The sequence below is a fragment of the Streptomyces sp. CA-135486 genome, from assembly GCF_050936555.1.
In the GTDB taxonomy this organism is placed as follows: domain Bacteria; phylum Actinomycetota; class Actinomycetes; order Streptomycetales; family Streptomycetaceae; genus Streptomyces.
Genome location: NZ_JBNJMM010000002.1, coordinates 1,924,889 through 2,040,231 on the forward strand (window position 1 = coordinate 1,924,889; position 115,343 = coordinate 2,040,231).

The 115,343-nt window shown below is 69.4% G+C and carries 90 protein-coding genes, 1 tRNA gene, 3 rRNA genes and 2 pseudogenes (2 of these 96 running past the window's edge); 62 read left to right on the top strand and 34 right to left on the bottom strand.

Annotated elements, in window-relative coordinates; translation table 11 throughout:
• From ACQEVG_RS28235 to ACQEVG_RS28245, 3 genes are all read left to right on the top strand, one after another.
• Nucleotides 1–789, top strand: partial view of a GNAT family N-acetyltransferase gene (locus tag ACQEVG_RS28235; protein ID WP_432988842.1) — the 3' portion only. The gene continues 57 nt to the left of window position 1, outside the view; only the last 789 of its 846 coding nucleotides appear in the window; the start codon falls outside the window, past its left edge; it ends in the stop codon at nucleotides 787–789.
• Between the two features lie 29 nt (nucleotides 790–818).
• Entirely contained in the window at nucleotides 819–1,385 is a 567-nt protein-coding gene (locus ACQEVG_RS28240) for a GNAT family N-acetyltransferase (RefSeq protein WP_432988844.1), read from the top strand.
• Nucleotides 1,386–1,564: 179 nt separating this feature from the next.
• Nucleotides 1,565–3,259 (top strand): proline--tRNA ligase, encoded by a 1,695-nt coding sequence (locus tag ACQEVG_RS28245; RefSeq protein WP_432988846.1) that lies wholly within the window; start codon nucleotides 1,565–1,567, stop codon nucleotides 3,257–3,259.
• Between the two features lie 315 nt (nucleotides 3,260–3,574).
• Here ACQEVG_RS28245 and ACQEVG_RS28250 read toward each other — a convergent pair whose 3' ends face one another.
• From ACQEVG_RS28250 to ACQEVG_RS28260, 3 genes are read right to left on the bottom strand one after another with little or no spacing between them, the layout of a single operon-like run.
• A complete protein-coding gene (locus tag ACQEVG_RS28250) occupies nucleotides 3,575–4,450 on the bottom strand; it encodes an aminoglycoside phosphotransferase family protein (protein ID WP_432988848.1) in 876 nt (291 codons plus the stop codon).
• A 17-nt stretch (nucleotides 4,451–4,467) separates the two neighbouring features.
• Nucleotides 4,468–4,902, bottom strand: coding sequence for a DUF4439 domain-containing protein (locus ACQEVG_RS28255; protein WP_432988850.1), 435 nt, complete (start codon nucleotides 4,900–4,902; stop codon nucleotides 4,468–4,470).
• Complete coding sequence (locus tag ACQEVG_RS28260) at nucleotides 4,899–5,399, bottom strand: hypothetical protein (protein ID WP_432988852.1); 501 nt, start codon at nucleotides 5,397–5,399, stop codon at nucleotides 4,899–4,901. Before ACQEVG_RS28260 ends, ACQEVG_RS28255 begins: the two co-directional genes overlap by 4 nt.
• Before the next feature lie 155 nt (nucleotides 5,400–5,554).
• Between ACQEVG_RS28260 and rimP the strand changes: the two genes are divergently transcribed.
• The 9 genes and pseudogenes from rimP to ACQEVG_RS28305 all read left to right on the top strand — a co-directional run bounded on the left by rimP (nucleotide 5,555) and on the right by ACQEVG_RS28305 (nucleotide 14,027).
• Complete coding sequence (rimP, locus tag ACQEVG_RS28265; RefSeq protein WP_432988854.1) at nucleotides 5,555–6,052, top strand: ribosome maturation factor RimP; 498 nt, start codon at nucleotides 5,555–5,557, stop codon at nucleotides 6,050–6,052.
• Between the two features lie 2 nt (nucleotides 6,053–6,054).
• Nucleotides 6,055–7,062, top strand: coding sequence for a transcription termination factor NusA (gene nusA / locus ACQEVG_RS28270; RefSeq protein WP_432988857.1), 1,008 nt, complete (start codon nucleotides 6,055–6,057; stop codon nucleotides 7,060–7,062).
• Nucleotides 7,063–7,201: 139 nt separating this feature from the next.
• Nucleotides 7,202–7,480 carry a YlxR family protein gene (locus ACQEVG_RS28275; protein WP_432988859.1) on the top strand — a complete coding sequence of 93 codons (279 nt, stop codon included), beginning with the start codon at nucleotides 7,202–7,204 and terminating at the stop codon, nucleotides 7,478–7,480.
• A 148-nt stretch (nucleotides 7,481–7,628) separates the two neighbouring features.
• A complete protein-coding gene (gene infB, locus ACQEVG_RS28280; RefSeq protein ID WP_432988861.1) occupies nucleotides 7,629–10,730 on the top strand; it encodes a translation initiation factor IF-2 in 3,102 nt (1,033 codons plus the stop codon).
• A 170-nt stretch (nucleotides 10,731–10,900) separates the two neighbouring features.
• The gene (locus ACQEVG_RS28285) at nucleotides 10,901–11,194 is read left to right on the top strand and encodes a DUF503 domain-containing protein (protein WP_432988863.1); all 294 of its coding nucleotides are present in this window, start codon (nucleotides 10,901–10,903) and stop codon (nucleotides 11,192–11,194) included.
• Between the two features lie 32 nt (nucleotides 11,195–11,226).
• Nucleotides 11,227–11,670: a 30S ribosome-binding factor RbfA gene (gene rbfA, locus ACQEVG_RS28290; RefSeq protein WP_432988865.1), complete on the top strand. Its 444-nt coding sequence runs from the start codon at nucleotides 11,227–11,229 to the stop codon at nucleotides 11,668–11,670.
• Nucleotides 11,667–12,566: a tRNA pseudouridine(55) synthase TruB gene (truB, locus tag ACQEVG_RS28295; protein ID WP_432988867.1), complete on the top strand. Its 900-nt coding sequence runs from the start codon at nucleotides 11,667–11,669 to the stop codon at nucleotides 12,564–12,566. Before rbfA ends, truB begins: the two co-directional genes overlap by 4 nt.
• A gap of 226 nt (nucleotides 12,567–12,792) precedes the next feature.
• Nucleotides 12,793–13,041: pseudogene (locus ACQEVG_RS28300) on the top strand (hypothetical protein); the annotation flags it as partial.
• Nucleotides 13,042–13,082: 41 nt separating this feature from the next.
• Nucleotides 13,083–14,027: a bifunctional riboflavin kinase/FAD synthetase gene (locus tag ACQEVG_RS28305; RefSeq protein WP_432988869.1), complete on the top strand. Its 945-nt coding sequence runs from the start codon at nucleotides 13,083–13,085 to the stop codon at nucleotides 14,025–14,027.
• Between the two features lie 104 nt (nucleotides 14,028–14,131).
• Here ACQEVG_RS28305 and ACQEVG_RS28310 read toward each other — a convergent pair whose 3' ends face one another.
• The 8 genes from ACQEVG_RS28310 to eccE form a co-directional block, all read right to left on the bottom strand.
• Nucleotides 14,132–15,091 (bottom strand): ABC transporter ATP-binding protein, encoded by a 960-nt coding sequence (locus ACQEVG_RS28310; protein ID WP_432988874.1) that lies wholly within the window; start codon nucleotides 15,089–15,091, stop codon nucleotides 14,132–14,134.
• Nucleotides 15,092–15,149: 58 nt separating this feature from the next.
• A complete protein-coding gene (locus ACQEVG_RS28315) occupies nucleotides 15,150–16,127 on the bottom strand; it encodes an ABC transporter ATP-binding protein (protein ID WP_432988876.1) in 978 nt (325 codons plus the stop codon).
• On the bottom strand, nucleotides 16,124–17,011 hold the full coding sequence (locus tag ACQEVG_RS28320) for an ABC transporter permease (protein ID WP_432988878.1): 888 nt from the start codon (nucleotides 17,009–17,011) through the stop codon (nucleotides 16,124–16,126). The genes ACQEVG_RS28315 and ACQEVG_RS28320 overlap by 4 nt, the downstream gene beginning before the upstream one ends.
• A complete protein-coding gene (locus ACQEVG_RS28325; RefSeq protein WP_432988881.1) occupies nucleotides 17,008–18,057 on the bottom strand; it encodes an ABC transporter permease in 1,050 nt (349 codons plus the stop codon). The genes ACQEVG_RS28320 and ACQEVG_RS28325 overlap by 4 nt, the downstream gene beginning before the upstream one ends.
• A gap of 3 nt (nucleotides 18,058–18,060) precedes the next feature.
• Nucleotides 18,061–19,881: an ABC transporter substrate-binding protein gene (locus ACQEVG_RS28330; protein ID WP_432988885.1), complete on the bottom strand. Its 1,821-nt coding sequence runs from the start codon at nucleotides 19,879–19,881 to the stop codon at nucleotides 18,061–18,063.
• A 181-nt stretch (nucleotides 19,882–20,062) separates the two neighbouring features.
• Nucleotides 20,063–23,077 (bottom strand): SCO5717 family growth-regulating ATPase, encoded by a 3,015-nt coding sequence (locus ACQEVG_RS28335; protein ID WP_432988887.1) that lies wholly within the window; start codon nucleotides 23,075–23,077, stop codon nucleotides 20,063–20,065.
• 290 nt (nucleotides 23,078–23,367) lie between these two features.
• Nucleotides 23,368–24,087 carry a hypothetical protein gene (locus ACQEVG_RS28340; RefSeq protein WP_432988890.1) on the bottom strand — a complete coding sequence of 240 codons (720 nt, stop codon included), beginning with the start codon at nucleotides 24,085–24,087 and terminating at the stop codon, nucleotides 23,368–23,370.
• Nucleotides 24,087–25,382, bottom strand: a complete 1,296-nt coding sequence (gene eccE, locus ACQEVG_RS28345) for a type VII secretion protein EccE (RefSeq protein ID WP_432988892.1) — start codon at nucleotides 25,380–25,382, stop codon at nucleotides 24,087–24,089. Before eccE ends, ACQEVG_RS28340 begins: the two co-directional genes overlap by 1 nt.
• A 221-nt stretch (nucleotides 25,383–25,603) precedes the next feature.
• Between eccE and eccB the strand changes: the two genes are divergently transcribed.
• The 4 genes from eccB (at nucleotide 25,604) to ACQEVG_RS28365 (ending at nucleotide 29,228) form a co-directional block, all read left to right on the top strand.
• A complete protein-coding gene (gene eccB, locus ACQEVG_RS28350) occupies nucleotides 25,604–27,145 on the top strand; it encodes a type VII secretion protein EccB (RefSeq protein ID WP_432988894.1) in 1,542 nt (513 codons plus the stop codon).
• A gap of 15 nt (nucleotides 27,146–27,160) precedes the next feature.
• Nucleotides 27,161–28,408 carry a type VII secretion-associated serine protease mycosin gene (mycP, locus tag ACQEVG_RS28355; protein WP_432988896.1) on the top strand — a complete coding sequence of 416 codons (1,248 nt, stop codon included), beginning with the start codon at nucleotides 27,161–27,163 and terminating at the stop codon, nucleotides 28,406–28,408.
• A 146-nt stretch (nucleotides 28,409–28,554) separates the two neighbouring features.
• Entirely contained in the window at nucleotides 28,555–28,893 is a 339-nt protein-coding gene (locus ACQEVG_RS28360; protein ID WP_432988898.1) for a WXG100 family type VII secretion target, read from the top strand.
• A 41-nt stretch (nucleotides 28,894–28,934) separates the two neighbouring features.
• Nucleotides 28,935–29,228, top strand: a complete 294-nt coding sequence (locus ACQEVG_RS28365; RefSeq protein ID WP_432988900.1) for a WXG100 family type VII secretion target — start codon at nucleotides 28,935–28,937, stop codon at nucleotides 29,226–29,228.
• A gap of 64 nt (nucleotides 29,229–29,292) precedes the next feature.
• Here ACQEVG_RS28365 and ACQEVG_RS28370 read toward each other — a convergent pair whose 3' ends face one another.
• Together ACQEVG_RS28370 and eccCa are read right to left on the bottom strand one after the other, a co-directional pair.
• Complete coding sequence (locus tag ACQEVG_RS28370; RefSeq protein ID WP_432988903.1) at nucleotides 29,293–29,538, bottom strand: DUF397 domain-containing protein; 246 nt, start codon at nucleotides 29,536–29,538, stop codon at nucleotides 29,293–29,295.
• A gap of 67 nt (nucleotides 29,539–29,605) precedes the next feature.
• Nucleotides 29,606–33,562, bottom strand: coding sequence for a type VII secretion protein EccCa (gene eccCa / locus ACQEVG_RS28375; protein WP_432988905.1), 3,957 nt, complete (start codon nucleotides 33,560–33,562; stop codon nucleotides 29,606–29,608).
• 186 nt (nucleotides 33,563–33,748) lie between these two features.
• Here eccCa and eccD point away from each other — a divergent pair, with 186 nt between their 5' ends.
• The 6 genes from eccD to ACQEVG_RS28405 all read left to right on the top strand — a co-directional run bounded on the left by eccD (nucleotide 33,749) and on the right by ACQEVG_RS28405 (nucleotide 40,799).
• Nucleotides 33,749–35,215, top strand: coding sequence for a type VII secretion integral membrane protein EccD (gene eccD, locus ACQEVG_RS28380; protein ID WP_432988908.1), 1,467 nt, complete (start codon nucleotides 33,749–33,751; stop codon nucleotides 35,213–35,215).
• 178 nt (nucleotides 35,216–35,393) lie between these two features.
• Nucleotides 35,394–35,684 carry a 30S ribosomal protein S15 gene (gene rpsO / locus ACQEVG_RS28385; RefSeq protein WP_215096097.1) on the top strand — a complete coding sequence of 97 codons (291 nt, stop codon included), beginning with the start codon at nucleotides 35,394–35,396 and terminating at the stop codon, nucleotides 35,682–35,684.
• A gap of 280 nt (nucleotides 35,685–35,964) precedes the next feature.
• Complete coding sequence (locus ACQEVG_RS28390) at nucleotides 35,965–38,181, top strand: polyribonucleotide nucleotidyltransferase (protein ID WP_432988910.1); 2,217 nt, start codon at nucleotides 35,965–35,967, stop codon at nucleotides 38,179–38,181.
• A complete protein-coding gene (locus ACQEVG_RS28395; protein ID WP_432988912.1) occupies nucleotides 38,178–39,557 on the top strand; it encodes a M16 family metallopeptidase in 1,380 nt (459 codons plus the stop codon). The genes ACQEVG_RS28390 and ACQEVG_RS28395 overlap by 4 nt, the downstream gene beginning before the upstream one ends.
• Nucleotides 39,558–39,576: 19 nt before the next feature.
• The gene (gene dapB / locus ACQEVG_RS28400; RefSeq protein WP_432988914.1) at nucleotides 39,577–40,329 is read left to right on the top strand and encodes a 4-hydroxy-tetrahydrodipicolinate reductase; all 753 of its coding nucleotides are present in this window, start codon (nucleotides 39,577–39,579) and stop codon (nucleotides 40,327–40,329) included.
• Nucleotides 40,330–40,334: 5 nt separating this feature from the next.
• Nucleotides 40,335–40,799: a hypothetical protein gene (locus ACQEVG_RS28405; protein ID WP_432988916.1), complete on the top strand. Its 465-nt coding sequence runs from the start codon at nucleotides 40,335–40,337 to the stop codon at nucleotides 40,797–40,799.
• 57 nt (nucleotides 40,800–40,856) lie between these two features.
• On the opposite strand, the gene ACQEVG_RS28410 is transcribed toward ACQEVG_RS28405, so the two are convergent.
• Complete coding sequence (locus tag ACQEVG_RS28410; RefSeq protein ID WP_432988920.1) at nucleotides 40,857–41,405, bottom strand: hypothetical protein; 549 nt, start codon at nucleotides 41,403–41,405, stop codon at nucleotides 40,857–40,859.
• A gap of 338 nt (nucleotides 41,406–41,743) precedes the next feature.
• Between ACQEVG_RS28410 and thyX the strand changes: the two genes are divergently transcribed.
• From thyX to ACQEVG_RS28445, 7 genes are all read left to right on the top strand, one after another.
• A complete protein-coding gene (gene thyX, locus ACQEVG_RS28415) occupies nucleotides 41,744–42,484 on the top strand; it encodes an FAD-dependent thymidylate synthase (protein ID WP_432988922.1) in 741 nt (246 codons plus the stop codon).
• Between the two features lie 229 nt (nucleotides 42,485–42,713).
• A complete protein-coding gene (gene dapA, locus ACQEVG_RS28420; RefSeq protein WP_432988925.1) occupies nucleotides 42,714–43,613 on the top strand; it encodes a 4-hydroxy-tetrahydrodipicolinate synthase in 900 nt (299 codons plus the stop codon).
• A 132-nt stretch (nucleotides 43,614–43,745) separates the two neighbouring features.
• Entirely contained in the window at nucleotides 43,746–45,431 is a 1,686-nt protein-coding gene (locus ACQEVG_RS28425) for a ribonuclease J (RefSeq protein WP_432988928.1), read from the top strand.
• Between the two features lie 520 nt (nucleotides 45,432–45,951).
• Nucleotides 45,952–47,477: ribosomal RNA gene (locus tag ACQEVG_RS28430) — 16S ribosomal RNA — on the top strand.
• 301 nt (nucleotides 47,478–47,778) lie between these two features.
• Nucleotides 47,779–50,901, top strand: a 23S ribosomal RNA gene (locus ACQEVG_RS28435).
• Between the two features lie 81 nt (nucleotides 50,902–50,982).
• Nucleotides 50,983–51,099, top strand: a 5S ribosomal RNA gene (gene rrf, locus ACQEVG_RS28440).
• Together the 16S, 23S and 5S rRNA genes with 1 tRNA gene alongside form the textbook arrangement of a ribosomal RNA operon.
• Before the next feature lie 242 nt (nucleotides 51,100–51,341).
• Nucleotides 51,342–51,414: transfer RNA gene (locus ACQEVG_RS28445), tRNA-Thr, on the top strand.
• A gap of 44 nt (nucleotides 51,415–51,458) precedes the next feature.
• Here the strand turns inward: ACQEVG_RS28445 and ACQEVG_RS28450 are convergent.
• Nucleotides 51,459–54,113, bottom strand: coding sequence for a SpoIIE family protein phosphatase (locus ACQEVG_RS28450; protein ID WP_432988931.1), 2,655 nt, complete (start codon nucleotides 54,111–54,113; stop codon nucleotides 51,459–51,461).
• A 268-nt stretch (nucleotides 54,114–54,381) separates the two neighbouring features.
• Here ACQEVG_RS28450 and ACQEVG_RS28455 point away from each other — a divergent pair, with 268 nt between their 5' ends.
• The 10 genes from ACQEVG_RS28455 to ACQEVG_RS28500 all read left to right on the top strand — a co-directional run bounded on the left by ACQEVG_RS28455 (nucleotide 54,382) and on the right by ACQEVG_RS28500 (nucleotide 68,959).
• Nucleotides 54,382–59,862, top strand: coding sequence for a HAMP domain-containing protein (locus ACQEVG_RS28455; RefSeq protein WP_432988934.1), 5,481 nt, complete (start codon nucleotides 54,382–54,384; stop codon nucleotides 59,860–59,862).
• A gap of 244 nt (nucleotides 59,863–60,106) precedes the next feature.
• Nucleotides 60,107–60,790: a response regulator gene (locus ACQEVG_RS28460; protein WP_360882358.1), complete on the top strand. Its 684-nt coding sequence runs from the start codon at nucleotides 60,107–60,109 to the stop codon at nucleotides 60,788–60,790.
• Nucleotides 60,791–60,905: 115 nt separating this feature from the next.
• The gene (locus tag ACQEVG_RS28465) at nucleotides 60,906–63,656 is read left to right on the top strand and encodes a DNA translocase FtsK (RefSeq protein WP_432988937.1); all 2,751 of its coding nucleotides are present in this window, start codon (nucleotides 60,906–60,908) and stop codon (nucleotides 63,654–63,656) included.
• 189 nt (nucleotides 63,657–63,845) lie between these two features.
• Entirely contained in the window at nucleotides 63,846–64,688 is an 843-nt protein-coding gene (locus ACQEVG_RS28470; protein ID WP_432988942.1) for a helix-turn-helix domain-containing protein, read from the top strand.
• A 72-nt stretch (nucleotides 64,689–64,760) separates the two neighbouring features.
• Nucleotides 64,761–66,248 (top strand): 30S ribosomal protein S12 methylthiotransferase RimO, encoded by a 1,488-nt coding sequence (gene rimO / locus ACQEVG_RS28475; protein WP_432988945.1) that lies wholly within the window; start codon nucleotides 64,761–64,763, stop codon nucleotides 66,246–66,248.
• Nucleotides 66,245–66,910 (top strand): CDP-diacylglycerol--glycerol-3-phosphate 3-phosphatidyltransferase, encoded by a 666-nt coding sequence (gene pgsA, locus ACQEVG_RS28480; protein WP_432988947.1) that lies wholly within the window; start codon nucleotides 66,245–66,247, stop codon nucleotides 66,908–66,910. Before rimO ends, pgsA begins: the two co-directional genes overlap by 4 nt.
• The gene (locus ACQEVG_RS28485) at nucleotides 66,907–67,416 is read left to right on the top strand and encodes a CinA family protein (protein WP_432988949.1); all 510 of its coding nucleotides are present in this window, start codon (nucleotides 66,907–66,909) and stop codon (nucleotides 67,414–67,416) included. Before pgsA ends, ACQEVG_RS28485 begins: the two co-directional genes overlap by 4 nt.
• 109 nt (nucleotides 67,417–67,525) lie before the next feature.
• Nucleotides 67,526–67,909, top strand: a complete 384-nt coding sequence (locus ACQEVG_RS28490; protein WP_019889909.1) for a helix-turn-helix domain-containing protein — start codon at nucleotides 67,526–67,528, stop codon at nucleotides 67,907–67,909.
• Between the two features lie 162 nt (nucleotides 67,910–68,071).
• Nucleotides 68,072–68,542, top strand: a complete 471-nt coding sequence (locus ACQEVG_RS28495) for a Dps family protein (RefSeq protein ID WP_432988952.1) — start codon at nucleotides 68,072–68,074, stop codon at nucleotides 68,540–68,542.
• 108 nt (nucleotides 68,543–68,650) lie between these two features.
• Entirely contained in the window at nucleotides 68,651–68,959 is a 309-nt protein-coding gene (locus ACQEVG_RS28500) for a hypothetical protein (protein ID WP_432988954.1), read from the top strand.
• On the opposite strand, the gene ACQEVG_RS28505 is transcribed toward ACQEVG_RS28500, so the two are convergent.
• Genes ACQEVG_RS28505 through ACQEVG_RS28515 form a run of 3 tightly spaced genes read right to left on the bottom strand, consistent with a single transcriptional unit; the run spans nucleotide 68,907 to nucleotide 75,195 of the window.
• On the bottom strand, nucleotides 68,907–69,671 hold the full coding sequence (locus tag ACQEVG_RS28505; protein WP_432988956.1) for an SDR family NAD(P)-dependent oxidoreductase: 765 nt from the start codon (nucleotides 69,669–69,671) through the stop codon (nucleotides 68,907–68,909). The genes ACQEVG_RS28500 and ACQEVG_RS28505 overlap by 53 nt on opposite strands.
• Nucleotides 69,672–69,703: 32 nt before the next feature.
• Nucleotides 69,704–70,525 carry an Fpg/Nei family DNA glycosylase gene (locus tag ACQEVG_RS28510; protein ID WP_432988958.1) on the bottom strand — a complete coding sequence of 274 codons (822 nt, stop codon included), beginning with the start codon at nucleotides 70,523–70,525 and terminating at the stop codon, nucleotides 69,704–69,706.
• A gap of 35 nt (nucleotides 70,526–70,560) precedes the next feature.
• Nucleotides 70,561–75,195, bottom strand: coding sequence for an ATP-dependent helicase (locus ACQEVG_RS28515; protein WP_432988961.1), 4,635 nt, complete (start codon nucleotides 75,193–75,195; stop codon nucleotides 70,561–70,563).
• 92 nt (nucleotides 75,196–75,287) lie between these two features.
• Here ACQEVG_RS28515 and ACQEVG_RS28520 point away from each other — a divergent pair, with 92 nt between their 5' ends.
• The 3 genes from ACQEVG_RS28520 to ACQEVG_RS28530 are packed head-to-tail and all read left to right on the top strand — an operon-like array spanning nucleotide 75,288 to nucleotide 77,276.
• On the top strand, nucleotides 75,288–76,148 hold the full coding sequence (locus tag ACQEVG_RS28520; protein ID WP_432988964.1) for an AraC family ligand binding domain-containing protein: 861 nt from the start codon (nucleotides 75,288–75,290) through the stop codon (nucleotides 76,146–76,148).
• A 43-nt stretch (nucleotides 76,149–76,191) separates the two neighbouring features.
• Nucleotides 76,192–76,971 carry an AzlC family ABC transporter permease gene (locus tag ACQEVG_RS28525; RefSeq protein ID WP_432992972.1) on the top strand — a complete coding sequence of 260 codons (780 nt, stop codon included), beginning with the start codon at nucleotides 76,192–76,194 and terminating at the stop codon, nucleotides 76,969–76,971.
• Nucleotides 76,968–77,276 (top strand): AzlD domain-containing protein, encoded by a 309-nt coding sequence (locus ACQEVG_RS28530; RefSeq protein ID WP_432988967.1) that lies wholly within the window; start codon nucleotides 76,968–76,970, stop codon nucleotides 77,274–77,276. The genes ACQEVG_RS28525 and ACQEVG_RS28530 overlap by 4 nt, the downstream gene beginning before the upstream one ends.
• A 37-nt stretch (nucleotides 77,277–77,313) precedes the next feature.
• Here ACQEVG_RS28530 and ACQEVG_RS28535 read toward each other — a convergent pair whose 3' ends face one another.
• Nucleotides 77,314–78,249 carry a hypothetical protein gene (locus ACQEVG_RS28535; RefSeq protein WP_432988970.1) on the bottom strand — a complete coding sequence of 312 codons (936 nt, stop codon included), beginning with the start codon at nucleotides 78,247–78,249 and terminating at the stop codon, nucleotides 77,314–77,316.
• Between the two features lie 79 nt (nucleotides 78,250–78,328).
• On the opposite strand from ACQEVG_RS28535, the gene ACQEVG_RS28540 reads away from it, so the two are divergent.
• From ACQEVG_RS28540 to recX, 4 genes are all read left to right on the top strand, one after another.
• Nucleotides 78,329–78,523 carry a DUF3046 domain-containing protein gene (locus ACQEVG_RS28540; protein WP_432988972.1) on the top strand — a complete coding sequence of 65 codons (195 nt, stop codon included), beginning with the start codon at nucleotides 78,329–78,331 and terminating at the stop codon, nucleotides 78,521–78,523.
• A gap of 253 nt (nucleotides 78,524–78,776) precedes the next feature.
• Nucleotides 78,777–79,964, top strand: a complete 1,188-nt coding sequence (locus tag ACQEVG_RS28545; protein ID WP_432992975.1) for an AI-2E family transporter — start codon at nucleotides 78,777–78,779, stop codon at nucleotides 79,962–79,964.
• A gap of 303 nt (nucleotides 79,965–80,267) precedes the next feature.
• Nucleotides 80,268–81,401: a recombinase RecA gene (gene recA / locus ACQEVG_RS28550; protein ID WP_432988975.1), complete on the top strand. Its 1,134-nt coding sequence runs from the start codon at nucleotides 80,268–80,270 to the stop codon at nucleotides 81,399–81,401.
• A 3-nt stretch (nucleotides 81,402–81,404) separates the two neighbouring features.
• Nucleotides 81,405–81,977, top strand: a complete 573-nt coding sequence (gene recX, locus ACQEVG_RS28555) for a recombination regulator RecX (RefSeq protein WP_432988977.1) — start codon at nucleotides 81,405–81,407, stop codon at nucleotides 81,975–81,977.
• A gap of 433 nt (nucleotides 81,978–82,410) precedes the next feature.
• Here the strand turns inward: recX and ACQEVG_RS28560 are convergent, their stop codons facing one another.
• The 8 genes from ACQEVG_RS28560 to ACQEVG_RS28595 all read right to left on the bottom strand — a co-directional run bounded on the left by ACQEVG_RS28560 (nucleotide 82,411) and on the right by ACQEVG_RS28595 (nucleotide 88,617).
• On the bottom strand, nucleotides 82,411–82,797 hold the full coding sequence (locus tag ACQEVG_RS28560) for a rhodanese-like domain-containing protein (RefSeq protein WP_432988980.1): 387 nt from the start codon (nucleotides 82,795–82,797) through the stop codon (nucleotides 82,411–82,413).
• Nucleotides 82,794–83,327 carry a cysteine dioxygenase gene (locus ACQEVG_RS28565; protein ID WP_432988982.1) on the bottom strand — a complete coding sequence of 178 codons (534 nt, stop codon included), beginning with the start codon at nucleotides 83,325–83,327 and terminating at the stop codon, nucleotides 82,794–82,796. Before ACQEVG_RS28565 ends, ACQEVG_RS28560 begins: the two co-directional genes overlap by 4 nt.
• A 69-nt stretch (nucleotides 83,328–83,396) precedes the next feature.
• Nucleotides 83,397–83,483 carry a putative leader peptide gene (locus tag ACQEVG_RS28570; protein WP_311605579.1) on the bottom strand — a complete coding sequence of 29 codons (87 nt, stop codon included), beginning with the start codon at nucleotides 83,481–83,483 and terminating at the stop codon, nucleotides 83,397–83,399.
• Nucleotides 83,484–83,515: 32 nt separating this feature from the next.
• A complete protein-coding gene (locus ACQEVG_RS28575) occupies nucleotides 83,516–85,111 on the bottom strand; it encodes an FAD-dependent monooxygenase (RefSeq protein ID WP_432988984.1) in 1,596 nt (531 codons plus the stop codon).
• A 158-nt stretch (nucleotides 85,112–85,269) separates the two neighbouring features.
• Complete coding sequence (locus ACQEVG_RS28580; protein ID WP_432988987.1) at nucleotides 85,270–86,187, bottom strand: amino acid ABC transporter permease; 918 nt, start codon at nucleotides 86,185–86,187, stop codon at nucleotides 85,270–85,272.
• Nucleotides 86,184–86,849 (bottom strand): amino acid ABC transporter permease, encoded by a 666-nt coding sequence (locus tag ACQEVG_RS28585; RefSeq protein ID WP_432988989.1) that lies wholly within the window; start codon nucleotides 86,847–86,849, stop codon nucleotides 86,184–86,186. The genes ACQEVG_RS28580 and ACQEVG_RS28585 overlap by 4 nt, the downstream gene beginning before the upstream one ends.
• Nucleotides 86,850–86,932: 83 nt before the next feature.
• Nucleotides 86,933–87,781: a glutamate ABC transporter substrate-binding protein gene (locus ACQEVG_RS28590; protein ID WP_432988991.1), complete on the bottom strand. Its 849-nt coding sequence runs from the start codon at nucleotides 87,779–87,781 to the stop codon at nucleotides 86,933–86,935.
• Between the two features lie 50 nt (nucleotides 87,782–87,831).
• Nucleotides 87,832–88,617, bottom strand: coding sequence for an amino acid ABC transporter ATP-binding protein (locus tag ACQEVG_RS28595; RefSeq protein WP_432988994.1), 786 nt, complete (start codon nucleotides 88,615–88,617; stop codon nucleotides 87,832–87,834).
• 331 nt (nucleotides 88,618–88,948) lie between these two features.
• On the opposite strand from ACQEVG_RS28595, the gene ACQEVG_RS28600 reads away from it, so the two are divergent.
• Nucleotides 88,949–89,656 carry a response regulator transcription factor gene (locus ACQEVG_RS28600; protein ID WP_432988996.1) on the top strand — a complete coding sequence of 236 codons (708 nt, stop codon included), beginning with the start codon at nucleotides 88,949–88,951 and terminating at the stop codon, nucleotides 89,654–89,656.
• Between the two features lie 15 nt (nucleotides 89,657–89,671).
• On the top strand, nucleotides 89,672–91,066 hold the full coding sequence (locus ACQEVG_RS28605; RefSeq protein ID WP_432988998.1) for an ATP-binding protein: 1,395 nt from the start codon (nucleotides 89,672–89,674) through the stop codon (nucleotides 91,064–91,066).
• A 95-nt stretch (nucleotides 91,067–91,161) separates the two neighbouring features.
• Here ACQEVG_RS28605 and ACQEVG_RS28610 read toward each other — a convergent pair whose 3' ends face one another.
• From ACQEVG_RS28610 to ACQEVG_RS28620, 3 genes and pseudogenes are all read right to left on the bottom strand, one after another.
• Nucleotides 91,162–92,160, bottom strand: a complete 999-nt coding sequence (locus tag ACQEVG_RS28610) for a TAXI family TRAP transporter solute-binding subunit (protein WP_432989000.1) — start codon at nucleotides 92,158–92,160, stop codon at nucleotides 91,162–91,164.
• A gap of 54 nt (nucleotides 92,161–92,214) precedes the next feature.
• Nucleotides 92,215–93,001 (bottom strand): annotated as a pseudogene (locus ACQEVG_RS28615) (aquaporin).
• A 36-nt stretch (nucleotides 93,002–93,037) separates the two neighbouring features.
• Nucleotides 93,038–93,352 (bottom strand): ArsR/SmtB family transcription factor, encoded by a 315-nt coding sequence (locus tag ACQEVG_RS28620; protein ID WP_432989003.1) that lies wholly within the window; start codon nucleotides 93,350–93,352, stop codon nucleotides 93,038–93,040.
• A 139-nt stretch (nucleotides 93,353–93,491) separates the two neighbouring features.
• Between ACQEVG_RS28620 and ACQEVG_RS28625 the strand changes: the two genes are divergently transcribed.
• Nucleotides 93,492–93,911, top strand: coding sequence for an arsenate reductase ArsC (locus ACQEVG_RS28625; protein ID WP_432989005.1), 420 nt, complete (start codon nucleotides 93,492–93,494; stop codon nucleotides 93,909–93,911).
• Nucleotides 93,912–93,994: 83 nt separating this feature from the next.
• On the opposite strand, the gene ACQEVG_RS28630 is transcribed toward ACQEVG_RS28625, so the two are convergent.
• Nucleotides 93,995–94,957: a hypothetical protein gene (locus tag ACQEVG_RS28630; protein ID WP_432989007.1), complete on the bottom strand. Its 963-nt coding sequence runs from the start codon at nucleotides 94,955–94,957 to the stop codon at nucleotides 93,995–93,997.
• 679 nt (nucleotides 94,958–95,636) lie between these two features.
• Here ACQEVG_RS28630 and miaB point away from each other — a divergent pair.
• Together miaB and ACQEVG_RS28640 are read left to right on the top strand one after the other, a co-directional pair.
• Entirely contained in the window at nucleotides 95,637–97,202 is a 1,566-nt protein-coding gene (gene miaB / locus ACQEVG_RS28635; protein WP_432989009.1) for a tRNA (N6-isopentenyl adenosine(37)-C2)-methylthiotransferase MiaB, read from the top strand.
• Nucleotides 97,203–97,348: 146 nt separating this feature from the next.
• Nucleotides 97,349–98,056, top strand: coding sequence for a class III extradiol dioxygenase subunit B-like domain-containing protein (locus ACQEVG_RS28640; RefSeq protein WP_432989012.1), 708 nt, complete (start codon nucleotides 97,349–97,351; stop codon nucleotides 98,054–98,056).
• A 149-nt stretch (nucleotides 98,057–98,205) separates the two neighbouring features.
• On the opposite strand, the gene ACQEVG_RS28645 is transcribed toward ACQEVG_RS28640, so the two are convergent.
• Together ACQEVG_RS28645 and ACQEVG_RS28650 are read right to left on the bottom strand one after the other, a co-directional pair.
• Nucleotides 98,206–98,469, bottom strand: a complete 264-nt coding sequence (locus tag ACQEVG_RS28645) for an antitoxin (RefSeq protein WP_432989014.1) — start codon at nucleotides 98,467–98,469, stop codon at nucleotides 98,206–98,208.
• Nucleotides 98,470–98,491: 22 nt separating this feature from the next.
• The gene (locus ACQEVG_RS28650; RefSeq protein WP_432989016.1) at nucleotides 98,492–98,755 is read right to left on the bottom strand and encodes a hypothetical protein; all 264 of its coding nucleotides are present in this window, start codon (nucleotides 98,753–98,755) and stop codon (nucleotides 98,492–98,494) included.
• Between the two features lie 182 nt (nucleotides 98,756–98,937).
• Here ACQEVG_RS28650 and miaA point away from each other — a divergent pair, with 182 nt between their 5' ends.
• The 6 genes from miaA (at nucleotide 98,938) to hflX (ending at nucleotide 106,949) form a co-directional block, all read left to right on the top strand.
• Nucleotides 98,938–99,876 carry a tRNA (adenosine(37)-N6)-dimethylallyltransferase MiaA gene (miaA, locus tag ACQEVG_RS28655; RefSeq protein ID WP_432989018.1) on the top strand — a complete coding sequence of 313 codons (939 nt, stop codon included), beginning with the start codon at nucleotides 98,938–98,940 and terminating at the stop codon, nucleotides 99,874–99,876.
• Between the two features lie 105 nt (nucleotides 99,877–99,981).
• Entirely contained in the window at nucleotides 99,982–100,437 is a 456-nt protein-coding gene (locus tag ACQEVG_RS28660) for a hypothetical protein (protein ID WP_432992979.1), read from the top strand.
• Between the two features lie 108 nt (nucleotides 100,438–100,545).
• Nucleotides 100,546–101,487, top strand: coding sequence for a diaminopimelate epimerase (gene dapF / locus ACQEVG_RS28665; protein ID WP_432992982.1), 942 nt, complete (start codon nucleotides 100,546–100,548; stop codon nucleotides 101,485–101,487).
• A gap of 174 nt (nucleotides 101,488–101,661) precedes the next feature.
• Nucleotides 101,662–103,740, top strand: a complete 2,079-nt coding sequence (locus ACQEVG_RS28670; protein WP_432989020.1) for a RelA/SpoT family protein — start codon at nucleotides 101,662–101,664, stop codon at nucleotides 103,738–103,740.
• A gap of 66 nt (nucleotides 103,741–103,806) precedes the next feature.
• Nucleotides 103,807–105,276 carry a M1 family metallopeptidase gene (locus ACQEVG_RS28675; protein ID WP_432989022.1) on the top strand — a complete coding sequence of 490 codons (1,470 nt, stop codon included), beginning with the start codon at nucleotides 103,807–103,809 and terminating at the stop codon, nucleotides 105,274–105,276.
• 182 nt (nucleotides 105,277–105,458) lie between these two features.
• Entirely contained in the window at nucleotides 105,459–106,949 is a 1,491-nt protein-coding gene (gene hflX, locus ACQEVG_RS28680; RefSeq protein WP_432989024.1) for a GTPase HflX, read from the top strand.
• A 198-nt stretch (nucleotides 106,950–107,147) separates the two neighbouring features.
• Here hflX and ACQEVG_RS28685 read toward each other — a convergent pair whose 3' ends face one another.
• Nucleotides 107,148–108,323, bottom strand: coding sequence for a trypsin-like serine peptidase (locus ACQEVG_RS28685; RefSeq protein ID WP_432989026.1), 1,176 nt, complete (start codon nucleotides 108,321–108,323; stop codon nucleotides 107,148–107,150).
• A 306-nt stretch (nucleotides 108,324–108,629) separates the two neighbouring features.
• Here ACQEVG_RS28685 and ACQEVG_RS28690 point away from each other — a divergent pair, with 306 nt between their 5' ends.
• The 5 genes from ACQEVG_RS28690 to ACQEVG_RS28710 form a co-directional block, all read left to right on the top strand.
• The gene (locus ACQEVG_RS28690) at nucleotides 108,630–110,006 is read left to right on the top strand and encodes a diaminobutyrate--2-oxoglutarate transaminase family protein (RefSeq protein ID WP_432989028.1); all 1,377 of its coding nucleotides are present in this window, start codon (nucleotides 108,630–108,632) and stop codon (nucleotides 110,004–110,006) included.
• Between the two features lie 25 nt (nucleotides 110,007–110,031).
• Nucleotides 110,032–111,933, top strand: a complete 1,902-nt coding sequence (locus ACQEVG_RS28695; RefSeq protein WP_432989030.1) for an IucA/IucC family protein — start codon at nucleotides 110,032–110,034, stop codon at nucleotides 111,931–111,933.
• Between the two features lie 41 nt (nucleotides 111,934–111,974).
• The gene (locus ACQEVG_RS28700) at nucleotides 111,975–112,739 is read left to right on the top strand and encodes a GNAT family N-acetyltransferase (protein WP_432989032.1); all 765 of its coding nucleotides are present in this window, start codon (nucleotides 111,975–111,977) and stop codon (nucleotides 112,737–112,739) included.
• 71 nt (nucleotides 112,740–112,810) lie between these two features.
• Nucleotides 112,811–114,730, top strand: coding sequence for an IucA/IucC family protein (locus tag ACQEVG_RS28705; protein WP_432989034.1), 1,920 nt, complete (start codon nucleotides 112,811–112,813; stop codon nucleotides 114,728–114,730).
• A 76-nt stretch (nucleotides 114,731–114,806) separates the two neighbouring features.
• Nucleotides 114,807–115,343, top strand: the beginning of a protein-coding gene (locus ACQEVG_RS28710) for an ATP-dependent DNA helicase (protein ID WP_432989036.1). 1,458 nt of this gene lie beyond the right edge of the window; only the first 537 of its 1,995 coding nucleotides appear in the window; the start codon lies at nucleotides 114,807–114,809; its stop codon lies beyond the right edge, outside the window.

The window sequence follows — 115,343 nt, forward strand, 5'->3', positions numbered from 1 at the left end:
GCCATCCTCGAGAGCGAGCCCGTTGTGAACGCCTTTGTGGCCTCGCGGGTCCAGGTCGCCGGGCTCGACCCCTGGCGCCTCGGCGGTGAGATGTGGGGCTGGTACGCGGAAGGGCGGCTCCGTTCGCTCTGCTACTCCGGCGCCAACCTCGTCCCCATCTGCCCCACCCCCGAGGCCGTGCGAGCCTTCGCCGACCGTGCGCGCAGAACCGGCCGCCGCTGCTCCTCCATCGTCGGCCCGGCCGAGCCCACCGCCGAGCTGTGGCGGCTGCTCGAACCGACCTGGGGCCCGGCCAGGGACGTCCGCGCACACCAGCCGCTGATGGTGACCGAGCAGCTTCCCGACGACATCGAGGCCGATCCGCACGTCCGTCGCATCCGCAAGGAGGAGATGGACGTGATCATGCCGGCCTGCGTCGCGATGTTCACCGAGGAGGTAGGCATCTCGCCGATGTCCGGCGACGGCGGACTGCTCTACCAGGCCAGAGTCGCCGAACTCGTCGGCACCGGACGGTCGTTCGCCCGCATCGACGACGGCCAGGTCGTCTTCAAGGCCGAGATCGGCGCGGCCACCACGCAGGCCTGCCAGATCCAAGGCGTCTGGGTGGCACCGGAGTTCCGCGGCCGAGGGCTCTCCGAGACCGGCATGGCCGCCGTGCTGCGCTACGCCCTGGCGGACGTCGCGCCGGTCGTCAGCCTCTACGTCAACGACTACAACACCGCGGCCAGGGCGGCGTACCGGCGGGTGGGTTTCCGCGAGGTCGGCGCCTTCATGAGCGTGCTGTTCTGACAGCGAGTTGTGGGAAGTAGGGTTCGCGCATGGCAGCACTCTCAGGCGGCGGACCCCGGACCCCCAGCGTCGTGGTCGGACCGATCAATCTCGCCGCGCGGATCGACGAAGCCCTGTCGGTGCAGGCGCTCGCCTTCGGGCTCACCGACGACGAGATCGAGGTGCGCCGCCATATCGTCTACCGGCATCTGCTCACCCCAGGGGCCTGGGCACTGGGTGCGCTGACCGAGTCGGGACGCCTCGTCGGGTTCGTGTACGGCATGCCGAACGACCGCACGCACTGGTGGTCCACCGTCGTCGAACCGTATCTGCGCCACACCGGCACCGACGGCTGGCTCGACGACTCCTTCGTCATCACCGAACTCCATGTCCACCCCGGCTTCCAGGGGCAGGGCATCGGCCGCTCGCTGATCACCACGATCACCGACAGCGCGGAGCAGCCGCGGTCGATCCTCTCGGCGATCGACATCGAGAGCCCGGCGCGCGGCCTGTACCGCGCTCTCGGCTATCAGGACCTCGCACGACAGGTGATATTCCCGAGCGCGCCGAGTCCGTATGCGGTGATGGGGGCGCCGCTGCCGCTGGTGCGGCGGTGAGTGGGTTCTGCCGGGGGTCCGGGGGTTGTCCCCCGGGGTGTGCAGCCCCAGTGCGCCGAGTCCGTATGCGGTGATGGGGGCGCCGCTGCCGCTGGTGCGCGGGAACTGATTTCCGCCCGCCCCCGCCGCCCGGATAACCTCCCTGCACATCACTCTTTCTTGACGCAGGAGAATTCCCCATGGCAGCCCAGGTTCAGCGCATGTCCCGTCTGATGGTCAAGACACTGCGCGACGACCCTGCGGACGCCGAGACGCTCAGCCACAAACTGCTCGTCCGCGCCGGCTATGTCCGGCGCAATGCCGCGGGCATCTGGTCCTGGCTGCCGCTCGGCAAGAGGGTCCTGGAGAACGTCACGCGTGTGGTGCGCGAGGAGATGGACGCGATCGGCGCGCAGGAGGTCCTGCTGCCGGCCGTGCTGCCCAAGGAGCCGTACGAGGCGACCGGGCGCTGGGAGGAGTACGGCGCGGAGCTGTTCCGGCTCAAGGACCGCAAGGGCGCCGACTATCTCCTCGGGCCGACGCACGAGGAGATCTTCACCCAGATCGTCAAGGACCAGTGCACGTCCTACAAGGACCTGCCGGTGATCCTCTACCAGATCCAGACGAAGTTCCGCGACGAGGCGCGTCCGCGTTCGGGCATCCTGCGCGGCCGCGAGTTCCAGATGAAGGACTCGTACTCCTTCGACACGAGCGACGAAGGTCTGGCGGAGGCGTACGCACTGCACCGCGAGGCGTACATCAAGATCTTCGAGCGGCTCGGGCTCGACCACCGCATCGTGTCGGCGGTCTCGGGTGCGATGGGCGGCTCGGCGTCCGAGGAGTTCCTGGCGCCGGCGGCGGCGGGCGAGGACACCTTCGTGGACTGCCCCTCCTGCGACTACGCCGCGAACACGGAAGCCGTGACCTTCGTGGGCGAGCCCGTGGACGGCGCCGCGCACGGCCCTGTCGAGGAGCTGGACACACCCGACACCCCGACGATCGAGGCGCTCGCCCAGCACCTGGGCGTGCCGGCCTCCGCGACCCTGAAGAACCTGCTGGTCAAGGTCGACGGCGAGATCGTCGCGGTCGGCGTGCCGGGCGATCGCGAGGTGGACCTGGGCAAGCTGTCGGACCACCTGGCCCCCGCCGAGGTCGAGCTGGTCACCGCGGAGGACTTCACGGGCCGTCCCGATCTCGTACGCGGCTATGTCGGCCCGCAGGGCCTGGAGAAGGTCCGCTACATCGCGGACCCGCGCGTGGCGCCGGGCACGGCGTGGATCACCGGCGCGAACAAGCCCGACACGCATGCGCGCAATGTCGTCGCGGGCCGTGACTTCGAGGTCGACGAGTACCTCGACGTCGTCGTGGTCGAGGACGGCGACCCGTGTCCGAAGTGCGGCACGGGCCTGAAGCTCGACCGTGCGATCGAGATCGGCCATATCTTCCAGCTGGGCCGCAAGTACGCCGACGCCTTCCAGCTCGACGTCCTCGGCCAGAACGGCAAGCCGGTCCGCGTGACGATGGGCTCGTACGGCATCGGCGTCTCCCGCGCGGTGGCGGCGCTGGCCGAACAGACGGCGGACGAGCAGGGCCTGTGCTGGCCGCGGGAGATCGCCCCGGCGGACGTCCATGTGGTCGCGGCGGGCAAGGCGCTCCAGACGGAACTGGCACTGGACGTCGCGGAGCAGCTCTCGGCGGCGGGTCTGCGGGTGCTGGTGGACGAGCGGGCGGGCGTCTCGCCGGGCGTGAAGTTCACCGACGCGGAACTGATCGGCGTCCCGAAGATCGTGGTGGCGGGCCGCCGGGCGGCGGAGGGCGTGGTGGAACTGAAGGACCGCCGGACGGGGGAGCGGGAGGAGCTGTCCGTGGCGGATGCGGTGGCGCGCCTGCGGTAGGGCTCCGCCTGCGGTGTTGGGGCATCGGGGTCTTTCGGCGCGGGCGGGGCTGGGCCGAGCCGGGGCCTGTTCCCCCACCCGCCCCTTCCCGCTGTGACACTTTGCGGCTCTGCCGCGTGGTGGGGGCAAGCCCCCAGCCCCCGCGCCGGCTTCGCGGCGCGGCCCCGGGGCTTCGCCCCTGGACCCCGGACGCCGGCTGGGGGTCCCCCCCACGCCTGCAGGGCGTAGGGGGAGTGTCCTCAAGCGCCGGAGGGGCTCAAAATGAGCCCCTCCGGCGATTGAGGAGCGCGGTATGGGGCGGAGCCCCGGCGGGGGCTACAGCCAGCCCGCGAACTCCAGCGTCAGCTCCGCCTCCCCGCGGCGCCCCGCCGCCATCGCTCGCGTCCCCGACTCCACCGCCCGGAACAGCGTCCACCCCCGCAGCCGCTCCCGGTTCACCTCCAGTGAGTCCGCAAGCCTGTTGACCCGCCGACGCGCCGCCGACGCGCCCGCGGACGTCGCGATCAGGTCCTCGACCCGGTCGCGGACCAGGCGGGCCAGGTCGTAGGCGCGCTCGCCGACCACGGGCTCCGGGCCCACCGCGAGCCATGGGGTGCGGTCGCCCGCGAGGACCTTGCCCTGGCGGAAGTTGCCGTGCAGCAGAAGGAGTTCGGGCGAGAACGCCGTGAGCTCGTCGCGCACGGCGAGTGCCGAGGCGACCAGCGCGGCCGTCCCCGGGTCCGTGAACGCACGCATCGCCTCCGCCTGCCGCGCCGTCCGGTCCGCGACCGTCTCGAAGCCGTGGTCCGCCGGCGGCTCGACCCACAGCCGCCGCACCGTCCCCGCCGCCTCCAGGAGCGCCTTCGCCTCCGGCAGCGACCGCAGTGACACCTCCGGGTGCAGCCGCTCAAGGAGCAGCGCGTCGTCCGCGGCTTCGAGGAGTCGCACCGCGCCCCAGCCGTCCCAGTGCTCCAGCGCCGCCCGCTCCAGCGCGGGCCCGGCCGCTCGCGGGGCGACCTTCAGCGCCGCCGCCGTGCCGTCCTGCCGCCGTACGAGCAGGACGAGACTGCTCCGCCCGCCCGGCGCCATCACCCGCTCGATGTCCAGCTCCCAGCGGTCCGCAGCCTCCTGGAGGGTCTTGGACAACTGCCCGAGCCATTCGTCACTCTCGCCGAGTGCCCGGACAAGCCGCTGCGGCGGTTCGAAAGCCATGCGCGCGAAGTTCCCTTTCACTTCCCTGTCGCCCGCTCGGCGAGCCCAGGAAAGGCTACGCCGCTGCCGCGCCACCGCGTCGCGCGGACGGCCGCCTCGCGCAGCGCGACCGCGGCCTCCCTGCGCAGCTGCCCTTCCGTGGCTCGTACGAGGTCGGAGTAGACGCCCGCGACCCGGTCCTCGAGCACCGCGGCGAGCCGCACGGCAGCCGCCGGGTCCGGCACGGCGAACGGCAGAGCGTACGCCGCGGCCGCAGCGGCCGGCGCACCGCCCAGGTCGCGCGCGGTGCGCTCCAGCGCGTCCCGCCGGGCCCGGTGGGCGGCATACGCGGCCGTGGCCTCGCCCTCGCGGTCGTCGCCGATCCGGCCGCCGACGACCCCGTACCCGTACACCGCCGCATGCTCCGCGGCCAGCGCGGCCTGTACGGCCTCCAGCGCGTCCGGCGTGCTCATCGCGAGCCCCCCTTCGTCAGCAGGTACGCATGCGCGGCACCGGCCGCCGCGATCGAGGCGAGCAGCCGGGCCAGCTCCGGCTCGGCGTCGACGAGCGCGGCCAGGTACGCGTCGGACGTACGGCGTTCCGCGGCGACAAGCGTCTTGACCGCGGCCGGGGCAGCGGCCGGAATCGCCCCCGGAGCGGCCACCCGCGTCGTACCCCCGAGCGCGGCCACGTGCTCGGACACCGCCTCCCGCAGGGCCGCCAACTGCCCGGCCAGCGACGGGTGCTGGGCGATGACGGCGTCGTACTGGTCACGCAGCGCACCGCTCGACGCGGCGAGCCGCCTGCGCAGCGCCGCATCCGAACGCGCCGCATCCCGCGCCGCGTCCGGCGCAGCGCCATGCGTGCGTCGGCGCTCGCGCTCCTCGTCCGAGCAGCCCGTCAGCGCGCCCGCCGCGACCGCGCCCGTCACCATGAGCGCACGCCTGCGTGTCGTTCCCGTGCGCCCCACGACTGTCTCCCTCGGGCCTGCGGTGATCATCGCCGCAGGCGAGCGTACCTGCGGGTGCCGACCGGGTGGACGGCAACACCCCTCGGGACCGGATACCCTTTGATCTGACACGCGACGATCCCCACAACAGCACACGCGGCCGAGGAGTCACCCGGATGAGCACCACCCAGAGCGAGAGGCTGCGCGGGCTGCTGGAGCCGCTCGTCAGCGCCGCGGACCTGGATCTGGAAGAGATCGAGGTGTCCCGGGCGGGCAGGCGCCGCATGCTGAGGATCATCGTGGACTCCGATCAGGGCGTCGAGCTCGACGCATGTGCCGAGCTGAGCCGCGCCATCTCCGAGAAGCTCGACGAGACGGACGTGATGGGCGAGGGCGAGTACGTCCTCGAAGTCAGCTCGCCCGGTGCCGACCGCCCGCTGACCGAGCACCGCCACTATGTGCGTGCCGTCGGCCGGCTGGTGAAGCTGCAGTTGCACGAGGGCGGCGAGTTGGTGGCCCGCATCCTCACCGTGGACGACGAGGGACTCGACCTCGAGGTGCCCGGCGTCAAGGGACGCAAGCCCACCGCCCACCGGGTCGCCTTCACCGAGATCGCCAAGGCTCGCGTGGAGATCGAGTTCAGCCGCAAGGACAAGAAGGAAGAGGAGGCGTAGCCGTGGACATCGACGTAAAGCTCCTGAAGGGCTTGGCACAAGAGAAGGAGATCCCCTTCGACCTGCTGGTCGAGGCGATCGAGTCGGCCCTCCTCATCGCGTACCACCGCACCGAGGGCAGCCGCCGCCACGCCCGTGTGGTGCTCAGCCGGGACACCGGCCATGTGACCGTGTGGGCCAAGGAGGACGCGGCCGACCTCGAGGAGGGTCAGGAGCCGAAGGAGTTCGACGACACCCCCTCCGACTTCGGCCGGATCGCCGCCACCACCGCCCGTCAGGTCATCCAGCAGCGGTTGCGTGACGCCGAGAACGACGTCACCTTCGGCGAGTACGCCCGCCGTGAGGGCGATGTCGTCGCAGGCATGGTCCAGCAGGGCAAGGACCCCAAGAACGTCCTGGTCAAGCTGGACGACAAACTCGAGGCGATCCTGCCGGTGCAGGAGCAGGTGCCTGGCGAGGAGTACACGCACGGCCAGCGCCTTCGTACGTATGTCGTACGCGTGGCCAAGGGCGTGCGCGGGCCGTCGGTCACCCTGTCCCGCACCCACCCCAATCTGGTGAAAAAGCTGTTCGCGCTGGAGGTCCCGGAGATCGCGGACGGCAGCGTCGAGATCGCGGCGATCGCCCGCGAGGCCGGTCACCGCACCAAGATCGCCGTCCGCTCGACCCGCTCGGGCCTCAACGCCAAGGGCGCCTGCATCGGCCCGATGGGCGGCCGTGTGCGCAATGTCATGGCCGAGCTGCACGGCGAGAAGATCGACATCGTGGACTGGTCGGACGACCCGGCCGAGATGGTGGCCAACGCCCTCTCGCCGGCCCGCGTCAGCAAGGTGGAGGTCGTCGACCTCGGCGCCCGCTCCGCCCGTGTGACCGTCCCCGACTACCAGCTGTCACTGGCGATCGGCAAGGAGGGGCAGAACGCCCGGCTGGCCGCCCGCCTCACCGGCTGGCGCATCGACATTCGCCCGGACACGGAGCAGAGCGCCGAGCAGGAGTCCGACCAAAGCTAAGGAATGTGACCGGGCGGGAACCCGTTGTAGTGACTGGCGGGCTCGCACCGGGAGCGCACAGGCCTCACCTAGATCGAGACAACAGCCGTTCGATTTTTGCCCCAAAGGGGTGAGGTCGGTACGGGGAGGTAGACTGAACGTGTCTGGCCGGACGCAGACCCGCGTATGCCCTGAGCGAACCTGTGTGGGATGCCGGGAGCGAGCGGCCAAGAGCGATCTGCTGCGCATCGTGGTGAGCGGGGACGTATGCGTCCCCGATGATCGCGGTACGCTGCCCGGCCGGGGTGCGTATGTGCACCCCGCCTTGGTCTGTCTCGATATGGCAGTCCGCCGCCGGGCGTTCCCGAGGGCCTTCAGGGTCAAGGGGCCGCTCGATACCGCGGATGTACGCCGGTATGTCGAACAGGCAGCACTGTAAGAAGAAGTACGGCACGGAACCCCGTGCGGTCAGGTACCTCGCGAGTTGGAAGTAGGTCGAGATTGCGATGAGCACTCGATGAGTACGCGATGAGTACGCCCATGAAGTAGCGACGGTCCGGCGGTAACCCGGACCTAAAAGGAGCGAAGTGGCTAAGGTCCGGGTATACGAACTCGCCAAGGAGTTCGGCGTGGAGAGCAAGGTCGTCATGGCCAAGCTCCAAGAACTCGGTGAATTCGTCCGTTCGGCGTCCTCGACGATCGAGGCGCCGGTTGTACGTAAGTTGACTGATGCTTTGCAGGGACCCGGCTCCGCCGGCAAGTCCGCTGCCAAGCCCGGCGCGCCTCGCAAGGCCGCGCCCGCCAAGCCTGCCGCGCCCTCACCGGCGACGTCGGCCCGTCCCGCTGCCCCCAAGCCCGGCGCCCCGGCCCCCAAGCCGGCCGCAGCCGAGGCTCCGGCGAGCAGCACCCCCAGCACCCCGTCCGTGGCCCCGGCTTCCGCCGGCCCGCGTCCGGGTCCCAAGCCCGCACCGGCCAAGCCCGCTCCGGCGGCTCCGGTGCCCGCGGCCGAGTTCTCGGCTCCGGCTCCGGCACAGCCCAGCGCGCCGCAGGCCCCGCGCCCCGCGGGTGCCACTCCCGGCCCGCGTCCCGCCCGTCCGGCTCCGGCCGGCGGTCAGCGTGACGGCGGCCGTGACGGTGGCCGTGGCGGCGAGCGTCCGGCGCGTCCCGCCGGTCAGGGCGCCCCGCGCCCCGGCGGTCGTCCGGCCGGTCCCCGTCCGGGCAACAACCCCTTCACCTCGGGTGGCTCTACCGGTATGGCGCGCCCGCAGGCGCCCCGTCCGGGTGGCGCGCCCCGGCCCGGTGGCCACGGCGGTGCCGCTCCCGGCGCCCCGCGTCCGCAGGGTGGTCCCGGTGGCGCTCCCCGTCCGCAGGGTCAGGGCGGCGCCCGTCCGAGCCCCGGCGGCATGCCGCGTCCGCAGGCTCCCCGTCCTGGTGGCGGCCCCGCGGGTAACCGCCCGAACCCGGGCATGATGCCGCAGCGTCCCGCTGCCAGCCCCCGTCCTGGTGGCGGTCCCGGTGGCGGCGGTGGCCGTGGCCCCGGTGGCGGCGGCGGTCGTCCCGGCGGCGCCGGTGGCGGTCGTCCCGGCGGTGGCGGCGGCTTCGCCGGTCGTCCCGCGGGTCCCGGTGGCGGTCGTCCCGGTGGCGGCGGCGGTTTCGCCGGTCGTCCCGGTGGCGGTGGCCCCGGTGGTGGCGGCGGCTTCGGTGGCGGCGGTGGCCGTCCCGGCTTCGGCGGACGTCCGGGTGGTCCCGGCGGCCGTGGTGGCACGCAGGGCGCCTTCGGTCGTCCCGGCGGCCCGGCGCGTCGTGGCCGTAAGTCGAAGCGGCAGAGGCGCCAGGAGTACGAGGCCATGCAGGCCCCGTCGGTCGGCGGTGTGATGCTGCCTCGCGGCAACGGCGAGACTGTTCGCCTGTCGCGCGGTGCGTCCCTCACCGACTTCGCGGAGAAGATCAACGCCAACCCGGCGTCGCTCGTCGCCGTGATGATGAACCTCGGCGAGATGGTCACGGCCACGCAGTCGGTCTCCGACGAGACGCTGCAGCTGCTGGCCGACGAGATGAACTACACGGTTCAGATCGTCAGCCCGGAGGAGGAGGACCGCGAGCTTCTCGAGTCCTTCGACATCGAGTTCGGCGAGGACGAGGGCGGCGAGGAAATGCTCGTCTCCCGTCCGCCGGTCGTGACCGTCATGGGTCACGTCGACCACGGTAAGACCCGACTGCTCGACGCCATCCGCAAGACGAACGTCATCGCGGGCGAGGCCGGCGGCATCACGCAGCACATCGGTGCGTACCAGGTCGGTACCGAGGTCAACGGTGAAGACCGCAAGATCACCTTCATCGACACCCCGGGTCACGAGGCGTTCACCGCCATGCGTGCCCGTGGTGCCAAGTCCACCGACATCGCGATTCTCGTGGTGGCGGCGAACGACGGTGTGATGCCCCAGACGATCGAGGCGCTGAACCACGCCAAGGCGGCCAACGTGCCGATCGTGGTCGCGGTCAACAAGATCGACGTCGAGGGCGCGGACCCGACCAAGGTGCGCGGTCAGCTGACCGAGTTCGGTCTGGTGGCCGAGGAGTACGGCGGCGACACCATGTTCGTCGACATCTCCGCCAAGCAGGGTCTGCACATCGACAGCCTGCTGGAGGCCGTGGTCCTGACCGCGGACGCTTCGCTCGACCTTCGGGCGAACGCCGAGATGGACGCACAGGGTATTGCGATCGAGGCCCACCTCGACCGCGGCCGCGGTGCCGTCGCCACCGTGCTCGTCCAGCGCGGAACGCTGCGCGTCGGCGACACGATGGTCGCCGGTGACGCGTACGGCCGTGTCCGGGCGATGCTCGACGACAACGGCAACAACGTCGAGGAAGCGGGTCCGTCGACCCCCGTCCTGGTCCTGGGTCTCACCAACGTCCCCGGCGCCGGCGACAACTTCCTGGTCGTCGACGAGGACCGTACGGCCCGTCAGATCGCCGAGAAGCGCGCCGCGCGTGAGCGCAACGCCGCCTTCGCCAAGCGCACCCGCCGGGTGTCCCTCGAGGACCTCGACAAGGTGCTCAAGGCCGGTCTTGTGCAGGATCTCAACATCATCATCAAGGGCGACGCGTCCGGTTCGGTGGAGGCTCTCGAGTCCTCGCTGCTTCAGCTCGACGTTGGCGAAGAGGTCGAGATCCGCGTTCTCCACCGTGGTGTGGGTGCGGTCACCGAGTCCGACATCGACCTGGCGATGGGCTCCGACGCCATCGTCATCGGCTTCAACGTCCGTGCGGCCGGCCGTGCCGCGCAGATGGCGGAGCGCGAGGGCGTCGACGTCCGGTACTACTCGGTGATCTACCAGGCCATCGAGGAGATCGAGGCGGCCCTCAAGGGCATGCTCAAGCCGGAGTACGAAGAGGTCGAGCTCGGCACGGCGGAGATCCGCGAGGTCTTCCGCTCGTCCAAGCTGGGCAACATCGCGGGTGTTCTCATCCGCTCCGGCGAGGTCAAGCGCAACACCAAGGCCCGGCTCATCCGCGACGGCAAGGTCATCGCGGAGAGCCTCAACATCGAGGGTCTGCGCCGCTTCAAGGACGACGTCACCGAGATCCGCGAAGGCTTCGAGGGCGGTATCAACCTCGGAAACTTCAACGACATCAAGGTCGACGACGTCATTGCGACGTACGAGATGCGCGAGAAGCCGCGCGGCTGATCAGGCCGGGTTTTCTGGGGGGAGACCCCCAGAGCCACCTGTCAGGTCGGGGCCGGTCGACGGACGTATATCCGTCGATCGGCCCCGGCCGTTGCGTGTACGGTTCTTGTGTCCCTGCCAAGTGGTCGGCGGGGCCACTGACCCCGAACCGGCGGGACATCCGGACATACATGTATGTGGGGACGCTGTCCTTCGATCTGCTCCTCGGCGACGTCCGGTCGTTGAAGGAGAAACGCTCCATCGTCCGGCCGATAGTCGCCGAGCTCCAGCGCAAATACGCGGTGAGCGTGGCGGAAGTCGGCGACCAGGACCTCCATCGCAGGGCCGAGATCGGCCTGGCGGTGGTCTCCGGGGACACAGGGCACCTGACAGACGTACTCAACCGGTGCGAGCGCCTGGTCGCCGCCCGGCCCGAGGTGGAACTGCTCTCGGTGAGACGCAGACTCCACGGCGACGAAGACTGAAGCTTGAGCAAGGCAAAGAAGGAGACGGACCAGTGGCCGACAACGCGCGGGCGAAGAAGCTGGCGGACCTCATCCGGGAGGTGGTCGCCGAGAAGCTGCAGCGCGGCATCAAGGACCCGCGCCTGGGCACGCACGTGACCATCACGGACACTCGCGTCACCGGTGACCTGCGGGAGGCCACGGTCTTCTACACGGTCTACGGCGACGACGAGGACCGGGCGAGCGCGGCGGCCGGGCTGCAGAGCGCCAAGGGCGTACTGCGTTCGGCGGTCGGAGCGGCGGCGGGGACGAAGTTCACGCCGACCCTCACCTTTGTGGCGGACGCGCTCCCGGAGAACGCCAAGACGATCGAGGACCTCCTCGACAAGGCGCGTGCCTCCGACGCCAAGGTGCGCGAGGCGTCCTCGGGTGCCGCGTACGCCGGCGAGGCCGACCCGTACCGCAGGCCCGAGGACGAGGACGAAGCCTCGGAATGAGCAGCACGGCAAAAACGCCGGACGGCCTTGTCATCGTCGACAAGCCGTCCGGCTTCACTTCGCACGACGTCGTCGCCAAGATGCGCGGGATCGCCAGGACCCGCCGCGTCGGGCATGCGGGGACGCTCGACCCCATGGCCACCGGTGTGCTCGTGCTCGGCGTCGAGAAGGCCACCAAGCTCCTCGGGCACCTCGCGCTGACCGAGAAGGAGTACCTCGGCACCATCCGGCTGGGGCAGAACACGGTCACGGACGACGCCGAGGGCGAGATCACCTCGTCGGCGAACGCCTCCGGGATCTCCCGGGACGCGATCGACGCGGGCGTGGCCACGCTGACCGGCGACATCATGCAGGTGCCGTCCAAGGTCAGCGCCATCAAGATCGACGGCAAGCGGTCGTACGCGCGCGTGCGCGGCGGCGAGGAATTCGACATCCCGGCCCGCCCGGTCACCGTCTCGCAGTTCACGGTGTACGACGTCCGCGAGGGCGTGGCCGAGGACGGCACGCACGTCGTTGACCTGGTCGTAGCGGTGGTCTGCTCCTCCGGTACGTACATCCGCGCCCTGGCCCGTGACCTCGGCGCCCATTTCGGCGTCGGCGGGCATCTCACGGCACTGCGCCGCACCCGCGTCGGTCCTTATGGCCTGGACGCGGCGAAGACGCTGGAGCAGCTCCAGAAGGAGCTCACCGTGATGCCGATCGCGGAGGCGGCGGCCGCCGCCTTCCCGCGCTGGGACGTGGACGAGAAGCGCGCGCGGCTACTCATCAACGGCGTACGGCTGGACATGCCGCCGTACGACACCGCGCCCGTGGCGGCCTTCGGGCCCGACGGCCGGTTCCTGGCTCTGGTGGAGGAGCACAAGGGCAAGGCCAAGAGCCTCGCCGTCTTCGGCTGAGCGCTCGCCGATCGACCCCACCGTGGAACGGGCAGGCTCGCCTGCCCGTTCCACGATCCCCCTCCCCACAGGGTCTATCCATCGCGGCCCCCTTATTCACCCCACCGGGCAGGCGCTCGGAGTGAATCACGGGTGCACTTGGGGGCGCTTTCGCCACACGTTGTTCACCTGGTGATCACCGCCGTCCTACCGTCGAGATCATGGAACGCGGTGACCTGGCAACGATCTGATGCACCGCACAGGCCTGCTTCTTGTCCGTACGCCCGAGGGCGCGACCCGCTTCGACCGGCGCCTTGTCGAGCTCGCCCGCGAGGTGCCCGGGTTCGCCGCACTCGTCACCGGGTGGCTGGCCCGGGCGCCCCACGAGTGGGCCGCGGTCGTCGGTCCCAGCGCGCGCCGGACGGTCGAGAAGGTGGGCAGCCCGATGCCGATGCGAACCGACAGCCGCGGGCATGGCAGTCTTAGACCTGCGTAATCGGCAATCACGTACACAGGTTCGGGCGAGGAGCGGTCACAGTGCAGCGCTGGCGTGGCTTGGAGGACATCCCCCAGGACTGGGGGCGCAGCGTCGTCACCATCGGCTCCTACGACGGGGTCCACCGTGGTCACCAGCTGATCATCGGCCGTGCGGTGGAGCGGGCCCGCGAGCTCGGCATCCCCTCGGTCGTCGTCACCTTCGACCCGCACCCGAGCGAGGTCGTGCGCCCCGGCAGCCACCCGCCGCTGCTCGCACCGCACCACCGGCGCGCCGAGCTGATGGCGGAGCTGGGCGTGGACGCGGTGCTCATCCTTCCGTTCACGACCGAGTTCTCGAAGCTGTCGCCCGCCGACTTCATCGTCAAGGTCCTCGTCGACAAGCTGCACGCGCGCGCGGTCATCGAGGGCCCGAATTTCCGCTTCGGTCACAAGGCCGCGGGGAATGTCGCGTTCCTCACCGAGCTGGGCGAGACGTACGACTACGAGGTCGAGGTCGTCGACCTGTACGTGAGCGGCGCGGCGGGGGGCGGCGAGCCGTTCTCCTCCACCCTGGCCCGCCGGCTGATCGCCGCCGGCGACGTCGAGGGCGCGAACGAGATCCTGGGCCGTCCGCACCGCGTCGAGGGCGTAGTTGTCCGGGGCGCGCAGCGCGGCCGCGAGCTGGGCTACCCGACGGCGAACGTGGAGACGCTGCCGCACACGGCGATCCCGGCGGACGGGGTGTACGCGGGCTGGCTGACGGCGAACGGCGAGAGGATGCCCGCGGCGATCTCGGTGGGAACCAATCCGCAGTTCGACGGCACGGAGCGCACCGTCGAGGCGTATGCGATCGACCGGGTGGGGCTGGATCTGTACGGCCTGCATGTGGCCGTGGACTTCCTGGCGTATGTGCGGGGACAGGAGAAGTTCGAGTCGATCGAGGCGCTGCTGGATGCGATTGCGGCGGACGTCAAGAAGTGCCGTGAGCTGACGGGCGCGGCGTAGGTTCCTCTCGGGGCGGGCCCCTGGCGGGGGTGCGGGGTGCGGGTTTCGGGCGCGCCCGGGTCCGTGTCGGTTGCCGCCCGGGGCCGCGGGGTGGGGGAGCCCCCTCACGCCCAGTGGCACGCCACCCCCGTATCCCCCAGCACCGCCAGCTCCCCCGTCCGGCACCTCTCCGCCACCCCCGCCCTCTCCGCCTCGCCCGACGCCAGCACCTGGCAGCGCGCGTGGAAGCGGCAGCCGCCGGGGATGCGGGACGGGTCCGGGGGTTCGCCCGTCAGGACCACCGGCGGGAGGCCGGACTCCGGGAGCACGGACAACAGCGCCCGGGTGTACGGGTGTCGGGGCGACGTCAGGACCTCCTCCACGGTGCCCGCCTCCACGATCCGGCCCAGGTACATCACCGCCACCCGGTCCGCGATGTTCCACGCGAGCCCCAGGTCGTGGGTCACCACCAGCGCGGACAGGCCCAGTTCGTCCCGCAGCCGGAGCAGCAGCGCGAGGATCTCGCCGCGTACGGAGGCGTCCAGTGAGGCCACCGGCTCGTCCGCGACGATCAGTTCGGGCTCCAGGACCAGCGCGCCCGCGATGACGACGCGCTGGCGCTGGCCGCCGGACAGCTCGTGCGGATAGCGCAGGAAGAAGCGTTCGGGCGGCCGCAGCCCGGCGCGCGACAGCGCCGCGGCGACCGCCCCGCGCTCGTCCCCGGCGTGCCCGTGGATCCGCAGGCCCTCGGCCACCGCGTCGTACACCGTGTGCCGCGGGTTGAGCGAGCCGCTCGGATCCTGGAGCACCAGCTGCACCCGCTTGCGGTAGCTCTTCAGCGCGCGGGGCGTGTACGAGAGCGGCGCGCCGCCGAAGGTCACCGCGCCGGACGTGGGCGGCACCAGGCCGAGCAGCGAGCGAGCCAGCGTCGTCTTGCCGCAGCCGGACTCGCCGACCAGGGCGACGATCTCGCCCGCGCCGATGTCGAGATCGACCCCGTCGACGGCCCGGGCGACCGGGCCGCCGCGCCGCCCGGGGAAGCTGACGTGCAGACCGGTGGCAGAGAGCAGGGGAGTGGTGGTCATGGGCGGCTCCTGAACCGGGCTGTGGGACACGGGAGTCGGGTGACACAGCGGGAACCACTCACCGCAGCCCCTCCGTCCCCGCGCCCACCCGCACACAAGCCGCCAGGTGCCCCTCACCCGCCGTTACCAGCGCCTGGTCCTCCTCCGCGCACGCGGCCAGCGCAACCGGGCAGCGCGGGTGGAACGTACAGCCGCTCGGCAGCGCCGACGGGTCGGGCGGGTCGCCCGGCAGGCCGCGGGGTGCGCGGCGGGACGCGGTGTCGCCGATGCGGGGGAAGGTCGCGGACAGGGCCCGCCCGTACGGATGCTCCGCCGCCCCGTACACCGTCCGCGCCGGGCCTTCCTCGACGATCCGGCCCGCGTACATCACCGCCAGACGGTCACAGGTCTCGGCGAGCACCGTCAGATCGTGGCTGATCATCAGCAGGCTGATGTCCTGCACGGCGACCAGCTGCTCGATCAGCCGCAGGATCTGCGCCTGGATCATCACATCCAGCGCGGTCGTCGGCTCGTCGGCGACGATCAGCCGCGGATCGCACGCCAGCGCCATCGCGATCATCACGCGCTGCCGTTGCCCGCCGGACAGCTCATGGGGATAGGCGTCCGCGCGGGCGACCGGCAGCCCCACCTGTTCCAGCAGCTCGCGGGCGCGTTGCCGCGCGACCGCCGGGGTGGTCTTCTGGTGCAGCAGGATCGGCTCGGCGATCTGGTCGCCGATCCGGTGCACCGCGTTGAGCGAGTGCATCGCGCCCTGGAAGACGATCGACGCCCCCGCCCACCGCACGGCCCTCAGCCGCCCCCATTTCATGGTGAGGACGTCCTCCCCGTCGATGAGGATCTCGCCGCTCAGGCGCGCTGTGGCGGGCAGCAGCCGGAGCAGCGCCAGGGCCAGCGTCGACTTGCCGCAGCCCGACTCGCCCGCGATGCCCAGCTTCTGCCCGGCGGTCACCCTCAGGTCGACGCCGCGTACGGCCGGTACCGCCCGCGCTCCGGAACCGTACGTGACCCGCAGGTTCTTGACTTCGAGCAAGCTCAACGCGCCACCCCCAGCTTCGGGTTGAGCGCAGCCTCGATCGCCCGCCCGCACAGCGTGAACGCGAGCGCCACCACCGCGATGGCGATGCCCGGCGGCGCCAGGTACCACCAGTGGCCCGACGACACCGCGCCCGCCTCCCGCGCGTCCTGGAGCATGCCGCCCCAGGACACGACCGCCGGATCGCCGAGGCCGAGGAACGCGAGCGTCGCCTCCGTCAGGATCGCCGTGGAGATGCCGAGGGTCGTCTGCGCGAGCACCAGCGGCATCACATTGGGCAGCACATGGCGGGACATGATGTGGCGGTGACCGCCGCCGAGTGCCCGCGCGCGCTCGATGTACGGACGCGACTCGACCGCGATCGTCTGCGCCCGCACCAGTCGCGCGGTGGTCGGCCAGCTGGTGACGCCGATCGCCAGGATCACCGTCCAGACGCTCCGCGACATCACGGTCGCCAGGGCGATCGCCAGCACCAGCGTCGGCATCACCAGGAACCAGTCCGTGATCCGCATCAGGACGGTCGAGAACCAGCCGCCGTAGTGCCCGGCGACGATGCCGACCAGGGTGCCGATGGCCACCGACAGGGCGGCCGCGAGCAGCCCGACGGTGAGCGAGATCCGCGCGCCCCACACCAGCAGCCCGAGCAGCGAGCGCCCGAACTGGTCGGTGCCGAGGGGGAATTCACGGCTCGGCGACTCGAGCGCGGTACCCGGTGCGTTCGTCACGCTCTGCACATCGCTGCCGACGAGCAGCGGCGCGGCCAGCGCGATCAGGGCGATGAGTGCGAGCGCGCCCAGACCGAGGAAGCCGGCGCGGTGCCTGCGGTACGAGCGCCAGAAGCGGGCCACGGAGTCGCGCCGGCGGGTCCACACGAGTGCGCTGGTCATCGGCCCACCCGGGGATCGAGCAGCGGATAGAGCAGGTCGGCGAGGAGGTTCATCACGATCATCGCGCCGGCGAAGACCACGAAAAGACCCTGGACGAGCGGCAGATCGGGCACGCTCAGGGCCTGGTAGAACAGCCCGCCGAGTCCTGGCCAGGAGAAGACCGTCTCGACCAGGATCGAACCGGCCGCCACATGGCCGAGGTTGATGAAGACCATGGTGACGGTGGGCAGCAGCGCATTGGGCACGGCATGCCGGCGGCGTACCGCGTCGTCCCGCAGCCCCTTGGCCCGTGCCGTCGTCAGATAGTCGCTGCCCATCTCGTCGAGGAGCGAGGAGCGCATGACAAGCAGCGTCTGCGCGTATCCGACGGCGACCAGGGTGAGGACCGGCAGCACCAGGTGATGGGCGACATCGACGACGTACGCGAAACCGGTCTCGTGACCCGACTCCATGCCGCCGGTGGGGAAGAGGCCGGGGAGCGGCCCGGTGCCCACCGAGAAGGTGATGATCAACAGCAGACCGAGCCAGAAGGACGGCACCGACCAGAGGGTCAGCGCCACGCCTGTGTTGAGCTTGTCGCCGAGGCCGCCGTGCCGCCACGCCGAGCGGGTGCCGAGCCAGAGCCCGATCGCCGAGTAGATCACCACGGCGACGCCGGTCAGCAGCAGTGTCGCGGGCAGCTTCTCGGCGATCAGCTCCCCGACGGGTGCGTGGAACTGGTACGAGGTACCGAGATCGCCGGTCAGCGCCTTGCCGCAGTAGTTCGTGAACTGCTGCCACAGGGGCAGATCGAGGCCGAACTGGCGGCGCAGTGCGGCGAGTTGTTCGGCGGACACCTGGCGGCCGTGTGTCATCGTGCGCACCGGATCGCCGGGGATGATCCGGAAGAGGAAGAAGCTGGTGACGAGCACGGCGAGCAGCGAGATCGCCGCCCCGCCCAGCTTGTCCGCCATATAGAGGAGATAGGCGCGCGCAGTGCCGCTCGTGGCGCGGGCCTCGGGGGCCCGCGCCACAGTGGTGGTGCGCGCCGTGCTGGTGGCGGTCATCGACTACTCACGGTCTTCCGCGGTGGCACGGCGGCGCAGCGCGAAGAAGACCCCGAGCCCGGCGGCGACCACGACCGCCGCGCCGGCACCGATGATGACGCCCGTGGACGAGCCGCCGTCGGAACCGCCCCCGTCGGCGGGTTCCGCGGACCACCAGCTCCAGTAGCCGTCCTGGCCGTAGATGTTGCCCGCGGCCTCCGGCATCGTCTTGATGGCCTTGATCTGGTCGGTGCGGTACGCCTCGACCGCGTTCGGATACGCCATGACATTCATGTACCCGGTGTCGTACAGCCGCGACTCCATCTGCTTGACGAGGTCCACCCGCTTGGCCGCGTCGTATTCGACGATCTGCTTGGCGTACAGCGCGTCGAGCTGTTTGTCGCAGATGAAGTTGTCCGTCTGACCGGTGTCCTTCGGGGTAGCAGGCAGCGCCGGGCAGGTGTGGATGGACAGGACATAGTCCGGGTCCGGGTTGACGGAGTAGCCGTCGAACGCGAGGTCGTACTCGCCCGCTGCCCACGGGTCGGAGACATTGTCCAGACAGTCGACCTTGAGCCCGATGCCGAGTGTGCCCCACCACTCCTGCAGATACTTGCCGATCGCCTTGTCGTTCGGCTCGGTGGCATGGCAGAGGATGCGGAAGCTGAGCGGTTTGCCGTCCTTGCCGAGGCGCTTGCCGGCGCTGTTCTTCCGGTAGCCGGCGCCGTCGAGGAGTGCGGCCGCCCTGGCCGGGTCGTAGTCGATCTTCTGGCTGTCGGACGGCTTCCAGAAGTAGTCCGCGAAGCGCGGCGGGATATAGCCCTCACCCGCCACGGCGTGGCCCTGGTAGACCTTGTCGACGATCGTCTTGCGGTCGACGGAGTAGAAGAGCGCCTTGCGTACGGGGGGATCGAGCAGCGCGGGACTGCCGTTGCCGAACGCCTTGCCGTCCTTCGACCGGGCGCCGGGGTTGGTGGCCAGTGCCAGGAAGCGCCGGCCGGGAGCGTCATTGACCTTGATGTCCGGGGCGGATCCGAGAGAGGCGGCCTGGGCCGGGGTGAGGCCCTGGACGAAGGAGACCTCGCCCTTCCGCAGTGCCGCGACGGCCGCGTCGCCGTCCTTGTAGTACTTGAACACCAGCTCGTCGAACTTCGGTGCGCCGCGCCAGAAGTCCTTGTTCGGCTTGAGCCTGACGTACTGGTCGACCTTGAAGCCGGTGATGACGAAGGGGCCGTTGCCGACGATCGGGAACTTCTTGTCGTTGTTGAACTTCGAGAAGTCGCCGACCTTCTCCCAGATGTGCTTGGGCACGATGGGCACATCGAGCGCCGTCATGGTGGCCTGAGGCTTCTTCAGCTCGATGACCAGGGTCCCCGGATCGGGGGCCGAGACCTTCTTGAAGTTGGATGTGAAGCTGCCGTTGGCGGTCGCGGCGTTCTCGTCCGTCATCATCTTGTTGAAGGTCCAGGCGGCGTCCTCGGCGGTGGCCTGCTTGCCGTCGGACCACGTGGAGTTCCTCCGGATGGTGTACGTCCAGGTCAGCTTGTCCGGCGACGACTTCCATTCGGTGGCGAGGCCCGGGACCGTGTGGGCGTCCTTGACGTCGTAGTTGGTCAGGTACTCGTACGCCAGCCGGTGGATGCTGGTGGAGACCAGCTTCGAGGCCAGAAACGGGCTGAGGGAGTCCACGCTCTGTGAGACCGCGACGGTGAGGACCTTCTTGCCGCCGTCGCCGGCGGCCTGTGCCGAGGGGGCTGCCGTACCGGCCACGACCAATGCGCCCAATGCGCCCGTGGCGCCGGTGGCCAGAAGACGTCGGATGCGTGATGGAACCTTTGTGACCATGGGACGACCTCGCGTCATCACTCGCTCGGAGACCGGTTCGCCGGCTGGTGAGGCGAAGGTCTATCAGCGGTGGTCGAGCCCCGTCAACGGGCCGTCAAACCCCTTGTGGGCTGCGGGAATGCGATGAGGGCCCGCACCGTGGAGACGGTGCGGGCCCTCATTGGTTCAGTCCTCTGCCGCCCTACTGCTGAGGGGCTGGCGGCGCCTGCGGAGGCCCCTGCTGGGGCCATCCGGCGGGCGGTACGGGCCCTTGCAGATCGGGCTGTCCCGGACCACCCGGCTGGCCCTGCTGGCCGGGGATCGCGGGGGGAGCGGGTTGACCCGGTTGGCCGTACTGTCCGGGCTGCGGTCCGGCCGGAGTCGCCGGGGACTGGGCCTGGGAGGGCAGCGACTGCTGCCAGCCCTGCGGCGGGTAGGGCTGCTGGGGCGGCTGCTGGCCTCCGTACGGCGGCTGCGGCTGACCCTGCGGCTGGCCGGGGTAGGGCTGCTGCGGGTGCTGGGGGGCGTACGGCTGACCGGGCATCGGCTGTCCCGGTACCTGCGGCTGTCCCGGCACCTGCTGCTGACCCGGCATCGGCGGGGCCAGGTGCGGCGGCGGGTTGCCGTCCGCCGTCCACAGCCCCTGCTGCTGCTGGGCGCGTACGAAGTCCTCGGCGATCAGCGCGGAGAGGTTGAAGTACGCCTCCCGGGTCTTCGGGCGCATCATGTCGAGGTCCACCTCGGCGCCGGCCGCCAGGTGCTCGTCGAACGGCACCACGACCACTCCGCGGCAGCGCGTCTGGAAGTGCTGCACGATGTCGTCGACCTTGATCATCTTGCCGGTCTCACGGACTCCGGAGATGACCGTGATGGAGCGCTGCACCAGCTCCGCGTACCCGTGCGCGGACAGCCAGTCGAGCGTCGTCGACGCGCTGGACGCGCCGTCCACGGACGGAGTGGAGATGATGATCAACTGGTCGGCCAGGTCGAGCACTCCGCGCATCGCGCTGTAGAGCAGACCGGTGCCGGAGTCGGTGAGGATGATCGGGTACTGCTTGCCCAGCACGTCGATCGCGCGCCGGTAGTCCTCGTCGTTGAACGTCGTGGAGACCGCCGGGTCCACGTCGTTGGCGATGATCTCCAGTCCGGAGGGCGCCTGCGAGGTGAACCGGCGGATGTCCATGTACGAGTTGAGGTACGGGATCGCCTGGACGAGGTCGCGGATGGTGGCCCCGGTCTCGCGGCGCACCCGGCGGCCGAGCGTGCCGGCGTCCGGGTTGGCGTCGATCGCCAGGATCTTGTCCTGCCGCTCGGTGGCCAGGGTCGAGCCGAGCGCGGTCGTCGTCGTGGTCTTGCCGACGCCGCCCTTGAGGCTGATGACCGCGATCCGGTAGCAGGACAGGACCGGCGTACGGATGAGGTCGAGCTTGCGCTGCCGCTCGGCCTCCTCCTTCTTGCCGCCGAGCTTGAAGCGGGCGGCGGAGGAGGGGTTGCGGCTGCTCTTGGCCTTCTGCTTGTTGTTGCGCAGGAGGCGGTCCGAGGAGAGCTCGACGGCCGCGGTGTACCCGAGCGGGGCGCCCGGCACGGAACGCTCGCGCTGGTCGTGCGTGACCGGCGTGGGCCAGCCGGTACCGGCCCGCGGGTCGGCGGGACCGGCCGGGGGCTGGGCCTGGGGCTGCGGCTGGGCCTGGGGGTGAGCCTGCTGGGCGGGCAGTTCGGGCGTGGCGGGCGCGGGCAGATTGGGCGTCTGCGGGGCCTGCGGCGGCAGCGGTACGGGCGCGTTCGCACCGGGCTGGGGGAATCCGTAGCCGCCCTGCACGGGTTGCTGAGGCTGCGGTGCGAGGGGCTGCTGCACCTGCTGACCCGGCTGGGGGAATCCGTAGCCGCCCTGCACGGGCTGCTGAGGCTGCGGCGCGGGCGGCTGCTGCACCGGCTGTCCGGGCTGCGGGAATCCGTAACCGGCCTGAGGGGCCTGGGCGTTGGGGCCGGGTACGGCGGGCGGCAGCGGCGCGGCGGGTGCGGGCTGACCCGGCTGCGGGAAACCGTAACCACCCTGCACCGGCTGCTGAGGCTGCGGCGGGGCGGACTGTTCCGCCGTCTGCGGGGACACGGGCCACTGCGGCGCGGACGACGGGGCGGCCGGCTGGAAGGCAGGCGGCAGCGGCGGCAGCCCGGCACCCTGCGCGGCGGGCGCGGCAGACCAGGGCTGAGCCGACACGGGCGCGGGCGCAGCGTCCTGGGGCGCCTCGGCCGCGGCCGGAACGGCGTCCTGCGGGGCAGCGTCCTGGGGCGGAGTGTCCTGGGGCACGGAGTCGGCCGGCTCCTCGGCCGTTGCCTCTTCCGGGCCCTGCGGGGCGTTCTCCGCACGGGCTTCGGCGTCGTCGCTGTCGCGGGCTTCGGAGTCCCGCGCCTCGGGGGCGTCCTGCGCCGCGGAGTCGTGGACCTCGATGTCCCCGGCACCCTCCGCGTCGGGCGTCTCCTCGGCGGTGTCAGCGGTCTCCGCGGGGCCCTCGGCCGCGGCCTCGGGCGCATCGTCCGTCCCGGCGTCGGCAGTATCGTCCGCGGCGCTCTGCGGGGCTGTCTCCGACGGGTTGTCGGGGGCCGAAGGGGCGCCGGGCTCCTCGGTCTCCTTCGCCGCCGCGCGCTCCTCCATCTCGCGCTTCAGCGCGGCCGGGGAGAACCGCATGGTCGCCCCGCTCTCCACATCGCCGCCCCCGAAGGGCTGCGGAGCGGCCTCGGCCACCGGGGCCGGAGCGGGCGCAGGTGCCGCAACGGGCGCTGCCGGAGGCGTCTGAACCGGAGCAGGCGCGGGAGCCGGGTTCGGAGCGGGCGCGGGTGCAGGCGCCGGACCCGGAGCGGGTGCAGGCGCAGGAGCGGGTACAGGCGTCTGAACCGGACCCGGACCCGGAGCGGGCGCGGGCGCAGGCGCAGGAGCGGGTGCCGGAGCCTGCGCCGGAGGCGGCGTCGGCGCCCAGTTCGGCTCGAACCCGCTCCCCGCAGGCAGCCCCGGTACAGCCACCGGCGCCCCGTTCGGCGGCGGCGGAGGAGGTGTCTGACCCGCGCCCCCGCCCGAGGTGTCGCCCGACGCGTTCTGCGTGTACCAGGCCGGCGGGGTGTAGTCGATGGTGAACTCACCCGTCAGCTCGGCGGGATCCGCGTCGGACTCGTCGGCGGGAATGTCCCATCCCCCGCGGATCTCGTTCCGATCGCCGTTCACTTTGCCTCCTGGTGTGGTCGAGCACCCTTGTGCCGTTGTGGGTGTGGGGGGCGACCTCAGTCGTCCGATCGGTCCGGCTCTCCCCCTGGGGACGCGGCCACCATGCCCGCGGGTTTCCGCTGCCGCGCCCTGTACCACCCTAATCGCCAACAACGGTGGTCCGGCAGGGCAGACCGCCCCTCGACCGCTGTCCTGTGCGTCACGCCGTGCCCCCAAGTGACCTGAGTGCGGCGCAGCGTAAGGGAGCCGGTGGGTCAAAACGGCACAACTGCGTACGGACTTACGGCCGCTCAGTCCATCCGGCGGGCGCTGCCCAACAATCCGGTCTCGGCGTCCGTGGCCTGGGTCATGACGAACTGCCGGTCCCGCGCCGTACACCAGAGTGTGACGCCGTCCGCGAGGGTGGACAGCGCCTCCGTCTCGGGCCGCGGGAGATGCATGATGCGCCCGATCTGCGCGGCCTCGTCGGGCGAGACACGCTGAACACCGACCAGACCCGACTTCTCCATCAGCCGCGGCGCCACCGGGCTCAGATACGGCAGCAGCGTCACCACAGACTGCCAGGGACCCGAGACCACCCGGCCGCGCGGCGGCCGCATGCCGCAGTCACGGACGACGACCACCGGGCTGCCGGCCGACGCACCCTGCGGCGGCACCCGGCCCACATCGTGCAGCGAGATGACCTGCGTTCCGCCGCCCGCCGCCTGGGCGAGCGTCGTCCAGGCGGGTGCCCGGCCCGTCTCCACGGTGACCCGGGCGCCGGTCGCGGCCGCGCGCAGCGCGAGCACCTGCGCGGTCCACAGACCGCCGATGAGCGTCACGTCGTACGGAGTGGGGCGGTTGATGCCGAGCACGGCGGGCTTGCCCTCCGCGTCGACCCCGATGACCACGCCGTCGTCGCCGACCGGCAGCGCGAGCGCGGCCAGTTGGTCCAGCGACAGCGCGTGCCGGTCGCGGCGCGGTCCGATCAGTCCGAAGCCGAGACGCGGCTTGGCAGCAGACGAAGGCATCAGCGGGCTCCCCCGAGCGGCAGTGTGGCGAGCATCCCGGGCAGCTGCTCGCGGTCGAGCCGTACCAGACCGGTCTTGACCCCGCGGGCGGCGCGCTCCAGTTCATGACGGGCCGCGACCAGTTCCTCGTCGCTGCGCCCGGTGATGCGGACATGACCTGTCACGGACACGCCCTGCCGGTCGCCGTGGCCCAGCGTGAGACTGAAGGTGGTGGCCAGCGCGGGAATCGAGGTGAGCAGCGCGACGAGCTGCGGCATCGGGGCCCCGCCGCCGCCGAGTTGGGGCCAGCGGCCCACCCAGTACGTGGTGTGGCGGCGGTCGTCGACGCGCCAAGTGCGCGAGGTCTCCTGGGTGCGCCGGGCGGGCGCCTCCGCCCGGCCGGCCTGGGCGATGGCCATGGGGCTGGCGCAGGAGGAGGTGGCGATGGCCGCCGTCAGCTCCTGCTCGGTCAGCACCGTCGCCCGGAACCCGGCGCCGGTGAGCCGGCTCGCCAACTGGTCGGCCGTGCGCACCAGACACTTCTGCGCGCCTTCGAGACCGCCGCCGCGCGCCGCCACCGCCTCGGGGCAGAGCTCCGGGTCGAGCTTGAGCGCTATCCAGGTGATCCGTATCGCGGGTGAGCCGGTCTGGGCCTGCAGCGGCGCGTAGTTGCGCGCGGCCACCGACTGCTGCGGCAGATGCGGGGCGGGGGCGGGCTGGGTGTGCTGGACGATCTGCGCAGACTCCAGGCGGATGCCGTCGACGTCGAGCACGTCCCGTACGAGAGCCATCGGCAGCGGCCTCGCCGTGCGCTCGGGACGCAGGGCCGTCGCGTCCGACTCGACCTGCAGCAGCGCCGTCAGGAAGGTCCCGTCGCCGATCATGCCGACCGGGCGGCGGTCGCGGTCGCTGTAGGTGTACGTCCGCAGAGCGGGGTCGCACTCGACGGCGGGCGCAAGGCCCGGTTCCGTATCGCGCGGCAGGACCAGGGACGCGGCCCTGCGCCGCCGCGCGCGCAGCGCGAAGACCGTGGCGAGCCATTCGGGCAGGGAGCGCCGGTGTCTGCGCAGCAGCGCGAGCAGTACCAGCACCGCGGCCACCACAACCGCGGGGACCAGCAACAGGGGATCGATCACCCAGGCGACAAGGAGCAGCGCGGCGGCGATCTCGATCAGTACGAACTGTTGCAGTCGGAACGAACCGAAGTGCCCGGGTCGTGCTTTGAGTCGGGGCGCGGCCGGTCCCTGGGACGGCCCTGCGGTCCGCGCGGAGGCCTGCCCGTGGGCGGCCGGCCGTACCCGCGTCGCGGAAGCCATTATTCCGACACCCCCCGGTTCATTAGGCCCCAATTCATCCCGATCACCCCTGTCCGGCCCTGCGTGGCAAGGCCTTTGGCGGCTGGATCACCCTACCCGCCCCACAAGCACCATCGATCAACAGGCATAGTAGGGGGCCGGTCCGACAAGCAGGGCCCGGGGACCGTGCTCACCACAAGGCCCCCGCGGGGAGACAGTGCCTTCTTTATCAATGGGGACTCATGGCATCACGGCGGGATGAGCTCAACGCATACACCTTTGCGAAGAAGCGCACGGTGGCGGCATTCCTGCAACCCTCGACGACCGGTACGGAGGAGGGGGCGCCGCGTCCGATGCGCGCCGTCATCCCCAGCCTGATCGTCGGGGCGCTGATCCTGGCGGGCTTCGGCGCCTTCGGCATGTTCAAGCCCAAGGCCCCCAAGGACTGGGCGGCGCCCGGCACCAAGGTGATCATCGGCAAGGACTCCACCACCCGCTATGTGGTGCTGTCCACCGGCAAGGGGAAGAACAAGAAGATCCTGCTGCACCCTGTGCTGAACCTCGCCTCCGCCCGACTGCTGCTCGATCCCCAGCAGTTCAAGGTGATTCAGGTCAGCGACGACATCCTGGACGCGGGCAAGCCCCCGCGCGGGCCGATCCTCGGTATTCCGTACGCACCCGACCGGCTGCCCAGCGACAAGGAGGCCGGCAAGTCCAAGCGCTGGGCGGTCTGTGAGCAGCCCGGCGGCGGCAAGGGCAACACCGTGCAGAAGGCGACCTTCGTGCTCGGCGAGCGCGATCTGAGCCGCACCGAGGGCAAGAAGCGCCTCAGCGGCGGCCAAGCGCTGTACGTCAAGGGCCAGGACGGGCTGCGCTACCTGGTCGACGCGGGCGGCACCAAGTACCTGGTGCGCGGCACCCAGACCGACGCTCCGTTCCTCACCCGCGCGCTCGTCGGCAGCAAGGAGCCGCAGTCGGTCACCGGCGACTGGCTGGCGACCCTGCACACCGGCAGCCCCGTCGACTTCCCCGTCATTCCTGGCCCGGTCAAGGCGCCGGCGGGCGTCGGCGGCGGTCTGACGCCGGAGCAGGACAGGGTCGGTATGGTTCTCAAGGCCCAGACCGGCTCCGGGCCGCAGCACTACGTCGTTCTGCAGGGCAAGGTCCAGCCGGTCTCCGACTTCACCGCCTGGCTGCTCATCAACTCCCCGCAGACCGACAAGCTCGACATGCGCGGCGAGGCGGTCGACGTGGACGCGGCCTCGTTCGCCCCCGAGGACACCTTCTTCGGCGCCGAGAACCGCTGGCCCACGCAGAAGACCGATCAGGTCAACGACGCCGGCGGCGACCGCGACACCGTGTGCAGCGTGCTGCGCAAGGTCGACGACAAGGGCCGTACGACGCTGTCGACCTGGGCGGGTTCCCAGTACCCCGCGGAAATCACCGCGGGCGGCACCAGCACCTATGTCACCCCCGGCACTGGCCTGCTGTTCACCCAGGTCCAAGGCAAGCAGACCAAGCCCGACGGGTCGCTCTTCCTGGTGACCGACACCGGACTGCGGTACGCGGTGCAGGCGAACGGCGACAGTGACAAGGGCCGCTCCAGCATCGGCACGGGCGACCAGGAGAAGCAGCAGGACGGCCGCCCCGAGCCCAGCCAGGCGCAGATCCGGCTCGGCTACGGGAAGGTCACCCCCACCCTCGTCCCGATCACCTGGTCGGAGTTCCTGTCCAAGGGCCCGCGTCTGGACACCAACAGCGCGCGTCAGCCGCAGGGTTCGTAAGGGGGAGTGCGACCAATGCCGCAACTGCGCAGGAAGGCCGCCCTGCTGACCGCCGCCACGGCGCTGACGGGCCTGGCCGCCGCACCCCCGGCCGCATACGCCGACGAGGCGCCGAACGAACTCGGCATCAACGGCAGCGGCGAGTGCACCTTTCCGATGAAGAAGCAGATCGAGGGGATCCCCTGGCCGCTCCAGCGGGTCCTGCTGGACGAGCTGTGGCAGGACACCAAGGGCAAGGGTGTCCGGGTCGCGGTCATCGACACCGGCGTGGACAACGACAACGTCCAGCTCAAGTCGGCCGTCGACGCCTCCGCGGGCCGGGACCTCCTCAAGCCCGACAAGGAGAGTTCGAGCGACGACAAGCGCGGCAAGACCGACGGCACGGTCGACGAGGTCGGCCATGGCACCAAGGTCGCGGGCATCATCGCCGCGCGCCCCCGCAAGGGCACCGGCTTCGTCGGCCTGGCACCCGAGGCCACGATCATCCCGATCCGCCAGAACGACGAGAAGAACAGCGGCAACGACAAGACGATGGCCACGGCGATCGACCACGCCATCGCCAAGGGCGCCGGCGTCATCAACATCTCCCAGGACACGACGAAGCCGCTCTCGCTCGGCTCGGAGCTCAACAAGGCGGTGCAGCGGGCCATCAACGCGAAGATCGTCGTGGTCGCGTCGGCCGGCAACGACGGCATGGACGGCAAGCTGAAGAACACCTATCCCGCGGCCTTCCCGGGTGTTCTCGCCGTAGCCTCCTCCGACCGCAACAACGAGCGGGCGGTCTTCTCCCAGGCGGGCACCTTCGTAGGAGTCGCGGCCCCGGGTGTGGACGTCGTGTCCACCGTTCCCGGAAACGGCCAGTGCGTCGACAACGGCACCAGCTTCTCGGCCCCGTACGTGGCCGGTGTCGCGGCGCTGCTGAAGGCCAAGTACCCCGAGTGGAGCGTGCCGCAGATCATCGCGCAGATCGAGCAGACCGCCGAGCGAAGCATCAACGGCCATGACAACTTCGTCGGCTGGGGTGTGGTCGACCCGGTGCGTGCGCTAAGCGGCGACGGGCGCCCGATCGACGCACCGCGCGCGGACCCCGGCCCGCCGAAAGCACTCGCGCCGGAGCCCGCTCATCTCGCGATGACGGAGACCGTCCAGGAACGCAACGAGCGTTATGCAACCTACGCGTTGGGCATCGGCGTCGTACTGGTGGCTGTGGTTGCCGGCGCGGCAACGGTCATCAGGGACACCCGGCGCAAAAGGGCCCAGTGAGCCAAGTCTCCCTACGAGACTTTGCAGTTGGAACTGTCCTACCAAGTGGATAGAGTGACAGTCGGACTCAGTGAGGACTGGTCCGGCACGGGGGCGGCATCCAAATGGCTTCCGTCTACGTCACCGTCGAAGGAAGAAGGGGCACGATGTCGGGTAACCAAGACCTGAATGTAACTAGTAGCGAAATCACCGGACTCTCCGGGAAGATCGACAAGTTCCAGACCGAGCTGAACAGCCGGATCACGTCGCTCAACGGCGTTGTGGACCGCATCCAGGCAGGCTGGAAGGGCGCGGCGAGCCAGGAGTACGACCGTACTCAGGCCGATCTGAACCGGCGCCTGCGCAATGTGCAGCGCGACCTGGAGAACCTTCAGAACCTGGTCAAGATGAGCGCCGACGGGTTCGACAACCAGGAGACCGAGCGCATCCAGTCCTTCCGCAAGATGGAAGCGACCAAGGGCAGCAGCGCCATCCTCGGTATGTGACCGTCCGGATCCTTCGCAGAACTTCGCACTAGGAGCAAAGAATGACGACTGCTGTCAATTACGACACAGTGACCACTGCGGCGAGTGACGTCCGCGCCACGTCCACCTACCTGAACGAGCAGCTTCAGGACCTGATGACCCACGTCAAGAACGTCGCGGGCAGCTGGCAGGGTGAGGCCAAGGAGGCGTACATCGCCATCCAGGGCAACCTCGCCCAGGACATGGACGGTCTGAACCAGGACCTGGCCACCATCGCGCGTCTGCTCGACGACTCCGTCGTGGGCTACCAGGACACGGACAAGGGCAACGCGGCCCGTTTCCGCATGATGCACTGACGCGACCTGCACCGCGTAAAGGGGGGTTGCCCGCACCAGCGGGCAACCCCCCTTTACGTATGACCTACTTGAGGTCGAACTCGCCGTCACGCGCGCCGAGGACGAACGCACGCCACTCGGCCTCCGTGTACCGCAGCACCGTCTCCGGGTCCAGCGACGAGCGCATCGCCACCGCGCCGCCCGGCAGATGCGCGATCTCGACCCGCTCCTCGTTCTCGCTCGTGCCGGGCGCGCCGAGCCACTCCACACCCGAGATGTCGAGGGCGTACAGCTCTTCCTTCTGGCGTTCCTTCTCGCTTGCGTCAGCCATCGGCGCGGTTCCTCCCACAGGTGTGCCGAACGAAGTGCTCAACCACCCTACTGGGCTGCCGATGCGCCTACCGGTGATCCGGCATCCAGCCCAGCTGGATCAGCGGCGTGCCCCGCTTGCGCGAGACGAAGGTGCCGCGACCCGGAGGCATCGGACGCGCCCGTACGTTGCCGAGGATGTCGCCCTCACCCGGGTCGCCCGAGAGAATGACGCCCTGAGCGCCGAGCTCCTTGATCCGCTGCATGAACGACTCGTACATGGCCCGGGAAGCTCCCGCGGCGCTGCGCGCGATGATGAAGCGGATGCCCACGTCACGCGCGAACGGCAGGTTCTGCACCAGCGCCGAGAGCGGATTGCCGGAGTTCGTCGCCACCAGCTCGTAGTCGTCGATGAGGACGAAGAGCTGCGGTCCCGTCCACCAACTGCGGTCGCGCAGCTGCTGCGGAGTGATGTCCGGCTTCGGCGCCCGCTTGCCCATGACCGTGTTGATCGCGTCCATGTGCATTTCCATCGCGGACGTCATCGGCGCGTACTCCAGCAGATGCGAGGAGGGCACGGCCTCCAGCATCGTGCGCCGGTAGTCGCCGACCACGATTCGCGCCTGCTCCGGGGTGTAGCGCTCGGAGATCTGCTTGGCGATCAGCCGCAGCAGGGCGGTCTTGCCGGACTCGCTCTCGCCGAAGATCAGGAAGAACGGGTCCGACTCGAAGTCGACGAACACCGGCTCCAGGTTCGTCTCGTCGATGCCGATCGCAATGCCGTGCTGCGGGAACTCGAAGCCCTTCGGCAGCTGCTCGGCCGGCAGCCGGCGCGGCAGCAGCCGTACGGCCGGCGCGGGTGCGCCCGCCCAGTTGCTCTTGACCGACTGCACGAAGGCGGCCGTGCCCTCCGACAGATCGCCGGAGCTGCTGATCGAGTCGATACGCGGCAGAGCCGTCATGAAGTGCAGCTTCTCCGGGACCTGGCCCCGGCCGGGCACACCGGGCGGGACGTTCGCCGCGACCTTGCGGTCGAACTCGGAGTCCATGACGTCACCGAGCCGCAGCTCCAGACGCCCCAGCATCTGGTCCTTGAGCGCCGCACGCACCTCCATGTAGCGGGCGGCGGTGATGACCACATGGATGCCGTAGCCGAGACCGCGCGCCGTGAGATCGGCGACGATCGGCTCCATCATCTCGTAGTCGTTCTTGAAGCCGCCCCAGCCGTCGATGACCAGGAAGACGTCTCCCCAGGCCTCGCCAGGCAGTTCGCCCGCGGCCCGCCTGCGCCGGTAGGTGGCGATGGAGTCGATGTTGTTGGCCCGGAAGAACTCCTCGCGCCGGTTGAGTACGCCCATCACCTCGGCGACCGTACGGCGCACCCGCTCCGGGTCGAGGCGCGAGGCGACACCGCCCACATGCGGCAGGTCGGACAGCGACGACAGACCGCCACCACCGAAGTCGAGCGCGTAGAACTGCACTTCGCTCGGTGTGTGGGTGAGCGCGAACGACGAGATCAGCGTCCGCATCAGCGTCGACTTGCCGGACTGCGGACCGCCGACGATCATCATGTGGCCCGCCGCGCCGGAGAAGTCCCGGTACAGCACCTCGCGGCGCTGCTCGAAGGGCTTGTCGATCAGGCCGAGCGGGACGGTCAGACCACCGGGGCGCGTGTACTCGGTCGCGGTCAGACCGCGCTCAGCCGTCGGCGCGAGCCCCGGAAGCAGCTGGTCCAGCGTGGGCGCCTGGTCCAGCGGCGGCAGCCACACCTGGTGGGCGGGCACGCCCTGGCCCTCGAGCCTGCGCACGATCACATCGAGCACCGTGTCCGCCAGCGCCTCGTCCTCGGAGGACCTCGAGGCCGCCATCGCGGCCGGGTCCGGCGCCGCGTAGACCACAGGCACGGGAGCCGCGGTGAAGACGGCGGGCCGCCGCTCGATGGGCAGCTGGCCCACCGACAGGTCCGGACCGCCGGTGCGATAGGTGCCGGAGACGTACGCCGCCTTGAAGCGGGTCATCTCTTCCGTGCCGAACTTCATCAGGCCGGAGCCGGGCACCGACGGCAGGTGGTACGCGTCGGGCACGCCGATCGCCGTACGCGACTCGGCGGCCGAGAAGGTCCGCAGACCGATCCGGTACGAGAGATACGTGTCCAGACCGCGCAGCTTGCCCTCCTCCAGACGCTGCGAGGCGAGCAGCAGATGCACACCCAGCGAACGGCCGATGCGGCCGATCTGGATGAACATGTCGATGAAGTCCGGCTTGGCGGTGAGGAGTTCGGAGAACTCGTCGAGCACGAGGACCAGCGAGGCCAGCGGCTCCAGCGGGGCACCGGCCGCACGGGCCTTCTCGTAGTCGTGGATGTTCGCGTAGTTGCCCGACTTGTGCAGCAGCTCCTGTCGCCGCTGCAGTTCACCGCGGATCGCGTCTCCCATTCGGTCGACCAGCGTGAGGTCGTCCGAGAGGTTGGTGATCACGGCGGCGACGTGCGGCATCTGCGACATCCCGGCGAACGTCGCACCACCCTTGAAGTCCGCGAGTACGAAGTTGAGGGTCTCCGAGGAGTGTGTGACCGCGAGTCCGAGCACCAGCGTGCGCAGCAGCTCCGACTTTCCCGAACCGGTCGCACCGACGCACAGACCGTGCGGGCCCATGCCCTCCTGCGCGGCCTCCTTGAGGTCGAGCATGACCGGCTGGCCGTCCTCGCCGACGCCGATAGGCACCCGCAGCCGCTCGGCCACCGAACGCGGACGCCAGGTGCGTGCCACGTCGATCCCGGCCGCGTCGCCCAGATTCAGCAGATCGGTGAAGTCCAGGTTGGCGAGCAGCGGTTCGTCGTCGTCACCACCGCCCATCCGCAGCGGCGCCAGCTGACGCGCCAGCGCCTCGGCGGCCGGCAGCGAGATCCCGTCGGGCACACCCTCGTACGCCACCCGGTGTCCGGACTCCAGACGCAGCCGCCCGGGACGCACCACTATGGACAGACCGCCGCGCGGCTCGTCGAGTTCGCCCGATACGACCTCGACGATGGTGACGCCCTGCAGGCCCTCGGCGGCCGCGAACAGCGAGTCCGGCGGCACCATTCCGCCGTCCAGTACGACGACGATGTGCGGCTGGTCCATGACCGGCTGGTTCTCCCGGCTGAACCGGGGCCGCCCCTCGAGGCGGCTGAACAGCAACTGCTCCAGCTCACCGAGGTCGTCGCCGAACAGCCTCTTGGTACCCGCCCCGTCCACCTGACCGGGCACCTGCGTGTGGGGCAGCCACTTCGTCCAGTCCCAGCGCGCGACCCCGCCCGGCGCCGCGACCACCGCGACCATCAGGTCGTCGGGGGAGTGCAGCGTGACCAGCTGGGAGACCAGAGCGCGCGCCGCGGACTGCGCCGACTCCGGCTCGCCGGAGACCGTCACGTGGTAGAAGGCGCGCATCGAGACCGCCATCGGCAGTCCGTCCAACGAGCCGTGCACCGCGAGGAATTGCTGCATCGCACCGGCCGCCAGCGGCTCCAGCTCGTCCACCGGTGCGGTGTCCGGTGCTATCAGCGGCGTGGCCAGCTGCTGTGCGCCGAGACCGACGCGCACCTGCCCGAAGTCGTTGTCGCCCACGCGCCGTTCCCACACCCGCGAGCCCTCGGCCACCACCGACCAGAGCTGCTCGGGAGCGGGGTGCAGATACAGCTGCGCGTCACGCTGTTTGCGCGCCGTCTTGCGCACCGTACGCCGCGTCTGGGCAAGGTATTTGAGGTAGTCGCGGCGCACATCTGCCATTTGCCCCTGCGTACCCTTGCGGTATCTCGCGACCTGGGCGACGACCATCGCGACCGTCGAGACCAGCATCAGAACACCCATGATGCGCATGAACGGCGGCGCCTGCGGCGAGAAGAAGAACACCACCGAAGAGCCCATGCCGAGGACCGGCAGGATCTGCATCAGCATGCCCTCCTGCTGACCCCGCGGCAGCTCCGGAGGAGCCTCCAGAGTCAGTTCCTCCGCGGGCACTTCAGGCGGCAGCGACCTCGGCGGGCGTTTCACGACGATCTGGCTCACCGGAGCATCAATCCCTCGATACGTACGGAAGACGGACGGCGGATTTCCGCAACCGACGCCCCCGTGACTGCCTTTGCTGCGGACTTCCCTCCGCGCGACGGTGATCCTACTTGCAGACCCATCGCGTGTGTCCCGGTAGGGTGGCGCGCGCACCGTGCGCAACCGCGAATCAGGGGGTCCAGAAACGTGAGTACGACCGCAGCGACCGGCTTCTGCCGCGTCACCGTCGTGGCGCCGGACAGCCGTATCGATGTCGCTCTCCCCGAGGACATCGCCGTCGCCGACGTCTACCCGGAAATCCTGCGCCTCACCGGTCAGACCCAGGCTCCGGGGTCTCCGACCGGCTACCACCTGGTGCGCCGCGACGGCACCGTACTCGACGGCGCCCGCTCGCTCGCCGCCCAGCAGGTGCTCGACGGCGAGGTGCTCAGCCTGCGCCCGTTCGCGGAGTCGCTGCCGCCCGCCGTCTTCGACGACGTCTCCGACGCCGTCGCCTCCGCCGTCACCCGCGACCGGCATCTGTGGAGCGACGACCTGCTGCGCGGCTCCGGCCTGGTCGGCGGAGTCCTGCTGCTGGTCCTGATGGGCTTCGTGCTCTGGTTCGCCGACCCGCTCCGGCACGACATGCACAGCCTGCCCGGCATCATCGCGGGCGCGGCCGGACTGCTGCTCACCGCCTTCGCGGGCGTCCGCGCCCGGGTGTACTCGGACCGGGCCACCGCCGTCGCCCTCGGGCTCGGCGCCCTGCCCCTGCTGATGATCGCGGGCTCCGGGATCGTCGGGCCGGACGCCGGTCACGGCCCCGGCAAGCTGCAGTTTCTGCTCGGCTGCGTGACCGTCCTGGTCGCCTCGGTCGCCCTGGTCGCGCTCACCCCGAGCGGCGACGCACCCTTCGTGGCGGCCACCTTCCTGGGCGCCACCGGCACCATCGCCACCTTCGTGGCCATCACCACCGAGGCCACGGCCACCGAGACCGCCGCCGTCGTCGCCCCGGTCGCCATCGGTCTGGTCGCCTTCCTGCCCGGTCTCTCGGCCCGCTTCGCCCGGCTGCCCATCGGCTACGCATCGCCGCGCAGCGCCGCCGACGAGTTCGAGGCCGACCCGAACGAGACCCCCGACGCCGAGCCCGTCGACGCCGAGCGGATCGCCGCTCAGGCCCGGCGCGGCCACGAGATGCTGCTCGGCCTGGTCGGCGGCTGCGCCGCGGTCGTCGTCGCCTGCGCCGCCGTGCTCGGCTTCTCGAGCAGCATCTGGGGCCAGTTCCTCGCCCTGGCCGCCGGCCTCGCGATGCTGCTGCGCGCCCGCCTCTTCCGCTACACCTCGCAGGTCGCCTGCACCCTGGTCGCCGGCCTCGCCGCGATCGCGCTGCTGGTCCTCGGCCTCTCCCTGAACCCGCCCGTCGACCTGGTCAAGGATCTGCTGATGTACGGGGACCGGGGCGGCCTGGACATCCGTACAATCTGGCTCACGGCGGCCGTGGCCGCCGGTGCCGCCCTGATCACCGCGATCGGCCTGGTCATCCCGAAGAAGGGCCTCTCGCCGTTCTGGGGCCGCCTGCTCGACCTCACCGAGGGCGTGGTGCTGCTCTCGCTGGTCCCGCTCTGCCTGGCCGTGCTCGACGTTTTCAACGCGGCCCGCTCCCTGACCAGCTAGAGGGCCCGTCAAGAACGGCGCCGGGGGCTGGTACGCTGTGTGACGGCCGTTTGTATACGCGTTCCCGGGTCATCTGGGATCCGCGCTCATCGGACCTTCGCCTCCGAGTCACGGAAGCTCCCCTGAGATCAAGACCAGGGGCACTCGTGGGCGCATCGAACATCAAGAGGAGTACCGAGTGTCTCTCGACGCCGCTACGAAGAAGCAGATCATGTCCGAGTTCGGCACCAAGGAGGGCGACACCGGCTCCCCCGAGGTCCAGGTTGCGATGCTCTCGCGCCGCATCTCGGACCTGACCGAGCACCTCAAGACGCACAAGCACGACCACCACTCCCGCCGTGGTCTGCTGATCCTGGTGGGCCAGCGCCGCCGTCTGCTGCAGTACCTGGCCAAGAAGGACATCCAGCGCTTCCGTGCGCTGGTCGACCGCCTCGGCATCCGCCGTGGTGCGGCCGGCGGTGCCAAGTAAGACGCCGTGAAGGGAGCGGTTCCCACTCTTAGGGGGCCGCTCCCTTTGCTGTACGTGCGCGACGTGCCGGACGGCAATTAGTCTGGACACGCAACGCAATACCGGAACAACGCAATACCGAACGAGCGAGAAGCCGCCTCCCCGCCGCCGGTCCTCGGTAGTGGCCCCCGGAGAACCAACCCCGGGTGCTTCGATCGAAGACCGGCCCGCAGAACGAGAGCTTCTCGGCCACCGTCCTCCGCCACACGGGCGAGGGGACGAAGACGAGGAGAAAACGCTAGTGGAGAACGAGACCCACTACGCCGAGGCCGTTATTGACAACGGTTCCTTCGGCACCCGCACCATCCGCTTCGAGACGGGCCGCCTGGCCCGTCAGGCCGCCGGTTCCGCCGTGGCCTACCTGGACGACGACACCATGGTGCTGTCGGCCACCACCGCTTCCAAGAAGCCCAAGGACCAGCTCGACTTCTTCCCCCTGACGGTGGACGTCGAGGAGCGGATGTACGCAGCCGGCAAGATCCCCGGCTCCTTCTTCCGCCGTGAGGGCCGTCCCTCCGAGGACGCGATCCTCACGTGTCGCCTGATCGACCGCCCGCTGCGCCCGTCCTTCAAGAAGGGCCTGCGCAACGAGATCCAGGTCGTCGAGACGATCATGGCGCTCAACCCCGACCACCTGTACGACGTGGTCGCGATCAATGCCGCCTCCTGCTCCACGCAGCTGGCCGGCCTGCCGTTCTCCGGCCCGATCGGCGGCACCCGTGTCGCCCTGATCAAGGGCCAGTGGGTCGCCTTCCCGACGCACACCGAGCTCGAGGACGCTGTCTTCGACATGGTGGTCGCCGGTCGTGTCCTGGAGGACGGCGACGTCGCGATCATGATGGTCGAGGCCGAGGCCACCGAGAAGACCATCGAACTCGTCAAGGGCGGCGCCGAGGCGCCGACCGAGGAGGTCGTGGCCGCCGGTCTCGAGGCCGCCAAGCCCTTCATCAAGGTCCTGTGCAAGGCGCAGTCGGACCTCGCCGCCAAGGCCGCCAAGCCGACCGGCGAGTTCCCGATCTTCCTGGACTACGAGGACGACGTCCTCGAGGCCCTGACCGCCGCGGTCAAGAGCGAGCTCGCCCAGGCGCTCACCATCGCCGGCAAGCAGGAGCGCGAGGCCGAGCTGGACCGCGTCAAGGCGCTGGCCGGCGAGAAGCTGCTCCCGCAGTTCGAGGGCCGCGAGAAGGAGATCTCCGCCGCCTACCGCTCGCTGACCAAGACCCTGGTGCGCGAGCGCGTCATCAAGGAGAAGGTCCGCATCGACGGCCGTGGCGTTACGGACATCCGTACGCTCGCCGCCGAGGTCGAGGCCATCCCGCGCGTGCACGGCTCGGCGCTGTTCGAGCGTGGCGAGACCCAGATCCTGGGTGTCACCACCCTCAACATGCTCCGGATGGAGCAGCAGCTGGACACCCTTTCCCCGGTGACCCGCAAGCGCTACATGCACAACTACAACTTCCCGCCGTACTCCACCGGTGAGACCGGCCGCGTCGGTTCGCCGAAGCGCCGCGAGATCGGCCACGGCGCCCTGGCCGAGCGCGCGCTCGTGCCGGTGCTGCCGACGCGCGAGGAGTTCCCGTACGCCATCCGCCAGGTCTCCGAGGCGCTGAGCTCCAACGGCTCCACGTCGATGGGCTCGGTCTGCGCCTCCACCATGTCGCTGCTGAACGCCGGTGTGCCGCTCAAGGCCCCCGTCGCCGGTATCGCCATGGGCCTGATCTCCCAGGAGATCGAGGGCGAGACCCACTACGTCACCCTCACCGACATCCTCGGTGCGGAGGACGCCTTCGGTGACATGGACTTCAAGGTCGCCGGTACGAAGACCTTCGTCACCGCGCTGCAGCTCGACACCAAGCTCGACGGCATTCCCGCCTCGGTCCTGGCCGCCGCGCTGAAGCAGGCCCGCGACGCCCGCCTCCACATCCTCGATGTGATGAACGAGGCGATCGACGTCCCGGACGAGATGTCCCCGAACGCCCCGCGGATCATCACCGTCAAGATCCCGGTGGACAAGATCGGTGAGGTCATCGGCCCCAAGGGCAAGATGATCAACCAGATCCAGGAGGACACCGGCGCCGACATCACGATCGAGGACGACGGCACGATCTACATCGGTGCCGCCCAGGGCTCGCAGGCCGAGGCCGCCCGCGCCACGATCAACGGCATCGCCAACCCGACCATGCCGGAGGTCGGCGAGCGCTACCTGGGCACGGTCGTCAAGACGACCACCTTCGGTGCCTTCGTGTCCCTGCTCCCGGGCAAGGACGGCCTGCTCCACATCTCGCAGATCCGCAAGCTCGCCGGTGGCAAGCGCGTGGAGAATGTCGAGGACGTGGTCGCGGTCGGCTCCAAGGTCCAGGTCGAGATCGCCGAGATCGACTCCCGCGGCAAGCTCTCCCTGATCCCCGTGATCGAGGGCGAAGAGGCCGACGACAAGAAGGACGACACCGACAAGTGACGTCGCGTAGTTCCAGGACGACGGCCCGCACCTCTTCGGAGGCGCGGGCCGTCGCCCGTACCCAAACGCTTCTCAAGGGCGAGCACGGCATCGGCACGGTCCGGCGCACCGTCCTCCCCGGCGGCCTGCGCGTCGTCACCGAGACCCTGCCCTCCGTACGCTCCGCGACCTTCGGGATCTGGGCGAACGTCGGCTCCCGCGACGAGACGCGGTCGCTGGGCGGCGCCACGCACTACCTCGAGCATCTCCTGTTCAAGGGCACACACAAGCGCTCCGCCCTCGACATCTCCTCGGCGATCGACGCGGTCGGCGGCGAGATGAACGCCTTCACGGCGAAGGAGTACACCTGCTACTACGCGCGGGTGCTCGACACCGACCTGCCGCTCGCCATCGACGTGGTCTGCGACATGCTCACCGGCTCGCTGATCCTCCAGGAGGATGTCGACGCCGAGCGCGGCGTCATCCTCGAAGAGATCGCGATGACCGAGGACGACCCGGGCGACTGTGTGCACGACCTGTTCGCGCACACCATGTTCGGCGACACCCCCCTCGGCCGCCCGGTCCTCGGCACCGTCGACACCGTCAACGCGCTCACCGCCGACAGCGTCCGACGCTTCTACAAGAAGCACTACGACCCGACCCATCTGGTCGTCGCCGCCGCGGGCAACATCGACCACGCCACGGTCGTACGCCAGGTCCGCAAGGCCTTCGAGAAGGCCGGTGCGCTCTCCCGTACGGACGCGGCCCCGACCCCGCCCCGCGACGGACACCGCTCCCTGCGCACCGCCGGCCGGGTCGAGCTGCTGAACCGCAAGACCGAGCAGGCCCATGTCGTCCTCGGCATGCCCGGCCTCGCCCGCACGGACGACCGCCGCTGGGCCCTGGGCGTACTCAACACCGCACTCGGCGGTGGCATGAGCTCCCGGCTCTTCCAGGAGGTCCGGGAGAAGCGCGGCCTGGCCTACAGCGTGTACTCGTACACCTCGGGCTTCGCCGACACCGGCCTCTTCGGCGTCTACGCGGGCTGCCGTCCCAGCCAGGTCCATGACGTACTGAAGATCTGCCGCGACGAGCTCGACCGCGTCGCAACCGACGGCCTCTCCGACGAGGAGATCGGCCGCGCGGTCGGCCAGCTCTCCGGCTCCACCGTGCTGGGCCTGGAGGACACGGGCGCGCTGATGAACCGCATCGGCAAGAGCGAACTGTGCTGGGGAGCGCAGATGTCGGTCGACGACATGCTCGCGCGGATCGCGGCCGTCACCCCCGACGAGGTACGTGCGGTTGCGGGCGAGGTGCTGGGGCACCGGCCCTCGCTGTCTGTCATCGGCCCGCTCAAGGACAAGCAGGCGGACCGCCTCCACGAAGCGGTCTCCTAAAGGTTAAGGAAGTAAGGCAATGAGCAAGCTGCGCGTGGCCGTTCTCGGTGCGAAGGGCCGTATCGGCTCGGAAGCGGTACGAGCCGTCGAGGCCGCCGACGACATGGAACTGGTCGCGGCGCTCGGCCGGGACGACAAGCTGGAAGCCCTGGTGGAGAACGGCGCCCGGGTCGTGGTCGAACTGACCACCCCGGCCTCGGTGATGGGCAATCTCGACTTCTGCGTACGCCATGGCATTCACGCGGTCGTCGGCACCACCGGCTGGACCGACGAGCGCCTCGCGCAGCTGAACACCCTGCTTGCAGGATCGCCGGAGACCGGTGTGCTCATCGCGCCGAACTTCTCCATCGGCGCGGTCCTCACCATGAAGTTCGCGCAGCAGGCTGCGCGTTACTTCGAGTCCGCCGAGGTGGTGGAGCTGCACCACCCGAACAAGGCCGACGCGCCCTCCGGCACCGCCACCCGCACCGCCCAGCTCATCGCGGCGGCGCGCGCGGAGGCGGGCTGCGCCCCGCAGCCCGATGCGACGGTCACCGAGCTGGCGGGCGCCCGCGGGGCGAACGTCGACGGCGTCCCGGTCCACGCGGTCCGGCTGCGCGGCCTCCTCGCCCACCAGGAGGTCCTGCTCGGCGGTGAGGGCGAGACGCTCACCATCCGGCACGACTCCCTGCACCACAGCAGCTTCATGCCGGGCATCCTGCTCGGTGCCCGTCGCGTGGTGTCCACCCCAGGCCTCACCTTCGGCCTGGAACACTTCCTCGACCTGGGCTGACGGCCATGGGTGGAAAGATCACGTACTTCTTCCTCGCCACCGTGCTGGTCGTCGTCTTCGGTGTGGTGGCGCTGGAAGGCGTACTGCTCCTGCTGACCGGTGAGCCGGCCGCCATGGGGATGGGCGCGGTGGCCTTCCTGCTGCCGTTCGTCGGCGCCTGGTTCCTCCGGCACAACACGCGCTTCGCGCGCAATGCCCACCGGCTGGCCCGCGAGCTGGAGGCCGAAGGCGGCCTGCCGGTCGACGAGTCGACGCGCACGCCCGGCCGGCGCATGGACCGCGACGCAGCCGACGAGATCTTCGCCAGGCGCCGCGCCGAGACGGAGGACTCACCGGACGACTGGCGCTGCTGGTTCCGACTGGCCGTCGCCTACCACGACGCGCGCGACACGCCGCGCGCCCGCAAGGCGATGCAAAAGGCGATCGCACTGCACGACCGCCCGGCTACGGCAAGCGCGTCGGGCGCTTGACGGATTTCAAGCCCGTCCGGCGTTGAGGACTGGGGGTCTGGGGGGCGAAGCCGCCAGTCAGGCACCGCGGTACTGCGACCCCCACGCCTCCACCGTGTCCGCCGCCCGGTCAAACGCCTCGACGCGCGACAGAAAGTCCGCGTTGTGGTCGGTCAGCAGGTGCAGCGGCTCCCCACCCTGTCGTACGACGACAAGCGCCTGCCCCTGGACCGTGCGCGGCAGCCCCAGCCAGCGCACCGGTTGCTGCACGGTCCGTACCGCTGAAGCACGGTCCCACCGCACCGTGGTGGTCGAGAAGAAGGCCACCCGCCGCAGCCCGTGCCTGCTGACCCAGACGCCCACCCGCAGCAGCCGCAGTGCGGCGACGATGACCACGAGCCCCAGTCCCAGGCAGGCGCCCGCGCCCGGTAGCGCGCCGGCGAACGCGATGATCATCGCCGCGATGAGCACGAACGACGCGAGCAGCAGCAAAAGCGCCGCCGCGCCGACCCGCCAGGGGCCCGGACGGTACGGACGCCGCCAGTGGTCGTGATCGTCGAAGGGAAGCGCGACATCGTCAGCGCTCGTCTCAAATGCACGCTCGGCCGTCAGAAAGGGCAGGGGCACGACTGTTCCTCACTCACCAGCACACTCGGTTGGGCTGTGCCCGGTGAGGCTACCGAGGCGGCCACTGCCCGACCACTCCAGGGGGCCGTAAGAGTCAGCGGCTGTCGGACGCCTGGGAGTGCTGCGAATGCCCCGGGGACTGGCTCGGCTCCACGGCCGGAAGCCCGAGGCACTCTCCTTGGAATCGCGTGCCCGGACGCTGTCTACTGGTAGAGACGCAGAAAGCAGTCATTCGGTGCCCGTGTTCCCAGAAATACCCAAAGGGGCCGGAGGTACTGCGAAGGCGTTCCGTCGTTAAAGTGGGCGCCGCCTCTGTGTTCAACCGGAAGGACCCCCTGGTGCCCGACACCCCCGCCGAGACCGGCACGCCGAGTTACCGCAGCGATGTCACCGTCGAACTGGTGAAGCACACCGCCGGCGACTCGGACGTGCTGTGGGCCGCCCGCGTCTCCACGGCGGGCGAGCAGTCTCTGGAGGAGCTCCAGAAGGACCCGGAGCGCTCCAAGGGACTGATCAACTACCTGATGCGGGACCGCCACGGAAGCCCCTTCGAGCACAACTCGATGACCTTCTTCATCAGCGCCCCGATCTTCGTCTTCCGCGAGTTCATGCGGCACCGGGTCGGCTGGTCGTACAACGAGGAGTCCGGCCGCTACCGGGAGCTGCAGCCGGTCTTCTACGTCCCGGGCCAGAACCGCAAGCTCGTGCAGGAGGGCCGCCCCGGCAAGTACGTCTTCATCGACGGCTCCCCGGAGCAGCACAAGGTAGTCTCCGACGCCATGATCGACTCGTACCGCCGCTCGTACGAGACGTACCAGGAGATGCTGGCCGAGGGCATCGCCCGCGAGGTCGCCCGTGCCGTCCTCCCCGTCGGCCTGTTCTCCTCCATGTACGCGACGTGCAACGCCCGCTCGCTGATGCACTTCCTCGGCCTGCGCACCCAGCACGAGCTGGCGAAGGTTCCGTCCTTCCCGCAGCGGGAGATCGAGATGGTCGGCGAGAAGATGGAGCAGCAGTGGGCGAAGCTCATGCCGCTCACCTACGCCGCCTTCAACGCGAACGGCCGAGTCGCCCCGTAGCGCGCTTCCCCAGGAAACGTCCGCCGGGAAGGCCCGCAGGGCACTGATGTGCGGGTCGGCCCGGGGAAGTGTCCGCATTGCGGTGTTTCATGAAGTTCATCTAGGCTGATCAAACGGACCCGGCACTGCTTGAACCCCCGAGCAGGCAGTGCCGGGCTCCGCATGCAACGTCGTACGTCACGTCCCCCGAGGGGACACTGCGTGCTGAGCAGCGAGTAGCGTGTTACCCATGGCTCCGATCTCCACTCCGCAGACCCCCTTCGGGCGGGTCCTCACCGCCATGGTCACGCCCTTCACGGCGGACGGCGCACTCGACCTCGCCGGCGCCCAGCGTCTGGCGGCCCATCTGGTGGACGCAGGCAACGACGGCCTGATCATCAATGGCACCACCGGTGAGTCGCCGACCACCAGCGACGCGGAGAAAGACCAGCTCGTACGGGCCGTACTGGAAGCGGTCGGAGACCGGGCCCATGTCGTCGCCGGCATCGGCACCAACGACACCCGCCACAGCATCGAGCTCGCCCGCACGGCGGAACGCGCCGGCGCGCACGGCTTGCTCGCCGTCACCCCGTACTACAACAAGCCCCCGCAGGAGGGCTTGTTCCGTCACTTCTCGGCCATCGCCGACGCGACGGAACTGCCCGTCATGCTCTACGACATCCCCGGCCGCAGCGGCGTCCCGATCGACACCGAGACGCTCGTGCGCCTCGCCGATCATCCGCGCATCGTCGCCAACAAGGACGCCAAGGGCGACCTCGGCCGCGCCAGCTGGGCCATCGCCCGCAGCGGTCTCGCCTGGTACTCCGGCGACGACATGCTCAACCTCCCGCTGCTCTCGGTCGGCGCCGTCGGCTTCGTATCCGTCGTCGGACATGTCGTCACCCCCGAGCTCCGCGCCCTCCTCGACGCCCACCTCACCGGCGACGTCCAGAAGGCCGTCGAGATCCACCAGCAGCTGCTCCCGGTCTTCACGGGCATGTTCCGCACCCAGGGCGTCATCACCACCAAGGCGGCACTGGCCATCCAGGGCCTCCCGGCCGGCCCGCTCCGGCTCCCCCTGGTCGCGCTCTCCCCGGAGCAAACCGCCCAGCTCAAGATCGACCTCGCGGCCGGTGGGGTACAGCTCTAGACACGGACTTCACAACTGAATACGAGAAGAAACCGGCTCACGCAGCCGGTCAAACAGACAACAGCAAGTGCACGAATGTCATGTACGCCACGTGCCTCAGCGGTACGTGGCGTACATGGTGAGGAGAGTCTTTTGAGTCATCCGCATCCTGAACTCGGCGCCCCGCCGAAGCTTCCCAAGGGCGGCCTGCGCGTCACACCCCTCGGCGGTCTCGGTGAGATCGGCCGGAACATGACGGTCTTCGAGTACGACGGCCGACTGCTCATCGTCGACTGCGGCGTCCTCTTCCCCGAGGAGGAGCAGCCCGGCATCGACCTGATCCTGCCGGACTTCACCACCATCCGGGACCGCCTCGACGACATCGACGGCATCGTGCTCACGCACGGCCACGAGGACCACATCGGCGGTGTCCCGTATCTGCTCCGGCTGAAGCCGGACATCCCGCTGATCGGCTCCAAGCTGACCCTCGCTCTGATCGAGGCAAAGCTCCAGGAGCACCGCATCCGCCCGTACACCCTCGAAGTCAACGAGGGCCACCGCGAGCGGATCGGCCCCTTCGACTGCGAATTCGTCGCGGTCAACCACTCCATCCCGGACGCGCTGGCCGTCGCCATCCGCACCCCCGCGGGGATGGCAGTCCACACCGGCGACTTCAAGATGGACCAGCTCCCGCTGGACGGCCGCCTCACGGACCTGCACGCCTTCGCGCGGCTGAGCGAGGAGGGCATCGACCTCCTCCTCTCGGACTCGACGAACGCCGAGGTCCCGGGCTTCGTCCCGCCCGAGCGCGACATCTCGAACGTCCTGCGCACGGTCTTCGCGAACGCCCAGAAGCGCATCATCGTGGCCAGCTTCGCGAGCCACGTCCACCGCATCCAGCAGATCCTCGACGCGGCCCACGAGTACGGCCGCCGCGTGGCCTTCGTCGGCCGCTCGATGGTCCGCAACATGGGCATCGCCCGCGACCTCGGTTATCTGCGGGTCCCGGCGGGTCTGGTCGTCGACGTGAAGACGCTCGACGACTTCCCGGACCACGAGGTTGTGCTGGTCTGCACGGGCTCCCAGGGCGAGCCGATGGCCGCTCTTTCCCGCATGGCCAACCGTGACCACCAGATCCGGATCGTCCAGGGCGACACGGTGATCCTGGCCTCGTCCCTGATCCCGGGCAACGAGAACGCGGTCTACCGCGTGATCAACGGCCTCACCCGCTGGGGCGCGAACGTCGTCCACAAGGGCAACGCCAAGGTCCATGTCTCGGGCCACGCCTCGGCCGGCGAGCTGCTGTACTTCTACAACATCTGCAAGCCGAAGAACCTGATGCCGGTCCACGGCGAATGGCGCCACCTGCGCGCCAACGCCGAACTCGGCGCGCTGACAGGTGTCCCGAAGGACCACATCGTCATCGCCGAGGACGGGGTCGTCGTCGACCTCCTCGACGGCAAGGCGAAGATTGTCGGCAAGGTCCAGGCGGGCTATGTGTACGTCGACGGCCTCTCGGTCGGCGATGTCACCGAGACCTCCCTCAAGGACCGCCGCATCCTGGGCGACGAGGGCATCATCTCGGTCTTCGTGGTGGTGGACTCCACGACAGGCAAGATCGTCGGTGGACCGAACATCCACGCCCGCGGCTCGGGCATCGAGGACGCCGCATTCGACGCGGTGATGCCGAAGATCGGCGATGCCATCCAAAAGAGCGCTGCCGATGGTGTGTCCGAGCCCCATCAGCTGCAGCAACTCATCCGCCGCACGGTGGGCAAGTGGGTCTCCGACACCTACCGCCGTCGTCCGATGATCCTTCCTGTCGTCGTCGAGGTCTGACGCGGCCAACCCCTGGGCGGAGCCCTCGATTTGCATCGGGGCGCTCCGCTCCAGTACGTTTACGTCTCCGCCTGAACGGGAACCCGCCGCACTTGTGCGCGCGGAACCAGTCCCCGAACGGGGCGGGAATTCCGACGCAGAATCTCTGATAAAGTCGGATCCGCCGAAAGGCAAAAGGCCTCTCCAACGGCCGCTGGATTCGAATTCCACACCGGAAACGGAACGGAAAAAGAGTCTGGTAAGGTTGGAAACGCAAGACCGAAGGGAAGCGCCCGGAGGAAAGCCTGCGAGGGTGAGTACGAAGGAAGCGTCCGTTCCTTGAGAACTCAACAGCGTGCCAAAAGTCAACGCCAGATATGTTGATACCCCGGCCTGTTTCGGCAGGTTCGAGGTTCCTTTGAAAGTCCTACCGGCCTGTGTGGCGGGTAGGCATTGACACAGCGAGGACGCTGTGAACGACCGGTCTTATTCCGACTGGTTGTTCCGCTCTTGTGGTGTTCATCCCGATGACGGGAAAACATTCATGGAGAGTTTGATCCTGGCTCAGGACGAACGCTGGCGGCGTGCTTAACACATGCAAGTCGAACGATGAAGCCCTTCGGGGTGGATTAGTGGCGAACGGGTGAGTAACACGTGGGCAATCTGCCCTTCACTCTGGGACAAGCCCTGGAAACGGGGTCTAATACCGGATACCACCTTCCGAGGCATCTCGGGGGGTTGAAAGCTCCGGCGGTGAAGGATGAGCCCGCGGCCTATCAGCTTGTTGGTGGGGTGATGGCCTACCAAGGCGACGACGGGTAGCCGGCCTGAGAGGGCGACCGGCCACACTGGGACTGAGACACGGCCCAGACTCCTACGGGAGGCAGCAGTGGGGAATATTGCACAATGGGCGAAAGCCTGATGCAGCGACGCCGCGTGAGGGATGACGGCCTTCGGGTTGTAAACCTCTTTCAGCAGGGAAGAAGCGAAAGTGACGGTACCTGCAGAAGAAGCGCCGGCTAACTACGTGCCAGCAGCCGCGGTAATACGTAGGGCGCAAGCGTTGTCCGGAATTATTGGGCGTAAAGAGCTCGTAGGCGGCTTGTCACGTCGGTTGTGAAAGCCCGGGGCTTAACCCCGGGTCTGCAGTCGATACGGGCTAGCTAGAGTGTGGTAGGGGAGATCGGAATTCCTGGTGTAGCGGTGAAATGCGCAGATATCAGGAGGAACACCGGTGGCGAAGGCGGATCTCTGGGCCATTACTGACGCTGAGGAGCGAAAGCGTGGGGAGCGAACAGGATTAGATACCCTGGTAGTCCACGCCGTAAACGTTGGGAACTAGGTGTTGGCGACATTCCACGTCGTCGGTGCCGCAGCTAACGCATTAAGTTCCCCGCCTGGGGAGTACGGCCGCAAGGCTAAAACTCAAAGGAATTGACGGGGGCCCGCACAAGCAGCGGAGCATGTGGCTTAATTCGACGCAACGCGAAGAACCTTACCAAGGCTTGACATATACCGGAAAGCATTAGAGATAGTGCCCCCCTTGTGGTCGGTATACAGGTGGTGCATGGCTGTCGTCAGCTCGTGTCGTGAGATGTTGGGTTAAGTCCCGCAACGAGCGCAACCCTTGTTCTGTGTTGCCAGCATGCCCTTCGGGGTGATGGGGACTCACAGGAGACTGCCGGGGTCAACTCGGAGGAAGGTGGGGACGACGTCAAGTCATCATGCCCCTTATGTCTTGGGCTGCACACGTGCTACAATGGCCGGTACAATGAGCTGCGATGCCGCGAGGCGGAGCGAATCTCAAAAAGCCGGTCTCAGTTCGGATTGGGGTCTGCAACTCGACCCCATGAAGTCGGAGTTGCTAGTAATCGCAGATCAGCATTGCTGCGGTGAATACGTTCCCGGGCCTTGTACACACCGCCCGTCACGTCACGAAAGTCGGTAACACCCGAAGCCGGTGGCCCAACCCCTTGTGGGAGGGAGCTGTCGAAGGTGGGACTGGCGATTGGGACGAAGTCGTAACAAGGTAGCCGTACCGGAAGGTGCGGCTGGATCACCTCCTTTCTAAGGAGCACTTCTAGGCCGGCTCTGCCGGTCCAGGGGCCAGAACACCGGCGAGTGTCCGGTGCTGGTTGCTCATGGGTGGAACGTTGACTATTCGGCACGGTTGGTTGGGATCACTAGTACTGCTTCGGCGTGGAACGTGAGTCTTCGACTGGTCGTGCCGGGCGCGCTGTTGGGTGTCTGAGGGTGCGAGCGTGAGCTCGCCCTTCGTGATGCCGGCCCCAGTGAACTCTGCCTCAGGGCGGGGGTGGTGGGTGGCTGGTCGTTGCTTGAGAACTGCACAGTGGACGCGAGCATCTGTGGCCAAGTTTTTAAGGGCGCACGGTGGATGCCTTGGCACCAGGAACCGATGAAGGACGTGGGAGGCCACGATAGTCCCCGGGGAGCCGTCAACCAGGCTTTGATCCGGGGGTTTCCGAATGGGGAAACCCGGCAGTCGTCATGGGCTGTCACCCGCTGCTGAACACATAGGCAGTGTGGAGGGAACGAGGGGAAGTGAAACATCTCAGTACCCTCAGGAAGAGAAAACAACCGTGATTCCGGGAGTAGTGGCGAGCGAAACCGGATGAGGCCAAACCGTATGCGTGTGATACCCGGCAGGGGTTGCGCATGCGGGGTTGTGGGATCTCTCTTTCACGGTCTGCCGGCTGTGAGACGAGTCAGAAACCGTTGATGTAGGCGAAGGACATGCGAAAGGTCCGGCGTAGAGGGTAAGACCCCCGTAGCTGAAACATCAGCGGCTCGTTTGAGAGACACCCAAGTAGCACGGGGCCCGAGAAATCCCGTGTGAATCTGGCGGGACCACCCGTTAAGCCTAAATATTCCCTGGTGACCGATAGCGGATAGTACCGTGAGGGAATGGTGAAAAGTACCGCGGGAGCGGAGTGAAATAGTACCTGAAACCGTGTGCCTACAAGCCGTGGGAGCGTCGCTGTTGTTCTTCGGAGCAACAGTCGTGACTGCGTGCCTTTTGAAGAATGAGCCTGCGAGTTTGCGGTGTGTTGCGAGGTTAACCCGTGTGGGGAAGCCGTAGCGAAAGCGAGTCCGAACAGGGCGGTACAGTAGCGCGCTCAAGACCCGAAGCGGAGTGATCTAGCCATGGGCAGGTTGAAGCGGAGGTAAGACTTCGTGGAGGACCGAACCCACCAGGGTTGAAAACCTGGGGGATGACCTGTGGTTAGGGGTGAAAGGCCAATCAAACTCCGTGATAGCTGGTTCTCCCCGAAATGCATTTAGGTGCAGCGTCGTGTGTTTCTTGCCGGAGGTAGAGCACTGGATAGGCGATGGGCCCTACCGGGTTACTGACCTTAGCCAAACTCCGAATGCCGGTAAGTGAGAGCGCGGCAGTGAGACTGTGGGGGATAAGCTCCATGGTCGAGAGGGAAACAGCCCAGAGCATCGACTAAGGCCCCTAAGCGTACGCTAAGTGGGAAAGGATGTGGAGTCGCAGAGACAACCAGGAGGTTGGCTTAGAAGCAGCCACCCTTGAAAGAGTGCGTAATAGCTCACTGGTCAAGTGATTCCGCGCCGACAATGTAGCGGGGCTCAAGCGTACCGCCGAAGTCGTGTCATTCCAGCATGAGGGCCAACGCCCGCTGGGATGGGTAGGGGAGCGTCGTGTGCCGGGTGAAGCAGCCGCGGAAGCGAGTTGTGGACGGTTCACGAGTGAGAATGCAGGCATGAGTAGCGATACACACGTGAGAAACGTGTGCGCCGATTGACTAAGGGTTCCTGGGTCAAGCTGATCTGCCCAGGGTAAGTCGGGACCTAAGGCGAGGCCGACAGGCGTAGTCGATGGACAACCGGTTGATATTCCGGTACCCGCTTTGAAACGCCCAGTATCGAGCCCATTAATGCTAAGGCCGTGAAGCCGTCCTGGAGCCTTCGGGTGAAGGGGAGTGGTGGAGCCGCCGGTCCAAGGTGGTAGTAGGTAAGCGATGGGGTGACGCAGGAAGGTAGTCCAGCCCGGGCGGTGGTTGTCCCGGGGTAAGGGTGTAGGACGCAGGGTAGGCAAATCCGCCCTGCACATAGTCTGAGACCTGATGCCGAGCCGATTGTGGTGAAGTGGATGATCCTATGCTGTCGAGAAAAGCCTCTAGCGAGTTTCATGGCGGCCCGTACCCTAAACCGACTCAGGTGGTCAGGTAGAGAATACCGAGGCGTTCGGGTGAACTATGGTTAAGGAACTCGGCAAAATGCCCCCGTAACTTCGGGAGAAGGGGGCCATCACTGGTGATCCGGTTTACTCGGTGAGCTGGGGGTGGCCGCAGAGACCAGCGAGAAGCGACTGTTTACTAAAAACACAGGTCCGTGCGAAGCCGTAAGGCGATGTATACGGACTGACGCCTGCCCGGTGCTGGAACGTTAAGGGGACCGGTTAGTCACATTTCGGTGTGGCGAAGCTGAGAACTTAAGCGCCAGTAAACGGCGGTGGTAACTATAACCATCCTAAGGTAGCGAAATTCCTTGTCGGGTAAGTTCCGACCTGCACGAATGGCGTAACGACTTCTCGACTGTCTCAACCATAGGCCCGGTGAAATTGCACTACGAGTAAAGATGCTCGTTTCGCGCAGCAGGACGGAAAGACCCCGGGACCTTTACTACAGTTTGATATTGGTGTTCGGTTCGGCTTGTGTAGGATAGGTGGGAGACTGTGAAGCTTGGACGCCAGTTCAGGTGGAGTCGTCGTTGAAATACCACTCTGGTCGTGCTGGATGTCTAACCTGGGTCCGTGATCCGGATCAGGGACAGTGTCTGATGGGTAGTTTAACTGGGGCGGTTGCCTCCCAAAGGGTAACGGAGGCGCCCAAAGGTTCCCTCAGCCTGGTTGGCAATCAGGTGTTGAGTGTAAGTGCACAAGGGAGCTTGACTGTGAGACCGACGGGTCGAGCAGGGACGAAAGTCGGGACTAGTGATCCGGCGGTGGCTTGTGGAAGCGCCGTCGCTCAACGGATAAAAGGTACCCCGGGGATAACAGGCTGATCTTCCCCAAGAGTCCATATCGACGGGATGGTTTGGCACCTCGATGTCGGCTCGTCGCATCCTGGGGCTGGAGTCGGTCCCAAGGGTTGGGCTGTTCGCCCATTAAAGCGGTACGCGAGCTGGGTTTAGAACGTCGTGAGACAGTTCGGTCCCTATCCGCTGTGCGCGTAGGAGTCTTGAGAAGGGCTGTCCCTAGTACGAGAGGACCGGGACGGACGAACCTCTGGTGTGCCAGTTGTCCTGCCAAGGGCATGGCTGGTTGGCTACGTTCGGAAAGGATAACCGCTGAAAGCATCTAAGCGGGAAGCCTGCTTCGAGATGAGGACTCCCACCCCCTTTGAGGGGTTAAGGCTCCCAGTAGACGACTGGGTTGATAGGCCAGATGTGGAAGCCCTGTAAGGGGTGGAGCTGACTGGTACTAATAGGCCGAGGGCTTGTCCTCAGTTGCTCGCGTCCACTGTGTATGTTCTGAAGTAACGAACTCGCCCTTTTGGCCGGCTGGAGTTCACTATTTTCATAGAGTTTCGGTGGTCATTGCGTTAGGGAAACGCCCGGTTACATTCCGAACCCGGAAGCTAAGCCTTTCAGCGCCGATGGTACTGCAGGGGGGACCCTGTGGGAGAGTAGGACGCCGCCGAACAATTATTGTGGGGAAGCCCCGCACCTTCTGGTGCGGGGCTTTTCTGCGTTCAGGACGCGTTCAGGAAGCTCAGGGCGTTCAGGAGCTGACGTCGGCCTCCAAGTGGCCGCCGCCGGAGGCGGCTTGGGAGCGGTCCGGTGGAAGTGAACTGGTGTGAGCGATCTGCTGGAAGCAGGTCGGAGGGGCGGTTCGAAGCAGCCCTCTGTTCGGGTATGATCTACCTCGTTGCCGCAGCGCAGCAGGCCCCAATAGCTCAGTCGGTAGAGCGTCTCCATGGTAAGGAGAAGGTCTACGGTTCGATTCCGTATTGGGGCTCACCAAAGAAGGCCCCCGCCAAGTGGCGGGGGCGTTCTTCGTGTTCAGGGCCTGTGGGGCTCGGGTACCCGCATCGCGAGGATCGCCATGTCGTCCGACGCCGGTTCCGCGGCGAAGCGCTCGACCGCGCGCAGGACGCGGGAGGCGACCGCACCCGCCGTGAGACCCGTGCAGGTGGTGAGGACGTCGATCAGGCCGTCGTCGCCCAGCATGCGGGTGCCCTCACGGCGTTCGGTGACGCCATCGGTGACGCAGAGAAGTACGTCGCCGGGGTCGAGGGTCACCATCTGCTCGTACAGCTCCAGGTCGTCCATGACGCCGAGGAGCGGCTGGGGCTCCGCCGCCGGTTCCACGGTGCCGTCCTGGCGCAGGCGCAGCGGAAGCGGGTGGCCGGCGCAGACGACCTTGAGGATCGCGCTGCCGTCCTCCTGTGGCCACAACTCGCCATAGAGAAGAGTGAGGAAGCGGCTGCGGGCTCCCTCGTCCAGGATGGCGGCGTTCAGGCGCTCCAGGACCGCCGGGCCGCCGAAGCCCTCGCGGGCGAGCAGGCGCAGGGCGTGACGGGCCAGGCCGGTGACGGCCGCGGCTTCGGGTCCCGTACCGCAGACGTCGCCGATGGCGAAGCCGTACGCGCCGTCGCGGATCGGGAAGAGATCGTAGAAGTCGCCGCCGACTTCATTGCCTTCGCCGGCCGCGCGGTAGATGACCTCGACCTCGACGCCAGGGATCTGAGGGAGTTCCGGCGGCAGCAGGCTGCGCTGGAGCGACTGGCTGATGGCCATGCGCTCGGAGTACAGCCGCGCGTTGTCGAGGGCGAGGGCCGCTCGGCGGGAGAGGTCCTCGGCGAGTTCCAGGATCTCCTGGCGGAAGTGGTCGTCGGAGGGCTTGCCGAGGGTCAGCATGCCGATGACGCGGTTGCGGGCGAACAGCGGCAGGACGACCGTCTCGCCGCCGACCGCGGCGGCCGTGGCGAGGGTGGCGCCGATGCCGGAGGAGACCGGTGGCGATGAGCCGAGGCCGAGTTCGCGCCGGGAAGTGCGCAGGGCCGCCTTGTGGCCGGCCTCGGCGGGCGCGGTCCAGACGCGGGCGCCGGGGGTGGGTACCGGGTCGGGCGGGTCAATCTTGGAGAGAAGGGCCTTGAGGCCGTCGATTCTCTCCTCGTCCTCGTGAAGTACATAGCTGAGATACGGATCTGACGCCTGGTCGGCGATTGTGTAGACGGCGCACCAGGTGGCCAGAGTGGGGACCGTCATCTGCGCCATCAGGGCCAGGGTCTGGTCGCGGTCGAGTGTTCCGGCGAGCAGGTCGGAGGCCTCGACAAGGAAGGAGAGGGAACCGCGGCGCAGCCGTTCCAGTTCGCCGAGGCGGGCGGATTCGACGGCCAGGGCGATACGGTCGGCGGCGAACTGCAGGCGCAGGGCCTCCTCGTTGGAGTAACGGCCCGCGGCCTCGGCGGCGACGCCCAGGGAGCCGGTCAGGCGGCCTTCGACCTTGAGCGGGACGGTGACGACGGAGCGCATCCCCGTGGAGTTGAGCAGCGGTACCGCGCCGGGGACGGCCGTGAGGTCCTCGTGGACCGCAGGCATCCGGGCGGAGCCGTAGCGGCCGCTGCCGGCTTCGACCGGGACGCGGGCGAAGCGCTGGCGGGCCGAAGGCAGGCCGGTGGTGGCCCGAACCTCCAACTCGGTCTCGTCGTCGGTGGCCAGGAGCAGGAAGGCGGCGTCGCCGTCGAGCATGTCACGGGCGCGTTCGACGGTGCGCTGGAGGAGGCCGTCGAGGTCGTCGGGGGCCGGCGAGCCGATGAAGACCTCGAAGGGGTCGACGGCGTGACTCTCGGCGCCCGAATCGGTCACGGGGGCGCGCTGCGGGGTCTGCAGGACCGCGCGTTCGTCGTCGCGTACGAGGAGGCAGACGGTGGAGGGTTCGCCGTGGGTGTCCCGTACCCGGAGGTGGGATGCGTACACGGGGATGACGCGGCCGTCGATGCCGCGGATGCCGTAACTGCCTTCCCAGCGGGAGAGTCGCAGCGCCTCGGCGATGCCCGTGCCGATGCCGGGTGTGTGCGGCCAGGCGGCGAAGTCGGTGAGGGGTTTGCCGATGACCTGCTCGGCGGCGTATCCGAAGAGGTGCCGGGCGTCCTCGTTCCAGACCGAGATCGAGCCGGTGCGGTCGATCTGGGCGACGGCGACACGTACGCGCTCGTCGGCGACCGGGAGGAGTGCCGTGGGCAGGACCGGGCCGGCGGAGCGGGTGCCGACCGGCCGCTGCGGAAGGTCGAGTTGGAACCACACCAGCTTGTGGGTGGGGGTGTAGTCGACGCCCCAGCGGGAGGCGAGGGCGGCGCACAGGAGCAGTCCGCGCCCGTTCTCACGGTCGAGGTTGCCGAGAGAACGTCCGGTGCCCTGGATCGGGATCTCGCGGTCGGGGTAGCGGTCGGCGACCTCCACGCGTACGCCGTCCTCCGTGCGCAGACACAGGACGTCGGCGGTGGTGCCCGCGTGGATGACGGCGTTGGTGACCAGCTCACTGGTGAGGACGACCGCGTCGTCGACGACATCGGAGTACCCCCACCCCTGGAGGGTGTCGCGGACAAAGGCGCGGGCGGTCGCGACGGACCGTCCGGCTGGGTCGAAGCTGGCAGCCGCCCGCGCGGTGATCACAGCACTCCTCGTACGCGTCTCGACGCCCGGCTCTGCCATGATGCGGCCTGCCCCTCCCGGTGCCCGGTGGTAGTACTCGTTCCACACCGCCCCCGCCGGGCGGACGGAGCGGTTGGACAGCCGGATGCCAGGTTACTTACCTTCGCTGTCCGAGTGGATGCCGGTCGAGGCTGTTTCCGTCCTCCGGAGGCGGGGACGCTATGCGAAGCTGCCGAACTGTTATGGCCTGGTTCGGCCATGGTGAAACACTGGGCGGGCTGTCCCGAGACAGCGCGGGCAGTACGGTCAACCCTGCGGGAGGGACGCGGTGGAGTCTGGCGTGGCGGCGCGTGGCAACAGCACGCGCGCAAAAGGCGGACGGTCCCGGAGCAATGGGACAACCGAGGTGGATACGGCGGCCCTGAACAGGCTGCTGGCGGCCCTGGTGTCGATGCGTGACGGCAATTTCCGCCGACGTCTGACTGTGTCGGGCGATGGTGTGATGGCGGAGATTTCCGCTGTTTTCAACGAGGTCGCCGACCGTAACCTGCACCTGACCGGTGAGCTGGCGCGCGTACGCAGGATGGTCGGGCGCGAGGGGAAGCTGACGGAGCGGCTGGAGACGGGGGCCTGTGAGGGCTCCTGGGCGGCCGCCATCGACGCCTCCAACGCGCTGGTGGACGATCTGGCGCGGCCCGTGTCCGAGGTGGGGCGGGTGCTCTCGGCGGTTGCCGAGGGCGACCTGGAGCAGCGTATGGAGCTGCGCTCGCACGGCATGGACGGCTCGGACGGGTCCGTACGGCCGCTGCGCGGAGAGTTCCTGAAGGTCGCGCGTACGGTCAACAACCTGGTCGACCAGCTGTCGGCGTTCACCGACGAGGTGACCCGGGTGGCGCTGGAGGTCGGTACCGAGGGCAAGCTCGGTGGCCAGGCACAGGTGCGCGGTATGTCCGGTTCGTGGAAGGATCTCACGGATTCGGTGAACACGATGGCGTACCGGCTGACCGCTCAGGTACGTGACATTGCTCTCGTCACCACGGCGGTTGCCAAGGGCGATCTGTCGCGGAAGGTCACCGTCCATGTGGCCGGCGAGATGGCTCAGCTGAAGAACACCGTCAACACGATGGTCGACCAGCTGTCCTCGTTCTCCTCCGAGGTGACCCGGGTGGCCCGAGAGGTCGGCACGGAGGGCGAGCTGGGCGGTCAGGCGACGGTGCCCGGTGTGGCCGGTGTGTGGAAGGACCTCACCGATTCGGTGAACACCATGGCCGGCAATCTGACCTCGCAGGTGCGCGGTATCGCCGAGGTGACGACGGCCGTCGCCAACGGTGATCTGTCGCAGAAGGTCACGGTGAGCGCGCGCGGCGAGGTGGCCCAACTCGCCGAGACCATCAACCAGATGACCGAGACGCTGCGTACGTTCGCGGACGAGGTCACCCGGGTGGCCAGCGAGGTCGGTGCCGAGGGGCTGCTCGGCGGTCAGGCGCAGGTGCCGGGAGCCGCCGGTACCTGGAAGGACCTCACGGACTCGGTCAACACGGTCTTCCGCAATCTCACCACCCAGGTGCGGGACATCGCCCAGGTGACGACGGCGGTGGCGAACGGCGATCTGTCGCAGAAGGTCACCGTCGATGTGGCCGGCGAGATGCTGGAGCTCAAGAACACCGTCAACACGATGGTGGACCAGCTGCAGTCGTTCGGTTCCGAGGTGACGCGGGTGGCCCGGGAGGTCGGCGTCGAGGGCCGGCTCGGCGGTCAGGCCGGAGTGCCGGGTGCGGCGGGTACGTGGAAGGACCTGACGGATTCGGTGAACACCGCGTTCCGCAACCTCACCGGCCAGGTGCGGGACATCGCGCAGGTGACGACGGCGGTGGCGAACGGCGATCTGTCGCAGAAGGTCACCGTCAATGTCGCGGGCGAGATGCTGGAGCTGAAGAACACCGTCAACACGATGGTGGCGCAGCTGTCGTCGTTCGCCGACCAGGTGACGCGGATGGCGCGTGACGTGGGCACGGAGGGCCGGCTGGGCGGCCAGGCACGCGTCGACGGCGTCAGCGGTACCTGGAAGGAACTGACCGACTCCGTCAACTTCATGGCGGGGAACCTGACCTCGCAGGTGCGGCAGATCGCGCAGGTGACGACCGCGGTGGCCCGTGGCGACCTGTCGCAGAAGATCGATGTGGATGCCCGGGGCGAGATCCTGGAGCTGAAGAACACCATCAACACGATGGTCGACCAGCTCTCCGCCTTCGCCGAGCAGGTGACCAGGGTGGCCCGCGAGGTGGGCACGGACGGCCGGCTCGGCGGCCAGGCGCAGGTGCCAGGCGTCGCCGGTGTGTGGCGCGATCTGACCGACTCGGTGAACGGCATGGCCGAGAACCTCACCGGTCAGGTCCGTAACATCGCGCAGGTCGCAACGGCCGTGGCGCGCGGCGACCTGTCGCAGAAGATCGACGTGGATGCCCGGGGCGAGATCCTGGAGCTGAAGAACACCCTCAACACCATGGTCGACCAGCTCTCCAACTTCGCCGAGCAGGTCACCCGGGTGGCGCGCGAGGTGGGTACCGAGGGCATCCTCGGCGGCCAGGCGGAGGTGCAGGGCGTCTCCGGCACCTGGAAGGACCTCACCCAGTCCGTCAACTTCATGGCGAACAACCTGACTTCGCAGGTGCGCAATATCGCCGAGGTGACCACGGCGGTCGCCAAGGGCGACCTCTCCAAGAAGATCACCGTCGATGCCAAGGGCGAGATCCTCGAACTGGTGACGACGGTCAACACGATGGTCGACCAGCTGCTGGACTTCGCCGACGAGGTGACCAGGGTCGCCCGTGAGGTGGGTACGGAAGGTGTCCTGGGTGGCCAGGCGCGGGTGCGCGGCGTCACCGGCATCTGGAAGGACCTCAGCGACAACGTCAACCTGATGGCCAACAACCTGACCAATCAGGTGCGTAACATCGCCCGGGTCTCGGCGGCGGTCGCCAATGGTGATCTGACGAAGAAGGTGACGGTCGAGGCGCGCGGCGAGGTCGCCGAGCTGGCCGAGACCGTCAACACAATGGTGACGACACTGTCCTCGTTCGCCGACGAGGTGACCCGGGTGGCCCGCGAGGTGGGCACCGAGGGTGAACTGGGCGGCCAGGCCCATGTGCCGGGCGTTTCCGGTACGTGGAAGGACCTCACCGAGTCCGTGAACTCGATGGCCTCCAATCTGACCGGCCAGGTGCGTCAGATCGCCACGGTCACCACCGCCATCGCCAAGGGCGATCTCACCCGGAAGATCGACATCGATGCCCGGGGCGAGATCCTGGAGCTGAAGACCACCATCAACACGATGGTCGACCAGCTGTCCTCCTTCGCCGGGGAGGTGACCCGAGTGGCCCGCGAGGTGGGCACAGACGGGCAGTTGGGCGGTCAGGCCCGGGTGCGGGACGTCGACGGCACCTGGCGCGACCTGACCGAGTCGGTGAACGAGATGGCCGGGAACCTCACCCGGCAGGTGCGCGCCATCGCGGCCGTCGCCACCGCGGTAACCCGCGGCGATCTGAATCTCAAGATCGATGTGGATGCGGCCGGCGAGATCCAGGTCCTCCAGGACAACATCAACACCATGATCGCGAACCTTCGCGACACCACCCTGGCCAATGAGGAGCAGGACTGGCTCAAGGGCAACCTGGCCCGTATCTCCGGTCTGATGCAGGGCCGCCGGGACCTCGACGACGTGGCCTCGCTGATCATGAGCGAGCTCACACCGGTTGTCTCGGCGCAGCACGGCGCCTTCTTCCTGGCGATGCCGACGGGCGGCGGCGCCGATGTGTCGGGGAGCGGGGAGTTGTCGTACGAACTGTGCATGCGCGGCAGTTACGGCTACTCCGCAGGTCTGATGCCGACCTCCTTCCGGCCCGGCGAGACCCTGATCGGCACGGCGGCCGAGGAGAAGCGGACCATCCAGGTCAATGTGCCGCCGGGCTATCTGAAGATCTCCTCGGGGCTGGGCGAAGCCTCTCCGGCGTATGTGATCGTGCTGCCGGTGCTGTTCGAGGGGAAGGTCCTCGGCGTGATCGAGCTGGCGTCGTTCCAGCCCTTCACGCAGATCCAGCGGGACTTCCTGAACCAGATCGCCGAGATGATCGCGACGAGCGTCAACACCATCAGCGTCAATACGAAGACCGAGGTGCTGCTCAAGCAGTCGCAGGAGCTGACCGAGCAGCTGCGTGAGCGGTCGGCCGAGCTGGAGAACCGGCAGAAGGCGCTGCAGGCATCCAACGCCGAGCTGGAGGAGAAGGCCGAGCTGCTGGCGCAGCAGAACCGCGACATCGAGGTCAAGAACACCGAGATCGAGGAGGCCAGGCAGGTGCTCGAGGAGCGGGCCGAGCAGCTCGCGGTCTCGATGCGCTACAAGTCGGAGTTCCTGGCGAACATGTCGCACGAGCTGCGTACGCCGCTCAACTCCCTGCTGATCCTCGCCAAGTTGCTCGCGGACAACGCGGAGGGGAATCTCTCGCCGAAGCAGGTGGAGTTCGCCGAGACGATCCACGGCGCGGGTTCCGATCTGCTGCAGCTGATCAACGACATCCTCGATCTGTCGAAGGTCGAGGCGGGCAAGATGGACGTCAGCCCGACCCGTATCGCTCTCGTGCAGCTCGTCGACTATGTGGAGGCGACGTTCCGGCCGCTGACCGCGGAGAAGGGGCTCGACTTCTCCGTACGGGTGTCGCCGGAGCTGCCCGCGACGCTGCACACGGACGAGCAGCGGCTGCTGCAGGTGCTGCGCAACCTCCTGTCGAACGCGGTGAAGTTCACCGACAGCGGCGCGGTGGAGCTGGTGATCCGGCCGGCGAGCGCCGATGTGCCGCAGTCGATCCGCGAGCAGTTGCTCGAGGCGGGCTCGCTGCGGGACGCGGACGGCGATCTGATCGCCTTCTCCGTCACGGACACCGGCATCGGGATCGCGGCCGGCAAGATGCGGGTGATCTTCGAGGCGTTCAAGCAGGCCGACGGCACGACCAGCCGGAAGTACGGTGGCACGGGCCTGGGTCTGTCCATCAGCCGGGAGATCGCGCGGCTGCTCGGCGGCGAGATCCACGCGGCGAGCGAACCCGGCCGCGGCTCGACGTTCACGCTCTATCTGCCCCTTCACCCGAGCGAACTGCCGCCGCAGGGCTACCCGCAGCTGGCCCCCGGCGCGGCCGATCCGCAGGGCGCGGCCGACGACGGTGCGGAGGACGGGGTGCTGCACGCGCAGCAGGAGTCTTCCGCGCCCCTGGACGCGCACTCCGCTCCGGCCGCGCTCTTCCGGCGGCGGCGCAAGGCGCTGAACTCCATGGAGCAGCGGCGCGCGCTGCCCGGCCAGAGCGGCCCGTCGGCGGGTGTGGAGCAATGGGCCGGTGCGATCGGCAGCCAGGAGGTGCCCGAGCCGAGGCGGACCTTCACCTTCGACAGTGAGAAGGTGCTCATCGTCGACGACGACATCCGCAATGTCTTCGCGCTCACCAGCGTGCTGGAGCAGCACGGGCTGTCCGTGCTGTATGCGGAGAACGGCCGTGAGGGCATCGAAGTCCTGGAACAGCACGACGATGTGACGGTCGTACTGATGGACATCATGATGCCGGAAATGGACGGGTACGCGACGACGACCGCGATCCGCAGGATGCCGCAGTTCGCCGGTCTGCCGATCATCGCGCTGACTGCCAAGGCGATGAAGGGAGATCGCGAGAAGGCGATCGAGTCCGGAGCTTCCGACTATGTCACCAAGCCGGTGGATCCTGACCATTTGCTCTCGGTGATGGAGCAGTGGATGCGCGGGGAGTGACCGGGACCCGCACGCTTCTGCGCGGGTTGTTGACTGAGTGTGTCCGAAGGCGTGTGAGGCGTCGGTATTCGGGGAACCTTCTGGTCTCCCGCTACGTTTCTGCTACGTGCACAGTGACATCGCGGTGACAGGGTGTGGCGACAGGCGGGGTGCGGCTACCATGACCGGCACAAGGACGGGCGACGCAAGGGAGTCGTCCCCTGGGGCGGCGCCCGGTGCACTTCCGGGGCGAGGAGGACGGGCCATGGTGCAGAAGGCCAAGATCCTCCTGGTCGATGACCGGCCGGAGAATCTGCTCGCGCTGGAGGCGATCCTCTCTGCGCTCGATCAGACACTGGTGCGGGCATCGTCAGGGGAGGAAGCGCTCAAAGCGCTGCTGACGGACGACTTCGCGGTCATTCTGCTGGACGTCCAGATGCCAGGTATGGATGGATTCGAGACCGCCGCGCACATCAAGCGGCGGGAGCGGACCCGGGACATCCCGATCATCTTCCTCACCGCGATCAACCACGGCCCGCACCACACCTTCCGGGGCTATGCCGCGGGCGCCGTGGACTACATCTCCAAGCCGTTCGACCCGTGGGTGCTGCGCGCCAAGGTCTCGGTCTTCGTCGAGCTGTACATGAAGAACTGCCAACTGCGCGAGCAGGCCGCGCTGCTGCGGCTCCAGCTCGAGGGCGGCGGCCACGCGAGCGCGGGCGACAGCAAGGAGCCCGCGGGGCTGCTCGCCGAGCTTTCGGCACGGCTCGCGGCAGTTGAGGAGCAGGCCGAAGCGCTGTCCAAACAGCTCGACGACGACTCGGCGGACGCCGCCGCAGTCGCCACCGCGGCCCATCTCGAACGCAAACTGACAGGTTTGCGCCGGGCGCTCGACGCGCTGGAGCCCGGCACCGGCGGCGGTACGGCCGCGCTGCCCTCGCAGAATTGAACGGCTGCCCGGGGCTTGATGGAGCGTCAGCTCCCCGCTCCTTTCGGGGCGACACGAACGGGTGAGGTAGTAGGCACACGTGTCCACTGCCGTCGACACCGGTAACCTCACCACCATGGCCTCACGTACGTCCGGCAAGAGTTCCCAGGGCGCGGCGGGCACCGCGAAGCCGCGGGCCGGCCGTACGACCGGTGCCGCGAAGAAGGCGGCGCCCGCCAAGAAAGCCGCCGCCAAGAAGACCGCGCCCGCGAAGAAGGCACCCGCGAAGAAGGCGGCGGCCAAGAAGGCAGCGGCGCCCAAGCCCGCGCCCTCACCGACGGGGGGCGTGTACCGCCTCGCGCGCGCACTATGGCTCGGTCTCGCGCACGCCGTGGGCGCGCTGTTCCGCGGCATAGGGCGTGGCGCGAAAGGTCTCGACCCGGCGCACCGCAAGGACGGTCTGGCGCTGCTGCTGCTGGCCCTCGCGCTGATCATCGCCGCCGGCACCTGGTCCAGCCTGAGCGGGCCGGTCGGCGATCTCGTCGAGATGCTGGTGACCGGCGCCTTCGGCCGGCTCGATCTGCTGGTGCCGATACTGCTGGTCGTCATCGCCGTACGGCTGATCCTGTATCCCGAGAAGCCCGAGGCCAACGGGCGGATCGTGATCGGACTGTCCGCGCTGGTCGTCGGAGTGCTCGGGCAGGTTCACATCGCCTGCGGTTCGCCGGGCCGCGACGCCGGCACGGAGGCGATGCAGGACGCGGGCGGGCTGATCGGCTGGGCCGCGTCCAAGCCGCTGATCCTCGCCATGGGCGAGGTGCTCGCCGTACCGCTGCTCGTGCTGCTCACCGTCTTCGGCCTGCTGGTGGTCACGGCGACGCCCGTCAACGCCATCCCGCAGCGGCTGCGGCTGCTCGGCTCCAAGCTGGGCCTCATGGACCCCGCATCCGAGGCGGCGGAGGACGACGAGCGGTACGAGCAGCAGTGGCGCCAGGCCGTCCCCGGCCGCGAGCGCCGCTCGTCCGCGCGCCGGAGCGAAGCGCCGGAGGACTACGACCCGGACCACGCCGAGGAGGAGGCGCTGTCCAAGCGGCGGCGGCCGCGCAGGGCCTCCGTGCAGCCCGCCATGGACCGGCCGATGGACGCCGTGGACGTGGCCGCGGCGGCGGCCGCGGCCCTGGACGGTGCCGTACTGAACGGCATGCCGCCGTCGCCGCTCGTCGCGGATCTCACCCGGGATGTCACCGCCGAGCGGCAGCGGGCCGCCACTCCCGTGCCGTCCGCGCGCGAGCCCGAGGAGTCCGAGCCGAAGGAGCGCGGGTCCAAGTCGCCGGTACCGGATCTGACCAAGTCCGCGCCCGACGACTCCCAGCCCCTGCCGCCACGCGCCGAGCAGCTGCAGCTCTCGGGGGACATCACCTACTCCCTGCCGTCCCTGGACCTGCTGGAGCGCGGCGGCCCCGGCAAGACGCGCAGCGCCGCCAATGACGCGGTCGTCGCCTCGCTCAGCAACGTCTTCATGGAGTTCAAGGTCGACGCGGCCGTCACCGGCTTCACCCGCGGTCCGACGGTCACGCGGTACGAGGTGGAGCTCGGCCCGGCCGTGAAGGTCGAGCGGATCACCGCGCTCACCAAGAACATCGCGTACGCCGTCGCCAGCCCCGACGTACGGATCATCTCGCCGATTCCCGGCAAGTCCGCGGTCGGCATCGAGATCCCGAACTCCGACCGCGAGATGGTCAACCTGGGCGATGTGCTGCGGCTCGCGGACGCGGCGGGCGACGAGCATCCGATGCTGGTGGCGCTCGGCAAGGACGTCGAGGGCGGCTATGTGATGGCCAACCTCGCGAAGATGCCGCACGTCCTGGTGGCGGGTGCGACCGGCTCCGGAAAGTCCTCCTGCATCAACTGCCTGATCACCTCGGTGATGGTGCGGGCCACACCGGAGGACGTACGGATGGTGCTCGTCGACCCCAAGCGGGTCGAGCTCACCGCGTACGAGGGCATCCCGCACCTGATCACGCCGATCATCACCAACCCCAAGCGGGCCGCCGAGGCGCTGCAGTGGGTCGTGCGCGAGATGGATCTGCGCTACGACGACCTCGCCGCGTACGGCTACCGCCATATCGACGACTTCAACCAGGCCATCCGGAACGGCAAGGTCAAGCCGCCCGAGGGCAGCGAACGCGAGCTGACGCCGTATCCGTATCTGCTGGTCATCGTGGACGAGCTGGCCGATCTGATGATGGTTGCGCCGCGTGACGTGGAGGACGCCATCGTCCGCATCACCCAGCTGGCGCGGGCCGCGGGCATCCATCTGGTACTGGCGACACAGCGGCCCTCGGTCGACGTCGTCACCGGTCTGATCAAGGCGAATGTGCCCTCACGGCTCGCGTTCGCGACCTCCTCGCTCGCCGACAGCCGGGTCATCCTCGACCAGCCGGGCGCCGAGAAGCTGATCGGCAAGGGCGACGGCCTGTTTCTGCCGATGGGGGCGAACAAGCCGACCCGTATGCAGGGCGCCTTCGTCACCGAGGACGAGGTCGCGGCGGTCGTCCAGCACTGCAAGGATCAGATGGCCCCGGTCTTCCGGGACGACGTCGTCGTCGGCACCAAGCAGAAGAAGGAGATCGACGAGGACATCGGCGACGATCTCGATCTGTTGTGCCAAGCCGCTGAGCTGGTGGTATCCACCCAGTTCGGATCGACGTCGATGCTCCAGCGAAAGTTGCGCGTGGGTTTCGCCAAGGCGGGCAGACTGATGGATCTGATGGAGTCGCGGAACATCGTCGGGCCGAGCGAGGGCTCCAAGGCGCGTGATGTTCTGGTGAAGCCTGATGAGCTGGATGGAGTGCTCGCCGTAATCCGCGGGGAGTCTCACTCGTAACTGTTCCGAGAGCAACCGTTTCCCTCAGTCGTACGTCAAGTTGGAGGGAGGGACAGCCAGATGTCCCATCATCAGGATGCCCGGCCATTCTGATGGCGTACAAACGCCCTCCGCCCGGTTGCCCCACCCTTTCGTACCACCCATAGACTGAACCTCCAGCAGGTGGCTACACGCTCGAAAGGCGCCCCCGTGTCCATCGGCAACTCCCCCGAAGACGACCGGCCTTCCATCGAAGACGACCAGCCTGCGATCGAAGACGACCGGCCTTCGATCGGTCGTGCGCTCCAGGAAGCACGTATCGCCGCAGGTCTGACCGTTGACGAGATCAGCTCCTCCACCCGGGTGCGCATCCCGATCGTGCAGGCGATCGAACAGGACGACTTCTCCCGCTGTGGCGGCGACGTCTACGCGCGCGGGCACATCCGCACGATCGCGCGTGCCGTCGCGCTCGATCCCGATCCGCTCGTCGCGCAGTACGACGCGGACCACGGCGGGCGTCCCGCCCCCACGCCTGCCGCGCCGCTCTTCGAGGCAGAACGCATCCGCCCCGAACGCGGCCGTCCCAACTGGACCGCCGCCATGGTCGCCGCGATCGTCGCCGTGATCGGCTTCGTCGGCTTCACGCTCATCAACGGCGGGGACGACGGTGGCAAGGGCAGCCATGTGGCGGAGGGCCCGGCGCCCCAGCAGAAGCCCAGCCCGACGAAGCCGACCAAGACCGCGGAACCGAAGCCGGACCCGTCGGACAGCGCGATTGCGGCGGTGCCCAAGGACAAGGTGACGGTGAAGCTCTCCGTCCTGGAGGACAAGAGCTGGATCTCCGCCAAGTCGCACAACGGCAAGCTGCTCTTCGACGGCACGCTGCTCAAGGGCGAGTCCAAGACCTTCCAGGACGATGAGCGGGTCGATCTGATCCTCGGGAACGCCGGGGCGATCGAGCTGTATGTGAACGGCAAGAAGGTCGAGGACCAGTTCGAGACCGGCCAGGTCGAGCGACTGTCGTACACCAAGGGCGACCCCGAGGTCGGCTAGCGGGTCGAGCACGACGGGGGCTGGGAACCCTCGGGGCCAGGGCGTGGGTCAGGACAAAGTAGTCTTGAGCCCATGCCCGAACGCCGTACCGTCGCCCTTGTCACTCTTGGCTGCGCCCGTAACGAGGTGGACTCGGAGGAGCTCGCAGGCCGCTTGGCAGCGGACGGCTGGGAGCTCGTCGAGGAAGCCGCAGACGCGGATGTCGCTGTCGTCAACACCTGCGGATTCGTCGAGGCCGCCAAGAAGGACTCCGTCGACGCCCTGCTCGAAGCCAACGATCTGAAGGACCACGGCAGGACCCAGGCCGTGGTCGCCGTCGGCTGCATGGCCGAGCGGTACGGCAAGGAGCTCGCCGATGCGCTGCCCGAAGCCGACGGAGTGCTCGGCTTCGACGACTACGCCGACATCTCCGACCGCCTGCAGACAATCCTGAACGGCGGCATCCATGCCTCGCACACCCCGCGCGACCGGCGCAAGCTGCTGCCGCTGAGCCCGGTCGAACGGCAGGAGGCGTCCGGTGTGGCGCTGCCCGGCCACGCGCAGGCTCCCGAAGACCTTCCGGAAGGCGTCGCTCCCGCGTCCGGGCCGCGTGCGCCGCTGCGCCGCCGCCTCGACACCAGTCCCGTCGCCTCGGTGAAGCTCGCCTCCGGCTGCGACCGGCGCTGCTCCTTCTGCGCCATCCCGTCCTTCCGCGGCTCGTTCATCTCGCGGCGGCCGAGCGATGTCCTCGGCGAGACGCGCTGGCTGGCCGAGCAGGGCGTCAAGGAGATCATGCTGGTCTCCGAGAACAACACGTCCTACGGCAAGGACCTTGGAGACATCCGCCTTCTGGAGACCCTGCTGCCCGAGCTGGCGGAGGTCGACGGCATCGAGCGGGTCCGGGTCAGCTACCTCCAGCCCGCCGAGATGCGCCCCGGGCTGATCGAGGTCCTCACCTCGACGCCGAAGGTCGCCCCGTACTTCGACCTGTCCTTCCAGCACTCCGCGCCGGACGTGCTGCGCGCGATGCGGCGCTTCGGCGACACCGAGCGGTTCCTGGAGCTGCTGGAGACCATCCGCGGCAAGGCCCCGCAGGCGGGCGTGCGGTCCAACTTCATCGTCGGCTTCCCCGGCGAGACCGAAGCGGACTTCGCCGAGCTGGAAAGCTTCCTCACCGGGGCGCGCCTCGACGCCATCGGCGTCTTCGGCTACTCCGACGAGGACGGCACCGAGGCCGTCTCGTACGACAACAAGCTCGACGCCGACGTCATCGCCGAGCGCCTCGAGCACCTGTCGCGCCTGGCCGAGGAGCTGACCGCGCAGCGCGCCGAGGAGCGCCTCGGCGAGAGCCTCGAGGTCCTGGTGGAGTCGGTGGACGGCGAGGACGGCGCGGTGGGCCGCGCGGCACACCAGGCGCCCGAGACCGACGGCCAGGTCGTCTTCACCACGGGCGAGGGGCTCGTGCCCGGTCGTATCGTCGTGGCGAAGGCCGTGGGTACGGAAGGCGTTGACCTGGTGGCCGAATACTGCGGCTTCCTGGGGGGCAACCCCCAGACCCCCGGCGAGGAGGCGGCCAGATGACCGGAGTGCCGGCATCCGCGGGGGGCGGCACCGGTAGGCCTGCGCCCGGCGGCAAGCTGGGCGCTGCGGCCGTCAATCAGGCCAGCCTCTGGAACATCGCCAACATCCTCACCATGGTGCGGCTCGTGCTCGTGCCCGGCTTCGTCCTGCTGATGCTGCAGGACGGCGGATACGACCCGGCCTGGCGGGCCTGGGCGTGGGCGGCCTTCGCCGTCGCCATGATCACGGACGTCTTCGACGGCCATCTGGCGCGTACGTACAACCTGGTCACCGACTTCGGGAAGATCGCCGACCCGATCGCGGACAAGGCGATCATGGCCGCCGGGCTGATCTGTCTGTCGGCGCTCGGGGACCTGCCGTGGTGGGTGACCGGCGTCATCCTCTTCCGCGAGCTGGGGATCACGCTGATGCGGTTCTGGGTGATACGGCACGGAGTGATTCCGGCCAGTCGCGGCGGCAAGGTGAAGACTCTCGCGCAGGGCACGGCGGTCGGGATGTACGTCCTCGCGCTGACCGGGCCGCTGGCCACTTTGCGCTTCTGGGTGATGGCGCTCGCCGTCGTGCTGACGGTGGTAACCGGCCTCGACTATGTGCGACAGGCGATTGTGCTGAGGCGCAGGGGACTGGCCGCCGAGCGGGCCGCGGCGGGAGAGCAGCCGTGAGCACCGCGGCCAGGGTGCTGGCGCTGCTCGCGGAGCGTGGCGAGACGCTGGCCGTCGCCGAGTCCCTGACCGGCGGTCTGGTGGCCGCGGAGCTCACCGCCGTCCCGGGGGCGTCGAAATCCTTCCGCGGCTCCGTCACGGCGTACGCGACCACTCTGAAGAGGGACGTTCTCGGCGTCGACGGAACCCTCCTGGCGGAGCGTGGCGCGGTGGATCCCGAGGTCGCACTGCGGATGGCGGCCGGTGTGCGTGAGGTGCTCGGGGCCCGCTGGGGCATCGCGACGACCGGGGTGGCGGGGCCGGAAGCGCAGGACGGGCAGCCGGTCGGGACGGTCTATGTGGCCGTCGCGGGGCCGGACGGAGCACAGAAAGTCGCCGCTCTGCGGTTGAACGGTGACCGGGCGGAAATCCGTAGAGAGAGTGTACGGAGCGTACTCGAGCTGCTCTCCGGCGAACTGCACGAAAATGCGCGGACACAGGATACGGAACAGAACGGGGGGACTTGATGTTTGCAGCCCTGAGTGAACACGACATCGCTCCCCGCACGGCCGCGGCACGAGGCGGTACGGTGGGGCGTGAAGGATGCGGCTACGCGGTCCGAGGAGGGAGCCACCGATGATTCTGCTCCGTCGCCTGCTGGGTGACGTGCTGCGTCGGCAGCGCCAGCGCCAGGGCCGTACTCTGCGCGAAGTCTCCTCGTCCGCCCGAGTTTCGCTCGGCTATCTCTCCGAGGTGGAACGGGGGCAGAAGGAGGCTTCCTCCGAACTGCTCTCCGCGATCTGCGACGCGCTTGACGTACGGATGTCCGAGCTCATGCGTGAAGTGAGCGACGAGCTGTCGCTGGCCGAGCTGGCCGAGTCGGCAGCGGCGAGTGAGCCGGTGCCTGCGCCAGTACGCCCGATGCTCAATTCCGTCTCCGTGACGTCGGTGGCGGGTGTGCCGACGGAGCGGGTGACCATCAAGGCGCCTGCGGAGGCGGTCGACGTCGTCGCCGCCTGATCCGTACGGCTCTGTACGGCCTGGTTTGCAGCTGAGCCCCGGTCGCTGCCCTTGAGGGCAGTCGGTCGGGGTTTTCGCTTCCCCCGGATGCCTGTTTTGCGGCGGTTGTGCCATCGTGGGCGGTAGTCGTGGACAGTAGCTGCGAACCGAGTGGAGGACACCGTGTCTGTCGTGAAGAGCCCTCTGTCCGAGGCGGACCTCAAGACGGTCGGCGATGCGCTGCGGGGCGCGCTCGTGGATCTGGTGGATCTCGGGCTGGTGGCCAAGCAGGTCCACTGGAATGTCGTCGGGCCACGCTTCCGGTCCGTCCATCTGCAGCTCGACGAGGTGGTGGACACGGCGCGGATGCACTCCGACACGGTGGCCGAGCGTGCGTCGGCGATCGGTGTGCCGCCGGACGGGCGGTCCGCGACGGTGGCGAAGCAGAGCGCGATCGGCCCGGTGCCAGAGGGCTGGATCAAGGACGGGGACGCCGTACAGACGCTGGTGGACGCGCTGGGGGCGGTGGTCGGGCGGATGCGGGAGCGGATCGTGGCGACCGCCGATCCGGATCCGGTGAGCCAGGACATCCTGATCGGGCTCACGGCGGACCTGGAGAAGCATGCGTGGATGTTCCAGGCGGAGAGCCAGTAGGGGACAGCCGGCCGTGAGGTTGCCGGCACTGTGCGCGCCGGGTCTGCATCCGGTGCGCCCTCCCGGTGGGTGAATGCGCCGGTCTAGCGTGGGCCGGAGGAGGCAGCCATGGCAGTACGCGGGGTCGCCATCGTGCCGGTCGTCGCCCTCGGGCTGCCGGCCGGTGTGCTGTGGTGGTGGGCAGTGCTGCGGCTGCTGTTCGTGACGGAGCACGCGGGCCTGGTGGAGGGGGCGGTGGTGGCAGGCGGGTGGGGGCTGAGCCTGCTGCCGGTGCATGTGACCGCGTCGCGGGGGAAGGGCGTGGTCGCTGGGGTTGGGGTCACCAGGACGGGGGTCGCCGGTGACGGGGTCACCAGGACCGGGACTACCAGGGCATGGCGACGCCGCCGTTCGGGCGGAGGATCTGGCCCGTCGTGAAGGCGGAGGCATCGGACGCCAGATGAAGGACCGTATGGGCGATGTCCTCCGGTTCGCCCACGCGGCGCAGCGGGGAGAGCCGGACCATCGTGGCCTCGGCCTGGCGCTGGAGCGTCGCGTCATGGCGGTCGGTCATGGGGGTGCGGATCCAGCCCGGGGCGACCGCGTTGACACGGATGGAGTGCGGTCCCAGTTCGGTGGCGAGGGTCTTGGTGAGCTGGACGACGGCCGCCTTGGCGGCGCTGTAGCAGAGCAGCCCCGCGCTCGCGGCGTCCACGGCGCCGGATGCCATGGTGACGATGGAACCGGGGGTGCTCGCCGCGATCATGGCGCGGGCCGACTCCTGGCAGGCGTACAGAATCCCCTTGAAGTTGACCGCGAGGACGCGGTCCAGGTCCTCGTCCTTCGTCTCGAGGACCGGGCTGCTGTGCATGATTCCCGCGACGGCGGCCAGGATGTCGAGCCGGCCGACGCCCTGGATCGCGGTCTTGAGCAGGGGACGGTCGGTGACGTCGAGCGGGTGGGTGTGGGCCGTGCCGCCGGCGTCGGCGATCAGGGCGCGGGTCTCGTCGAGGCCCTTCTCGTCGACGTCGGCGCAGTGGACGGTGGCTCCCGCCTCGGCCAGCAGGCGCGCTGAGGCGCGGCCTATGCCGCTGGCCGCCCCGGTGATGAACGCGGTGCGGCCGGTGAGGTCGTACGCCGTGAGGGGCATGCCGGGACGGTACGACTGGATCTGATGGGTCGTCAACTGATGGGTCCGGATTGGCAGCCCGGGCACCAGTAGGTGGGGCGCTCGCGGCTGCCGTCGCCCTGGTCGGCCTTGCGGATCGGGGTGCCGCAGCGCAGACATGGCATGCCCTCGCGGCCGTAGACATGCAGGCGGGCACCGGGGCGGCGGCCGCCGGTCGGGGCCGCCGTGTTTGCCGTGGTGCGGCGGTCGAAGCTGTTCTTGTTCATTTCCAGGAGACGGTGAGCCGTGCTCACGAGCCGCTCGGCGATGCCGGCGGGGAGCTCGCCGACGGGCAGCCAGGGCGTCACGCGGGCCAGGAACGCGAGCTCCGACTTGTAGACATTGCCGATGCCGGCGAGATTGCGCTGGTCGAGCAGCGCCTCGCCGAGGGTCCGGGCAGGGTCCCCGAGCAGACGGGCCACGGCGATGTCCGCGTCCCAGTCCGGGCCCAACAGGTCCGGGCCGAGGTGACCCACCGCCTGCTCCTCGTCGGCTGTGCGCAGCAGCTCCAGGACGGGGAGGCGGTACCCGACGGCAGTGTGGGCCTCGTTGCCGAGGATTGCCCGGATCTGGTGCGAGGGGCCGCCGCGCCAGCGCTCACCGGAGCCGAACACCTGCCAGGAGCCGTCCATCCGCAGATGCGAGTGGAGGGTGAGGCCGCCCTCGATGCGGGTGAGCAGATGCTTGCCGCGCGGGGTGACGTCCAGGACGGTCCGGCCGGTGAGATCGGCGGTGGCGAAGCGCGGGACGCGCAGGTCGGACCGGGTGAGGACCCGCCCGGTGAGGGCGCGGTGCAGGCGCTGGGCGGTAAGCCAGACGGTGTCTCCTTCGGGCATGGCATCCATGATGCGGGAACGCGTCCAGCGCGGCGTCAGGGGCGCAGCCGCAGGCCCCTGGGCGTGGCATGGAAGCCCGCCGCCTCCAGGACACGGCCCAGCGGAGAGGTCAGGGCCGGTATGCCGTTGATCCGCTCGACGGTGACCGTGCCGAGCGCGCCCGCGCGGGCCGCGCGCGCCAGCGCCTCGGCCGCCGCGTGAAGCGCGGCGGAGTCCGGGTCCCTCGCCCAGGCCAGCAGGGTCTTGCCGCCGCGCTCCATGTACAGGATGAGCTCGCCGTCGACCAGGACGACCAGGGAACCCGCCTTCCGGCCCGGCTTGTGCCCGGCCCCCGTCGGTGGCTCCGGCCAGGGCAGCGCAGCGCCATACGCATTGGCAGGGTCGGCGGCGGCCAGCACCACGGCCTGCGGCGCCGTCTGCACTTCGGCCCGCTCCCGGGCGGTGGCCGCCGCCCGGAGCCGGTCGACCGCGCCGTCCATCGCGAACTGGGCCGCGCCAAGCCCCTCCACGACATAACCGCGCCGGGCCTGACCGCTGTCCTCGAAGGCGGAGAGGATGCGGTACGTGGCGGAGAAGCCGCCCTCCACACCCTCGGCCGCCACCGCGCCGCGGGTCACCACGCCATGGCGGTCGAGCAGGGTGCGGGCAATGGCGTGCGCGCGGTGGGTCGCATCGGGCTCGGCGGCAGGGAGCAGGGACCAGCGGCCGCTCACCGTCGGCGGACCCGTACGCGAGGCGGGGCGGGCCGCCGCCGTCAGGCTGCCGTACCGCCCGCGCGGCACCGTCCGTCTGGCGCGATGAGCCGTCGACCCGGCGGTGCGTCCCGAGCCGAGCAGCGCACGGAGCGGCGCCAGAGTGTCATTGGTCAGCCGGCCCGACCAGGCCAGGTCCCAGATGACGTCGGCCAGTTGGGGATCGGTGGCGTCCGGGTGGGTGGTGGCCCGGACCTGGTCGGCGATCTGGCGGAAGAACAGGCCGTAGCCCGGGGAGAGGGCGCTGAGTACGGACTCGTGGAGCGCGGTGAGCTCCAGCGGATGCGGCTGGGGCAGCAGCAGCGGGGCGGCGTCGGCGAGATAGAGGGAGATCCAGCCGTCCTTGCCGGGCAGCGAGCCCGCTCCGGCCCAGACGACCTCGCCCGTCGTGGTGAGCTCGTCGAGCAGCCCAGGGGCGTACCCGGACACCCGGGACGGCAGGATCAGCTTCTCCAGGGCGGAGGCGGGCACCGCGGCTCCCTGGAGCTGCTCCACCGCCCGGGCAAGCCCGTCGATGCCGCGCAGGCTGTTGCTGCCCAGGTGCTGCCACTGCGGGAGGAAGCTGGCCAGGGCGGCCGGCGGGACGGGCTCCAGCTCCTGACGCAGGGCGGCCAGCGAGCGTCGCCGCAGCCGCCGCAGCACGGTCGCGTCGCACCACTCCTGGCCGATGCCGGACGGGTGGAACTCGCCCTGTACGACCCGCCCGTTCGCCGCGAGGCGCTGAAGCGCGCCCTCCGTGACGGCCACACCGAGGCCGAAGCGAGCTGCGGCCTGGGTCGAGGTGAACGGCCCGTGCGTACGGGCGAATCGGGCGAGCAGGTCCCCGAGCGGGTCCTTGACCGGCTCGGTGAACGCTTCCGGAACGCCCACCGGAAGGGCCGTGCCCAGGGCGTCGCGCAGCCTGCCCGCGTCCTCGATCGCCGCCCAGTGGTCCCCGCCCGCGATCCGGACCCGGATGGCCCGGCGCGCCGCGGCCAGATCCCGCGCCCACTGCGGATCGCCACCGCGCTCTGCCAACTCGGCGTCGGTCAGCGGGCCGAGGACCCGCAGCACGTCGGCGACGCCCTCAACGTCCTTGATCCGGCGGTCCTCGCTGAGCCACTGGAGCTCGCTCTCCAGCTCGGCCAGCACCTCCACGTCCAGCAGCTCGCGCAGCTCGGCCTGACCGAGCAGCTCGGCGAGCAGCCGAGAGTCCAGCGAGAGGGCTGCGGCGCGCCGCTCGGCGAGCGGCGAGTCCCCCTCGTACAGGAACTGCGCGACATAGCCGAACAGCAGCGAACGGGCGAACGGCGAGGGCTCGTGCGTGGTGACCTCGACCATCCGGACCCGGCGGGACTCGATGTCGCCCATCAGCTCGGTCAGCCCCGGCACGTCGAAGACGTCCTGGAGGCATTCGCGGACCGCTTCGAGAACGATCGGGAAGGACCCGAACTCGCTCGCCACCTGCAGCAGTTGGGCAGCGCGCTGGCGCTGCTGCCACAGCGGGGTGCGCTTGCCCGGGCTGCGCCTGGGCAGCAGCAGCGCACGCGCCGCGCACTCGCGGAACCGGGAGGCGAACAGCGCGGAGCCGCCCACCTGATCGGTGACGATCTGATCGATCTCACCCTTGTCGAAGAGGGCGTCCGCCGCGCCGACCGGGGCCTGCTCGCTGTCGTACGTCGTGTCCAGGTGGACCGGGTCCTGATCGAGCAGGTCCAGGCTCATCAGATCCGCGTCCGGAAGCCGGAGCACAATGCCGTCGTCGGCATGCATGACCTGCGCGTCCATGCCGTACCGCTCGGCGAGGCGGGCGCCGAGCGCCAGCGCCCACGGGGCGTGCACCTGGGCGCCGAACGGGGAGTGGATCACCACCCGCCAGTCGCCCAGCTCGTCGCGGAAACGCTCCACCAGGATCGTCCGGTCGTCCGGGACATGGCCACAGGCGCGGCGCTGCTCGTCGAGATAGGCGAGGACATTGTCGGCAGCCCACGCGTCCAGACCGGCGGCCACCAGCCGCAGCCGGGCGTCCTCCGCAGACAGCGCGCCGACCTCGCGCAGGAACGCGCCCACCGCGCGGCCCAGTTCGAGCGGGCGGCCCAGCTGGTCGCCCTTCCAGAACGGCAGCCGGCCAGGCACCCCGGGGGCCGGCGAGACCAGCACCCGGTCGCGCGTGATGTCCTCGATACGCCATGAGGTGGTGCCCAGGATGAAGACATCGCCCACCCTCGACTCGTACACCATCTCCTCGTCGAGCTCACCGACCCGGCCGCCGCCCTTCTTGGGGTCGGCACCCGCGAGGAAGACGCCGAACAGACCGCGGTCCGGAATCGTGCCGCCGGAGGTGACCGCGAGCCGCTGCGCTCCGGGCCGGCCCGTGACCGTCCCCGCGACGCGATCCCACACCACGCGCGGGCGCAGCTCGGCGAAGGCGTCGGAGGGATAGCGCCCGGCGAGCATGTCGAGGACGGCGGTGAAGGCCGACTCGGGGAGCGAGGCGAAGGGTGCGGCCCGGCGCGCCAGCGCCAGCAGGTCGTCGAACTGCCAGGTGTCCAGGGCGACCATCGCGACCAGCTGCTGGGCCAGCACATCCAGCGGATTGGACGGGACGCGCAGTGCCTCGATGGAGCCGCTGCGCATCCGCTCGGTCACCACAGCCGCCTGCACCAGATCGCCGCGGTACTTGGGGAACACCACGCCCGTGGAGATCGCGCCCACCTGATGGCCCGCGCGGCCGACGCGCTGGAGGCCGGAAGCGACGGACGGTGGCGACTCGACCTGGACCACCAGGTCCACCGCGCCCATGTCGATGCCGAGTTCCAGGCTGGAGGTGGCGACCACCGCGGGCAGCCGGCCCGCCTTCAGGTCCTCCTCGACCAGGGCGCGCTGCTCCTTGGAGACCGAGCCGTGGTGCGCACGGGCGAGCAGCGGCGGTACGCCCCGGGCGGCCCCGGACTGGGCCATGATCTCGGCCGGCGATGCCTCTTCGGGCATTGCCTCCCCCGTGGCGCGTTCGTACGCGATCTCGTTGAGGCGATTGCACAACCGCTCGGCCAGACGGCGGGAGTTGGCGAAGACGATCGTCGAGCGATGCGCCTGGACGAGATCGGCGATCCTCTCCTCGACATGCGGCCAGATCGAGGGCTTCTCCGCGCTGCCGTCGGGCGAGGACGAGGCGTCCGAGGCGGGGGAGGCGCCCAGCTCTCCCAGATCCTCGACCGGTACGACCACCGACAGGTCGAACTCCTTGCCCGAGGGCGGCTGGACGATCTCCACCTTGCGCTGCGGCGAGAGATAGCGCGCCACCTCGTCCACCGGCCGCACCGTCGCCGACAGACCGATCCGCCGGGCCGGGCTCGGCAGCAACTCGTCCAGCCGCTCCAGCGACACGGCGAGATGCGCGCCCCGCTTGGTCCCGGCGACCGCGTGCACCTCGTCGAGGATCACCGTCTCGATGCCCACAAGCGCATCCCGCGCCGATGAGGTCAGCATCAGGAACAGCGACTCGGGCGTCGTGATCAGGATGTCCGGCGGCTTGGTTGCGATCGAACGCCGCTCGGCGGCCGGGGTGTCGCCGGAACGGATGCCGACCCGCACCTCCGGTTCGGGCAGCCCCAGCCGCAGGGACTCGTGCCGGATCCCGGTGAGCGGGCTGCGGAGATTGCGCTCCACATCGACCGCGAGTGCCTTGAGCGGAGACACATAGAGCACACGGCAGCGCTTCTTCGGGTCCGCGGGCGGGGGTGTGGAGGCGAGCTGGTCCAGCGCGGCGAGAAAGGCGGCCAGCGTCTTGCCGGAGCCGGTCGGGGCGACGACCAGCACGTCCGAGCCCTCCTTGATGGCCCGCCAGGCCCCCTCCTGCGCGGCGGTGGGCGCGCTGAAGGCTCCCGCGAACCAGCTCCGGGTCGCGGGAGAGAAGGAGTCGAGTGCAGTCCTGGCCATGCCCCCCATCGTGCACCGCGCCACTGACAACCGGTGTCCAGGACATGGACGCGCAGGTCAGAGACTTGGAGGGAGGGCGCAGAATGGAGTCCATGGCGGCGGAGCGTAAGGACGAGTGGGCCAGACACTGGCAGTATCCGGGCGTGCCCGGACTCGACCTGCTCCGTGCCCGCTATATACGCCACTCCTTCGCCCGGCACAGCCATGAAGGCTTCGTCCTCGGCGCGGTCCGCCGCGGCATCGAGGACGTGATCATGCCGCAGGGCACGATCCGGGCCCGTCCGGGCACCGTCGTCATGATCAACCCGGAGGTGCCGCACTCCGCGCACGCCGGAGTCCCCGAAGGCTGGTCGTACGCCACGCTCTACCCGTCCTCGCAGCTGATCGCCGACATCGCCGAGGAGGAGACGACGCTGCGCGGCACCGTGGGGTTCGCCGAGACCATCGTCGAGGACGAGGACACCGCCCGGCTCATCGCCGCCGTGCACCGGGCCGCGGAGGAGGGCAACGCGCTCGCCGCCGACAGCCTCCTGCGGATCGCCGTGGTCCGGCTGCTGCGCAGCCACGGCCAGTCGCTGCCCGCGCGTACGCCGATTGCGGCCGGAGCCCGCACCGCCGCCCTCGCAAGGAACCTCCTCGAGGAACGCATGACCGAACCGCCGTCCCTGGAGCGGCTGGCGCGCGAGCTCGGCACCAGCCCCTTCGCGCTGCTGCGCGCCTTCAAGGCCGCATACGGCATGCCGCCGCACAGCTGGCTCACCAACGCGCGCGTGCGTACCGCGCGCCGCCTCCTGGAGGCCGGAACGGCGCCCGCGGAGGCCGCCGCCGCGGTCGGCTTCACCGACCAGCCGCATCTCAACCGGCATTTCACCCGGATCGTCGGGGTTCCGCCGGGGGCCTACCAGCGGGAGCGCGCAAGAACGTACAAGACCGGGGGCGGCGCGCCGACGTAGCGTCCGGGACGTGGCAGAAGACCAGACGGCACCCCCGCAGACCATGACGGAGACACCCGTACAGGCAGTGGCAGAGACACCCGCAGAGACGGCCACCCGGCCCGCGGCGAAGCCCGACAGCGCCGTCGTCCGCGACGCGCTCGGCGTCGGCCTCGCCGTCGGCCTCTCCGGCTTCGCCTTCGGTGTGACCTCCGCGGGATCCGGCCTCACCCTTCTGCAGACGTGTGCGCTCAGCCTGCTCGTCTTCACCGGCGCCTCGCAGTTCGCGCTCGTCGGCGCGCTCGCGGCCGGCGGCAACCCGCTCACCGCCGCAGCGGGGGCCTTCTTCCTCGGTGTACGCAACGCCTTCTACGGGCTGCGGCTGTCGCAGCTGCTCGCACTGCCGCGCTTCCTGCGTCCGCTGGCCGCGCACTGGGTCATCGACGAGACCACGGCCGTCGCCCTCGCCCAGCCGACGCGGCGGGCCGTACGCCTCGGCTTCACCGTCACCGGGCTGACGCTGTACGTGCTGTGGAACCTGACCACGCTCCTCGGGGCGCTGGGCGCCGAGGCTCTTGGTGACACCGACGCCTGGGGCCTTGACGCCGCGGGTCCGGCGGTCTTCCTCGCCCTGCTCGCGCCCATGCTGCGTACGACGACCGAGCGGGCCGTCGCCGGGCTCGCGGTCGTACTGGGGCTCGGGTTCCTGCCCGTGCTGCCCGCAGGGGTGCCGGTGCTGGTGGCGGCGCTGGCCGCGCCCGCCGTCCTGTGGCTCAAGGGCCGCACGATCGCCGGAAACGAGAAGAAGATCGCGAAGAGCCGGCACAGGAGCGAGGACCGATGAGCATCTGGATCGCGATCGTGGCGACCGCCGTCGGCTGCTACGTGGTCAAACTGGCCGGCCTGCTGGTGCCGGCCGCCGCCCTTGAGCGCCCGCTCGTCCAGCGGCTGGCCGCGCTGCTGCCCGTCGCCCTGCTGGCCGCGCTCACCGCGCAGCAGACGTTCAGTACGGACAGTTCCCTGGTCCTCGACGCACGCGCGGCGGGGCTTGCGGCAGCAGCGATCGCGCTGGTTGTGCGCGCACCCTTCCTGGTCGTCGTCGGTGCGGCAGTGGCGGTCACGGCGGGCGTGCGCGCGCTCGGAGGCTGACCGCGGGCGCCGCGGACAGGGGCCGGGGCCCGTCGCGTCATCCGATGGCGTGACCGTGCGCCCGCAGCGTACGCAACGCCTCGATCGTCACGATCGGGCGCGCCTCGAGGGCGGTCCCTGGCGCCCACTGACGCCAGTTGACCGGCCAGCCGCCGTCTTCGCGTTGTTCGGCGGCGAGATGTTCCAGCGAGCGTGCCATCTCCTCGTCCGTGAACCACCTGCGGGCGAGCGACTGAGGCGTACGGGCGTAGTGGTACGGAAAGTGGTGCTCGCCCGGCGCATAGCCGGGCGCGACCGGGTACTCCTCCAGCCGGTCCGGGTCGAGAACCGCGAGACGCTGCTTGCGCACCAGTCGGCCGAGCCGGTCCGCCGTGGCCTCGGCGCGCGAGCGGTCCGGGACCCCGTCCAGGAAGCCGACAGCGGCCTCGATCTCGTACGGATGGGACTTCTCGAGACCGTCGACGGCGGCCCAGCAGAAGTCGGTGGCCCGGAACAGCCATGCGTGCCACACCTGGTTGCGGTGCAGCAGCCCGACCACCGGGCCCGTCGCGAGCAGCTCGCTCGGAGGGTCGTCGACGATCGGGATGAAGGGCGCGGCCGGATAGCCGCGCTGTGAAGGGTGGATCGCGGGCAGCGCCCCGTCGCTCGTCGACACCTCGGTGAGATAGCGGCACATCCGCTCCACGCGCAGTCCGCCGCAGCGGCCGATGGAGTCCAGAACGCGCAGGGCGTGCGCCGTGTGCAGAGGCTGGCTGACCGGCCCGCGCAGATCGGGTTCGAGTGCGTGGCCGTAGCCGCCGTCCTCGTTGAGGTAGGCGGCCAGGGCGGTCTCGACGGCGTCCGAGTCGCCGCCCAGGAAGTGGTACGCGAACCTCCGCTGCTCGAGCACCCGGGCGGTCAGCCAGATGAAGTGCTCGGCGCGGGAGAGGGGAGACGTGAGCGAGGGTGCGGGGGTTGCTCCTGTTCCAGCCATGTTGCAGACCGTAGAGCGGAAAGGGCTTTCGGCATGCGGGACGGACGGACCGCACCCCCGGGGGCGGGATACTGACGTCATGCGGTTGACGATTTTCTGGGAGCGGATGGCGGACCACTTCGGTCCTGCCTACGCCGACTCCTTCGCGCGCGACCATGTGATGGCCGAGCTCGGGGGCCGTACGGTGCACGAGGCGCTTGCGGCCGGCTGGGAGGCGAAGGACGTGTGGCGCGGGGTCTGTGCCGCGGTCGGCGTCCCGCCGGAGAAGCAGTGACCTGCCCGCGAACTGATCAGCGGGAGACGGTGCGAGCCATGAGATCCGGGGTGGCCGATCAGCAGCGGCGGCTGTAGGTGACACTGGCAAGGTGGCCGAGAACGACAGGACCGAGCAGGACAGCACGGCGCAGCACGTGACCGATCGGGACACGGCCGCTCAGGACGCGACCGCTCAGCACACGACTGATCAGGATGTGATCCCGCCGGGCACGCCGCCCGCCCCACCGGTGGCCGGATCCTCCGGTGCCCGAATGCCCCGCTGGCTGCCGCGCGCCATGGTGCTCGGGCTGGCGCTCTACGCCTGCTTCCAGCTGGGCAGTTGGGCCTTCCACCAGCTCATCGGGTTGCTGATCAACATCCTGATCGCCTTCTTCGTGGCGCTGGCGATCGAGCCGGCAGTAGGCAGGATGGCCGCACGCGGTATGCGCCGCGGGCTCGCCACCTTCCTGGTGTTCTTCGTGGTCCTGATCGTGGGCGCCGGCTTCACCGTGCTCCTCGGCTCGATGCTGGCGGGTCAGATCATCGACATGGTTGAGGGCTTCCCCAGGTACCTCGACTCGGTCATCCGCTGGATCAACGACACCTTCCACACCGAGCTCTCCCGGGTAGAGGTCCAGGAGAGCCTGCTGCGCTCGGACTGGCTGCGCAGGTACGTACAGAACAGCGCGAGCGGCGTGCTGGACATCTCCGCCACGGTCCTCGCCGGGCTGTTCAAACTGCTGACGATCTTCCTGTTCTCGTTCTACTTCGCGGCCGACGGGCCCAGGCTGCGGCGCACGCTGTGCTCCGTACTGCCGCCTTCCAAGCAGACCGAGGTGCTGCGCGCCTGGGAGATCGCCGTCGACAAGACCGGCGGCTATCTCTACTCGCGCGGTCTCATGGCGCTGATCTCCGGAATCGCGCACTACATCCTGCTGGAGATCCTCGGCGTGCCGTATGCACCGGCACTCGCCGTCTGGGTGGGGCTGGTCTCGCAGTTCATCCCGACGATCGGCACCTATCTGGCGGGCGCGCTGCCGATGCTGATCGCCTTCACCGTCAACCCCTGGTACGCGCTGTGGGTACTCGGATTCGTAGTGATCTACCAGCAGTTCGAGAACTATGTGCTGCAGCCCAAGCTCACCTCCAAGACGGTCGACATCCATCCTGCGGTGGCCTTCGGCTCGGTCGTCGCGGGTACGGCGCTGCTGGGAGCGGTCGGCGCGCTGATCGCGATCCCGGCGGTGGCCACCCTCCAGGCGTTCCTCGGCGCGTATGTGAAGCGGTACGCGGTGACCGACGACCCGCGGGTCCACGGCCACCGGCGACGAGGCGGCGGCCGGGCGCTGGCCCTGCTGCGCGGGCTGGTGCGCAAGGACCGCGACGCCCACAGGGACGCCGAGGCGGCCGACACCGACAAGAGCGGGGGCGCCGGGCCGGAGACCGGCGACCGGCCCTGAGGCGCGCGATGCGTGCCTGTGCCTCCGGGGCGGCCGCCTGAGGGGCGGGAGGGGAGGACCATGGCAGTAAGGGCGGGCGGACGTTCCACGGTCCGAGGCGTCTGAGGCGGCCGTGTGGTGCCGCTTGACACCAAAATCGAACATCCATTCTCATGGGATTCCGGCCCTCGGTTCCGCCTCGGTCTTCCGTCTCGGTTTCCGGGAGTTATCCACAGGCTGGACGGACGTCGGGGCCCATTGTCAGTGGCAGGGGTTAGCGTCTTTGACGTGAAGCGATCGACTCAAGCAAATCGGGTGGAACCCATGGCAGGAACCGACCGCGAGAAGGCGCTCGACGCCGCGCTCGCACAGATTGAACGGCAATTCGGCAAGGGCGCGGTGATGCGACTGGGCGAGCGGCCGAACGAGCCCATCGAGGTCATCCCCACCGGGTCGACCGCACTCGACGTCGCGCTCGGCGTCGGTGGCCTGCCGCGCGGCCGTGTGGTGGAGGTGTACGGCCCGGAGTCATCCGGTAAGACGACCCTGACCCTGCACGCCGTGGCCAACGCCCAGAAGGCGGGCGGCGCGGTGGCCTTCGTGGACGCGGAGCACGCGCTCGACCCCGAGTACGCGAAGAAGCTGGGCGTCGACATCGACAACCTGATCCTGTCCCAGCCGGACAACGGCGAGCAGGCGCTTGAGATCGTCGACATGCTCGTGCGCTCCGGTGCGCTCGACCTGATTGTCATCGACTCCGTGGCAGCGCTGGTGCCGCGTGCGGAGATCGAGGGCGAGATGGGCGACTCGCACGTCGGTCTGCAGGCACGGCTGATGAGCCAGGCGCTCCGGAAGATCACCAGTGCGCTGAACCAGTCGAAGACCACGGCGATCTTCATCAACCAGCTGCGCGAGAAGATCGGTGTGATGTTCGGCTCGCCGGAGACCACGACCGGTGGTCGCGCGCTGAAGTTCTACGCCTCGGTGCGGCTCGACATCCGCCGTATCGAGACCCTCAAGGACGGCACCGACGCGGTCGGCAACCGCACCCGCGTCAAGGTCGTCAAGAACAAGGTCGCGCCGCCCTTCAAGCAGGCCGAGTTCGACATCCTCTACGGCCAGGGCATCAGCCGCGAGGGTGGCCTGATCGACATGGGCGTGGAGCACGGCTTCGTCCGGAAGGCGGGCGCCTGGTACACGTACGAGGGCGACCAGCTGGGCCAGGGCAAGGAGAACGCCCGCAACTTCCTGAAGGACAACCCCGATCTCGCGAATGAGATCGAGAAGAAGATCAAGGAGAAGCTGGGCGTCGGCGTCAAGCCGGAGGCCCCGACCGCCGAGCCCGGCGCGGACGCCGCCGGTCCCGGTGCCGCCGCCCCGGCGGGGGACGCGGCGAAGTCGGTGCCCGCGCCCGCCTCCAAGGCCAAGTCGGCCAAGACGGCGGCGGCCAAGGGGTAGCCCGTGGCCCGGCGAACCGAATGGCCGGGCGACAGCGCCGACTCGTCGAGGGCCGAGAAGGAGCTGTCGCCCCAGGATCCGGCGGAGCGGGCGCGGGCGATCTGTCTGCGCCTGCTCACCGGGACTCCGCGCACTCGCAAGCAGTTGGCGGATGCGCTGCACAAGCGGGAGATCCCCGCGGAAGTGGCCGAGGGGGTCCTCTCCCGCTTCGAGGACGTGGGACTGATCAACGACGCGGCTTTCGCGGACGCGTGGGTGGAGTCCCGGCACCACGGCCGGGGCTTGGCCCGGCGCGCTCTGGCGCGGGAGCTGCGCACCAAGGGGGTGGACTCGGCCCTGATCGACGAGGCGGTAGGTCAGCTCGACTCCGACCAGGAGGAGGAGACCGCGCGCGAACTGGTCGCGCGCAAACTCCGCTCGACCCGGGGCCTGGACCGCGACCGCCGACTGCGCCGCCTTGCGGGCATGCTCGCCCGCAAGGGCTACCCGGAGGGCATGGCGCTGAGGGTGGTCCGCCGGGCGCTCGAGGAAGAGGGCGAGGACGTGGGGGACTTGCCGGGGGACGGGGGCTTCTAGACCGCGCCCGGGCCGACACGAGACGGGCCGACGTGAGACGCGGCTGAACGTGCGCCTCGGCCTGGCTCGGCACTCACGACACCGGTCTCGCCGACGCACCCCGGCGCACCGGGACGACGAGACCCGCCGTGCGCGCACTGCGCGGGCTCTGTCGCGCAGTCTCACGTCCGCCGTGGGCACCGCTGGCGCGCTCAGCCGGGCGCCGGGGCGGCCGGTGCTCACCGGGGCCCGGGCGTGCGAGCTCCGGCTCGCGGTCGCCGTGCGCCCGGCTCGTGCGCGCCGACTGCCTGCTCCGGCAGAGGTCGAGTCCACTGCTGCTGCTGCTGCGCGCAGCCGGGCGGGCGGCCATGCCCGCCGCAGGCTCCGGCGCCAGGGGACGCTGCGGCTCCTGTGGGCGCCGGCGCTCCGCGACCCGCACCACGCTCGCCCCCCGTCAGCGTTCGACCGGCAGTCCCGCTGACTTCCAGGCCTGGAAGCCTCCCACCAGGTCCGTCGCGCGGTGGAGGCCCAGCTGGCGCAGGGACACCGCCGCCAGCGACGAGGCGTAGCCCTCGTTGCAAATGACCACGACCCGCAGGTCGTGGCTGACCGCCTCCCGGGCGCGGTGGCTGCCCTGAGGGTCCAGCCGCCATTCGAGTTCGTTGCGCTCCACGACCAGCGCGCCCGGGATCAACCCGTCCCGCTCGCGCAGCGCGGCATAGCGGATGTCCACCAGCAGCGCGCCCTCCGCGGCCGCGTCGAAGGCCTCCTTCGGGTCGACCCGGTCCAGGTCCTCGCGTACCCGCTCGAGAAGCTCGTCTATGCCGAGATGCCCGCTCACTGCCAGTCCTCCGGACGTTCGACCTGCTCAAGACGGAGCACCGCGCCGGACCGGCTGAAGCGCCGGAGCAGCGGCAGCGGCGGATAGTACGCATGGACCGAGACCGCATGTTCGGTTGTCGATTCGTTGAGCACCTCGTGCACATGGTGCTTCCCGAAGGACCGGCTCTTGCCCACCCCCAACTGCCGCTCGCGGTCGACCCCTTCGTTCAGCTCCAGGGTCTTCCAGCCGCTCGCGGGCAGCCGCACGGTGAGGGAGTTCTCCTTCAGCTCGCCCGTGGCCGTGGCGAACGCGCCGTGCGATTCGGCGTGGTCGTGCCAGCCGGTGCCCGTGCCCGGCGGCCAGCCGATCAGCCAGGCCTCACTGCCGCCAGGGCCTTCGAGCCGTACCCACGTACGGCCCTCGGGATCGAGCGGGAGCGATGCGATGAGTTCGGCGTCGGCGGCAGAGCGCCGCACGAAGTCGAGCAGTTCGGCGGCGGTCGGCGCCGCAGCCTCCGTACGTACGGAGGCGGAAACAGGGTGGGACACGGATACCGTCCTGGAAGTTCGCTGAAGGGCGCGCAGGCCGGGCAGGCCACAGCGCGAGGGGAGGCGAATTCAGCAGGACGGACGACACACGCAGCCCGCATAGCGGACGAGGTCCATATGGACCCTCCGCCACAGGCGCACATCGGTGTCGGTCACGCTCCGGAGTACATCATGCGGGCCCTCGAGGGTCAATTGATGTCCGCTGTACGGTCACTGCGTTCCGCTGACGGGGTCCCACCGCGCGCCGCGTCCGCCGCCGAGTACAACTCCGCAGGCCGCACCCCCGCGAACGAGGCCACGAGATGACCGTCCGGCCGCACCAGCAGCACGGTGTGCGCCGAAGCACCGGGGTAGCTCTCCGTGACCAGCAGCTCAGCCCGCACCGGCAGCGCGGTGACCGCCGCCGCCAGCCGCGGCATCACGCCCGCGCTCACCCAGTGCCGCCGGTCCCACACTCCCGTGCCCGGAGCGACCAGGACCACGAGCAGCTGCCCCTGCCCGAGCCGGTCCCGCAGCCGTGCGCTCGTCCCGTCCGGTGTGGTGACCCGTACATCCGCGACCGGTGCGCCCGCCTCCGTACCGACGAATGTCTGCGAAGGGGCGTATCCGGGTGCGAGCGGGGAGTGCGTGTAAACGGGGGGCGCGCCCAGCGGGCCGTGCCCCAGATGGCCGTCGGTGAGCAGGGCGTCGTGCCCGCGCGCGGCACCCGGGAGGTACGTACGCAGCGCGCTGCCGCCGCGCAGTATCGGCAGCGACTGGTCCGCCGCGCGCAGCCGGGCGGCGACTGCGGCCCGCCGCTCCGCCTGGTAGCTGTCGAGCAACGGCTCGGACGGGCCGTGGTGCCAGGCGTGCGCCAGCTTCCACGCCAGGTTGTCCGCGTCCCGCAGCCCTTCGTCGAGCCCCTGCGTGCCGAGCGCCCCCAGCAGATGCGCGGCGTCGCCCGCGAGGAAGGCCCGGTCCACCCGCCAGCGCCGTGCGAGCCTGTGATGCAGCGTGTAGACGCCGGTGTCGATGAGCTCGTACGGAGGTGTCTGGCCGCACCAGCCGGCGAGCGTGTCCCGTACACGCGCCACCAGGGCGTCGGGGGTGACCAGTTCCCCGCGCGGCGGCAGCAGCCAGTCCAGCCGCCAGACGCCGTCCTGCAGCGGCCGGGCCGTGACCTCGGCATCGCCCGTGCGCCACGGCGGCTGGCGGTGCAGCAATGCCTCGTCCGGCCAGGGAAGTTCGGCGCGCAGGGCGGCGACGGCATGCCGCTCCACCGCGGTGCGGCCCGGAAAGCGGATGCCGAGGAGCTTGCGGACCGTCGACCTGGCCCCGTCGCATCCGACCAGGTGACTGCCGCGCCACCAGGTCGCCCCGGGCCCGCGGGTGTGCACGCTGATCCCGCGTTCGTCCTGCTCCAGTGAGTCCATGCGGCTGTCGGTGACAAGTCGGATCAGTGGCTGCGCGGCGACCGCGTCCCGCAGGCCACGTGCGAGGGAGTGCTGGGGGATGTGCAGCGGCGCGGGCGCGCCCTCGTCGCCGAACGAGAGCTGCCGTACGTCCTGCCGCCGTCGCATCGAGCGCCAGCCGACCCAGCGGGCTCCTTCGTCACGGACAGTGGTGCAGCCGAGCCGCTCCACCATCGAGGTGACGTCGGGGCGCAGGACGACCGTGCGGGCGGGACGCAGCTCGTCCTTGCCGGCGCCCTCGTCGAGCACGACGGAGGGGACGCCCTGCTGGGCGAGGGCGAGCGAGAGCGAGAGCCCGACGGGGCCCGCGCCGACGATGATCACCGGGTCCACGGCGTGACTCCTCGGCCCCGAAGGGTCGTACGGAAAGATTCGGTCGGAGCCCGGTGCGCGATCACAGAACGTATGCAACCCACTGCGGGTGCCCCCGTCAAGCGACGGAGGCAGCGGCGCCGCGCGCCGCTGCCTCCGTTAGCCCGGGAACCTTACGGTCACACGCCGGCGCCTCCGGCGCCCGACTTGAAGTCACCGCCCACCGAGATCGGGGCCGCGTCCTCAACGGTTGTGGCGCCCAGTACCGCGCCCGTGCTCTTCTTGGCGCGTCGCAGCCTGCCCTCCAGCCAGCTCGCGAACGAGGTCAGCGTGAAGTTCACCGCGATGTAGATCAGGGCGATGACGGTGAAACACGCGATGGTGTTCGCGCCGTAGTTGGCGCTCATCGGACGAGCCGATGCCAGCAGTTCGGAGTAGGTCAGCACCGCGCCGCCGAGGGCGGTGTCCTTCACGATGACCACGATCTGACTGACGATGGCGGGCAGCATGGCGGTCACCGACTGCGGCAGCAGCACGTACCGCATCGTCTGGCCCTTGCGCATACCGATCGCCTTGGCCGCGTCGGTCTGGCCCTGGGGAAGGGACAGGATTCCGGCCCGTACGATCTCGGCGAGCACCGAGGCGTTGTAGAGAACGAGACCGGTGACCACGGCGTACAGGGGCCGCTGGTCGGCACTGATGCCCTCGAACTTGGAGTACGCCGCGTTCGCGAAGATCATCAGGACCAGTACCGGGATGGCGCGGAAGAACTCCACGACGATGCCGGACGGCATGCGCACCCACAGGTGATCGGAGAGCCGGCCGATGCCGAACAGTGCTCCGAGGGGCAGTGCGATCACCAGGGCGAGGCCCGCGGCGATGAGCGTGTTCTCAAGCCCCGGCCAGATGTATGTCTCCCAGGGCTGGGAGTCGGTGAAGAACGGCTTCCACTTGACCCAGTCGAGCTGGTGCTTGGAGTTGAGGCTGTCGTAGACCCACCACAGCACGCCCGCGAGAGCGAGCAGGAACAGCACCGTGTACAGGACGTTGCGCTGTTTGGCGCGCGTTCCCTGGGCGTCATAGAGAACGGATGTCATCGCTTCACCGCCACCTTCTTGCTCACCCAGCCGAGGATCAGCCCGGTCGGGAGGGTGAGGCAGATGAATCCGAACGCGAAGACGGCGGCGATCAGCATGAGTTGGGCCTCGGCCTCGATCATGGTCTTCATCAGGTTCGCGGCCTCGAGAACACCGATCGCGGCGGCCACCGTGGTGTTCTTGGTCAGCGCGATGAGCACATTGGCCAGCGGATTGACAACCGAGCGGAAGGCCTGCGGGAGGATGATCAGCCGCAGCACCTGGGTGAAGCTCAGACCCAGGGCGCGCGCCGCCTCCGCCTGGCCGACGGGCACCGTGTTGATGCCGGAGCGCAGCGCCTCGCACACGAAGGCCGAGGTGTACGCGATCAGGCCGAGCACCGCCAGCCTGAAGTTGATCGTCTTGAAGTCCTCCGCGCCGAGGGTGACGCTCAGCGTCTGGAACAGGCCCAGCGAGGTGAAGAGGATGATGACGGTCAGGGGGATGTTCCGGACCACGTTCACGTAGGTGGTACCGAAACCGCGCATCAGGGGGACCGGGCTGACCCGCATTCCGGCCAACAGCGTTCCCCATATCAGGGAACCGAGGGCGGAGTAGACGGCGAGTTGCACCGTCACCCAGAAGGCCCCCAGTAGGTCGTAATCTTGAGAAAAGTCGAACACGATCTCCCGCGCTTCCGCGTGTGGCGTGTGGAAAGGGCCGGCGCGCCGCCCGCATGGCGGCGCGCCTCGTCAGCCCTGCTGCACTACTTGACGATGTTGCCGATCTTCGGCGCGGGCTCGTTCTTGTAGTTCGCCGGGCCGAAGTTGGCCTTCACGAACTTCTCCCAGGAGCCGTCGGAGACCATCTTGGTCAGGGCTGCGTCGATCTTCTTCTTGAGATCGGCGTCGCCCTTCTTGAGGCCGATGCCGTAGTTCTCGTTGCTCATCTTGAAGCCGGCCAGCTTGAACTTGCCCTTGAACTGCTCCTGCGCGGCGAAGCCGGCGAGGATCGAGTCGTCGGTGGTCAGTGCGTCGATGACCTTGTTCTCCAGGCCGGTGAGGCACTCGGAGTAGCCGCCGTACTCCTGCAGCTGGGCCTTCGGCGCGAGCTTCTCCTTGACGTTCGTCGCGGAGGTCGAGCCGGTGACCGAGCACAGCTTCTTGTTGTTCAGGTCCGCGGGGGACTTGAAGTCGTTGTCGTCGGCGCGGACCAGGATGTCCTGGTGTGCCAGCAGGTACGGGCCCGCGAAGTCGACCTTTGCCAGGCGCTTGTCGTTGATCGAGTAGGAGGCGGCGATGAACTTGACGTCACCGCGCTCGATCGCCGTCTCGCGGTCGGCGCTCTTCGTCTCCTTGAAGGTGATGTCCTTGGCGTCGTAGCCGAGCTCCTTGGCGATGTACGTGGCGACGTCGACGTCGAAGCCGGTGTACTTGCCGTCGGGCGTCTTCAGGCCGATGCCCGGCTGGTCGATCTTGATGCCGATCGTGATCTTCTTGCCGCCCCCGCCCCCGCCGGCCGAGTCGCTGTCCTTGTCGTTGGAGCCACAGGCCGTGGCGGCCAGGGCGAGCGCGAGCACAGCGGCCGAAGCGGCGGTGACCTTGCGAAGCTTCATGGTGACTTCCCTAGAGTTGACGCGATGTAAGTGATCAGCTGGTCTGGGACTCAGTGGTGCAGGATCTTCGACAGGAAGTCCTTGGCCCGGTCGCTGCGCGGGTTGCTGAAGAACTCGTCGGGCGTGGCCTCTTCGACGATCTTGCCGTCGGCCATGAACACGACCCGGTTGGCGGCGGACCGCGCGAAGCCCATCTCGTGGGTGACGACGACCATCGTCATCCCGTCCTGGGCCAGCTGCTGCATGACCTCGAGCACCTCGTTGATCATCTCGGGGTCGAGCGCGGACGTGGGCTCGTCGAAGAGCATGACCTTGGGGTCCATGGCCAACGCCCGTGCGATCGCGACGCGTTGCTGCTGACCGCCGGAGAGCTGAGCCGGGTACTTGTCGGCCTGCGATCCGACGCCCACCCGGTCGAGCAGGGCGCGAGCCTTCTCCTCGGCCTTCTTCTTCTCCGCCTTGCGGACTTTGAGCTGGCCCAGCATCACGTTCTCGAGCACCGTCTTGTGCGCGAAGAGATTGAACGACTGGAAGACCATGCCGACGTCGGCGCGCAGCCGGGCGAGCTCCTTGCCCTCCTGGGGCAGCGGCTTCCCGTCGATCGAGATGGCTCCGGAATCGATCGTCTCCAGGCGGTTGATGGTGCGGCACAGCGTGGACTTGCCGGACCCGGAGGGCCCGATCACGACTACGACCTCGCCGCGGGCGATGGTCAGGTCGATGTCCTGGAGCACATGCAGCGCGCCGAAGTGCTTGTTGACGTTGCTCAGCACGACCAGGTCGCCCGCGGTGGGTACGGCGTCCTCGGCGCCCTTGGTCACTGAAACTCCGCTCATCGGCTTCTTGCTCCGTCCTCCTCGGTTGGGAGGACGTTAATGACGCGGTGCGACCAGTGTCATTACATCTGAGCGGAAATTGAGCATAACGATCCGGCTGCAACCGGACACTATGTGTGAACGGGGAGGTGATCGGCGTACCGGGTGGGTAACGGAAACGGGCATGTAACGGGAAGCCCCTTGACTGTCCCTGCGGGCATAGGTCTTGTTGCCCTGGTACATCGGGCAACCATGCCCCGATACTGCACACGGCCGCCATACTGCACACGACCCGAGACAGTGCAGACGGCCGGGATACTGCACATGACGACCGCACGACCGGAGGGGGGCCATGAGACTGCTGCTCGTCGAGGACGACGACCATGTGGCAGCCGCCCTGTCCGCGGTGCTCGCGAAGCACGGCTTCGAGGTGGTGCACGCCCGCAACGGCGAGGAGGCGCTGCACGCCGTGCTGCCCGCCTCGCATCCCGCCAAGCCGGCGTTCGGGGTCGTACTGCTGGATCTGGGGCTGCCGGACCAGGACGGCTACCAGGTGTGCGGCAAGATACGGAAGCTCACCGCGACGCCTGTGATCATGGTGACCGCGCGGGCCGACGTTCGCTCCCGCATACACGGGCTCAACCTCGGCGCCGACGACTATGTCGTCAAGCCGTACGACACCGGGGAGCTGCTGGCCCGCATCCACGCTGTCAGCCGGCGCACCGCGAGCGGCGACGAGGCCGGCGCGAGCGCCGCCGAAAATGCGCTGCGGCTCGGCCCGGTCACCGTGGAACTGTCCACCCGGCGCGTCAGCGTCGACGGCGCGACGGTGCAGCTGACCCGCAAGGAGTTCGACCTGTTGGCGCTGCTCGCGCAGCGGCCGGGTGTGGTGTTCCGCCGGGAGCAGATCATCAGTGAGGTGTGGCGCACCAGTTGGGAAGGGACCGGCCGCACGCTCGAGGTTCATGTGGCGTCCCTGCGTTCCAAGCTCAGGATGCCCACCCTGATCGAGACCGTGCGCGGCGTCGGCTACCGGCTCGTCGCCCCCGCGGGCGCGTAGGACCCGTACACCCCGGTGCGTACCCGACTTCTTCCGCTGCTCATCGTCCTCATGGCGGGCGTGCTGCTCGCGCTCGGCTTTCCGCTCGCCGTGAGCCTGGCTGCCGCACAGCAGCAGCGGGTCGTCGTCGACCGGATAGATGACACTGTCCGCTTTGCGGCACTTGCCCAATTTGCTACGGAAAGCTCGCGACTGGACGAGAGACTTCCCACGCTCCAGGAGCAGCTCAACCGCTACTACGCCACGTACGGCATCAGGGCGGGCGTCTACTACCGCGACGGCGATGCCATGGCGCGCGCCCCCGAGAACAGTTGGTTCGTGACCGAAGAGGGAGTGGGGCGCGAGGCATTCGAAGAGGCGCTGTCGGGGCGGCGCAGCCAGGACCCGCCACAGGTCTGGCCGTGGCAGCAGGGCGCCCGGCTGGTCGTCGCCTCGCCGGTGGTACGGGACGGGGACGTTGTCGCCGTCGTGTTCACCGACTCGCCCACGGGCCAGCTGCGCTCGCGCGTACTGCGGGGCTGGCTGCTGATCGCGGCCGGTGAGAGCGCGGCGATGCTGCTCGCCGTCGGCGCCGCCATCCGCCTCACGGGCTGGGTGCTGCGGCCTGTACGGATCCTGGACGCGGTCACGCACGACATCGCGACCGGGCAGATGAACTCACGCGTCGCGGCGGCCGGCGGCCCGCCGGAACTCAGACGCCTGGCCCGCTCGTTCAACGAGATGGCCGACAACGTCGAAGAAAGCCTGGAACAGCAGCGGGCGTTCGTCGCCGACGCCTCCCACCAGCTGCGCAACCCACTGGCCGCGCTGCTGCTCCGTATCGAACTCCTCGCACTCGAACTGCCCGACGGGAACGAGGAGATCGCCTCGGTCCGCACCGAGGGCAAGCGCCTCGCCCGGGTGCTCGACGACCTGCTGGACCTGGCGCTGGCCGAGCACGCCTCCGCCGCTCTCCACCTGACCGACATCGGCGAGCTGGCCGCCGAGCGGGTCGCCGCCTGGCGTCCCCTCGCCGACGAAAAAGGCGTCCGGTTGACCGAGAACGGCGCCGCGGTCACCGCCTGGGCCGACCCGGTCGCGCTCTCCAGCGCCCTCGACGCGGTGATCGACAACGCCCTCAAGTTCACTCCGCAGGGCGAGGAGGTCACCGTCTCGGTCGCTTCCAACGGCGATACGTCCACCATCGTGATCACCGACCGCGGGCCCGGCCTGACCGACGAGGAGCTGGCCCGCATCGGCGACCGCTTCTGGCGCAGCGGGCGCCACCAGAACGTCAAGGGCTCGGGCCTCGGGCTGTCCATCTCGCGAGCCCTGCTGGCGGCGGGGGGCGGCACGATCGCGTATGAGCATCACGACCCGCGCGGCCTGAAGGTGACGGTGACGGTCCCACGTACGTCGCCCACGGCCTGAGCAAGCGGTACGTCGCTGCAGACTGGGCGGATGTCGCCTACGGCCTGAGCATGAGCGAGCGGTACGTCGCTGCGGACTGACTGGGCGGATGTCGCCTACGGCTTGACCGAGCGGTAGTAGCGCGTCGCGCCTTCGTGCAGCGGCAGCGGATCCGTGTAGAGAGCGGTACGCCCGTCGACCAGCTGGGCCGGGTGCACGGTATTGCCGATCCGGTCGCGGCTCCTGATCACCGTACGGGTGAAGCCCTCGGTCATCTCCGGATCCGTCCGATCGGTGGTGACCAGAAGATTCGCCACGGCCACGGTCGGCACGGTCACTCCGTTCTGCGCCTCCAGATAAGCGTCGGCGGGCATCACGGCCGAGCGGTAGTAGCTGGTCGCCGGGCCGGCGGCGTGCAGCTTCTCGACGAGATCGGCCTCAAGCGGCACCAACCGGATCTGGAAGCGCTCCGAAAGCTCCTCCACGGCGGCCGTGGGCAGTCCGCCCGACCAGAAGAACGCGTCGAGATCGCCCGCCTCCAGCCGCCCCGGCACGGTGTCGATACCGGCCGGGAGCGGGGTGATGTCCCGCTTCGGGTCGATCCCCGCGGCCTTCAGCAGCCGCTCGGCGATCAGCCGTACGCCGGATCCCTCCTGTCCGATGCCCACCCGCTTGTGGCGCAGATCGCGGACCGAAAGCACCGGCGAGCCGCGGGGGACGATCAGGTGCACATAGTCGTCATACAGCCGGGCACAGCCGCGCAGATGCGTGGCGCCGGGCTTGTTGTCCCGCTTGTACTTGGCGACCGCGTCGGCCGTGGCGATGGTGAAGTCGGCCTTGCCCGTGGCCACCCGCGCGAGATTCTGCTGCGAGCCCTCACTGGTTTGCAGATCTATCGTCACGTCCGGCATGTCACGGGCGAGTGCGTCCTTCAGCAGGACGCCGTACCGCTGGTAGACGCCGTTCTGCGACCCGGTGCTGAAGGTCAGATCCCCGTGCGGCGTCGGCTCTCCGAACGGCAGCAGCCACCACAGCAGCAGCCCGAGCACCGTGAGCGCGACCGCGGAGCCCTGGAGGGCGCGGCGGCGGCTGATGCGGAAAAGGGCCGGGAACATAGCGGCGATCCTGCCAGCTCACTCCCCGTAATGGCCAGGGCCCTCATCCGGCGGTCAGCAGCCCTGCCGCGAGCCGGCCCGCCCCTGCATGAAGATGAGCGCCACCAGTGCCAGTCCGGCCACGGCACCGGCAAGCTGGGCGCCGATGAAGCCCGGGACCGAGCCGGGCGCTATGCCGGCGAACGTGTCGGTGAACGCGCGGCCGATCGTCACCGCCGGGTTGGCGAACGAGGTGGACGACGTGAACCAGTAGGCGGCGCCGATGTAGGAGGCGACGGCGACCGGTGCGAAGCGCAGGCGGTCGGTGCGGGCCAGGCCGAAGATCAGCAGGATCAGGCCCGCCGTGGCCACGACTTCGCCCAGGAGCAGGTTCCCGGCCGAGCGGTCATGAGTGGACCACTTCACCAGAGGCTCGCCGAACATCGCGTCGGCCAGTACGGCGCCGGCGATCGCCCCCACGATCTGGGCGGGGACGTACACGACCGTCTCCCGCGCGGTGACGCCGGCGCCGCCACGGCGGGCGGTCCACCACTCTGCGAGGGTGACCGCGGGGTTGAAGTGCGCGCCGGAGACCGGGCAAAGCAGCGCGATCAGGACGCCGAGTCCGAAGACCGTGGCGAGGGAGTTGGCGAGGAGCTGGAGGCCGACATCCCGGGTCAGCTCGGTGGCTTGGATGCCGGACCCGACCACCACGGCGACCAGTGCGGCGGTGCCGACCAGCTCGGCCGCGCCGCGGGCGATCAACGGGGTACGGGGAGGTGGCGTCCGGCGCGGGCGCGGGCTCTGCGGATCTGGCTGACTCCGACGTGGTCTCGGTACCGGCGGGCGACGCGGCGCTCAACGGGACTCCTTCGTTCGGAGCAGCAGGACAACGTGATCAGGGGCAGGAGCGCTTGAGGTTCGCTTCGGCGGTGTTGCGCGCGGTCTCGGCCAGGTCGGAGAACTGACCGGCGAGCGCCCCGATGACCTCGGGCCTCAGCCGGTAGTACGTGAACCGTCCGCACGGCTCGGTCTCCACGACCCCAGCCTCGCGCAGCACCTTCAGGTGGTTGGAGAGGTTGGTCTGCTTGGCGCCCGTCTCCTCGACCAGATGCGTGGTGCAGAGCGTCTCGTGGGCGAGCAGGGTCACGATCCGGAGCCTGAGAGGGTCGGCCAGCACCCGGATCAGGTCAGTGTCGACTGACGTCATCATGGGCTGATACTGTCACATCATCCGGAGCTGATACCAGTCCGGGCTGAATAGCAGGGCCGTTGAAATCGCAGGGCTGTTGAAATCCCAGGACCGTTGAGCCTGACCCGCTTCACCGACCCGCTTCACGAAGGAAGAACCGATGTCCTCCACCCCGCTCGCCTCGGTCCTCTTCGTCTGCGTCCACAACGCCGGGCGCTCGCAGATGGCCGCCGGATTCCTCGCCCATCTCGCGGGCGACCGCGTCGAGGTGCGCTCCGCCGGCTCCCTGCCCGCCGACCAGGTCAACTCGGCCGCGGTCGAGGCGATGAAGGAGGTCGGCATCGACATCTCCGGCCAGGCGCCGAAGGTTCTGACCACCGAGGCTGTCCAGGCATCCGACTACGTCATCACCATGGGCTGCGGCGACGCGTGCCCGATCTTCCCCGGCAAGAAGTACGTCGACTGGGCCCTGGAAGACCCGGCGGGCAAGGGCGTCGAGTCCGTCCGGCCGATCCGCGACGAGATCAAGACCCGCATCGCGGCCCTGATCGCCGAAATCGACGCGAAGCCGGAGGCGTGACCCAGGGGGAGCGCGGCGATCCCGACAAGCGGAGAGCCCCTGCGGGATTCCTCCCGCAGGGGCTCTCGGTTGCGTTTCCGACGTCAGGCGACGGCACCCTCCCCGTGCGCCAGCGGCCATTCCTTGTTGAGGGAGCCCAGGGGGATGCGGTGCTGGAAGACGGGCGTTCCGAAGATGGACAGCTGCAGCTGCAGCCATCCCGTCAGATCAATCCCGCCGTAGATCTTCCAGGACCCCACGAGGGAGCCGGGCGTGGCAGCGGCGGAGGCTTCACCGCGTACGTACGGGGCGAGGTCGGCAGTGACACCGGCCACGCCGTACAGCCCGACCGTGGCCTCGGCGCCCATCGCGGCCTTCACCTTGCCGGCTGCGGTCACCTTCGCCCGTACCGGAGTGCTGGTCATGTCGGAGGTGCTGACCGGCTTCCAGCCGCCCGCCTTCGAATAGCTGCCGCCGATCCGGAAGTCGCCCTTGAGGTCCTGCCGGACGTCGACGGTGACGGCTCCGTCCGCGGCCACCTGGACGTACGCCGTGAGGTCGAGGTTCACGACAACCGGCACCGGCCCGACCTGGATCACGGGATCGGCATGCAGCTTGGCGAACGGGATACGCACCGGCTTGCCGCCCGCGACGGCCTTGCCCTTCAGCTCCCACCCCGAGGTCCAGTCACCGCTCAGTCCGAGGAAGGCGGCGTCGGGGGCGATGACGGAAGACCCGTCGTAGGAGAACTCGACCTCGGGCGCGAGCTGCACATAGCCCGCGACCGACGCCGCCCCCGACACGGGCACGCCCTCGGTGACCGGGAGCGGAACCGACGCTCCCAGATCGATCCGCAGGCTTCCGAGCGGCACTTTCGCGCCCTGGGGGCCGAAATGGACGTTCCCGGTCTTCGCCCAGGAGACCTTCACTCCCTGGACCAGGGGCTCCACGTCCACGGTCGCCGGGTCGACCGGGACTGTGCCCTGGGCCTTGTCGTCACCGAGCAGGGCGCCCAGCGTGGCCGGCTCGGTGCGGACCTCGGTGCCCTTCTTGGTCTCTCCCGCCACGTCGGTGACCTTGGCGAGCAGCCCGTCGGGAGCCCCGGGCGCGGGCCCGCTGGCGATGATGTCACCGACGGCGGGAGGTTCTCGGCGGGTGCGGTCGCCGAAGGCGCCTTTTCCGCAGTGGATATGACGGCCCGTCGACTGGTGCGGTCGTAGGAGGCCACCTTCAGCGGTGACTGCTCCGCCTTTCCGCCACTGCCCGCGCGGGCCAGGGCAGTGGGCTTTCCTTCGGGCACTCCCGCCACGGCGAGCTGCTGTGAGGGGCTGGGGTCCGCGGTCGCGACGGTGGTAGGACGAACTTCGGCGCCGGCGGCCGCGGGGGACGGAGCTTCGCCACCGGCCGAACAGCCGGTGGCGAGCAGAGAGATGGAAGCCAGAGTCACTAAGAGGACATGTCTGACCGGGGGCTTACGCACGTAGGAATCCTCGGGGCGTGTGGTGGGGGGTACGCGTCAAGGGTTGGGACTCGCGAGTACCAGCGAGTAACAACCGGCCGTACGATCCCACACGCATCGCAGTCGCCGCGGACGTTCCGTGAAATCGCGGGGGATGATCTACGCCACGTCGCCGTCCCGCCGCGGCAAGGCGCCGGAGGCCATCCGGATATCCCGCGCCGGGAGCCGGATCCTGCCGGCGGGCGCCAGGGCCAGGAGGTACTTCAGGTACCGCCTACCCTTATTGCATGAGCAGCAGTGACCGGAGCCAGGCCGTGGACGTCAATCGAACATATGAGGTGCGCACCTACGGGTGTCAGATGAACGTCCACGACTCCGAGCGGCTGTCGGGCCTGCTGGAGGACGCAGGCTATGTCCGCGCCCCCGAGGGCGCCGACGGTGACGCCGACGTCGTCGTCTTCAACACCTGCGCGGTGCGGGAGAACGCCGACAACAAGCTGTACGGCAACCTCGGCCGGCTCGCGCCGATGAAGTCCAAGCGGCCCGGGATGCAGATCGCCGTCGGCGGCTGCCTGGCCCAGAAGGACCGCGACACCATCGTCACCAAGGCGCCCTGGGTCGACGTCGTCTTCGGTACGCACAACATCGGCAAGCTCCCGGTGCTGCTGGAGCGCGCCCGGGTCCTGGAAGAGGCGCAGGTCGAGATCGCGGAGTCGCTGGAGGCCTTCCCCTCGACGTTGCCGACCCGCCGCGAGTCCGCGTACGCCGCATGGGTCTCCGTCTCGGTCGGCTGCAACAACACCTGCACCTTCTGTATCGTCCCGGCGCTGCGCGGCAAGGAGAAGGACCGGCGGCCCGGCGACATCCTGGCGGAGGTCGAGGCACTCGTCGCCGAGGGCGTCTGTGAGATCACCCTGCTCGGCCAGAACGTCAACGCGTACGGGTCCGACATCGGAGACCGCGAGGCCTTCAGCAAGCTGCTGCGCGCCTGCGGAAAGATCGACGGCCTGGAGCGGGTCCGCTTCACCTCGCCGCACCCCCGCGACTTCACGGACGACGTGATCGCGGCGATGGCCGAGACGCCGAACGTCATGCCGCAGCTGCACATGCCGCTCCAGTCCGGTTCGGACACGGTTCTGAAGGCGATGCGCCGCTCGTACCGGCAGGAGCGTTTCCTGGGGATCATCGAGAAGGTGCGCGCCGCGATTCCGGACGCGGCCATCTCCACCGACATCATCGTGGGCTTCCCCGGCGAGACCGAGGAGGACTTCGAGCAGACCATGCACACGGTGCGCGAGGCCCGCTTCGCGAACGCCTTCACCTTCCAGTACTCCAAGCGCCCCGGGACCCCGGCGGCGACCATGGACGGGCAGATCCCGAAGGAGATCGTGCAGGACCGCTATATGCGCCTGGTCGCTCTCCAGGAGGAGATCTCCTGGGAGGAGAACAAGAAGCAGGTCGGCCGGACCCTGGAGGTGATGGTCGCGGAGGGCGAGGGCCGCAAGGACGGTGCCACGCACCGGCTCTCCGGCCGCGCCCCCGACAACCGACTGGTGCACTTCAATCCGGGCTTGCGAGGATTGGATGAGCACAACGACAAGCACAGCACCAAGCCGGACGAGGAGGTGCGCCCGGGCGATGTGGTGACTGTCGGGATCACCTACGCCGCGCCGCACCATCTGCTCGCCGAGGGCGCCGCGATGTCCGTACGGAGGACCCGCGCGGGCGACGCGTGGGAGAAGCGGCACGCGGCCGAGGCCGCGAAGCCGGCCGGCGTGATGCTGGGGCTGCCGAAGATCGGCGTACCGGCGCCGCTGCCGGTGGCCGCGGCGCCGGGATGCGGCTGCGACTGACGGACGCGGTACGGGACGCGGTACGGGACCGATTCCGGCGGCTGAGCGGCCCGGGTGCGGCTACTGTTCACCCGCGTCGCGTGCGGCCGAGCGGCGAGTGAGCACGCGGAACGGCCGCCTCGTGAGCACGCACTAAGCTGCCGATCATGCTTGTCGCCGCCGCCGTGTGTCCCTGCCCGCCGTTGCTCGTTCCCGAGGTCGCCGCGGGTGCCGCGCCCGAACTGGACGCGGCGCGAAACGCGTGCGCCGACGCCCTCGGGGTGCTCGCCGCCGCCCGGCCGGATCTGCTCGTCGTGGTCGGCGCCGCCGACGAGCACGGCCGCGGCCCGCACGCCGCGGGCGCGACCGGTTCCTTCCACGGCTTCGGTGTCGACATCGACGTACGGCTGGGAGCGGGCGAGGGCCAGGAGCGGCCGCTGCCGCCTTCGCTGGCCGTCGGTGCCTGGCTGCTCACCCGCGCCCACTGGGCGGATGCCCCGGTGGAGGGCCTCGGCGTCGGTGAGACGCTCGCCGGTGAGCGCTGCCTGGCCGCCGGGCGCGAGCTCGGCGCCCGGGCTGAGCGGGTCGCGCTGCTGGTGATGGGCGACGGCAGCGCCTGCCGCACGCTGAAGGCCCCCGGCTATCTGGACGAGCGGGCGGCCGACTTCGACGAAGGGGTCGCCCGTGCCCTGGGCGCGGCCGACCTGGAGGCGCTCAAGGTGCTCGATGCGTCACTGGCGTACGAACTCAAGGCGGCGGGCCGCGCTCCCTGGCAGGTGCTCGCGGGGGCGGCTGAGGGCGCGGGCCTGGCCGGGCAGCTCCTCTACGAGGACGCGCCCTACGGCGTCGGCTATTTCGTCGCTGCCTGGTCCTAGCGGACCGGAACGCGGCACAACGGCGCGGATCGGATCGCAGCACGACGGTGCGGACCAAAAGCGCGTACGGCGGCGCACGGCCGCCGAACAGCGGTACAGCGGCGGACGGCCACGGAACCAGTCGTTCCGCGGCCGTCCGCCGGTGAATATCAGGAAGCCGGTGGCGAAGCCGGCGGCGTAGTGCCGTCGTCCTTCTTGGCGTCGTCCTTGTGGGCAATGCGGCCCAGGGCGTCCTTGGCCTTGCCGGTGCCAGACTCGATCTTGCCGCTGTACTTGCCCTTGGTCTTCTGGTCGACCGTTCTGGCGGCCTTCTCCAGACTGTGCTCAATCTTGTCCCCGTGCTGCTGCGCGAGGTCAGAGACCTTGTCCTTGGCCGGGGCGAGCTTGGCCTTCAATGTGTCCTTGAAGCCCATGGGCCACCTTCCCTTGTGGGGACTACTTGCGAGCGCCCTCGCCGGCTTCGTTGTCCGCCGCCTCATCGGCCGACTGCTGCTTCGGAATCTCCACGCCCTCGGCAGATGCGGTCTCGGCGACCGCGGCCTCCTCATCCCCGGTGGCCTCCTCCGCCGCGTCCTTCGACGCCTCGGCCTCGGAAGCGCCCTCAGCCGCGGGCTCGGCCGTCAGGGTGCCGGCTGTCGCCTCCTCGGTTGATGCCTGAGCGGTCGGCTTGGACCTAAGAAACCGTGCAAAAACACCCATATTTGCTCCATAGCGTACTCGTGTGGGCGAAGTTCCGCGCAGCCCGGAGCGTCCCATTGCGCCGCCCGCGAGCACCGGTCGGAAAACCGGCGTTCGGAACCTCGCAACAGGCAACGAACCCGTCCTTGTACCGTCACCTCGCTCGTTCGGGGACACGTCCGCGGGTTTGCGAGACTGGGGCAGTGAGAAGAGCAGCTCCCGCACCGCGGGTCATCGCCGTCGTCGGTCCCACTGCGGCCGGAAAGTCCGATCTGGGCGTCTTTCTCGCCCAGCGGCTGGGCGGCGAGGTCGTCAACGCCGACTCCATGCAGCTGTACCGGGGGATGGACATCGGCACCGCCAAGCTGACGACCGACGAGCGCGGCGGCATCCCGCACCAGCTGCTCGACATCTGGGACGTCACCGAGACGGCGAGCGTTGCCGAGTACCAGAAACTGGCCAGGGCGGAGATCGACCGTCTGCTCGCCGAAGGCCGTACGCCCGTTCTGGTCGGCGGCTCCGGGCTGTATGTACGCGGCGCCATCGACGCCCTCGAATTCCCCGGCACCGACCCCGCGATCCGTGCCCGGCTGGAGGAGGAACTCGCCGCGCACGGCTCCGGCGCCCTGCACGAGCGGCTCGCTGCCGCCGATCCCGAGGCCGGCCAGGCGATCCTGCCCAGCAACGGCCGACGCATCGTGAGGGCTCTCGAAGTCATCGAGATCACCGGCAGGCCCTTCACCGCCAACCTCCCCGGCCACGATGCCGTCTACGACACCGTCCAGATCGGCGTCGACGTGGCCCGCCCCGAGCTCGATGAGCGCATTGCCCTGCGTGTGGACCGAATGTGGGAGGCGGGCCTGGTGGACGAGGTGCGCACGCTGGAGGCGCAGGGGCTGCGCGAGGGGCGTACGGCCTCGCGCGCGCTCGGCTACCAGCAGGTGCTCACGGCGCTCGCGGGCGAGTGCACCGAACAGGAGGCGCGCGAAGAGACCGTCCGCGCCACCAAGCGCTTCGCGCGCCGGCAGGACTCCTGGTTCCGGCGGGACCCGCGCGTGCACTGGCTGAGCGGCGCTGCTGAGCACCGGTCGGAACTTCCGCATCAGGCGCTGGCGTTGGTCGAACGAGCGGTCACAGCCTGATCACGTGATTGCATCGGGACGCACTGCCCGTCATTTCGGCCGCCTGAGGCGTGCCATCATCGAGCATCGATCGACCTGGAGTCCGAGTTGGGAGGGCGCGTGGCGATGGAGGCCGGCTCTCGCGACAGAGAACAGGAACGGCGGGACGCAGCGGACAGCGCGTCCCGTCTGAGTCCCGATGGACCAGATGACCACGGCGTGATCCCGGACGAGGTGATCACGGACGAGGTCGAGGTCGAGCTGCGTCCACAGCGCAGGCTGCGGATCTGGCAGCTCGCCCCCATCGTGATGCTCGCCGCGGTCGGCTCCCTGATGTTCGCCTTCCCTCTCGCCTTCGGCACCGGGGACGGCGGAGCGGTCGTCGCCATGCTGGGACTGCTGATCAGCTGCTGCGCCGCGGGCTGGGGCGTCATGGCGGCCCGCCGAGTGGGCCACACCTGGCCGGGCCTGCCGCCGCGTGGTTCCGGCGAGCGCCCCGACTGGCGGGTCATCGCCCTTTACGTCGGCGTGGCCGTGGTGCCCGTCGCACTCGCGGTCTGGCGAGTGGCCCGGCTCCGCTGACGGTCCGGGCGCCGCTGTGCGCGGATGCCTGCCCCGGCGTCCGTGTCCGAGGATGTCCAGGACCAGGTACGCGGGCAGGTACGCGCGGTGTCCGATGCTCCTCGTACGATGGACGGCGTGAGCACCTCGCAGACCTCGCCGATCGCCTTCCTCAAGGGCCACGGGACCGAGAACGACTTCGTGATCGTCCCCGACCCGGACAACGTCATCGACCTGCCCGCCCCCACCGTCGCCGCGCTCTGCGACCGTCGGGCCGGCATCGGCGGCGACGGCCTGCTGCATGTCGTACGGTCCGGTGCGCACCCCGAGGCGCGCGCCATGGCCGACGAGGCCGAGTGGTTCATGGACTACCGCAACGCCGACGGTTCGATCGCCGAGATGTGCGGCAACGGCGTACGGGTCTTCGCCCGCTACCTGGAGCGTGCGGGCCTCGTCGAGGCGGGCGACCTGGCGGTGGCGACCCGCGGCGGCGTCAAGAAGGTGCACCTCGCCAAGACCGAGTCCGTCAGCGGTTCCGCCGCGGCGGACATCACGGTCTCGATGGGCCGCGCGCTGCTCCCCGAGGACGGCGTCACCGTCACCGTGGGCGGCCGCAGCTGGCCCGCGCTGAATGTGAACATGGGCAACCCCCACGCGGTCGCCTTCGTCGACGACCTGGACCACGCGGGCGACCTGTTCTCCGCGCCCTTCGTCAGCCCGTCGTCCGTCTATCCGGACGGGGTGAACGTCGAATTCCTCGTCGACCGGGGCGAGCGCCATGTCGCCATGCGCGTGCACGAGCGTGGCTCCGGCGAGACGCGCTCCTGCGGCACGGGCGCATGCGCCGTAGCCGTGGCGGCGGCCCGCAGGGACGGCGCCGACCCGGCGGTCACCGGTGTGCCCGTCACATACACCGTGGACCTTCCCGGCGGGCGTCTGGTGATCACCGAGCGGCCCGACGGCGAGATCGAGATGACCGGTCCCGCGGTGATCGTCGCCGAGGGGCACATCGACCCCGCGCTCATCGCTCCGGCCGACCCTCGCCGGCGCCTCGGTAGCCACTGCGCGTAGAGCGGCCTGCACAGACCGAAACCGAGATCGTATAGAGCTTCGCTCGAATGGGTGATCCCTTTCACGCTGAGCGAGAGCCGGACTGCTCCACGTGGTGGGCTCGGTAGCATCAAGCACCGGCCCGGAGGGCACTCCTGCCCTACCCACCGCCGGTCGAAGCTGCCGGAGGTGCCCATGAGTGCAGAGGCCACCAACCCTGGTGCCCACAGCCGCAGGCGCGGCCGTCCCAGGATTGACCTCCGCAGGCTGGGCCGTGCCGCGCTGCTGGGGCCCGCCGCCCGCGACCGGCTGCCCGACGCGATCGGCCATGTCGCCGATGCGCACCGCGCCCACCACCCGGACGCGGACCTCGCCGTCCTGCACAAGGCCTATGTTCTGGCTGAGTCTTCGCACCGCGGACAGTTCCGCAAGAGCGGCGAGCCGTACATCACGCATCCGCTCGCCGTCACGCTGATCCTCGCCGAACTGGGCGCGGAGACCACCACGTTGACCGCGTCCCTCCTCCACGACACCGTCGAGGACACCGAGGTGACGCTCGATCAGGTGCGGACCGAGTTCGGCGCCGAAGTCTGTTATCTGGTCGACGGCGTCACCAAGTTGGAGAAGGTCGACTACGGCGCGGCGGCCGAGCCCGAGACCTTCCGCAAGATGCTCGTCGCCACCGGCAACGACGTCCGCGTGATGTCGATCAAACTCGCCGACCGGCTGCACAACATGCGCACACTCGGCGTGATGCGGCCCGAGAAGCAGGCGCGTATTGCCAAGGTCACCCGCGACGTGCTGATCCCGCTCGCCGAACGGCTCGGCGTCCAGGCGCTCAAGACCGAGCTGGAAGATCTCGTCTTCGCGATCCTCCACCCGGAGGAGTACGAGCGCACCCGGGCGCTGATCGCGGACAATTCCTCTGCCTCAGGCGCGCTCGACACCATGGCGGAGAGCTTCAGATCGGTGCTGCGGGACGCGGGCATCGCCGCCGAAGTCCTCATAAGGCCACGGCACTTCGTCTCCGTACACCGCATCAGCCTCAAGCGCGGCGAGCTGCGGGGCACGGACCTCGGACGGCTGCTCGTGCTGGTCGGCGAGGACGCCGACTGCTATGGCGTGCTCGGCGAGCTGCACACCTGCTTCACACCGGTGATCTCCGAGTTCAAGGACTTCATCGCCGCCCCCAAGTTCAACCTGTACCAGTCGCTGCACACCGCCGTCGCCGGACCGGAGGGCGCGGTCGCCGAAGTGCTCATCCGTACGCATCAGATGCACAAGGTCGCCGAGGCCGGAGTGATCGCCCTCGGGAATCCGTATGTACCCGTCGAGGGGGTCGAGCCCGCCGACGGCGAGCGCGCCGACCCCACCCGGCCCGGCTGGCTCTCCCGTCTCCTCGACTGGCAGCAGTCCACCCCCGACCCCGACACCTTCTGGACCTCCCTGCGTGCCGATCTGGCGCAGGACCGCGAGATCACCGTCTTCCGTGCCGACGGCGGCATGCTCGGCCTGCCGGCCGGCGCAAGCTGTGTGGACGCTGCCTACGCGCAGTACGGCGAGGAGGCGCACGCCTGTATCGGCGCACGCGTCAACGGCCGCCTGGCGACGCTGAGTACGGTGCTGAGCGACGGTGACACGGTGCATCTGCTGCTCGCCCAGGACGCCGCCTCCGGACCCTCGCCCGACTGGCTCGACCACGCCCGCACACCCGGCGCGCGCATCGCCATCACCACCTGGCTCGCGGAACATCCGGAAGGCGCGAAGGTGCAGGCGGCCGCCCCCCGCAGACCCGTGCCCGTCACCGCCGACCGGCCCGCCGCGGCGAACGCCGTCGTCGACCTGCCGGACGCGACCGTACGACTCGCGGGGTGCTGTACGCCGGTGCCGCCCGACGCGGTCATCGGGTTCGCCGTACGCGGCGGCACCGTGACGGTCCACCGCGAGAAGTGCCCCGCCGTGGCCCGGATGAAGTCCCTGGACCGGGAGCCCGTCCCGGTGAGCTGGGGCGACGCGGCCGAGTGCCGAGTGACCCTGGTCGCCGAGTCCTTCGGCCGCCCGCGGCTGCTCGCCGACCTCACCGAGGCCATCGCCACCGAGGGCGCGGCAATCGTCTCGGCGACCGTCGAACCGCCGAGTCAGCAGCGCGTACGGCACACGTACACCCTTCAACTCCCGGACGCAGCAGGTCTTCCCGCCCTGATGCGGGCCATGCGCGATGTGCCGGGCGTGTACGACGTGAGCCGCACCCAGCATCCGGCGGCCACCGCCTGACCCCGTTCGGGTGGGCGCGACGCGCGCCGTCACGGTCCCCGCCGGGTGCGCTGATAGCCGTAGGTCATGCTGCTCACATCTCGGCGCCTGCGTGCCGCCCTGCTGGCCACCGCCGCGGCCACCCTCGTCGCCGCGGCCCTGCCCCCACCCGTACCGCTCGGCATCGGCGATCCGCTCTTCCCGCACCTCGGCAATCCCGGCTACGACGTCACCGCGTACGACATCGCTCTCACCTACAGCGGGAGCAACACCAAGCCGCTGGACGCCGTCACCAAGATCGACGCCTTGACGACGGAGCGACTGGACCGCATCAACCTCGACTTCTCCCATGGCACGGTCGGCTCGGTGGAGGTCAACGGCCGGCCCGCGGAGTTCTCGAAGGCCGGAGAGGACCTGGTGGTGGAGCCGGAGACCGCCGTGGAGCGGAACACCCGCCTGCGGATCACGGTCCGTCACACCAGCGACCCCAGCGGCTCCTCGGACGCCGGGGGCTGGGTGCGCACAAGCGACGGACTGGCGATGGCGAACCAGGCCGACGCCGCGCGCCGGGTCTTCCCGTCCAACGACCACCCCGCCGACAAGGCCTACTTCACCTTCCGGATCACCGCTCCCAAGGAGCTCACGGCGGTGGCCAATGGGATGCGCACGGACAAGACCGCGACCGGCGACACCACCACCTGGGCGTACCGGACCAAACACCCCATGGCCACCGAGCTGGCGCAGGTCTCGATCGGCCGCTCCGCCGTGCTCGCGCGCACAGGGCCGGGCGGACTGCCGGTGCGCGACGTGGTTCCTGCCGCCGACCGCGAGACGCTGGAGCCCTGGCTGAAGCGGACGCCGGCGCACCTGGAGTGGATGGAGAAGCGCGTCGGCCGCTACCCCTTCGAGACGTACGGAGTGCTGATCGCCGACGCCGACACGGGATACGAGCTGGAGACCCAGACCCTCTCGCTGTTCGAGCGCTCGCTCTTCACCGGCGGCACGCTGCCCGAGTGGTACATCGACTCGATCATGGTGCACGAGCTGGCCCACCAGTGGTTCGGGGACAGCGTCTCGCCCCGCACCTGGTCCGATCTGTGGCTGAACGAGGGGCACGCCACCTGGTACGAGGCGATGTACGCCGAGGAGACCTCGGGGCAGCCGGGGCTGTCGGTGCAGGAGCGGATGCGCGCGGCGTACACGTACTCCGATCAGTGGCGGGCGGACGGCGGGCCGCCCGCGGCGCCCAAGCCACCGGCGCCGGGGCAGAAGATCAGCCTCTTCCGGCCCGTGGTCTACGACGGCAGCGCGCTGGTTCTGTACGCCCTGCGGCAGACGATCGGGACAAGCGCCTTCGAGCAGCTGGAGCGCGCCTGGGTGCGGGAGCACCGGGACGGGACGGCGACGACCGCGGACTTCATCGCGCTCGCCACACGGATCTCGGGGCGTGATCTGTCGAAGTTCTTCCAGGAGTGGCTGTACGCGGAGCGGACGCCTGCGATGCCGGGGCACGCGGACTGGCGGAGCACCGCTGCGACGACGCCCCCCACCCGCTGAAATCGGGGTGACGGCCTCGGCACGCGCGTGCGACCATCAATGGGTCGGCGACGCGACCGGGGCCGGGAACCCGCCGGGAATCATCCGAGCCCGTCACGCGTTGTGACTGTCGTACGAGGGTATTGCCCATACAGGACTTTCCCCTCGGCACGTCTCATCCCTCCCATCGACGTAAGGATCCAATGACCTCCTCTTCATCCCCTTCCCAGGACGAGCAGAGCTTCGCGGAGACGCGCACCGAGAGCCTTCGGGCCGATGCCCTGATGGAAGAGGACGTCGCCTGGAGCCACGAGATCGACGGAGAGCGGGACGGCGATCAGTTCGACCGCTCCGAGCGTGCCGCTCTGCGGCGTGTGGCGGGCCTCTCCACCGAGCTCGAGGACGTCACCGAGGTCGAGTACCGGCAGCTGCGCCTGGAGCGTGTGGTGCTGGTCGGTGTATGGACCTCGGGGACGGTGCAGGACGCGGAGAACTCCCTCGCGGAGCTGGCGGCACTCGCCGAGACGGCGGGCGCGCTGGTGCTCGACGGCGTGATCCAGCGCCGTGACAAGCCCGACCCGGCCACGTACATCGGCTCGGGCAAGGCGCAGGAGCTGCGCGACATCGTGCTCGAGACCGGAGCCGACACCGTCGTCTGCGACGGCGAGCTGAGCCCCGGCCAGCTGATTCACCTTGAGGACGTCGTGAAGGTCAAGGTGGTCGACCGGACCGCCCTGATCCTCGACATCTTCGCCCAGCACGCCAAGTCCCGAGAGGGCAAGGCGCAGGTCGCGCTGGCGCAGATGCAGTACATGCTGCCCAGGCTGCGCGGCTGGGGTCAGTCGCTGTCCCGGCAGATGGGTGGCGGCGGCGGTGGCGGCATGGCCACCCGTGGTCCCGGTGAGACCAAGATCGAAACGGACCGGCGTCGGATCCGCGAGAAGATGGCGAAGATGCGCCGGGAGATCGTGGAGATGAAGACGGGCCGTGAGATCAAGCGCAAGGAGCGCCGGCGCAACAAGGTGCCTTCGGTCGCGATCGCCGGATACACCAACGCGGGAAAGTCGTCGCTGCTCAACCGCCTCACGGGCGCCGGCGTCCTGGTGGAGAACGCGCTGTTCGCCACCCTGGACCCGACCGTCCGCCGGGCCGAGACGCCCAGCGGCCGGACCTACACCCTGGCCGACACCGTCGGGTTCGTACGGCATCTGCCGCACCACCTCGTCGAGGCGTTCCGCTCCACCATGGAGGAGGTCGGGGACTCCGATCTGATCCTGCATGTGGTGGACGGGGCACACCCGGCGCCGGAGGAGCAGCTGGCCGCCGTGCGCGAGGTGATCCGCGATGTGGGCGCCACGGACGTGCCCGAGATCGTGGTGATCAACAAGGCGGACGCGGCCGATCCGCTGGTGCTGCAGCGGCTGCTGCGCATCGAGCGGCATGCGATCGCGGTGTCGGCGCGGACCGGTGCGGGCATCGACAAGCTGCTCGCGCTCATCGATGTCGAGCTGCCGCGCCCCAAGGTCGAGGTCGAGGTTCTCCTGCCGTACACGCAGGGTGGGCTGGTCTCGCGAGTCCACGCCGAGGGCGAGGTTCTCTCCGAGGAGCACACCACGGAGGGCACGCTGCTCAAGGCACGGGTGCACGAGGAACTGGCCGCGGCGCTGGCGCCGTATGTCCCGGTGACTCACTGACGCGACCCACTGCAGGACCGAAGGCCCGCACCCCACTTGGGGCGCGGGCCTTCGGGTTTCCTGCGATCCCGTCGGCTACGTGTCGCCGTACTTCTCGCTCATCACGTGGGAGAGACGCTCGGCTCCCTGCCCAGCTGAGGACCGGCCAGCCAGCCATTGGTGACCGCCCCGCCTCCCTCTGTTCGCGCGGACAGGCGCTCAGCGACCCGCGAACTTCTTGCTGACCGCGTTGTAGACGCCCTTGGCCTCGTCACCGAGGCGCGGACCCGCCAGCCAGCCGGCCGTGACCGGGCCGATGGAGGTGTTGGACACGAGGGCGGGCTTGCCGTCCTGGCCCTTGGCCACCCAGCCACCGCCGGAGGAACCGCCGGTCATGGTGCAGCCGATGCGGTACATCGTCGGCTCGTTGGCCTTGACGGACAGCCGGCCCGGCTTGTCGGAGCACTGGAACAGCTTCTCGCCGTCGAACGGCGGCGCCGCCGGGTAGCCGGTGGCGGTGATGTTGTCGATCTTCGACACGGCCGGGGCGTTGAACTCCACCGGAAGCGCCGAACCGACCGTCTCCTCGAGGGACTTGCCCGTGCTGCCCTTCTCCGGGGTCACATGGATCACCGCGAAGTCGAACGGTGCGCCCTGGCCGCCGGTCGCGGCGCCCTGGGAGATCCACTGCTCGGAGGTCTGGGCCCAGTCGCCCCACCACACGCCGTAGGGAGCGATCTGCTCCTTGGTCATCTTCGCCAGCTCGGAGGTGGACTTGGCGCTGTCGTTGTACGACGGCACAAAGGCGATGTTGCGGTACCAGCCGCCCTTCTTGCCCGCGTGCACACAGTGGCCCGCGGTCCACACCAGGTTGGACTTGCCGGGGTTCGCGGGGTCCTTCACGACGGTCGCCGAGCAGACCATGGAACCCTCGGGTCCGTCGAAGAGGACCTTGCCGGCCTCCGCCGCGTTGGAGTGGTACGGGGCCTTCACGGCCTGCGCGTTGACCGGCTCGGGAGTCGGGTCGGTGACACCCTTGTCGCCCGAGATGTCGTTGTCGACGGGCTTCTCCGGCGGCTTCTCGGCCTCGCGCATCCGGTCCGGGTCCCACAGGTCCTCGATGATCGGATTGACGAAGTCCTTGGCTTCACGGAGCCACTTGTCCTTGTTCCAGTTCTTCCACTCGCCGTTCTTCCACTTGTCCAGGTCGATCCCGTGCTCCTTGAGCCGGTCCTTCAGATCGTCCGGGATGGTGATCTTGTCGTCGGCGGGCTGGCTCACGGGAGTGCTCGGCTTGCCGCCCGCGTTGTCCTCGCTCGGACCACAGGCGGTGGCAGCCAGCGCGAGCACGGCGGCGATGGAAGCCGCTGCCAGCGTCGGGCGAATGGGTCGCATCTCTTGATCCCCCTGGGACTTCAGTATTTCTGAACTGACAAACGCCTTGCTCACCCCGGCCGAGGGGCCCCGGCCGCAGTGCGGCCCCCAACTATGCCGGTGTCGATGGTGACGGCGCGCACCAGGTCCGCGGTTCCGTCGCCAACGATCCTCCGCCCCAAGGATCTTCCGATTGCCCGTGATCCCCGGCTTCCGGCGTCGTTGGTACGTACGGGGTGCTCAAGGCGAGCGTTCAGCCCGGCCGGGCGGCGTACGAACGCTGTACCGATGTGCAACGCAACCGTTACAGCAGGAGGACCAACAGCCGTGGCCGTGACCGAACCTGCCCCGGTGGCGCCGCCCGTCGCACACGAGGGAATTCTGCGCCGTCAGTCGCTCCGCGAGTCCGCGGCCCGTACGTATGCACGCTCGCTGCCCATCGTTCCTGTCCGGGCCAGGGGGCTGACGATCGAGGGAGCGGACGGTCGGCGCTATCTCGACTGCCTCTCGGGTGCGGGAACCCTGGCGCTCGGTCACAACCATCCCGTGGTGCTCGAAGCGATCAAGAAGGTCATCGACTCGGGGGCGCCGCTGCACGTCCTGGACCTCGCCACTCCGGTCAAGGACGCATTCACCACGGAGCTGTTCGCCACGCTGCCGCGGCAGTTGGCCGATGACGCACGCATCCAGTTCTGCGGGCCCGCCGGCACCGATGCGGTCGAGGCGGCTCTCAAGCTCGTCCGCACGGCGACCGGCCGCAACGGCCTCCTCACCTTCACCGGCGCCTACCACGGGATGACGGCAGGCGCCCTCGACGCATCGGGCGGCGCCGGCGATGTACGGGTGTCCCGGCTGCCCTTCCCGCAGAACTACCGCTGCCCCTTCGGCGTCGGCGGCGAACGCGGTGCCGAACTCGGCGCACGCTGGACCGAGAGCCTCCTCGACGACCCCAAGGGCGGGGTGCCCAGGCCGGCCGGAATGATCCTGGAACCGGTGCAGGGTGAAGGCGGGGTGATCCCCGCCCCGGACGCCTGGATGCGCAGAATGCGGGAGATCACCGCCGCCCGTTCCATCCCCCTGATCGCCGACGAGGTACAGACGGGCGTCGGGCGAACCGGCACCTTCTGGGCGGTCGAACACAGCGGCGTCGTACCGGACGTGATGGTCCTGTCCAAGGCGATCGGTGGCTCTCTTCCCCTGGCCGTGATCGTCTACCGGTCCGAACTCGACGCCTGGCAGCCCGGTGCCCACGCCGGCACCTTCCGCGGCAACCAGCTCGCCATGGCGGCGGGCGCGGCCACCCTCGCCTTCGTACGCGAGAACCGGCTCGCCGACCGGGCCGCAACCCTCGGCGCGCGCATGCTGGGCCGCCTCCAGGGGCTGGCGGCGGCACACCCCTGCATCGGGGACGTACGCGGCCGGGGCCTCATGATCGGCGTCGAGCTCGTGGACCCCGACGCCGCACCGCCGGACGCCCTGGTCCCGCCCTCCGCACCCGCTCTTGCCGCCGCCGTCCAGCAGGAGTGCCTGACGCGCGGGCTCATCGTCGAACTCGGCGGACGCCACTCCGGCGTCGTACGACTGCTCCCTCCTCTCACACTCACCGACGAGCAGGCCATGGCCGTCCTCGATCGCTTCGCCGATGCCGTGGCCGCCGCCGAGCGTTCACGGCAGCGCAGCACCGACGGCGGACAGTCCTACTGACCCGGACGATCACAAGGAAGACTCCGTGAATCCCACCCCCGCACCCGATGCGCCCGAGGCCGACGGCCGTTCCACCGCCCCCGAACGAGGACAGGGCGGTGTGCGCGGCCGCGTCACTGTTGAGGCGGCGATGGTGCCGCGCCAACAGATGGCCGGTCACAGCGAACAGCAGACGCCCACCACCGGCCCGTCCGCCGGAGCCGGAGACATCGAGCTCCTCGACCATCCGGATCCGTACCGCGCCGCGGACGCGGCGGCCGTCGAGAATCTGCTCCGCTGCTGGGTGCGGGAGAACAACCTCGACAAGCCCGACGGACACACCCTGCGCATCCCCCTGCACACCAGCGGCACGGCACTGCTGGTCCCCGTCCGGTACTGGTCGCCCAGCGGATGGCACCGCTTCGGCCTGCCTGCCCTCGAGGGAGCACTGCCCGATGCGCCTGTCGCCGACGGCGTCACCGTCGGGGCCCTCCTCGGCCGCGAGGCGGGCCAGACCGAAGGCGCCGACCTGGTCGGCCGGGTGGCCGACTCGGTACGGCGCACCGCCGACTTCATCAGCGACCGCCGCGCGGACCCCGCTCCCGCTCCCGAGGCGGACCTCTTCCTCACCGCCGAGCAGTCGCTCCTGCTCGGCCACCCGCTGCACCCCACGCCCAAGAGCCGCCAAGGCCTCTCCGAGGCGGAAGCCGAGCTCTACTCACCGGAGTTGCACGGCTCCTTCCCTTTGCACTGGATGGCTGTCGACAAGTCAGTACTGGCCACCGAATCGGCCTGGACTGAACAGGGCCGCACTCTGCCTGCCGAGCGGCTCATCGCTCGCCTCTGCGGGGACCTCCAACTCCCTCACCACACCGTTGCGTTGCCGCTGCACCCCTGGCAGGCTCGCGAACTGCGACACCGGCCTGGCGTCAGGGCCCTTCTCGACGCCGGCCTCCTGCACGACCTGGGGCCCTGGGGAGACCCCTGGCACCCCACCTCCTCGGTCCGCACCGTGCACCGGCCCGGCGCCCCGGCCATGCTCAAGCTCTCCCTCGGCCTACGCATCACCAACTCCCGTCGTGAGAACCTCCGCAAGGAACTCCACCGCGGCGTCGAGGTCCACCGCCTGCTCCGCACCGGACTCGCCGAACAGTGGCAGGCCGCCCACCCTGGCTTCGACATCGTGCGCGACCCCGCCTGGCTGGCCGTCGACAATGCTGACGGCGAACCGCTGGCCGGACTCGACGTCGTGCTGCGCCACAATCCCTTCGGTCTCGGCGACGACGCTGTCTGCGTCGCGGGTCTGACCGCGCCCCGCCCATGGCCGGGCCGACCCGGGATGTACTCGCGCCTCGCCGACATCGTGGCCAGGCTTGCCGAGCGCACCTGCCGCCCCACCGGCGCCGTGGCCGCGGAGTGGTTCCTGCGCTACCTCGACCACGTCGTACGCCCGGTGCTCTGGCTGGACGCCAAGGCGGGCATCGCCCTTGAAGCCCACCAGCAGAACACCCTGGTGATCCTCGACCCCGAAGGCTGGCCCGTCGGCGGCCGCTACCGCGACAACCAGGGCTACTACTTCCGTCAGTCGCACCGTGCCGCACTCGAGAGCCGACTGCCCGGCATCGGCTCCATGAGCGACACCTTTGTCTCCGACGAGGTCACCGACGAGCGCTTCGCCTACTACCTCGGCATCAACAACGTCTGCGGCCTGATCGGTGCCTTCGGCTCGCAGCGCCTCGCCGACGAGCGCGTCCTCATCGCCGCGTTCCGGCAGTTCCTCTCCGCGAACGCCGGCCTCGGCTCGCCACTTCCCGCGCAGCTCCTCGACGCCCCCACGCTCCGCTCCAAGGCCAATCTGCTCACCCGGCTGCGCGGCCTCGACGAGCTCGTCGGCCCGGTCGACACCCAGTCCGTCTACGTCACCATCACCAACCCCCTTCGTTCTTGAGGCAACACAACCCGACCGACCTGCGAGAGGAGAGCGCCACCGTGCCTCCCACCGATGCGAGCACCGACACCGGACCCGGTCCCACCCCCCAGCTCGCGGGGGGCGGTCCAGCACCGCAGCTCGCCGGGGGCGCCGAGGACACCTTGGACCTGCGGCTGCCGGAGGAATTCCTCGCACTGTTCCGGGAGGACGAGGCGGCCGCCGGCCCCGAGAAGGCGGACACCGCGGCCGCCGGCGACCTTTTGGACGCCCCGGCCGAGTGGGGGTCCGTAACCACCTCGCTCGGGGCCTTCCAGCTCGTCCCCGTACGCATCGAACGTGACCTGCCGCTCATCACCCGCTGGATGAACGACCCCGCCGTGGCTGCCTTCTGGGACATGGCGGGACCCGACTCCGTCACCGCCGCCCATCTGCGCAGCCAGCTCGACGGGGACGGCCGCAGCGTCCCCTGTCTCGGCGTGCTCGGTGGCATTCCCATGAGCTACTTCGAGATCTACCGCGCCGATCTCGACCCACTGGCACGGCACTATCCCGCCCGTCCGCATGACACCGGCATCCACCTCCTCATCGGCGGCGTGGCAGACCGCGGCCGCGGTATCGGCTCGACCCTCCTCAGAGCCGTCACCGATCTCGTTCTCGACCATCGCCCCCGATGCGCACGCGTCATCGCTGAACCCGATCTCCGCAACACCCCTTCCGTCTCGGCCTTCTTGAGTGCCGGATTCCGCTTCTCCGCCGAAGTCGACCTTCCTGACAAGCGGGCCGCGCTCATGGTCCGCGACCGCGCCCTTCGCAACCTGCTGTGAACGACCCGCTGCCTTGACCGCTGCCTTACCTACACCGCTCGACCCGCATCGGTTCCACTCGAGGAGTCCCCGTGCCGAAGTTCCCTGCCACCCACGACTCCGAACAGCCGCTCATGGTCCCGTTCACGCCGCCGGGCCTGTCCCCGCAGGCATGGGACCTGGCCGCCGGCCGCCTGCTGGCCAAGATGCTCGGCGAGTTTGCCTACGAAGAGATCATCAAGCCGGAAGAGGTGACCGAGCCAGAAGCGGTCACCGGGACGGGAGGGATCACCGGGCCCGAAGCGCTCACCGGGCGGGAGGAGATCACCGGGCGGGACGAGGCCACCGAGCCGGTCCCGGCATCCCGTGCCGGCCGCTACACACTCACGATCGACGACGGCCCCAGCCTTACCTTCCGGGCCCGGCGCGGAGCGTACGGAGGCTGGCGGGTCGATCCGCACTCCATCGAGCACGATGCCCGGCGCTTCACCGATCCGCTCGCCTTCCTCTCCCGGGCCCATCGCCTGCTTGCTCTCGACGGCGCCACCCTCGGACATCTCCTGCGGGAGCTGACCGTCACCCTTCTCTCCGACACCGGGCTCGATCACAGCGCGCTCACCGCCGCCGAGCTCGCCGACCTCGGCTACGCCGACATCGAAGGCCACCAGACAGGCCACCCCTGGCTCGTGCTCAACAAGGGCCGTATCGGCTTCTCCGCCACCGACACCGCCCTCTGGTCGCCCGAGGCCCGCAGGCCGGCCCGGCTGCCCTGGCTTGCGGTCAGCCGCAGCCTCGCCGACTACCGTGGAGTTCCCGGGCTCGCCGGACCCGACGATCTGTACGCCCGTGAACTGGACGACGCCGTACGCGAGTCCTTCGCCACCGCGCTGCGCGGCAGGGGCCTCGACCCCGACGCATACCTCTTTCTCCCCGTACACCCCTGGCAGTGGGACGAGGTGCTCCTGCCTCTCTTCGCCCCCGCCGTCGCAAGAGGAGACATCGTTCCGCTTCCCTCGGACGGTGATCTGCGACTGCCTCAGCAGTCCATCCGCACCTTCGTGAACGTCGACCGTGCAGAGAGACACACCCTCAAACTGCCGCTGTCCATCCTCAACACCCTGGTCTGGCGTGGCCTGCCGACCGAACGCACCCTCGCCGCCCCCGCAGTCACCGCCTGGGTGCACGGCCTGCGCGACGCGGACCCCTTTCTGCGCGACGAATGCGGCGTGATCCTGCTCGGGGAGGTCGCGTCCGTCACCGTCGAGCACCCTCTCTACGACCACCTTCCCGAGGTGCCCTACCAGTACAAGGAGCTCCTCGGAGCGATCTGGCGCGAGCCGCTGGGGCCCCGCCTCGCCCCGGGCGAGCGGGCCCGTACCCTCGCCTCACTGCTGCACACCGACCTTCACGGCCGAGCGTTCACCGCCGAACTCGTCGCCCGCTCCGGGCTCGCCCCGGCTGCCTGGCTCCGGCGGCTCTTCTCCGCGCTGCTCCCGCCGCTGCTGCACTTCCTCTACCGCTATGGCACCGTCTTCTCCCCGCACGGAGAGAACGCGATCGTCGTCTTCGACGACAATGATGTGCCGGTACGGCTGGCGATCAAGGACTTCGTCGATGATGTGAACGTCAGCGCCCAGCCGCTGCCCGAGCACGCTTCCATGCCCGACGACGTGCGGCGGATTCTCCTCACCGAGGAGCCCGCCTTCCTTACCCAGTTCATCCACGCAGGGCTCTTCATCGGGGTCTTCCGCTTTCTTGCGCCCCTGTGTGAGGAGCAACTGGGTGTTCCGGAGGAGCAGTTCTTCTCGCTCGTACGGGCCGAGATCCTGCGCCACCAGGCCCGCTTCCCGGAGCTCAAGGAGCGCTACGAGACGTTCGACCTGCTCACGCCGCGTATCGAGCGTCTCTGCCTGAACCGCAACCGGTTGCATCTCGACGGCTACCGGGATCGCCCTGACCGCCCGCACGCCGCCGTGCACGGCACGGTTCCCAATCCGCTGGGCCCCCTTTGATGACCCCGTCGCCGAACCCATCGATGGTCGGATGCGCGATCGCGTTGTCAGTGGTGCCCCGTAGGCTGGTGCGGCTATGACGAAGCCATCCCTCCCCGAGCTCCTCCACGCCGCCGTCACCGCCGTCGGCGGTGTGGAACGACCAGGCCAGGTCACCATGGCCGAGGCCGTTGCCGAGGCCGTCGACGACAATTCCCATCTGCTTGTCCAGGCCGGCACCGGCACCGGAAAGTCCCTCGGCTATCTGGTGCCCGCCCTGGCGCACGGGGAGCGTGTGGTCGTGGCCACGGCGACGCTGGCCCTGCAGCGGCAGCTCGTGGAGCGTGATCTTCCGCGTACGGTCGAGGCGTTGCACCCGCTGCTGCGCCGCCGACCCGAGTTCGCCATGCTCAAGGGTCGTTCCAACTATCTCTGTCTGCACCGTCTGCATGAGGGCGTGCCGCAGGAAGAGGAGGACGGGCTCTTCGACCAGTTCGAGGCTGCCGCGCCCACCAGCAAGCTCGGCCAGGATCTGCTGCGGATGCGTGACTGGTCCGACGAGACCGAGACCGGAGACCGGGACGATCTCACCCCGGGAGTCTCGGACCGGGCGTGGGCGCAGGTCTCCGTCTCC

Excerpts from the sequence above, each read along its gene's own strand:
- ACQEVG_RS28240 (WP_432988844.1), top strand. The coding sequence starts at position 819 with ATGGCAGCACTCTCAGGCGGCGGACCCCGGACCCCCAGCGTCGTGGTC.
- ACQEVG_RS28245 (WP_432988846.1), top strand. The coding sequence starts at position 1,565 with ATGGCAGCCCAGGTTCAGCGCATGTCCCGTCTGATGGTCAAGACACTG.
- ACQEVG_RS28250 (WP_432988848.1), bottom strand. The coding sequence starts at position 4,450 with ATGGCTTTCGAACCGCCGCAGCGGCTTGTCCGGGCACTCGGCGAGAGT.
- ACQEVG_RS28255 (WP_432988850.1), bottom strand. The coding sequence starts at position 4,902 with ATGAGCACGCCGGACGCGCTGGAGGCCGTACAGGCCGCGCTGGCCGCG.
- rimP (WP_432988854.1), top strand. The coding sequence starts at position 5,555 with ATGAGCACCACCCAGAGCGAGAGGCTGCGCGGGCTGCTGGAGCCGCTC.
- ACQEVG_RS28285 (WP_432988863.1), top strand. The coding sequence starts at position 10,901 with ATGTATGTGGGGACGCTGTCCTTCGATCTGCTCCTCGGCGACGTCCGG.
- truB (WP_432988867.1), top strand. The coding sequence starts at position 11,667 with ATGAGCAGCACGGCAAAAACGCCGGACGGCCTTGTCATCGTCGACAAG.
- ACQEVG_RS28310 (WP_432988874.1), bottom strand. The coding sequence starts at position 15,091 with ATGACCACCACTCCCCTGCTCTCTGCCACCGGTCTGCACGTCAGCTTC.
- ACQEVG_RS28320 (WP_432988878.1), bottom strand. The coding sequence starts at position 17,011 with ATGACCAGCGCACTCGTGTGGACCCGCCGGCGCGACTCCGTGGCCCGC.
- ACQEVG_RS28325 (WP_432988881.1), bottom strand. The coding sequence starts at position 18,057 with ATGACCGCCACCAGCACGGCGCGCACCACCACTGTGGCGCGGGCCCCC.
- ACQEVG_RS28330 (WP_432988885.1), bottom strand. The coding sequence starts at position 19,881 with ATGGTCACAAAGGTTCCATCACGCATCCGACGTCTTCTGGCCACCGGC.
- ACQEVG_RS28340 (WP_432988890.1), bottom strand. The coding sequence starts at position 24,087 with ATGCCTTCGTCTGCTGCCAAGCCGCGTCTCGGCTTCGGACTGATCGGA.
- eccE (WP_432988892.1), bottom strand. The coding sequence starts at position 25,382 with ATGGCTTCCGCGACGCGGGTACGGCCGGCCGCCCACGGGCAGGCCTCC.
- eccB (WP_432988894.1), top strand. The coding sequence starts at position 25,604 with ATGGCATCACGGCGGGATGAGCTCAACGCATACACCTTTGCGAAGAAG.
- mycP (WP_432988896.1), top strand. The coding sequence starts at position 27,161 with ATGCCGCAACTGCGCAGGAAGGCCGCCCTGCTGACCGCCGCCACGGCG.
- ACQEVG_RS28360 (WP_432988898.1), top strand. The coding sequence starts at position 28,555 with ATGTCGGGTAACCAAGACCTGAATGTAACTAGTAGCGAAATCACCGGA.
- ACQEVG_RS28365 (WP_432988900.1), top strand. The coding sequence starts at position 28,935 with ATGACGACTGCTGTCAATTACGACACAGTGACCACTGCGGCGAGTGAC.
- ACQEVG_RS28370 (WP_432988903.1), bottom strand. The coding sequence starts at position 29,538 with ATGGCTGACGCAAGCGAGAAGGAACGCCAGAAGGAAGAGCTGTACGCC.
- dapB (WP_432988914.1), top strand. The coding sequence starts at position 39,577 with ATGAGCAAGCTGCGCGTGGCCGTTCTCGGTGCGAAGGGCCGTATCGGC.
- ACQEVG_RS28405 (WP_432988916.1), top strand. The coding sequence starts at position 40,335 with ATGGGTGGAAAGATCACGTACTTCTTCCTCGCCACCGTGCTGGTCGTC.
- dapA (WP_432988925.1), top strand. The coding sequence starts at position 42,714 with ATGGCTCCGATCTCCACTCCGCAGACCCCCTTCGGGCGGGTCCTCACC.
- ACQEVG_RS28450 (WP_432988931.1), bottom strand. The coding sequence starts at position 54,113 with ATGGCAGAGCCGGGCGTCGAGACGCGTACGAGGAGTGCTGTGATCACC.
- ACQEVG_RS28460 (WP_360882358.1), top strand. The coding sequence starts at position 60,107 with ATGGTGCAGAAGGCCAAGATCCTCCTGGTCGATGACCGGCCGGAGAAT.
- ACQEVG_RS28465 (WP_432988937.1), top strand. The coding sequence starts at position 60,906 with ATGGCCTCACGTACGTCCGGCAAGAGTTCCCAGGGCGCGGCGGGCACC.
- rimO (WP_432988945.1), top strand. The coding sequence starts at position 64,761 with ATGCCCGAACGCCGTACCGTCGCCCTTGTCACTCTTGGCTGCGCCCGT.
- pgsA (WP_432988947.1), top strand. The coding sequence starts at position 66,245 with ATGACCGGAGTGCCGGCATCCGCGGGGGGCGGCACCGGTAGGCCTGCG.
- ACQEVG_RS28490 (WP_019889909.1), top strand. The coding sequence starts at position 67,526 with ATGATTCTGCTCCGTCGCCTGCTGGGTGACGTGCTGCGTCGGCAGCGC.
- ACQEVG_RS28500 (WP_432988954.1), top strand. The coding sequence starts at position 68,651 with ATGGCAGTACGCGGGGTCGCCATCGTGCCGGTCGTCGCCCTCGGGCTG.
- ACQEVG_RS28505 (WP_432988956.1), bottom strand. The coding sequence starts at position 69,671 with ATGCCCCTCACGGCGTACGACCTCACCGGCCGCACCGCGTTCATCACC.
- ACQEVG_RS28510 (WP_432988958.1), bottom strand. The coding sequence starts at position 70,525 with ATGCCCGAAGGAGACACCGTCTGGCTTACCGCCCAGCGCCTGCACCGC.
- ACQEVG_RS28515 (WP_432988961.1), bottom strand. The coding sequence starts at position 75,195 with ATGGCCAGGACTGCACTCGACTCCTTCTCTCCCGCGACCCGGAGCTGG.
- ACQEVG_RS28520 (WP_432988964.1), top strand. The coding sequence starts at position 75,288 with ATGGCGGCGGAGCGTAAGGACGAGTGGGCCAGACACTGGCAGTATCCG.
- ACQEVG_RS28525 (WP_432992972.1), top strand. The coding sequence starts at position 76,192 with ATGACGGAGACACCCGTACAGGCAGTGGCAGAGACACCCGCAGAGACG.
- ACQEVG_RS28530 (WP_432988967.1), top strand. The coding sequence starts at position 76,968 with ATGAGCATCTGGATCGCGATCGTGGCGACCGCCGTCGGCTGCTACGTG.
- ACQEVG_RS28535 (WP_432988970.1), bottom strand. The coding sequence starts at position 78,249 with ATGGCTGGAACAGGAGCAACCCCCGCACCCTCGCTCACGTCTCCCCTC.
- ACQEVG_RS28540 (WP_432988972.1), top strand. The coding sequence starts at position 78,329 with ATGCGGTTGACGATTTTCTGGGAGCGGATGGCGGACCACTTCGGTCCT.
- ACQEVG_RS28545 (WP_432992975.1), top strand. The coding sequence starts at position 78,777 with ATGCCCCGCTGGCTGCCGCGCGCCATGGTGCTCGGGCTGGCGCTCTAC.
- recA (WP_432988975.1), top strand. The coding sequence starts at position 80,268 with ATGGCAGGAACCGACCGCGAGAAGGCGCTCGACGCCGCGCTCGCACAG.
- ACQEVG_RS28580 (WP_432988987.1), bottom strand. The coding sequence starts at position 86,187 with ATGACATCCGTTCTCTATGACGCCCAGGGAACGCGCGCCAAACAGCGC.
- ACQEVG_RS28590 (WP_432988991.1), bottom strand. The coding sequence starts at position 87,781 with ATGAAGCTTCGCAAGGTCACCGCCGCTTCGGCCGCTGTGCTCGCGCTC.
- ACQEVG_RS28595 (WP_432988994.1), bottom strand. The coding sequence starts at position 88,617 with ATGAGCGGAGTTTCAGTGACCAAGGGCGCCGAGGACGCCGTACCCACC.
- ACQEVG_RS28600 (WP_432988996.1), top strand. The coding sequence starts at position 88,949 with ATGAGACTGCTGCTCGTCGAGGACGACGACCATGTGGCAGCCGCCCTG.
- ACQEVG_RS28610 (WP_432989000.1), bottom strand. The coding sequence starts at position 92,160 with ATGTTCCCGGCCCTTTTCCGCATCAGCCGCCGCCGCGCCCTCCAGGGC.
- ACQEVG_RS28620 (WP_432989003.1), bottom strand. The coding sequence starts at position 93,352 with ATGATGACGTCAGTCGACACTGACCTGATCCGGGTGCTGGCCGACCCT.
- ACQEVG_RS28625 (WP_432989005.1), top strand. The coding sequence starts at position 93,492 with ATGTCCTCCACCCCGCTCGCCTCGGTCCTCTTCGTCTGCGTCCACAAC.
- miaB (WP_432989009.1), top strand. The coding sequence starts at position 95,637 with ATGAGCAGCAGTGACCGGAGCCAGGCCGTGGACGTCAATCGAACATAT.
- ACQEVG_RS28640 (WP_432989012.1), top strand. The coding sequence starts at position 97,349 with ATGCTTGTCGCCGCCGCCGTGTGTCCCTGCCCGCCGTTGCTCGTTCCC.
- ACQEVG_RS28645 (WP_432989014.1), bottom strand. The coding sequence starts at position 98,469 with ATGGGCTTCAAGGACACATTGAAGGCCAAGCTCGCCCCGGCCAAGGAC.
- ACQEVG_RS28650 (WP_432989016.1), bottom strand. The coding sequence starts at position 98,755 with ATGGGTGTTTTTGCACGGTTTCTTAGGTCCAAGCCGACCGCTCAGGCA.
- ACQEVG_RS28660 (WP_432992979.1), top strand. The coding sequence starts at position 99,982 with ATGGAGGCCGGCTCTCGCGACAGAGAACAGGAACGGCGGGACGCAGCG.
- dapF (WP_432992982.1), top strand. The coding sequence starts at position 100,546 with ATGGACGGCGTGAGCACCTCGCAGACCTCGCCGATCGCCTTCCTCAAG.
- ACQEVG_RS28670 (WP_432989020.1), top strand. The coding sequence starts at position 101,662 with ATGAGTGCAGAGGCCACCAACCCTGGTGCCCACAGCCGCAGGCGCGGC.
- ACQEVG_RS28675 (WP_432989022.1), top strand. The coding sequence starts at position 103,807 with ATGCTGCTCACATCTCGGCGCCTGCGTGCCGCCCTGCTGGCCACCGCC.
- hflX (WP_432989024.1), top strand. The coding sequence starts at position 105,459 with ATGACCTCCTCTTCATCCCCTTCCCAGGACGAGCAGAGCTTCGCGGAG.
- ACQEVG_RS28685 (WP_432989026.1), bottom strand. The coding sequence starts at position 108,323 with ATGCGACCCATTCGCCCGACGCTGGCAGCGGCTTCCATCGCCGCCGTG.